The 92534-nt window shown below is 34.4% G+C and carries 74 protein-coding genes, 1 other RNA gene and 2 pseudogenes; 51 read left to right on the forward strand and 26 right to left on the reverse strand.

All coding sequences use genetic code 11. The features are described 5' to 3' along the window. A pseudogene (locus EKL97_RS11555) lies at window positions 1-207 on the forward strand (DNA/RNA non-specific endonuclease); the annotation flags it as partial. Between the two features lie 379 nt (window positions 208-586). On the opposite strand, the gene EKL97_RS15710 reads toward EKL97_RS11555, so the two are convergent. From EKL97_RS15710 to EKL97_RS11570, 3 genes are read right to left on the reverse strand one after another with little or no spacing between them, the layout of a single operon-like run. Next, a complete protein-coding gene (locus EKL97_RS15710) occupies window positions 587-763 on the reverse strand; it encodes a hypothetical protein (protein WP_197037193.1) in 177 nt (58 codons plus the stop codon). After that, window positions 750-1460: a DUF5675 family protein gene (locus tag EKL97_RS16045; protein ID WP_317125240.1), complete on the reverse strand. Its 711-nt coding sequence runs from the start codon at window positions 1458-1460 to the stop codon at window positions 750-752. Before EKL97_RS16045 ends, EKL97_RS15710 begins: the two co-directional genes overlap by 14 nt. 13 nt (window positions 1461-1473) lie before the next feature. After that, the gene (locus tag EKL97_RS11570; RefSeq protein WP_126568924.1) at window positions 1474-2229 is read right to left on the reverse strand and encodes a hypothetical protein; all 756 of its coding nucleotides are present in this window, start codon (window positions 2227-2229) and stop codon (window positions 1474-1476) included. A 1177-nt stretch (window positions 2230-3406) separates the two neighbouring features. Between EKL97_RS11570 and EKL97_RS11580 the strand changes: the two genes are divergently transcribed. The 5 genes from EKL97_RS11580 (at window position 3407) to EKL97_RS11600 (ending at window position 7788) form a co-directional block, all read left to right on the forward strand. Further along, window positions 3407-3931, forward strand: a complete 525-nt coding sequence (locus tag EKL97_RS11580) for a hypothetical protein (protein ID WP_126460088.1) — start codon at window positions 3407-3409, stop codon at window positions 3929-3931. Window positions 3932-4009: 78 nt separating this feature from the next. After that, window positions 4010-4357, forward strand: a complete 348-nt coding sequence (locus EKL97_RS11585) for a helix-turn-helix domain-containing protein (RefSeq protein ID WP_126568926.1) — start codon at window positions 4010-4012, stop codon at window positions 4355-4357. Beyond that, a complete protein-coding gene (locus tag EKL97_RS11590; RefSeq protein ID WP_126562206.1) occupies window positions 4357-5649 on the forward strand; it encodes a type II toxin-antitoxin system HipA family toxin in 1293 nt (430 codons plus the stop codon). The genes EKL97_RS11585 and EKL97_RS11590 overlap by 1 nt, the downstream gene beginning before the upstream one ends. A gap of 9 nt (window positions 5650-5658) precedes the next feature. After that, the gene (locus EKL97_RS11595) at window positions 5659-5838 is read left to right on the forward strand and encodes a hypothetical protein (RefSeq protein ID WP_126460079.1); all 180 of its coding nucleotides are present in this window, start codon (window positions 5659-5661) and stop codon (window positions 5836-5838) included. 165 nt (window positions 5839-6003) lie between these two features. Next, window positions 6004-7788 (forward strand): DUF885 domain-containing protein, encoded by a 1785-nt coding sequence (locus tag EKL97_RS11600; protein WP_126568927.1) that lies wholly within the window; start codon window positions 6004-6006, stop codon window positions 7786-7788. Window positions 7789-7898: 110 nt separating this feature from the next. On the opposite strand, the pseudogene EKL97_RS16100 reads toward EKL97_RS11600, so the two are convergent. The 5 genes and pseudogenes from EKL97_RS16100 to EKL97_RS11625 form a co-directional block, all read right to left on the reverse strand. Then, window positions 7899-8129, reverse strand: a pseudogene (locus tag EKL97_RS16100) (IS3 family transposase); the annotation flags it as partial. 94 nt (window positions 8130-8223) lie between these two features. Beyond that, entirely contained in the window at window positions 8224-9690 is a 1467-nt protein-coding gene (gene nhaC, locus EKL97_RS11610; protein ID WP_126460073.1) for a Na+/H+ antiporter NhaC, read from the reverse strand. 204 nt (window positions 9691-9894) lie between these two features. Next, on the reverse strand, window positions 9895-11508 hold the full coding sequence (locus EKL97_RS11615; RefSeq protein ID WP_126568928.1) for a glycoside hydrolase family 3 protein: 1614 nt from the start codon (window positions 11506-11508) through the stop codon (window positions 9895-9897). 167 nt (window positions 11509-11675) lie between these two features. Then, a complete protein-coding gene (locus EKL97_RS11620; RefSeq protein WP_126568929.1) occupies window positions 11676-12950 on the reverse strand; it encodes an MFS transporter in 1275 nt (424 codons plus the stop codon). A gap of 26 nt (window positions 12951-12976) precedes the next feature. Continuing rightward, window positions 12977-14506: a glycoside hydrolase family 10 protein gene (locus EKL97_RS11625; RefSeq protein WP_126568930.1), complete on the reverse strand. Its 1530-nt coding sequence runs from the start codon at window positions 14504-14506 to the stop codon at window positions 12977-12979. A gap of 236 nt (window positions 14507-14742) precedes the next feature. Between EKL97_RS11625 and EKL97_RS11630 the strand changes: the two genes are divergently transcribed. Beyond that, the gene (locus tag EKL97_RS11630) at window positions 14743-17658 is read left to right on the forward strand and encodes an FAD-binding and (Fe-S)-binding domain-containing protein (protein ID WP_126568931.1); all 2916 of its coding nucleotides are present in this window, start codon (window positions 14743-14745) and stop codon (window positions 17656-17658) included. Between the two features lie 236 nt (window positions 17659-17894). Continuing rightward, entirely contained in the window at window positions 17895-19814 is a 1920-nt protein-coding gene (locus EKL97_RS11635; RefSeq protein WP_126568932.1) for an amino acid permease, read from the forward strand. Between the two features lie 32 nt (window positions 19815-19846). Here the strand turns inward: EKL97_RS11635 and EKL97_RS11640 are convergent, their stop codons facing one another. Next, window positions 19847-20038 (reverse strand): hypothetical protein, encoded by a 192-nt coding sequence (locus EKL97_RS11640; RefSeq protein ID WP_126568933.1) that lies wholly within the window; start codon window positions 20036-20038, stop codon window positions 19847-19849. Window positions 20039-20068: 30 nt separating this feature from the next. Here EKL97_RS11640 and EKL97_RS11645 point away from each other — a divergent pair, with 30 nt between their 5' ends. After that, window positions 20069-20728 carry a M15 family metallopeptidase gene (locus EKL97_RS11645; protein ID WP_126515643.1) on the forward strand — a complete coding sequence of 220 codons (660 nt, stop codon included), beginning with the start codon at window positions 20069-20071 and terminating at the stop codon, window positions 20726-20728. 4 nt (window positions 20729-20732) lie between these two features. On the opposite strand, the gene EKL97_RS11650 is transcribed toward EKL97_RS11645, so the two are convergent. The 8 genes from EKL97_RS11650 to tsaD all read right to left on the reverse strand — a co-directional run bounded on the left by EKL97_RS11650 (window position 20733) and on the right by tsaD (window position 28760). Then, on the reverse strand, window positions 20733-21299 hold the full coding sequence (locus EKL97_RS11650; protein ID WP_126460051.1) for a hypothetical protein: 567 nt from the start codon (window positions 21297-21299) through the stop codon (window positions 20733-20735). A 2-nt stretch (window positions 21300-21301) separates the two neighbouring features. Then, window positions 21302-22483: a THUMP-like domain-containing protein gene (locus EKL97_RS11655; RefSeq protein ID WP_126568934.1), complete on the reverse strand. Its 1182-nt coding sequence runs from the start codon at window positions 22481-22483 to the stop codon at window positions 21302-21304. Between the two features lie 2 nt (window positions 22484-22485). Continuing rightward, window positions 22486-23577 carry an AI-2E family transporter gene (locus EKL97_RS11660; protein ID WP_126460045.1) on the reverse strand — a complete coding sequence of 364 codons (1092 nt, stop codon included), beginning with the start codon at window positions 23575-23577 and terminating at the stop codon, window positions 22486-22488. 75 nt (window positions 23578-23652) lie between these two features. Further along, window positions 23653-24597, reverse strand: coding sequence for a zinc metalloprotease (locus EKL97_RS11665; RefSeq protein WP_126453317.1), 945 nt, complete (start codon window positions 24595-24597; stop codon window positions 23653-23655). A 260-nt stretch (window positions 24598-24857) separates the two neighbouring features. Continuing rightward, window positions 24858-25805, reverse strand: a complete 948-nt coding sequence (locus EKL97_RS11670; protein WP_126460042.1) for a zinc metalloprotease — start codon at window positions 25803-25805, stop codon at window positions 24858-24860. Window positions 25806-26314: 509 nt separating this feature from the next. Beyond that, complete coding sequence (locus EKL97_RS11675; RefSeq protein WP_126460039.1) at window positions 26315-26953, reverse strand: DUF4159 domain-containing protein; 639 nt, start codon at window positions 26951-26953, stop codon at window positions 26315-26317. Between the two features lie 76 nt (window positions 26954-27029). After that, complete coding sequence (locus EKL97_RS11680; protein ID WP_126460036.1) at window positions 27030-27734, reverse strand: 16S rRNA (uracil(1498)-N(3))-methyltransferase; 705 nt, start codon at window positions 27732-27734, stop codon at window positions 27030-27032. A gap of 3 nt (window positions 27735-27737) precedes the next feature. After that, complete coding sequence (gene tsaD, locus EKL97_RS11685; protein ID WP_126555958.1) at window positions 27738-28760, reverse strand: tRNA (adenosine(37)-N6)-threonylcarbamoyltransferase complex transferase subunit TsaD; 1023 nt, start codon at window positions 28758-28760, stop codon at window positions 27738-27740. Window positions 28761-28926: 166 nt separating this feature from the next. Here tsaD and EKL97_RS11690 point away from each other — a divergent pair, with 166 nt between their 5' ends. The 4 genes from EKL97_RS11690 (at window position 28927) to EKL97_RS11705 (ending at window position 36839) form a co-directional block, all read left to right on the forward strand. Next, window positions 28927-33396 (forward strand): translocation/assembly module TamB domain-containing protein, encoded by a 4470-nt coding sequence (locus tag EKL97_RS11690; RefSeq protein ID WP_410503679.1) that lies wholly within the window; start codon window positions 28927-28929, stop codon window positions 33394-33396. A 384-nt stretch (window positions 33397-33780) separates the two neighbouring features. After that, complete coding sequence (gene pfkA, locus EKL97_RS11695) at window positions 33781-34767, forward strand: 6-phosphofructokinase (protein ID WP_126460027.1); 987 nt, start codon at window positions 33781-33783, stop codon at window positions 34765-34767. Between the two features lie 75 nt (window positions 34768-34842). Further along, a complete protein-coding gene (gap, locus tag EKL97_RS11700; RefSeq protein ID WP_126460023.1) occupies window positions 34843-35847 on the forward strand; it encodes a type I glyceraldehyde-3-phosphate dehydrogenase in 1005 nt (334 codons plus the stop codon). Window positions 35848-35987: 140 nt separating this feature from the next. After that, a complete protein-coding gene (locus tag EKL97_RS11705) occupies window positions 35988-36839 on the forward strand; it encodes an N-acetylglucosamine kinase (protein WP_126460020.1) in 852 nt (283 codons plus the stop codon). Between the two features lie 155 nt (window positions 36840-36994). Here EKL97_RS11705 and EKL97_RS11710 read toward each other — a convergent pair whose 3' ends face one another. Next, entirely contained in the window at window positions 36995-37375 is a 381-nt protein-coding gene (locus EKL97_RS11710) for a RidA family protein (protein WP_126460017.1), read from the reverse strand. 49 nt (window positions 37376-37424) lie between these two features. Further along, window positions 37425-40175 carry a putative LPS assembly protein LptD gene (locus EKL97_RS11715; protein WP_126555955.1) on the reverse strand — a complete coding sequence of 917 codons (2751 nt, stop codon included), beginning with the start codon at window positions 40173-40175 and terminating at the stop codon, window positions 37425-37427. Window positions 40176-40258: 83 nt separating this feature from the next. Between EKL97_RS11715 and EKL97_RS11720 the strand changes: the two genes are divergently transcribed. From EKL97_RS11720 to EKL97_RS11770, 11 genes are all read left to right on the forward strand, one after another. Continuing rightward, a complete protein-coding gene (locus tag EKL97_RS11720) occupies window positions 40259-41416 on the forward strand; it encodes an N-acetylmuramoyl-L-alanine amidase (protein ID WP_126460009.1) in 1158 nt (385 codons plus the stop codon). A 560-nt stretch (window positions 41417-41976) separates the two neighbouring features. Then, window positions 41977-42942: an MlaD family protein gene (locus EKL97_RS11725; RefSeq protein WP_126568936.1), complete on the forward strand. Its 966-nt coding sequence runs from the start codon at window positions 41977-41979 to the stop codon at window positions 42940-42942. 5 nt (window positions 42943-42947) lie between these two features. After that, window positions 42948-44279 carry a (Fe-S)-binding protein gene (locus EKL97_RS11730; RefSeq protein ID WP_126568937.1) on the forward strand — a complete coding sequence of 444 codons (1332 nt, stop codon included), beginning with the start codon at window positions 42948-42950 and terminating at the stop codon, window positions 44277-44279. Window positions 44280-44390: 111 nt separating this feature from the next. Continuing rightward, the gene (locus tag EKL97_RS11735; protein ID WP_126568938.1) at window positions 44391-45182 is read left to right on the forward strand and encodes a (Fe-S)-binding protein; all 792 of its coding nucleotides are present in this window, start codon (window positions 44391-44393) and stop codon (window positions 45180-45182) included. 90 nt (window positions 45183-45272) lie between these two features. Then, window positions 45273-45755 (forward strand): ABC transporter ATPase, encoded by a 483-nt coding sequence (locus EKL97_RS11740; RefSeq protein ID WP_126459999.1) that lies wholly within the window; start codon window positions 45273-45275, stop codon window positions 45753-45755. A 13-nt stretch (window positions 45756-45768) separates the two neighbouring features. Then, entirely contained in the window at window positions 45769-48765 is a 2997-nt protein-coding gene (locus EKL97_RS11745; RefSeq protein ID WP_126568939.1) for a glycoside hydrolase family 3 N-terminal domain-containing protein, read from the forward strand. 144 nt (window positions 48766-48909) lie between these two features. Further along, window positions 48910-49530, forward strand: coding sequence for a phosphatase PAP2 family protein (locus tag EKL97_RS11750; RefSeq protein WP_126459993.1), 621 nt, complete (start codon window positions 48910-48912; stop codon window positions 49528-49530). Between the two features lie 46 nt (window positions 49531-49576). Beyond that, entirely contained in the window at window positions 49577-50758 is a 1182-nt protein-coding gene (locus tag EKL97_RS11755; protein WP_126568940.1) for an MFS transporter, read from the forward strand. Window position 50759: 1 nt separating this feature from the next. After that, window positions 50760-52772 (forward strand): heavy metal translocating P-type ATPase, encoded by a 2013-nt coding sequence (locus tag EKL97_RS11760; RefSeq protein ID WP_126562193.1) that lies wholly within the window; start codon window positions 50760-50762, stop codon window positions 52770-52772. A 77-nt stretch (window positions 52773-52849) separates the two neighbouring features. After that, window positions 52850-53983 (forward strand): N-acetyl-alpha-D-glucosaminyl L-malate synthase BshA, encoded by a 1134-nt coding sequence (bshA, locus tag EKL97_RS11765; RefSeq protein ID WP_126459984.1) that lies wholly within the window; start codon window positions 52850-52852, stop codon window positions 53981-53983. Between the two features lie 46 nt (window positions 53984-54029). Beyond that, entirely contained in the window at window positions 54030-54461 is a 432-nt protein-coding gene (locus tag EKL97_RS11770; RefSeq protein WP_126515630.1) for a protease complex subunit PrcB family protein, read from the forward strand. Between the two features lie 47 nt (window positions 54462-54508). On the opposite strand, the gene EKL97_RS11775 is transcribed toward EKL97_RS11770, so the two are convergent. Together EKL97_RS11775 and EKL97_RS11780 are read right to left on the reverse strand one after the other, a co-directional pair. Then, a complete protein-coding gene (locus EKL97_RS11775; RefSeq protein WP_126568941.1) occupies window positions 54509-55015 on the reverse strand; it encodes a hypothetical protein in 507 nt (168 codons plus the stop codon). A gap of 103 nt (window positions 55016-55118) precedes the next feature. Next, entirely contained in the window at window positions 55119-55958 is an 840-nt protein-coding gene (locus EKL97_RS11780) for a UDP-2,3-diacylglucosamine diphosphatase (RefSeq protein ID WP_126568942.1), read from the reverse strand. A gap of 183 nt (window positions 55959-56141) precedes the next feature. Here EKL97_RS11780 and aroC point away from each other — a divergent pair, with 183 nt between their 5' ends. The 3 genes from aroC to EKL97_RS11795 all read left to right on the forward strand — a co-directional run bounded on the left by aroC (window position 56142) and on the right by EKL97_RS11795 (window position 59956). Further along, window positions 56142-57203 (forward strand): chorismate synthase, encoded by a 1062-nt coding sequence (gene aroC, locus EKL97_RS11785; protein WP_126453382.1) that lies wholly within the window; start codon window positions 56142-56144, stop codon window positions 57201-57203. A gap of 106 nt (window positions 57204-57309) precedes the next feature. Next, entirely contained in the window at window positions 57310-58590 is a 1281-nt protein-coding gene (locus EKL97_RS11790; protein WP_197037191.1) for a dicarboxylate/amino acid:cation symporter, read from the forward strand. Window positions 58591-58669: 79 nt separating this feature from the next. After that, on the forward strand, window positions 58670-59956 hold the full coding sequence (locus EKL97_RS11795; RefSeq protein WP_126459974.1) for a dicarboxylate/amino acid:cation symporter: 1287 nt from the start codon (window positions 58670-58672) through the stop codon (window positions 59954-59956). A 538-nt stretch (window positions 59957-60494) separates the two neighbouring features. Here the strand turns inward: EKL97_RS11795 and EKL97_RS11800 are convergent. Together EKL97_RS11800 and EKL97_RS11805 are read right to left on the reverse strand one after the other, a co-directional pair. After that, window positions 60495-61748 (reverse strand): DEAD/DEAH box helicase, encoded by a 1254-nt coding sequence (locus EKL97_RS11800; protein ID WP_126453388.1) that lies wholly within the window; start codon window positions 61746-61748, stop codon window positions 60495-60497. A 111-nt stretch (window positions 61749-61859) separates the two neighbouring features. After that, window positions 61860-62897, reverse strand: coding sequence for a formimidoylglutamase (locus EKL97_RS11805; protein WP_126568943.1), 1038 nt, complete (start codon window positions 62895-62897; stop codon window positions 61860-61862). Window positions 62898-62997: 100 nt separating this feature from the next. On the opposite strand from EKL97_RS11805, the gene EKL97_RS11810 reads away from it, so the two are divergent. Beyond that, window positions 62998-63882: a hypothetical protein gene (locus tag EKL97_RS11810; RefSeq protein ID WP_126453393.1), complete on the forward strand. Its 885-nt coding sequence runs from the start codon at window positions 62998-63000 to the stop codon at window positions 63880-63882. Between the two features lie 48 nt (window positions 63883-63930). Here the strand turns inward: EKL97_RS11810 and hutI are convergent, their stop codons facing one another. Beyond that, window positions 63931-65169 (reverse strand): imidazolonepropionase, encoded by a 1239-nt coding sequence (gene hutI, locus EKL97_RS11815; RefSeq protein ID WP_126568944.1) that lies wholly within the window; start codon window positions 65167-65169, stop codon window positions 63931-63933. 11 nt (window positions 65170-65180) lie between these two features. Further along, window positions 65181-66257, reverse strand: coding sequence for a glutaminyl-peptide cyclotransferase (locus EKL97_RS11820; protein ID WP_126459962.1), 1077 nt, complete (start codon window positions 66255-66257; stop codon window positions 65181-65183). 86 nt (window positions 66258-66343) lie between these two features. Between EKL97_RS11820 and ffs the strand changes: the two genes are divergently transcribed. The 3 genes from ffs (at window position 66344) to fsa (ending at window position 68151) form a co-directional block, all read left to right on the forward strand. Then, window positions 66344-66441: signal recognition particle sRNA small type (gene ffs, locus EKL97_RS11825), an RNA gene on the forward strand. Window positions 66442-66552: 111 nt separating this feature from the next. After that, window positions 66553-67356, forward strand: coding sequence for an SDR family oxidoreductase (locus EKL97_RS11830; RefSeq protein WP_126568945.1), 804 nt, complete (start codon window positions 66553-66555; stop codon window positions 67354-67356). Window positions 67357-67494: 138 nt separating this feature from the next. Continuing rightward, window positions 67495-68151 (forward strand): fructose-6-phosphate aldolase, encoded by a 657-nt coding sequence (fsa, locus tag EKL97_RS11835; protein ID WP_126568946.1) that lies wholly within the window; start codon window positions 67495-67497, stop codon window positions 68149-68151. A gap of 120 nt (window positions 68152-68271) precedes the next feature. Here fsa and EKL97_RS11840 read toward each other — a convergent pair whose 3' ends face one another. Beyond that, window positions 68272-69933: an MFS transporter gene (locus EKL97_RS11840; RefSeq protein ID WP_126562186.1), complete on the reverse strand. Its 1662-nt coding sequence runs from the start codon at window positions 69931-69933 to the stop codon at window positions 68272-68274. Between the two features lie 346 nt (window positions 69934-70279). Between EKL97_RS11840 and nagB the strand changes: the two genes are divergently transcribed. The 20 genes from nagB to EKL97_RS11935 all read left to right on the forward strand — a co-directional run bounded on the left by nagB (window position 70280) and on the right by EKL97_RS11935 (window position 92068). Continuing rightward, complete coding sequence (nagB, locus tag EKL97_RS11845; RefSeq protein WP_126568947.1) at window positions 70280-72217, forward strand: glucosamine-6-phosphate deaminase; 1938 nt, start codon at window positions 70280-70282, stop codon at window positions 72215-72217. A 24-nt stretch (window positions 72218-72241) separates the two neighbouring features. Continuing rightward, window positions 72242-74269, forward strand: coding sequence for a beta-N-acetylhexosaminidase (locus tag EKL97_RS11850; protein WP_126568948.1), 2028 nt, complete (start codon window positions 72242-72244; stop codon window positions 74267-74269). 186 nt (window positions 74270-74455) lie between these two features. Beyond that, entirely contained in the window at window positions 74456-76075 is a 1620-nt protein-coding gene (locus tag EKL97_RS11855) for an ABC-F family ATP-binding cassette domain-containing protein (RefSeq protein ID WP_126568949.1), read from the forward strand. A 128-nt stretch (window positions 76076-76203) separates the two neighbouring features. After that, complete coding sequence (locus EKL97_RS15595; RefSeq protein WP_158614930.1) at window positions 76204-76404, forward strand: hypothetical protein; 201 nt, start codon at window positions 76204-76206, stop codon at window positions 76402-76404. Between the two features lie 493 nt (window positions 76405-76897). After that, a complete protein-coding gene (locus EKL97_RS11860; RefSeq protein WP_158614931.1) occupies window positions 76898-77656 on the forward strand; it encodes a DUF4382 domain-containing protein in 759 nt (252 codons plus the stop codon). Window positions 77657-77702: 46 nt separating this feature from the next. Beyond that, a complete protein-coding gene (locus EKL97_RS11865) occupies window positions 77703-77999 on the forward strand; it encodes a DUF418 domain-containing protein (RefSeq protein ID WP_126555707.1) in 297 nt (98 codons plus the stop codon). Window positions 78000-78080: 81 nt separating this feature from the next. Next, on the forward strand, window positions 78081-78620 hold the full coding sequence (gene pyrR / locus EKL97_RS11870) for a bifunctional pyr operon transcriptional regulator/uracil phosphoribosyltransferase PyrR (RefSeq protein ID WP_126555710.1): 540 nt from the start codon (window positions 78081-78083) through the stop codon (window positions 78618-78620). Window positions 78621-78666: 46 nt separating this feature from the next. Then, window positions 78667-79593: an aspartate carbamoyltransferase catalytic subunit gene (locus tag EKL97_RS11875; RefSeq protein WP_126555712.1), complete on the forward strand. Its 927-nt coding sequence runs from the start codon at window positions 78667-78669 to the stop codon at window positions 79591-79593. Window positions 79594-79670: 77 nt separating this feature from the next. Further along, on the forward strand, window positions 79671-80003 hold the full coding sequence (locus EKL97_RS11880; protein WP_126453424.1) for a ribonuclease Z: 333 nt from the start codon (window positions 79671-79673) through the stop codon (window positions 80001-80003). Window positions 80004-80098: 95 nt separating this feature from the next. Next, entirely contained in the window at window positions 80099-81004 is a 906-nt protein-coding gene (locus tag EKL97_RS11885; protein WP_126459916.1) for a ribonuclease Z, read from the forward strand. A gap of 96 nt (window positions 81005-81100) precedes the next feature. Further along, a complete protein-coding gene (gene pdxH, locus EKL97_RS11890; RefSeq protein WP_126562184.1) occupies window positions 81101-81745 on the forward strand; it encodes a pyridoxamine 5'-phosphate oxidase in 645 nt (214 codons plus the stop codon). A gap of 165 nt (window positions 81746-81910) precedes the next feature. Then, window positions 81911-82414: a CAP domain-containing protein gene (locus EKL97_RS11895; RefSeq protein ID WP_126562183.1), complete on the forward strand. Its 504-nt coding sequence runs from the start codon at window positions 81911-81913 to the stop codon at window positions 82412-82414. Window positions 82415-82936: 522 nt separating this feature from the next. Then, on the forward strand, window positions 82937-83791 hold the full coding sequence (locus tag EKL97_RS11900; protein WP_126454843.1) for a S1 RNA-binding domain-containing protein: 855 nt from the start codon (window positions 82937-82939) through the stop codon (window positions 83789-83791). An 876-nt stretch (window positions 83792-84667) separates the two neighbouring features. Then, window positions 84668-85498, forward strand: a complete 831-nt coding sequence (locus tag EKL97_RS11905; RefSeq protein WP_126459908.1) for a 1,4-dihydroxy-2-naphthoyl-CoA synthase — start codon at window positions 84668-84670, stop codon at window positions 85496-85498. Window positions 85499-85672: 174 nt separating this feature from the next. Beyond that, window positions 85673-86194, forward strand: a complete 522-nt coding sequence (locus EKL97_RS11910) for a PH domain-containing protein (RefSeq protein WP_126555721.1) — start codon at window positions 85673-85675, stop codon at window positions 86192-86194. Beyond that, on the forward strand, window positions 86194-87708 hold the full coding sequence (locus tag EKL97_RS11915) for a PH domain-containing protein (protein ID WP_126555724.1): 1515 nt from the start codon (window positions 86194-86196) through the stop codon (window positions 87706-87708). Before EKL97_RS11910 ends, EKL97_RS11915 begins: the two co-directional genes overlap by 1 nt. 88 nt (window positions 87709-87796) lie before the next feature. Next, on the forward strand, window positions 87797-88759 hold the full coding sequence (gene menA, locus EKL97_RS11920) for a 1,4-dihydroxy-2-naphthoate octaprenyltransferase (protein ID WP_126564426.1): 963 nt from the start codon (window positions 87797-87799) through the stop codon (window positions 88757-88759). A 53-nt stretch (window positions 88760-88812) separates the two neighbouring features. Further along, window positions 88813-89490, forward strand: a complete 678-nt coding sequence (locus tag EKL97_RS11925; RefSeq protein ID WP_126454851.1) for a metal-dependent hydrolase — start codon at window positions 88813-88815, stop codon at window positions 89488-89490. 185 nt (window positions 89491-89675) lie between these two features. Further along, on the forward strand, window positions 89676-90884 hold the full coding sequence (locus EKL97_RS11930; protein ID WP_126568951.1) for a tetratricopeptide repeat protein: 1209 nt from the start codon (window positions 89676-89678) through the stop codon (window positions 90882-90884). A 137-nt stretch (window positions 90885-91021) separates the two neighbouring features. Further along, window positions 91022-92068 carry an o-succinylbenzoate synthase gene (locus tag EKL97_RS11935; RefSeq protein ID WP_126459894.1) on the forward strand — a complete coding sequence of 349 codons (1047 nt, stop codon included), beginning with the start codon at window positions 91022-91024 and terminating at the stop codon, window positions 92066-92068. Window positions 92069-92534: the final 466 nt, after the last annotated feature.

Here is a 92534-nt window from a genome sequence, read left to right on the forward strand (position 1 = left end):
GGTACCAATGATGTTGGCAGAGTAACTACAAGCACTCGTGTAATTGCAGTTAATACTCCTAATATAAACACTACAGGTGCATGGGGAACCTACCGTACAAGTGTAGATGCAATTGAAGCCGCAACAGGATATGATTTATTGAGTAATTTGTCTACTTCAATTCAGTCAACTATTGAAGCAACGGTTGATAACGGACCAACAAAATAATTTTTATTGAAATCAGGGTATTAAAAATCCTCGTAAGTTTTTAAGGCTTCTGAAAAACATACCTTATTACAATAAAGAGTTGCTTTTAGAAAAAACGCTTGTTACGGATCTTTAAGATACTATTACAAGCGTTTTTCTTTTTGTAGCTGTTTTTATTGTAAAATTTATTTCGCAACATTTCTTCAAGTGGCTAATTCTCGTTGCTATTTTTTTTAAAAATTGCTTGTCTCTTTTAATTAACATCTTCTGTAACAATTAAAAATAATCTTTTTATTTTTCGCCACGATAATTAACTGCAAAAAATAAACTAAAAAAAAGCCTGATCTCACGACCAGACTTTCAAATAAATTCTAGAAAAGGTTACCAAGCCAAACTCCAATTATTTTTTTTTAATTTTTGTCAATCCTTTTAAAAGGAGCGAAATTAGGAAACTAATAATAGCTCCAATTACCGCTAAGATAATCGTTTTTAGAATATCTTCAGAAACAATATTTGGCATCACACTCAATAAAGTTCCGGACGCGGTTCCAATTGATAAAGTGTTATTTGATTCCATCTCGCGGTAAATATTGATTGTCTTTTTTCAACCGATTGGTGATGGCCTGCTCTCGGTTGGCCTCATCGTCTACCGTAATTTGACTGATTACCGAAATGACACCTCCCGCAAGGGCTGCATATCCGGCAATACTGACAAAAACTACTGGTAATGTTACCGGAGCTGCAATGATACTGCCACTGATGGTCAATAAAGCCAATCCAATACTTCTCAAAACCCGGAAGAACTTCGGGGTAGGTGCTTTTGCACGTTCAACTATATTCATAATTTCTTTACTTGTTTTAAGCCTTATCATCCTGAGCGGAGTCGAAGGATTAGATTGGATTAATATTTTCGCTTCTTCATTATTGGCCAAAGCTGTATTAACTATAGCTTTCAGCTTTTCTAACGCTTTTCGGGAAGAACTTCCTCTTCCTATTCCAGTGTGCAGTGTTACAGTTGCGATACAGCCCAATAACTCTTTCTTGGCGTCATTGGCGGGATGGATTAAGATCAAATCTCTTCCCGGAACATTTTTCAAATGCAAGTGCCATTGGAACTTGGGGCTAAATCGTTTCTGCAAAACATATTCTCCTTCGGGAATACAAGAAATACGCTTTTGGTTTCGCAACCAGGGCAATTCGATGGTATAACAAACTAAGGTGCCGTTCCATTCTAAAGCCCCTTGCGTTCCCTCAGGGAAATACGTCCTATTCAACACTAAAACCATCTTACAGACCGCTCACTTGAACCAAAGCCAATGGATTGAAAGAGCCATTTTTCAACGGATACATTCTACCATTTACCTCTTGAAAGAATTCAAGGCCTAAAGCCAAAAACAATGGTTTTGTGCTGCCCGGAGTAACCGGATTGACATGATTGATAGCAACAGTTTGATTCGAATCCCAAGGTAGAATATCCGTTTCCGAAGTAGCAACGACAAAGGTTTCTGCTTCAAAATCAATTTCCGCACCTGCTGATATGATTTTGAAATGAGTAGTTCCACTTGCAGCCGCAATCATGTTCGCAGGTACAAACGGCAATAAATCAACCATAATATCACCCGTAGCACGGTCAATCGTCCCCACAAAAGGAGCAAATAAAGCAGTGCCCAGCTTTCCTCTAATGTTGAATTCGAAACCGGCAAGTAATTCTGCCTCACCATCAATAACATTTCGCAATCCACGCTCACTTACCATATCCGCTTGGATCACTTTAATCATGGATTGAGTCAATCGGCTCACCATTCTGCTGTCAGCAGAATTGATAAGTAACGTTCGTAATGCCGTTCTCAAAGTTTTCCCTGCCTTTCCAGCTCTTCCAAATTCGGAGCCATTTTCACGCGTTCTCTGGAACGCAGGATCGCTCGCAATTCTGCTCGCATCGATTCCCCCTTTTTCTCTGGCCAAATGGCCGTCTTTGGTTTTGTAAAAAGTAATATCACCAATAGTACCTTTCAATTTAATAATACCCTTCTGTCTTGCCATAATTTCTAAAATTTAGATTAAATTTTTACTTAAAACTCGTCAATCATCATCCTGTTGCAACATTTTTCGATTGATTATGAAACAAATTTTAGCCAATTAAACCAAATAAAAAAGACACCACAGTTCCATGTGTCACTTTCCGACACAAATGGCACATATCGACATAAATAACCATTTACGCCCATCATAAATGGAAACAAATCGCCGCTTCTGAACCAAAGCTTTTATTTATTATTTTTATTGAGTGCCAGAACTTGAGTCATAGAGGTTTCTAGTTAGGCAACGCCCAATCAAAGCCATAGATAGAGTATGAGAACCGAAAATAAGAGATTGTGTATCTATCCAAAGGATATACAACGCATAACCGGAAAGAGTTATCGTCAAAGTATTAGACTACTACAAAAAATAAGAAAAGAGCTCAATAAGCTCCAGAATGAGTTCGTGTCAATCGAGGAATTTTGCCAATACACGAGCCTAAAAATTGAACAGGTTGAACCTTTGATAATTGGATAGAAATTGTGTTTTAGGCAACTAAATTTTAAACTTTACTAGTTCAAAAAATACTACCTAACCTGTTCAAAATATTATAATTAATCACTAATTCAAGCAAAAAAAATCCTATATTTGAGTAATTGAAATTTAGAACAATTTGCTAACATATTGAGAGGTGTCAGTTGAGGTGTCACTTAAAATAAAAGCTTTCCGAAGCCTTATTTTACGGGACTTTATAAAAACAAACAAATCCCTCTTTCTCCGCCAGTAGAAAAACAAATGGTATCAAAACCCCGTAAATCTTATGATTTACGGGGTTTTTGCTTTTACGTATTATTCAAATTATTCATCTAATCTCATTCTTAACGAGACAAAATCGAGACCCTACAATAATTCAAAAATCAGGGTCTCGCTAAATCAACTTGAAAATTTCAAACAACCTGTTCAATGGCTAGTTTATCACTAGTCCACTATTTAAACATCTTGTTTGATATCCTTTAGAAATCTAAATTGAATACTAATTAAAAGGCTACCGCAATGAAAACAAAAGTATCTATTCTCTTTTACGCAAAGAGAGCCAAAGCTAGTGTAAACGGTCTAGTACCTATCTACACTCGAATTACTGTAAATGGCTAAAGAATTGAATTGAGTAGAAACAGATAAATGGTCCACGGAAGCTGGCAAAATGAAAGGCACTTCTAATATTGTACCATATAAAGGTACTCCTCCAGTTGCAAGACCTATTGTAGTATATGGTGAATCCGAAGAAGTACTTATTCCTAAAATAGAAAGCATAATCGAGCACTACAAAATTTTTGATCTAAAAAACACCTGTATTTTAGAAAGAGATTATAACTTAAGGAATCTGTTATCTCGAAAAAATATAAAGGTAGAATCGGATTTCATTCTGAGTTTGAAAGGGTTGAAAAAAGAATGTGTGATTTGGTCAACATATATTCCTTTAGAATTTGAAAAAGAAGCATTTGAATTTGCATACACTATTATTACGAGGACATCAGGGGTGCTAATCATTGTAATTACTGAACAAGAGGTATGTAAAAAAGTTTTAGGCCTTTTAAATCAAGAAAGAATCATTTTCTGGGATAAAAATTCGGAAGACAAATTTAAATCCTTTTGTGAAGAATATGTACCGATGGAAATTTTAGATGAAGATGAAGACCAAAACATTCTTAATGAAATAGTCTTTTAAAGTTATTTATTGAGTTTTTCGTTAAAATTAGCTATATTTGTATGACACATCAGTCATTAAATCATAAATAACTACTTTATGAATGATACATCATACATAAACTGGATAGCAATGAGCGATAACGCTTTAGCACAAACCATCGGTGCTTTTGTTAAACACCATCGCTTATCGCAGAACAAAACGCAGGAAGAGGTTGCCAGAGCCGCAAATATAAGCCGTTCTACACTCAGCTTACTAGAAAAAGGGGGAACAATAACAGTCCCAACCTTGCTACAAGTATTAAGAGTATTAGACCTTCTCTATATTATGGAGGTTTTCAAGATACAAGAACAAATAAGTCCTATAGAGTTAGCTAAACTAGATCAGCAAAAAAGACAACGAGCGAGAAACAGTGACAATGATTCTAATAAAAAATCAGATTGGTAATGATAACAACGGCATTTGTTAAAATATGGAATGAAACGGTGGGAGCTGTTGCTTGGAATACAGAAACGGGAGTAGCTAGTTTTGAATATGAGGCAAAATTCTTGGCGAAAAACTGGGATTTAGCCCCATTAAAAATGCCTGCCAATAATGCTCGTGGACGTATTTTTACTTTCACAGAATTAAAAGAAATTAAAACATTTAAAGGACTTCCTGGATTGCTGGCAGATGTATTGCCAGATGATTATGGAAACCAATTAATTAACAGTTGGCTGGCCCAAAATGGTCGACCGGAAAACAGTATGAACCCTGTTGAAATGCTTTGCTTTATAGGAACCCGTGGTATGGGTGCGCTTGAATTTGAACCTTCCCAATTTAATGTCAATAAAAGAGCTTTTGATATAGAAGTGGATAGCTTGGTAGCCATCTCTCAAAAAATGCTGTACAAAAGAGAAGGTTTTACAGCCAATCTAAACCAAAACGAGCAAGAAGCCATGATGAACATCCTTAAAATTGGAACCTCAGCTGGTGGTGCTCGTCCAAAAGCCATTATTGCCTATAACGAAAAAACAGGACAGGTAAAATCCGGACAAACAAATGCCCCAAAAGGATTTGAACATTGGTTAATCAAACTTGATACGGTAAGCGATGTGCAGTTTGGTGCAAGTACTGGCTATGGTAGAATTGAAATGGCTTATTATCTGATGGCAAGAGCAGCCGGAATTGAAATGATGGAATGCCGTTTATACGAAGAAAATGGTAGAGCGCATTTCATGACGAAACGTTTTGATAGAGAAAATGGCGATCAAAAACACCACATACAAACGTTATGCGCAATGCAACACTATGACTTTAACCAAATAACGAGTTTTAGTTACGAACAGTTGTTTCAAACCATGCGTTTATTAAAACTACCGTATCCACAAGCGGAACAGTTATACAGAAGGATGGTGTTTAATGTAATAGCACGCAATTGTGATGACCATACAAAAAACTTTGCATTTCGACTAAAGAAAGAGGGTGATTGGGAACTTTCTCCTGCTTATGATATTTGTTTTGCCTATCGCCCTGATAGTGATTGGGTAAGTCAGCATAACTTAAGTATTAATGGAAAGAGAACCTATATTACCAGAGAAGATTTACTGACAGTAGCAAAATCAATGAATATAAAAAAGGCGAATACTATCATCCAGCAAATTGATCAGGCTGTGAAAAGATGGTACGAATTCGCTGAAGCCGCAAATGTGGAGAATAAAATGAAAGAGAGTATTGCTAGATCACATCTAATTTTATAAGTAAAAAACATGTTTGCAGACAAAGTAATACAAACACTTACAGAATGTGATAAAAATATACTCTTCTATTTTGATGCAGATGGATCAAAAAAAGAAGAATTAACCGCTATTGAAGAAGCCGGTATAAAAGTAATAGAAGTAAATCAAAACTATTTTGAGTTAAAGTACAAACTGGAAATGGTATTGTAAATAATAGCGCTTTGAGGACAAACTAAATAATTGCAATAGTTAAAAAAATAAAACATAAATTAGCATATTAAAAAAAAAATTAACATAAATACCCTAATAACAGCCATTTAATCGAAAGACTAATCAAGCGTGTAGTATTAAATCATTTTCTAAATAATCCTTAATATGAATAAATTAAAATCTCTTCTTAGAAAAACAGCAGTCCTGCTTTTTGTTTTCACCGGCACAATTGTAATGGCACAAAAAAACTCAAGCAATGCTAAATTCGGCAAATTTCTAGATAATTATTACGAAGAAGGCTTGCTATTAAACCCATTGACAGCTACACAAAGAGGCGACAACAGGTACAACGATTTATTTCCGAACGATATCGCTGAACCCTACCTAAAAAAACAACACGACTTTACCATCGTGTATCAAAAACAGTTAGCATCGTTTGATAGAAACAAGCTGAATTCTTTTGATAAAATTTCTTTCGACATCGTAAGTCTCCAAATAAAGCAAGCCCTGGAAAGAGAAACATTCCATCTTGAATACATTCCCTTTAGCCAGTTTAGGGGCTATCCCAGTTCATTACCTTCTCTTGGTTCAGGAAAAAGTTCTCAACCATTTAAAACAGCGAAAGATTATGAAAACTGGCTCAAACGAATTGATGGTTTTACGATATGGGCCGATACTGCGATAGCTAATTTTAACAAAGGCGTTGCAATGAAAATGGTACTTCCCAAAGCCTTGGTGATTAAAATGATTCCGCAGCTGGAAGCTCAAATTGCGCCAGATACACTCAAAAATATCTTTTATGAACCCGTTCGGAATATGCCAAGCTCCTTTTCTGCAAAAGAAAAGAAAGCGATACGATTGGCCTATCAAAAGGCAATCAACACTAAAATAATCCCTACTTACCGAAAACTGGCCGATTATTTAAAAAATGTTTATTTGCCAAAATCCAGAACCACATCGGGCTACAATGATTTGCCCAATGGAAAAGCAATGTATGAATATTTTGTTGGAGTAAACACCACTACCAATCAAACACCGGATGAAATTTACCAAACGGGACTTCGAGAGGTGGAACAGATTACTAAAGAGATCGATGACCTCAAGATAAAAATTGGCTTTCAGGGAGACCGAACTGCATTTTTCAATCATGCCCTGACTGATCCCTCCTTTTTTCCTTTCACCACTGACGAAGAAATATTGGAAAGTTACAGAGCCATCCTGCCCATCATAGAGCCGAAGCTGAAAAAATTATTCAATATTGTTCCCAAAACAGCCTTCGAGGTGAAGGCAATTGAAAAATTTAAAGCGGCGACGTCGGCAGCCAATTATGAAAGAGGCACAACGGACGGTAGCAGACCCGGTTATTTTAATGTTCCAATCGTTGACGCTACTAAATTCAATAAGTTGGGGATGGACAATCTTTTTATACATGAAGCAATTCCGGGGCACCATTTTCAATTGTCCTTACAGCAAGAGAATCAATCCATGCCTAAAATCAGAAAATTTGCTGGCTATTCCGTTTTTTCTGAAGGCTGGGCTTTGTATGCCGAATCATTGGGTGATGAACTAGGATTGTACACCGATCCTTATCAAAAATTGGCTGCCTACAAATCAGAATTATTTAGAGCGATACGATTGGTGACAGACGTTGGATTGCATACCGGAATAATGACAAGAGAAGAGTCAATCCAATACATGATGGAAAAAGGGGGAAGAGAGCAGCAAGCTTCTGTTTCAGAAACAGAAAGATATATGGCAATGCCAGGACAGGCGCTTTCCTATAAAACAGGGGAATTGAAAATTTCGGAATTGAAAGCCAAATACATCAAAAGCTTAGGCAGCAAGTTTGAAATCAAAAAGTTTCACGATGCCATTTTGCAGGTTGGTTCCGTACCTTTAAATGTGTTTGAAACTTATATGGATAATTGGGCTTCTGAACAAAGTAACTAAGGAGAATATAAGTATTAATTGGGAAACAATAGTTTTTTTTAAACCTAACGAAGTTATTAAGTTGTCTTGTCCTGAATAACCGATACAGATTATTAGATAAAAATATTTAATTAAACACTTGCAAAAACGTTTTTGTAAGTGTTTTTTGTTTTATATGTCCTCATTTTAATTTGATTTTGTAAATGCATTTTGTTTGGAGTCAGCATGAAATTAGAATAATGAGGTCTTAATTCATTGTATATGCTGATTGATTCTTTTACAATTTGCTTCATAACTTTTAAATCTAGATTGTATTTGTCAATCATAAATTCCTGCTTTAATATTCCAGTTATTCTTTCAGCTACAGCATTTTCTTATTTATTTCTAAATCTAGAATTAGGTTTTGATGTTTTCTAAATCGATGATGAGAATTAGTGGTTACATGATAACTTTTATTTAGATAGATGTATTGTTCGCATCACTTTGTAATTGTCTTATTTTTATGTTGAAAGCAGCAAATAATAAAGTCATAAAAGGGCTTAAAAGATTAAAAAAGGCAAAAGGAAGATAGTCTAATGTTGGCACACCTAATGTTCCTGATTGGTACGCTCCGCAGGTATTCCAAGGAATTAATACCGAGGTTACAGTCCCGGCGTCTTCTAATGTTCTACTTAAGTTTTCAGGGGCTAAACCTTTATTTTTATAGGCTTTCGCAAACATTTTACCCGGAACTACAATGGCTAAATATTGATCCGAAGCTGTAATGTTTAATGCCAAACAGCTCCCTACGGTAGACGCAAATAAACCAAAAGTGGTGTGTGCTAATTTTAAGAGGGCTTTACTAATTGTTGCCAATGCGCCAATTGCATCCATAATGCCACCAAAAACCATTGCGCAAAGAATCAACCATATAGTTCCCAGCATTTTTTGCATTCCTCCAGAAGTAAATAAATCCGCAAGGGTTTCATTTGTAGTAGGAATGCTTACTTTAGTTGTTATGGCATCCATTATTCCTCTGTAACCGGATTGTAAAGTCATGTTGTTGACACCAGAAATTTGATTGATGATGTGAGGTTGAAATAGAATTGCAAATACAGCAGCCAGAAGAGTTCCTGCTAAAAGAGCAATTAGCGGTTCTGTTTTTTTTATGATTAATCCAATAACAACAGCGGGAACTATAAATAACCATCCCGAAACAGTAAAAGAACTTTCAATATCATTCAGCAGTGTTTTTATATCCACATCTCCTTTAATATCCACTGTCAAACCCAGAATAATAAACAAAATTAGAGTAATAATATACGTAGGAATTGTTGTTATCATCATATATCTGATGTGCGTAAACAAATCGGTTCCGGCCATAGCAGGGGCGAGGTTTGTTGTGTCTGACATGGGCGATAATTTGTCTCCGAAATAGGCTCCGGAAATAACGGCCCCTGCAACCATTCCTAAATCAAAACCCAATGCGCCACCAACACCAATTAATGCTATACCTACCGTAGCACTGGTGGTCCAGGAGCTTCCGGTAGCAATAGAAATTATAGAACAAATTAGCAATGTAGCAGGCAAAAATACCGTTGGACTCAAAATTTGTAACCCATAATAAATCATCGAAGGAATAATGCCACTTACCAACCAAGTTCCCGCTAATGCTCCAACCATAAGTAAGATCAGGATAGCGCCTACGGTTGATTTGATGTTCTCGGCCACTTCATCAATCATTTTTTGATAGGTAACCTTATTAAAAAAACCTATAATTGCTGCAACAGCTCCACCCAGCAGGAGTACAAATTGATTGCTTCCGCTCAAAGCATCATCACCGTAAACGAATACATTAAAACCTAGCAGCATGATGAGCGCTAGAACAGGAATCAACGCTTGTCCTATTGATAATTCTTTGTTTTTGTTGATTTTTATATCCATTCTATAGTGTTTGGATGTGCAATATAGATAAAAAAAAGCCTTATATCCTAAAGTGGCTGCTCTATCAGTTTTGGTTTTTTGTAGATTTTATTAGTAGAACTTTCAAATTAAATCATTCGGGATTTAAAATATTTCGGAATTTATTTTTTGGTTATTTTTCACAATCCGTAGTCCTTTTTAGAGAAAATCAAATATTTTATGAGTCTATTCAATAGTTGATATTTGCACCGGTAGAGCTCCTTTACACTCCATGTTTTCCAGTAATTGGTGTGCTGCTGTTTCTTGAAATTCCGAAAAATCCTGATACACTTGAACGATTCCTGCAGTAGCACTTAAGTTAGGAATTATCTGTAATGCGTACGGGTTTCCAAAGACATATAAAAAACACTTTTTTGAAATAAATAATTTTTCTAAATACTGCAATACAAAATCCTCTATATCAAAATTATTCATTGGTTTGGCTTTTGGAACAAACAAAGCAATAAGGATAGTATCAAAATCAAGTAGCAGTTCATCTAATTCATTCAGGGCTATGGTATCTCCTCTTTCATAGCAAAATTCAGGACAAGGCAATGCGGCCGATAAATTTTTAAAAAAAGAATTTTCAGTGTTTTTATACAGACTTATTTTGGCTAGATTCGCTCTGTTTTTTGCATCAAAAAGTGTAACGGTATTGCGGGTGTCTTTTATTTTAGTAATGCAATTTTGAGCAATTTTTGAGTTTAATTCAGAAGTGGTTTTAAAATCAAAAGCATTCCGGGAAAGATGCGGTAATTTAGAAGTTCCGTCTATAATACCTGCTTTTTGTTTGCATTTCCACAACCGGTTAAAGCTAGCTTCAATCCGTTCCGGAGTTGCGTTTTTTAGGATTTCCTGTATTCCTTCGGGTACGTTTTCGGCAAAGCACAAAATATCATTACCAGCATTAAAAGCTTCCCATTCCAGTTGCCCTTTTTGATCGTATAATTTAGAAACGCTGTGCATATTCAAAGCATCCGAAATCACTAAACCATCATAGCCCAATTGCTTGCGCAAAAGGGTTTCAATCACGGATTTTGACAGCGTTGCCGAAGTGTTTTTTCCTTCGTTCAAAGCAGGAACTGCCAAATGGCCAATCATAATCGAATCGACTTTGTTCTCAATTCCTTTTATAAACGGAACCAGTTCATTGGCTACTAATTCTTCGAGAGTTTCTTTTAAAATAGGTAATCCCAAATGCGAATCAACATTAGTATTTCCGTGTCCGGGAAAATGTTTGAGACAGCCTAAAACACCAGTATCATTAAGTCCTCTGAGATATTCCAGCGCAAAATTAGTTACTTTTTTTTTGTCTTGACCAAAAGAACGGTAGCCAATTACAGGATTATTCGGATTGTTATTGATATCCGCCAATGGCGATAAATTATAATGAATCCCAACTGATTTTAAGTCTAAACCTATTTGTTTGCCCACTTCATAAACCAGATTTTTTTTATTGTCAGGCAAAGCGCCAAGGGTAATCGCATACGGATATTGTGGTGTTTTTTCTACGCGCATAGCCAATCCCCATTCGGCATCAATACTCATTAATAACGGAGTCGTAGCACAATTTTGATATCTGATTATGAGTTCTTTTAAACGCTGAAAACTACCATCATTCAGGACTACTTTTTTTGTAGTTTCATAATTGGTTGCTGCACTGGCACGGCTGTGAAAAAAAGTCAATCCACCTATATTGTGCTCTTTTATTAATCGTTCGGTAGCCTGAATGTTTTCCTCAGTATCATTGATGAAAACGGCTGGAAAAAAAAATTGTCCTATTTTTTGTTCTATTGTCATTATAAAATGAATATGATGTTAATTTTAAACAAATAAGTCACGTAAGTCAAATTACACAGAATAAATAATTATTTAAAAGGGTTGTGAAAAAACAGTTATTTTTAAGAGAGTCTTACTTTCTTAAATAAACTTATATGACTTATATGTTTAAAAAAAAGCTAGTTTGTTTATTCTTGTTCTGTTTTCTTACCGAAATCGGCAGGAAAAATCAAAAAGCGGGATAAAATTAATCCAGGGATGGTTGCCAAAAACACCCAAATAAAGAAATTTCCATAGCCCAAATAGTCTTGAATAAATCCGCTCAACATTCCCGGAAGCATCATTCCTAACGCCATAAATCCGGTTGCAATAGAGTAGTGAGAGGTTTTTGATTCGCCATCAGCCACATAAATCAAGTACATCATGAAAGCCGCAAAACCAAAACCATAACCAAATTGTTCCGCAATCACCGTCGCATAAATATAGAAAACGGAACCGGGATGAAAATGGGATAATAGTATGAATCCTATTATAGGTAAGTGCATGGCTAAAATCATGGGTAACATCCATTTTCCTAATCCATCTCTGGAAATGGCAATACCGCCTAAGATGCCGCCCAAAGTAAGCGAAATCACGCCAAAAGTCCCATAGATAACGCCAACATCCTGTGTGGTTAAGCCCATGCCTCCTGCAGTTATAGGATCTATTAAAAAAGGAGTTAACATTTTTAATAACTGAGATTCTCCTAATCTGAATAATAAAATGAAAGCCAAAACTAAACCAATTTGTTTCTTTTGAAAAAAAGTAGCAAAAACAACTCCGAAGCTTTTATTTGGGACTGATTCCGTTTTTGCCTCTGCAATTTTTGTTTCAATTTTTGGAGTCGAAAAATAATTGTAAATGGTAATTACCGTCATAATTAATCCTACAATTACCATGGTGTAGGACCATGCTTTTTGTTTGTCTCCATATTCCTGTTCCAGATAACCAGCAATAACTACAATTAATCCGTTTCCGGTAAGCATAGAAAGTCTGTAAAATGTACTCCGGATTCCAAGGAAAAAGGATTGTTGGTCTTTCTCTAAAGCCAACATGTAAAAGCCATCACTGGCCACATCATTAGAGGCTGATGCAAATGCCGCCATCCAAAAAACAGCTAGACTTAGCATGAAAAAATTATTCATAGGAATGGTCAAGCCCACAATCAAAAATGCAACTGCAATCAGTAATTGCATGCTCAAAAACCATTTTCTTTTAGTCGAATAGAGGTCAATAAAAGGGCTCCACAGCGGTTTGATTACCCATGGTAAATATAGTAAACTGGTATATATACCAATATCCTCATTGTTGATTCCTAGGTTTTTATACATTATTACCGAAACCGAAATAATAATAGCATACGGCAAGCCTGAAGCAAAGTTTAAAACGGGAATCCAATACCAGGGTCTATTGTCTGTTTTCATTTAAGGCAAATTATATTCAATTAAAATTATAGTGTAAAATTGACAAAAGCAGCTTCACTTTCATTGCCATAAAAATCGATGAATGTAATGGCGCAGGAATTATTTTTATCTAATTTATAAGTAGGAATTACTATTTCAACTGGGTTTTTCTCATTGAAAGCAATTTTGTTGATGATTTGGCTCGGATCATTCACATCAATTTGTGTTTCAGATGTAGATCCATAAACCATCACATAACGCACTTGACTATTTTCAGGATAAGGAACATAAAAACTAGAAGAAATCGAATTTTTAACCAGTGAGTTTGCCCTTGGAACAGCGATTACTTTTTTGACAAAATTTGGAACAACGTGAGGAAGTGCAGGATATTTGTATTGGTTGTTTTCCAGTAATCGAGTCACACTTTGATTTTTGTTTAAAAATGATTTGGCACTAAAAAAAGCATTACCCTGAATATTTTTATATGATCTGGTAATGTCTATTTGGTTGGGGATTTCGTATGGATTATTCCATCTTTTGTCAGAGTCGGTATTGATTTTGTATGATCCGTTACCAATATAGATTGCCGTATTTGTTGAATTTTCAGACCACCAACGCAACAATTTCGAATAGGAAGCTTTAGGGTGATCCATACTCCAGTATAGCTGCGGAACAAGGTAATCAATCCACTTGTTTTCCATCCACGCTAACGGATCAGCAAATAAATCATCGTAATTAGTTTGCCCAGATTCCGTTTCGGAACCTCTTGGATCTACTGATTTATTTCTCCAGACACCAAATGGGCTGATGCCAAATTGCACCCACGGTTTGATTTTTTTGATCGATATTGAAACACTTTTTACAAAATCATTCACATTTTTACGTCTCCAATCCGCTAAACCCAATCCATCTCCATATTTTTTGAAAGAATCAGTGTCGTCAAATAATTCGCCTTTTATTTTATACGGATAAAAATAATCATCAAAATGAATGGCATCAATGTCATAATTTGTAACGACTTCTTCCACGACAGCTGTCAAATGATTTTGAACTTCAGGCAAAGCAGGATTGTAATAGTATTTACCACCATATTTTATCATCCATTCGGGATATTTAAAAAAATCGTGTTGAGGACTTAAAAGTGCAGTATTGTAATCCATTGTGGCTCGGTATGGATTCATCCAAGCATGAAATTCAAAACCTCTGGCATGCGTTTCAGCAATCATCCACGCTAAGGTGTCAAAATAAGGTTTTGGTGCCTGTCCTTCTTTACCGGTCAAAAATCGGGACCAAGGTGCTAATTGGGTTGGATAAAAAGCATCACCAACACTTCGAATCTGAACAATGACTGCATTATAATTTAATTTTTTATAAGCCTCTAAAATCTCAATATAATCTGCTTTTTGTTTGGCAACATTATCAGTACTCATTTTAGGCCAGTCAATATTCACCACTGTAGCAATCCAAACGGCTCTAAATTCATTTTTGGGATTTGTAGCGGATGTTTGTGCGTTACCAATCGAAAAAGATAGTAAAAAGAATAAAATAAGCAAAAGAGTGTGCTTGCGATTTTTCATTAGAGTATTGTTTATAAAGTATTCAAAAATAGTTTTTTTAGTGAAATTTACCCGATAAAATGGGTTTAAAATTCGACTTTTTTTATCAGCGCAATTTCTTTGCCGTTTTTTCAAAATAACATTAAAGAATACTTTACCTTAAATAATAAAAGGATTTGAATATTTCTTATTAGTTTTTAAAGTATACACCACTATATATTTATATTTGTGAAAATAACAGCAATTCACTCCACAATATGTCAATTACGCCTCCGTTACAAGAACTATCTCAATCATTAGAAGGCATTCTTTTATATGATGACCTTCATAAAACATTGTATGCCACTGACGCTTCGGCTTACAGGATCCTGCCGCTTGCTGTAGCGATTCCAAAATCAGAGGAAGATATTGTAAAAATTATTCGCTTTGCAGCAAAAAATAAAATTTCAATTACGCCTAGAACTGCCGGAACATCATTGGCAGGTCAAACTGTAGGTAGTGGAATAATCGTGGATGTTTCGAAACATTTTACAAAGATTGTTGCTTTTGATTCTATTAAAAAAACCGTTACCGTACAACCAGGAGTAATTCGGGATGAACTGAATTTATATTTAAAACCGCACGAATTGTTTTTTGGCCCCAATACTTCGACTTCCAATCGTTGTATGATAGGCGGAATGGTAGGCAATAATTCATCTGGAACTACATCAATTCGGTACGGAGTTACCCGAGATAAAATTGTGGAAATTAAAGCAGTTTTGAGTGATGGAAGTTCGGCAGTATTTAAAGAAATGACTTCTGCTGAATTCATTGAAAAAACAAAAGGGAACACGCTTGAAAGTTCTATTTACAAGACTATTTATGAGGAACTTTCGAACACAGAAAACCAAAAAGAGATTACAAAAGAATTTCCGAAACCTGAAATTCACAGAAGAAACACCGGATATGCAGTTGATTTAGTATTGAAATCGGAACTTTTTGGAGGAACCGAAAGCACTATAAATCTAGGAAAACTCCTTTGTGGAAGCGAAGGAACTTTAGCATTTACCACTGAAATTACGCTGAAAGTAGATCCGCTACCGCCAACAAATAATGTGATGATAGTGGCCCATTTTCATACCATTCAGGAAAGTTTAGAAGCTGTGGTTACCGCAATGAAACACCATTTGTACACTTGTGAAATGATGGATGACACCATATTAGATTGTACCAAAACCAACCGGGAACAGGCTAAAAATAGATTTTTCATTCAAGGAGAACCAAAAGCGGTTATCATGCTTGAAGTAGCCTCGTATCACAGTATGGAAGATGCTGAATTACAGGCCAATGCTTTGATTTCCGATTTAGAACGAAATAATTTTGGGTATGCTTTGCCAAAAATTTACGGAGCAGATATTGATAAAGTAAATGAGCTGAGAAAAGCAGGTCTTGGACTTTTAGGCAGTATTGTTGGCGACAATAAAGCGGCAGATTCTATTGAAGATACCGCTGTTGAATTGAGTGATTTGCCTAATTATATTGCTGAATTCTCCGCAATGATGGAGCGTCATGGTCAAAGTGCTATTTATTATGCGCATGCCGGTGCAGGAGAATTGCATTTGCGTCCGGTTTTGAATTTGAAAACAAAAGAAGGGATACACCAATTTAGAAACATCGCAACCGAAGTGGCTGTTTTAGTCAAAAAATATAGAGGTTCCTTGAGCGGGGAACATGGGGATGGTATTGTTCGTGGAGAGTTTTTACCTTTTATGATTGGAGAACAGAATTATGAATTATTGAAAAGAATCAAACATGCTTTTGACCCCAACACCATTTTGAATGTGGGAAAAATTGTAAACGCTTTCAAAATGGATGAAAATCTTCGGATGGAAGCGGGGAGAGTAGAACCGGAAATACAAACTATTCAGGATTTCTCTGATAGTATGGGGATTTTGCGTGCTGCGGAAAAATGTAATGGTTCTGGTGATTGCAGAAAATTACCTTCGGCTGGAGGAACCTTGTGTCCTAGCTATCGCGCCACGCGGAATGAAAAAGATACGACGCGAGCCAGAGCCAATGCGCTGCGGGAATATTTGACGCATTCAGAAAAAGACAATAAGTTCGATCATGAAGAATTGTATAAGGTATTTGAGTTGTGTGTGAGCTGCAAGGCTTGTGCCAGTGAATGTCCCAGTAATGTGGATGTGGCAGCAATGAAATCAGAGTTTCTGTACCACTATCAAAAAGCGAATGGATTTTCATGGCGCAATAAAGTATTTGCTTTTAATGCGAAATTGAATGGACTGGGGAGTATCACTCCAAAGTTTACGAATTTCATGCTGAACTTGCCTTTGGTAAAAAAAACGATGGGAATTGCCTCAAAAAGAGAAGTACCGCCTCTGGCTCAGCAAACCTTTAGAAAATGGTATGAGAAAAATTGGAATCAAGCACCAAGTGATTCTTTTGTAAACGGAAAAGTATGTTTGTTTTGTGATGAATTTACTAATTTTTATGATGTTTCAGTAGGCATTGATGCGTACGAGTTATTGACAGCATTAGGATATGAAGTAATTATGGTGGATCATGAGGAAAGCGGAAGGGCTTTTATCTCTAAAGGTTTTCTGGAAGAAGCCAAAGCAATCGCAAACATAAACGTAGCTGTTTTTTCGGATTATGTTACTACTGATTTTCCGTTGATAGGAATAGAACCTTCAGCGATATTGACCTTTAGAGATGAATACATTCGATTGGCTGACGATAAGGAAGGTGCTGAAAAATTAGCACAACATGTATTTACGATTGAAGAGTTTTTTAAAAATGAGATTACAAAAGGCAAAATTAATCCCGATCAATTTTCTGATGTTGCAAAAACAATAAAAATTCACGGACATTGTCACCAGAAGTCATTGAGTACTATGGAAGCAACTTTTGTAATGTTGAATGTCCCTAAAAATAGTTCAGTTACGATTTATAATTCGGGATGTTGTGGTATGGCTGGCTCTTTTGGTTATGAAAAAGAACATTATGAAATCAGCATGCAAATGGGAGAAGACACCTTGTTCCCAAAAATAAGAGCTACTGATGCAACAGTGGCTATCGCAGCAGCAGGAACTAGTTGCCGCCATCAGATTTTTGATGGTACCAGTAGAAAAGCCTTGCATCCGGTCACGATTCTAAAAAGCTGGTTGAAATAATAATTGCAGCTGTTTTTTAAAATTATTTTTTAATTAGATGAATAGCAAAATTTGACTTATTTACTATAAAAAAAAATTGATTTAACTTTTATAAAAAATAAATAAAAAAATAGTTAGAGAAACTCCATTAATTAAAATTGTTTTATACTTTTGAATTTTGAAGATAATTTGAACTATTTTCATAATTATAGCATACAATTTACAGTTTATTAATTTTTAATGATAAAGTTTAGTTTATGGCATCTTCAAGTTTATTTAGAAAAAAAACAGTACAAGATATTTTAAAACAGGTTGAAAAAAGAGATGCCGATGGCCATAATGCATTAGGAAAACATTTAACGGCGCGTGATTTAACAGCTTTTGGTATCGCCGCAATTGTAGGAGCCGGAATTTTCAGTACGATTGGTAAAGCTAGTTCTGATGGAGGGCCTGCAGTTATCTTTTTGTTCTTGTTTACTGCTATAGCCTGTAGTTTTGCTGCTTTTGCGTATGCTGAATTTGCATCGATGGTTCCCGTTTCCGGAAGTGCTTATACGTATTCGTATGTGGCTTTTGGAGAAATAATAGCCTGGATTATTGGTTGGGCGCTGATAATGGAATATTCTGTGGGGAATATAACGGTCGCCATATCGTGGAGTGACTATTTTACGGGTTTACTTGAAAGTGGCGGGCTTCACTTACCACAATGGGTTCAAATGGATTTTTTGTCCGCTTCCAGAGGTTTTGACGATGCCATTGCGCTAATGCAAGGTGGCAAAGAATTTGCAAACTTAAGTCCTGCTTTACAGGATGCTTATACAGCCTGGACGACTTCGCCGGTTATTGGATCGTTTCATTTTGTGGCAGATCTTCCTGCACTACTGATTATTGTTTTGATTACGGCATTGATTTACCGCGGAATGAAAGAATCTCGAAATGCGAGTAATATCATGGTGGTTGTCAAATTATGTATTGTTCTTTTAGTCATAGCGGTTGGTGTTTTCTATGTGGATACTGCAAATTGGGATCCTTTTGCACCTAATGGTGTTACAGGAGTTTTAAAAGGAGTTTCAGCAGTGTTTTTTGCTTACATTGGGTTTGATGCCATCTCGACAACGGCTGAGGAATGCAAAGATCCACAACGTGATTTGCCTAAAGGAATGATGTGGGCCATAATAATATGTACCGTTTTATATATTGCCATTGCTCTGGTACTTACCGGAATGGTGCGTTATGACCAGTTGAATGTAGGTGATCCCTTGGCTTTTGTATTTGAAAAATTAGACCTAAAATGGATGTCCGGAATCATTGCCGTCAGTGCGGTTGTGGCTATGGCAAGTGTTTTATTGGTTTTTCAAATGGGACAACCGCGTATCTGGATGAGTATGAGTCGTGATGGTTTGTTGCCAAAACGTTTCTCAAAAGTACATCCAAAATACAAAACACCATCGTATGCGACAATTGTTACCGGGTTTGTAGTAGCAGTTCCCGCTTTATTTTTGAATTTAACATTGGTTACGGATTTGTGCAGTATTGGAACGTTATTCGCTTTTGTATTGGTTTGTGCCGGAGTTTTAGTGTTACAAAACAGAACCGATATACCTCGCGGAAAATTTAAAACTCCTTATGTAAATTCAAAATTCATATTGCCAGTTTTGATTATTATGGGATTGGTGTTTGCTTTTGGTTACAATAAAAAAGGAACAATGGATTTTATTACCAATGAAACTCAAATCAACAGTTCATCCGCTATCATCACCTCGTTAAACAAAGAAGAAACCCAAAAAGTATACAATTATTTAGTCACTATTGATGCTAAAAACAGCACTGATGAAACGCCGGATTTAGAGCATTTATTACGCCAATATCAACAAGATGATGCAAAATATGCTGCTGTTATAGCGGGTTTGCCAATTGCTGATGCAGTGAAATATGAAAGCGGTTTTAGTTTATTTAAACACAAAATTCCAATGTGGATTTTCTTGATTGTTTTAGCTGGATTATCCGTTTGGTCTTTTAAATCAAATTTATCTTTGATACCGCTATTGGGATTGATTTGTTGTTTGTACATGATGGCTGAATTGAGTGTTTGGAACTGGATTTATTTTGGAATATGGCTTTTGATTGGATTGGTTATTTATTTTGGCTTTAGCCGAAAAAACAGCAAATTAAATTAAGAACACGAAAAAAATCTAAAACAGTCAGGGTCTTACGATGCATTTAGATCAATATTAGGAAAAACAAATAAGTCCTCTAAAAGCAATTTAGAGGACTTATTTGTTTTAGCGGATATCTTATAGATCTTCTTAATATAAAGCAATTGAAGGAAATCCAATTGCTTTTTCAAAAATGAAACGACTACTGAACGGATTAATTCATAGGTAATAATTGATACCGTCATTTTTTACTTATTTTTATAAAAAATAAACACATGATTTTTATAGTCAAACCACTTCTATTCGTTAGTTTTCTTTTTTGTATTGTTAGTTGTCAATCCCAAAATTTGATTTCTAAAACGGATGAAAAAAAGAATTCAATTAGCAATGATACGCTATTTGTAAATTTGAAAGAATACAGTCAAGATTTTCTGTATGATATGAAATACGCCACAACAGACAATTTCCTGAACGCAAAAGTATATGATTGCGCAGAATGTTTTTTGCGGTTAAAAACCATTCGTGCACTTGTTGAAGCCAATGAGAAGTTTATGGAAAAGGGCTATAAGATTAAAATTTTTGATTGCTATCGCCCTTTAGATATTCAGAAAAAAATGTGGGAAATTGTACCTAATCCTAAGTACGTGGCTAATCCTTCGAAGGGATCAATTCATAATAGAGGGGGAGCTGTAGACCTTACTTTAGTGAACAGCAGTGGAAAAGAATTAGATATGGGTACTGGTTTTGATTTTTTTGGAGTCGAAGCGAGTCATGATTATCCTACTGTTTCGCACACAGTAAAGGCAAATAGAAACCTGCTGAAAACAACAATGATTAGTAGTGGTTTTAATTCATTTGATTCGGAATGGTGGCATTATAATGTAAAATCAGGGTTGAATGACACTATTTCTAATACTAAATGGGAATGTAAATAAACTATTATTCGATACACTTTATCGTATTTATAAAGTAGGTTTCCGGATAGTAAATTTCGTTGTTTAATTCCGATTTAAATTCCTTTTTTATAATAAAATCCTCTGTATCAGTTAAATATTTGATGCGCATCATAGAAACTGGAGAACTTTTTAATTCTTCAAAACTATCCTTCATAAACATAAATGCTGCAGAATTGATCCGGTTATCGTATCCATTGTCATCACGAATCAAAGTGCCACAATCTTCTTGATCAGTGTGTATCAACGTAATTATTTTTCCGTTGTTGAGTTGTAAAAACAATTTTGAATTTTTATCAAAACAATTCGCTTTTATAAATCCCTTGCTTTTTTGGATAAATTGTATGTTTAAGGTTGGTAATCCATCCGTTAAAGCCAGTGAATAGAAAATATAGCTGGAGTTTCCGGCAAATTTTTTTTCACTAATCATATATTCTTTAGTTGATTTATAGGTTCCTATTGAATCAGTAACGTTTTCACTGTAATCACATGGTTTTTGTGCAAAAAGACTCAAACTGAAGAAAAAGAAAGTTAATGTAATTATGAATTTCATTTTTATGATATTTTGGTGCAAATTAAAACTATTTTATGGTTATTTTCATCAGTTGTAAAAAAACTATATATATTTCCTCCGTCTTTTATTTTCCATTTTTTCCGAATACTTTCTACACTGTCCGGAAAATTCCGAGTTGTGATATTGGCTTTACTGTTTTCTAAAAAAAATTTCATCGCTGTTTTGTTATAGGAAAATGTATTTTGAATTTCAAAAACACGACCCGGAAAGGGAATTAAGTCCATGGAAGTGTATAAGTGGGAATGCTTGTGTAGTTTATTGACTTTGTAAAAGGATCCCACTTCATCAAATCCACCTGATTTCATAATAGCACTATTGGGTTCGTATAAATAGGTTTGAGGTAAGCTGAAATTTGAAAAACTAGCAACTTCATTCCAAATAAAATCAAAAGTTTCATTTTTATCCTTGAGGATATTGACAGTTTTAATGCGTATTGGTCCGGAATAAGCTGCATGAAGTTCCCATAACAATTCCTTAACTTCGTTCTCAACGGCTATAATATGAATTTGTTTCACGTGTTGTAATTCCGTTAGTCCGGCAGTAATATCAAGAATAGGAGCCGTTTTTATGAGAATAGCATTTGTATTTTTAAAATAAAGAGTTAGATTTTTAGGAACATTTGGCAAACAATCTTTAAGCATGAATACCTTTCCTTTGGTATCATTTCTTCTGGAAGGATCAATATAAATCCAGTCCCAGTTTGTTTTTAAAGCGGTTAAGGTTGCCAGACTATCTCCGGTATAACAAGTAATATTAGGAACACGTAATTGCTCAAAATTGTGTTTTACAAGTTGAGATAAATCGGGATTAATTTCGCAATGAACCACTTCTTTTATTTTTTGTGCAAAATAAAAATCATCCACACCAAAACCTCCAGTCAAATCGATTAAGTGATCACCAGTAACAATAGAAGCTTTATAAGAAGCTGTTTTTTCAGAAGACGTTTGTTCTACTGAAAGTTTGCTTGGATAAATGATGTTTTGGGACAAGAACCAATGTGGCAATTTATCTTTTGCTTTTGTCTTAGCGTCTATTTGGTTCAAAATGGTGATCCAATCCACATTGGGAAAGGGATTTTTTTGTAATGCTAATGTTGCTACGTGTGTACCAATGTTAGCATTGATAAATACTTGTACTTCAGTATTTAAAATCATTAAATCCAAAATTAAAGGTCTTTAGTTAATGATTGAATGATCTTATTTTCCGGAAAAAATTCTTTCCCTATCACCTTAATTATTGTATACAATGGAACGGCTACAATCATTCCCAATATTCCAAAAAGAAAACCGGCAATTAAGATAACCAGAAATATTTCTAAGGGATGTGAACTGACACTTTTTGAAAAGATAATAGGTTGGGATAAATTGTTATCAATAATCTGAACGATCCAAAAACCAATAAGAACGTAAATTGTCGTAGGTAAAATATCGGATTGGAAGTCACCACCTAAATTGCTGATCATAGTCAAAATTGCGGCTAACACCGATGCAATTAATGGACCTATGTAGGGGATAATATTCAATACAGCACATAAAAAAGCAATAACAATTGCATCGGGAATACCAAAAATGACTAAGACTATGAAGTATAAAAGAAACACAATAAATAATTGAAGCAATAATCCAATAAAATAACGCGATAGTAAATGGTTGATCTTTTCCAGTGAATTTAAAATTTGAAATTCGTGACTATTGGGAATTAATTTTTTTACTCCTAAAAGAAACATTAATCGGTCTTTTAAAAAGAAAAAAGTAATAAACAGTACCGAAGCCAGTCCCACAACAAAACTACTGATTGTTCCCAAAATAGCATTTAGAAAATTTGGAATGATATTAAAATTTATTTTAGAGGAAATGTTGGCTTCCTTAAGTATTTGTGAGGAATCAATTTGATGACTTTCCAAAAACACACTGATCTGATTGGCTAACTCAATTATATTTTTTTCAATTTCTGCTGTGTTGAGCAGTGATAAATTTTGTCCTTGGGATAAAATCAAAGGAATAAACATCATTATGAAACCAAATATAATCAGTATAAAAATAAACAAAGTGGTAATAGTAGCAAAGAGATGATTAAATTTTAATCTCCGTTTAAAAAAATCTAAAATAGGATTTCCAATCATTGTGAATATAAAGGATACTACAAGATAAATTATCACCGATTGAATTTGGTAGAAAAAGAACAGCACTAAAGCACCTAGCACTAAGGTAAGTAGCGCACGGATAATGCCGCTAGAAATGGTTTTTGACGTAATCATATCTTTATATTAAGGGCTAAAGATAAAAAAAACTCGCTAACAAGTAGCGAGTTTTAAATTCTAAAAAACTAAAAATTATATTCCGAAACTCGCTCTTGCTCCACCAGAAACAAAAATTGCATCCATTCTTGATTTTTGGCCGTTAGAGAACATGTACATACCTCTATCATCTGTATAATCCATGTAATTCATAGTCATTTCTACAGGAGTACCAGAGCATGTACTGTAATGAGGGTAGGTAGGAACACCATAATTAGCAGTATTGTGCGTAGGCGTGTCAGAAACTAAATCGCTTCCACAAGTAGCATCACCCCAAATGTGACGTAAATTCATCCAGTGTCCTACTTCGTGAGTTGCTGTTCTTCCTAGATTAAATGGCGCTGTTACTGTCCCGGTAGTACCGAATGCATTGTTATCCATTACTACTCCATCGGTAGACGATGCACCTCCAGGAAATTGTGCGTAGCCTAGAATACCGCCACCAAGATTACAAGACCACATGTTTAATACAGTTGTTGGTGTAGTTGGAACGATTCCATTTGTTGATTTTTTCATAGAATCATCTGTAGACCAAGATGTTATAGTAGTAGATCTTCTCTTTACACTTTGTAAGACGAATGTAATTCCAACATTTGCTTTTACTCCTGAAAATGCTGCGGGAACTGAATTATAATCAGAATTTGCAGCATTAAAATCTTTATTCAATACGTCAATTTGGGATTGGATTTGTGCCAGCGAAATATTTTCAGCTGTAGTTCTGTATAAAACGTTTACGACCACTGGGATTTCTACTTTACCGTTAACTAAGCGACCAGATAACATTGCTTTGTCGGTAAAAGCTTCAATTTTATTCATTCGCAAAACTAATGACGGATCAGCTTTCATTTGGGCAGCTAACACCTCTTGAGATGCGCAACCACGTTTTGTAACTGCATCAGCTGATGGAGTAATTTCTGTTGTGTCATTTTGACAAGAAAAAAGCATTAATAATGCTACAGCAGATAAAAGAATTTTTTTCATAATGAATTTGTTATAAATTAATAGATTTGGTTTATTATATCACAATTTTATCACAATTTTTATTTAAAAAAAAATTTTATGATTACTTATTTATTAAATAATTTAAATCTTGCTTTTTGGATAAGAACAGTAAAGACTATTTAAATAAAATTTATGCTGTTAATAGGTTACTTATCGTAATGAAGAAATATAAACACGTAATGCTTATAAATAAAATAGGCGACTTTTTAGGTCGCTTATTTTATAAATTTATTTAGGAATTATACTCCAAAACCTGCTCTTGCTCCGCCTGCAACAAAAATTGCAGCCATTCTTGATTTTTGGCCATTAGAGAACATATACATACCCCTATCATCTGTGTAATCCATGTAATTCATAGTCATTTCTACAGGAGTTCCAGAGCATGTGCTGTAATGAGGATAAGCAGGAACGCCATAATTAGCAGTATTGTGTGTAGGTGTGTCAGAAACTAAATCACTTCCACAAGTTGCATCACCCCAGATATGACGTAAATTCATCCAGTGTCCTACTTCGTGAGTTGCTGTTCTTCCTAAGTTATAAGGATAAGCCCCTGATCCAGATAATCCAAAATATTTTGAATCAACTACAACACCATCAGTAGCCGTTGATCCGCCAGGAAATTGCGCATAACCTAAGATACCGCCACCAATAGTACAAGCCCATATATTAAGTGATGTTGTTGGTGAAGTAGGGTCTAAACCGCCTTGTTTTGTTTTTTTCATAGCATCTCTTGTGCCCCATGAAGTTTTAGTAGTAGATTTTCTATTTATTGTTTCTAAAACGAAAGTAATACCAACATTTGCTGCAACTCCAGAGAATAAAGCGGGAGTACTGCTGAAATCTGAATTAGTAGCATTAAAATCTTCGTTTAATACATCTATTTGAGATTGAATTTGAGCATCAGTTATGTTTTCTGCCGCAGTTCTGTATAAAACGTTTACAACTACAGGAATTTCTACTTTACCGTTAACTAATCGACCGGCTAACATTGCTTTTTCAGTAAATGCTTCAATTTTATTCATTCTCAAGGCTAATGATGGATCAGCTTTCATTTGTGCAGCAAGAACTTCTTGAGTGGCACAACCGCGTTGAGATACAGCGCTTGCTTCCGAAGTTGTTTCTGCTGTATCATTTTGACAAGAGAAAAGCATTAAAAGAGCAGCAACGGGTAAAAAAAAATTTTTCATAATCGAGTTTGTTATAAATTAATAGATTTGGTTAATGATTTAACAATTTTATAACAATTATTTCATGAAAAAAAATAAATATCTATTTTTTCATGAAATAAATATCAATTATGACTTTTTAGTAGCCTCTTTCTGCTGTCGTGTTCTTGATTTACCTCTGGTCTTAATAAAATATATTTAGGGAGATTGTAATTAATATTATTCTTATTAAATGATTCTTTAATGCTAATTTTACCTCTGAAAAAAGAAAGTAATGGTGGATTTTTCAAACTATTTATTTTCACAATTAATACTAATCTGTATTTTTTATTTGATTGTTAGCGATGGCATCTTTCAAAGAAGGATATTAAGAATTATAGCGCTACAGAACTCGAAAGTTAAAAAGTCATAAAGTCAAAAAAAATGTAAAAATAGTATCTTAAAATCGATTTGTTACTTCTTGTTGTCTAATTGTAAAACACGACATTATACGATGATTGTTACTCAAAATAAATTATTGGTAAGCAGTGTTAATTATTAAAAATATAATTGATAATATTTGCCCCCATTTTTAATGCTTTTTCTCGAATCGCTGCTGGATCATTATTGACTTCTGGATCTTCCCATCCATCTCCTAAATCGCATTCATAGGTATAAAGCAGTATTAATTTATTTTTTATAAAAAGTCCAAAAGCTTGGGGTCGTTTACCGTCATGTTCGTGTATTTTGGGTAATCCGTTTGGGAACGAGAATGGTTTTTGAAAAATGGCATGACTCGCTGGAATTTCCACTAGACTATTATTTGGAAATATTTTTTTGATTTCTTTTCGGATGTATTGGTCCATTCCATAATTATCATCAATATGAAGAAATCCTCCAGCCAGCAAATAATTTTTAAGGTTGTTGCTATCAGCAGCACTAAAAACTACATTTCCATGGCCGGTCATATGCACATAAGGGTATGAAAATAAATCAGGACTAGCAGGCTCAACCGTGGCTGGCTTTGTTTTTATTTGGGTATTTATAGTTGCATTGCAGTATTTTATCAAATTGGGTAATGATGTTGGGTTTGCATACCAATCGCCACCACCACTGTATTTTAACAATGCAATTTCCTGCGAAAATGAAACGACCGAAAATAATAAGAGTAAATAAAATATTTTTTTCATAGCCAATTTCTATTATTTGCACCCATTTTGTGCATTGTTTTTTTTGATTGTTCAGCAATCCAAACACGTTTTATTATTATTCATTGACAAAGTGTATGCTGTGACAAGCCACTATTGCTGCCGTTTCTGTTCGTAGCCTTGTATTTCCTAATGAAACCGGAATGTACTTGTTGTCAATTGCCAATGCAATTTCTTTTTCTGAAAAATCACCTTCAGGGCCTATTAGTAGGGTCACATTTTCATTTGGTTTCAAAACGGATTTCAATGATTTTTTATCCGTTTCCTCACAATGGGCAATTAATTTAAGGCCTTCATAGTTGTGTTTTAAAAAATCTTTCATCAATATGGCCTGATTTAATTTCGGCAGGTATAATTCGTTAGATTGCTTCATGGCAGCTAATAAAATTTTATCAAATCGTTCATTATTGATAACTTTTCGCTCTGAGTGATCACAAATAATAGGTGTGATTTCGTGAATGCCTATTTCGGTTGCTTTTTCCAAAAACCATTCGTAACGGTCATTCATTTTAGTTGGCGCTACAGCCAGATGTATGTGAAATTTTGCAACTGGGGCTTTTTCGAACGAAAGGATTTTAACGGTGCATTTACTGTCGGATGCCAGTGTTATTTCTGTTTTAAATAAGTAGCCTGAGCCATTGGTTACAAATAATATATCGGTATCTTTCTTGCGTAATACTTTGATAATGTGTTTGCTTTCTTCTTTATCAAAAGAAAAAATTGTCGTGGATTCTGTAATAGTAGGGTTAAAGAATAATTGCATAATTTATAATTGTATTCTTGCTTTAGAAACAACAGATGAAGTTTCAAATGTTTGGGTTAAAAATTTTTGATATCCTACAATTCCTATCATTGCAGCATTATCAGTAGTGTATTCAAATTTAGGAATAAAGGTTTTCCAACCATATATGTTTTCTGTTTCCTTTAATGTATTTCGGATTCCGGAATTAGCAGAAACGCCTCCGCCGATGGCTATTTGTTTGATCCCGGTTTCTTTTACGGCTAATTTTAATTTGTCCATTAAAATTTCAATAATAGTATGTTGGATTGATGCGCAAATATCATTTAGATTCTCAGCAACAAAGTTTGGATTTTCTAATTTTTTCTTTTGAATAAAATATAAAATAGCAGTTTTCAAACCGGAGAAGCTAAAATTTAATCCTGGAACTTTAGGTTTTGTAAACACAAATGCTTTTGGGTTTCCTAATTGCGCATATTTATCAATTAAGGGGCCACCAGGGTAGGGAAGTCCTAAAATTTTAGCGCTTTTGTCAAAAGCTTCTCCAACTGCGTCATCAGTGGTTTGACCAATTACGGTCATGTCAAAAAAATGATCTACTTTGATGATTTGTGTATGTCCACCGCTTATAGTTAAGGCCAAGAACGGGAAAGTGGGTTTTTCATAGCCCTCTTCCTCTATATAATGTGCCAGGACATGAGCTTGCATGTGATTTACAGCAATCAAAGGAATTTGTAAGGCCAGGGCAAGTGATTTTGCAAACGAACTCCCTACCAGTAGCGAACCCATGAGTCCCGGACCTTGTGTAAATGCAATTGCAGATAACTGTTCTTTTTGTATATTTGCCTTTCGAAGCGCCGCATCGACTACCGGAACTATGTTTTGTTGGTGTGCACGTGAGGCGAGCTCAGGAACTACGCCACCATATTGATTATGAATTAGCTGATTTGCAACAACATTTGACAATACTTTATCGTTGTGTAAAATGGCCGCTGCAGTATCATCACAAGAACTTTCAATGGCAAGAATAAAAACCTCGGGATTTTGCATAAAAAGGCATAAATTTGGAGTTACATTTGATGATTAGTTTACAAAAAATAACAATTTTGTAAAGGCCAAAATTAAAGAATTTTTATTTAAGGCACAGGAGTTTCCAGAGGTAAAATGAAATTTTAGAAAATTTAAATATATAGTAGGTATCAAAAAAATAAAAAAAATAGTATTTCGGTCTCTACTTGGACTAATCCTACTTTTACTTGTACTTGGTATTGCTCTTACCCTACCATTTGTTCAAACTAAAATAGCACAGTATTTCACCCGAAGTCTCAATAAAGACTTTGGAACTAATATTGCTATTGACGGAGTTGTTATATCTGTTTTTGGAGGTGTAAAATTCAAAAAAGTATTGATTCTGGATCACCACAAAGACACTTTAATTTATTCAGATAGAATTGCAACGACTATTTTAGAAGGTAAAAAATTGCTGGACGGTGATCTGATTTTTGGTGATTTGCGGTTGAGTGGTTTAGTATTTAATTTAAAAACGTACAAAAATGAAAAAGAGTCTAATCTCGATAAATTTATAGCCGCTTTTGAAACCGGAAGACCATCAACAAAAAAGTTTCTGCTCACCGTAAAGGAATTAAAAATTTACGATAGTCATTTTATTTTGACAGATCTAAATCGTGAAATTCCAAAAGACTTGGATTTTACTAAACTGAATGCTTCCGTAACGAATTTTAAAATTTACGGTCAGGATGTAACGACTATGATTGATAAAATGTCATTTTTAGATTTTCGGGGTTTGTATGTTAAAAATTTAAACTCAAAATTCAGTTATTCCAGAAAAAACTTAAAACTAGAAAATCTGAATTTGTTGACCAAAGAATCCACCTTAAAAGGGACTGTATTGTTAAATTATAAAATTGAATATTTTTCTAATTTTACCGATAAAGTACTCTTTGATATTAAACTGGATGCTGCCTCAATTGCTTCAAATGATATTCGTTACTTTTATAAAGAAATAGGGAAAAATCAACATTTTTATATCAAAGCATCTATTAAAGGAACGCTTAATGATTTGAAATTCAAAAATTTAAAATTAGTTGATGATCGGAAAACACAGATCAACGGTGCTATTAATTTTAAAAACTTGTTTGCTAAAAAAGGGCAGAAATTTTCGATGTATGCCAGATTTGACAAATTAACCTCTAGCTATGATAATTTGATAGTTATATTACCTAATATTCTTGGAAATAAATTACCCAGTTCTCTAAAAAAATTAGGACGATTTTCAGCTTCCGGAGTTTCAAATGTTTCTACAACTGTTGTCAAAGCTGATTTTTCTATGATAACGGAGTTAGGTAAAGTAATCTCTAATTTAGAAATAAAAAATATAAATGTTATTGATAAGGCTTCTTATATTGGGAACGTTATTTTAGAAAATTTTGATATTGGAACTTTATTGGATCAAAAAGAACTAGGAAAGGTAAGTTTGAATATGGATATCGATGGTAAAGGATTCAAAGAAAAATACCTGGACACAGCTATCAAAGGGAGCATTAGCCAAATAGAGTATAAAAAATACAATTACACGAATATTGATGTCAATGGAGTTCTTAAAAATCCGAATTACAGAGGACAAATTGCCATAAAAGATCCTAATTTAAGTATGAATTTTGAAGGTTTATTGGATTTAAGCAAAAAAGACAATAGATACGATTTTCACATTAATGTTGAAAACGCAGATTTGAATAAATTAAAGTTAATTAAGGATTCTATTGCTGTATTTAGAGGCGATGTGTTAGTTCAGGCATCAGGAAATACTGTAGAAAATTTTCAAGGAAATGTGTATATCAACGAAACCTCCTATCAAAATGCAAAAGACACGTATAATTTTGATGATTTTACCATAAATTCAACTTTTGATGAAAATAGAGTAAGAACCATGACTGTAAATTCACCAGATATTGTTCAGGGTGAAATTGTGGGTAAATATGAATTTAACCAATTGGAAAACCTGGTAAAGAATTCTTTGGGAAGCCTGTACACGAATTTTAAACCCAACAAGGTAAAGAAAGGACAGTTTCTTAAGTTTAATTTCTCTATATATAATAAAATAATTGAAATATTTTACCCTGATATTTCTATTGCACCCAATACCATTATTAAAGGAAATATAAACTCCGATAATCAGGAATTTAAACTCAATTTTAATTCGCCTCAAATTATAGCTTCAAACAATATACTTGATAATATAAGAGTTTCGGTAGACAATAAAAATCCGCTTTATAATGCCTACATAGAACTGGACAGTATAAAAACAAAATACTATAAAATACGTGATTTTAGTCTGATAAATGTCACAATGAAAGACACACTGTATTTTCGTTCGGAGTTTAAAGGGGGACCAAAAGCAGAAGATTATTTTAATCTGAATTTATACCATACTATTAATCAGGATAACAATAATGTAGTTGGAATTAGTAAATCAGAGGTGAAATTCAAAGATTATTTGTGGTTTTTGAACGAAAAAGAAGCAACTGATAATAAAGTTGTTTTTGATAAATCATTTCAAAATTTCAATATTGATAACATTGTGTTGTCACATGAAGAACAGGAAATTTCTTTAGTGGGCCTTTTTAAAGATACTACAATTAAGGATTTACAACTGAGTTTTAAAGATGTGGATCTAAACAAAATCACGCCTGCTAATGATAAATTTATTGCACATGGAAATATAAATGGAAAAGTAAATTTCAAGCAAAATAAAGATGTTTTTCAGCCTACATCTTCTATAGTTATTGATAATTTGAATTTAAATAAAATAGATTTAGGAACTTTAAATTTTGAAATTGAAGGTGATGAAAATCTTAGCAAGTTTACCATAAATTCTAATTTAGAGAACAAAAATTTTGAATCATTTAATGCGGATGGTAGTTTTGAAATTGTCAATAAAGAAACCATTCTTGATTTGAGGCTAAAATTTGATAAATTTAATATCGCAACCTTGAACTCTTTGGGTGGTGAAGTATTGTCTAATATACGAGGTTCAATAGCCGGTAATGCTACCATAGAAGGAAATCTTAAGAAACCTAGTATAAATGGCAGGCTGTACCTTGACCAAGCAGGAATAACCATACCCTACCTGAATGTGGATTACGGTTTAAGTGATAACACAATTATAGACCTGACCGATGACCGATTCTTGTTTAGAAACAATACCTTGACAGACACAAAATTTGGCACTGTAGGGAAGTTAAACGGAAGTATTGGGCATACTAATTTTTCGGATTGGAAATTAGATTTAACCGTTAATTCAAAAAGGCTTCTAGCATTAGATACTAAGGATACTGAAGATTCAGCTTATTATGGTACTGCATTTATAGATGGAGTTGCCACTATAAAAGGACCAACTAATTCATTGTTTATAAAAGTAGCTGCAAAATCAGAGAAAGGAACAGCCATAAAAATTCCTATTAATAATGCCGAAAGTGTAAGTGATAATATTTTTCTTCATTTCCTGACTGCAAAAGAAAAATACAATGTAAGGAACGGTATTGTAGAAAATACCCGGAATTATAATGGCCTTGAATTGGAGTTTGATTTTGATATTACACCGGATGCCGAAGTAGAGGTAATTCTAGACCGAAACACAGGTCACGGAATGAAGGGGAAAGGTTTTGGCTCTTTGTTGTTTAAAATAAACACGACGGGGAAATTCAATATGTGGGGTGATTTTCAAGCGTATGAAGGGACTTATAATTTTAAATATGGAGGACTGATAGACAAGAAGTTTGAGGTCAAAAAAGGAGGGTCAATTTCCTGGGAAGGGAATCCGATGCGCGCACAGTTAAATCTTGAAGCAGTATACAAAACTACTGCAAATCCTGCAATTTTGTTAGAAAATGCTTCTTTTAATACGAAAGTCCCCGTGGAAGTAGTTATAGGAATTAGAGGCGATTTGACTAGTCCGGAACCCGATTTTAATATTGAATTTCCAACAGTCAGCACGGTGTTAAAATCAGAAATCCAATATAAGTTAAATGATAAGGACGTGAGACAAACTCAAGCATTGTATTTATTATCTTCCGGTGGATTTTTAAGTCCGGAAGGAGTAAGTCAATCTGATTTTTCAGGAAGTTTGTTTGAGACCGCCTCTAGTCTTTTAGGAGGAATAATACAATCTGACGATGAAAAATTCAAAGTGGGTCTGAATTTCATTGGAGCCGACAGAAGAATAGGAAGAGAAACAGATGGACGGTTTGTTGCAACAATTTCATCCAAAATAAACGAAAGAATAACGATCAATGGAAAACTAGGAGTTCCTTTTGGTGGGATTAATGAATCCGCTATCGTAGGAGATGTTGAAGTGCTATATAGGGTTAATGAAGATGGAACACTTAATTTACGATTGTTTAATAAAGAAAATGATATCAATTATATTGGGCAAGGGATTGGTTATACCCAAGGTTTAGGAGTTTCTTACGAAGTAGATTTTGATACTTTCAAGGAGTTAGTCAATAAAATTTTTACGAATCTAAAAATAGACAGAGTGACAGTGCCCGCCGCTGAAGATCAAGATTCTGACTTATCTCCGGATTATATTAATTTTATGAAATCTAAAAAACCCAAAACAGAAAAAACCAAAAATAATCAAGAAGGTTTAGTCCCGGAGGAAAACTAATTTTTTTGTAAACAGGAGGAATCAGAACCAAGAATTCATACAAATGAGAATGAGAATCAGGATCAGGATAGGAGATTAACAATATCTGCTTCAGTACCAATTAAAAGAATTTCAGACTTACCACAAGGACGTTTTTTTTTAATTCCTCATTTGTAAATACGTAATGGATCATTGTCATAAAACAATCATAAAAACGCTTAAATTGTTAATTATCAAATAAAAATTCATTATTTTTTTATTTTGTTAAATAAAATTCGTTTTATTTTGATTTTTTGAAAACTTATTAACGAAAACGTTTGAATTTTGGTTGCTTAACTAATTTATAAAAAACACGGCTCTGTAAGTGCTGAATGTTTGCTAGTTTTACACTTTAATACTTAAATAATGCCAAAAACAATAAAAAAAGTTGGTGTTCTTACTTCGGGAGGAGACTCACCAGGTATGAATGCAGCAATTAGATCCGTTGTTCGGACATGTGCGTATCATGCTATTGAATGTATAGGAATATACAGAGGATATCAGGGAATGATTGAAGGCGACTTCAAAGAAATGGGACCTCGTAGCGTAAACAACATTGTTAATAAAGGAGGGACAATTTTGAAGTCAGCACGTTCTTTAGAATTTAAAACTCCAGAAGGAAGAAAAAAAGCACACGATAACCTGATTAAAGCAGGAATAGATGCTCTAGTAGTAATAGGGGGCGACGGTACTTTTACCGGTGGTTTGTTGTTCAATAATGAATTTGATTTTCCAGTAATGGGAATTCCGGGAACTATTGATAACGATATTTTTGGGACCACCCATACTTTAGGATATGATACCGCTTTGAATACCGTTGTGGATGTCATTGATAAAATTAGAGATACCGCAAGTTCACACAATCGTTTATTCTTTGTAGAAGTGATGGGTAGAGATGCCGGTCACATCGCTTTGAATGCCGGTATTGGTGCCGGTGCCGAAGAAATTCTGATTCCCGAAGAAGATTTAGGATTAGAGCGATTATTAGAATCCCTGCAAAAAAGCAAGGCTTCTGGTAAATCATCCAGCATTGTTGTAATAGCAGAAGGAGATAAAATAGGCAAAAACGTATTTGAATTAAAAGATTACGTAGAAGCTAATTTGCCGGAATATGATGTTAGAGTTTCTGTTCTGGGCCACATGCAACGTGGCGGTTCCCCTTCTTGTTTTGATCGGGTTCTTGCCAGTAGATTGGGCGTAAAAGCAGTTGAATCTTTGCTGGAAGGCAAGTCAAAGTTCATGGTAGGGTTAAAGAACGATACAGTTTCATTGACACCTTTGGAACAAGCCATTAAAGGCAAAACAGAAATTGATAGAGAATTATTAAGAGTTTCAGACATAATGTCTACATAAAGGGATTAAAGTTTATAGTGAGGAAATTAGACTTTAGAGCAAGTTAATATTTAAATAAACAAAAATTAAAGTAAAATGTCAAAAGTTAAATTAGGAATAAACGGTTTTGGAAGAATAGGGAGAATAGTTTTTAGAGAATCGTACAACAGAGATAATGTAGAAGTAGTTGCAATTAACGATTTATTAGATGTAGATCATTTAGCTTACTTATTAAAATACGATTCAGTTCACGGACGTTTCGCCGGAAAAGTAGAAGTGAAAGACGGAAAACTTTTTGTAAACGATAAACACATCAGAATTACTGCAGAAAGAGATCCTGCAAATCTAAAATGGAATGAAGTAGATGTAGATGTTGTAGCGGAATGTACTGGTTTTTTCACTACTATTGAAACGGCAAAAGCACACATCACCGGTGGTGCTAAAAAAGTAATTATTTCTGCACCTTCTGCTGATGCGCCAATGTTTGTAATGGGTGTAAATCATGACAAAGCGTTAGCTTCAGATACAGTGGTTTCTAATGCTTCTTGTACTACAAATTGTTTGGCTCCTTTGGCCAAAGTAATCAATGATAATTTTGGAATTGTTGAAGGTTTGATGACTACTATTCATGCAACAACTTCAACTCAAATGACAAATGACGGACCATCAAGAAAAGATTTCCGTGGCGGTAGATCAGCATTAGTCAACATGATTCCATCTAGTACAGGTGCTGCAAAAGCAGTAGGAAAAGTGATTCCGGAATTGAACGGAAAACTAACAGGGATGTCTATGCGTGTTCCTACTGTAGATGTTTCAGTAGTAGATTTGACCGTTAAATTAGCAAAAGAAACAACCTATGAAGAAATCATGGCTGTTCTAAAAACAGCTTCTGAAACCACTATGAAAGGTGTTTTAGGATATACCGAAGATGCTGTAGTATCACAAGATTTCGTTTCGGATCCCCGTACTTCAATTGTGGATGCTAATGCAGGAATTGGTTTGAATTCTACTTTTTTCAAAATTGTATCTTGGTATGATAATGAATATGGTTATTCAAGCAAATTGATCGATTTATCAGTACATATTGCAGGTTTAAAATAATTAATTATATTTACAAAGTCCCGTTATCTTTATAGTAACGGGACTTTATTTTTTATTCCCTTTTTCATTTATATTTTGTTAATACCTTCCTTTATGAAAGTATTAGGAAATATAACAACAAAACCAAAAACCAGAAAAAAATGAGATTAATAGTTGATAGTGGTTCTACCAAAGCCGATTGGATTGCAATAGATACAAATGGTAAAATATTGTTTACAACTCAAACCTTAGGATTGAATCCTGAAGTACTTGAAGAAGATGAAATTATTGAACGCTTAAATGATCGTTTTGATATTTTGCAAAACAAGAAAAATGCAACCCATTTGTTTTTTTATGGAGCAGGTTGTGGTACTGAAAGAATGAAAATTGCACTGTCTCAGGTTTTTCAAAAGTATTTTCCTAATGCTATTATAGATGTCAAAGAAGATACCTATGCAGCCGTTTATGCAACGACTCCAAAGGGAGAAAAAGCAATTGTTTCTATACTGGGGACCGGATCAAACTGCAGTTATTTTGATGGCAAAGAACTCCATCAAAAAGTACAGTCATTGGGATATATCGCCATGGATGATTGCAGCGGAAATGTTTTTGGAAAAGAATTAATCAGAAAGTACTATTTTAATAAAATGCCAAAAGAACTGGCCGTTGAATTCGAGAAAGAATACAACCTTGATCCAGATGCTATAAAAAGCAAATTGTACAAAGAACCCAATCCAAATGCGTATTTAGCGACTTTTGCGAAGTTCCTGATTCAGCACAAAGAAACGGAGTTCTGCAGAAAAATTATTTTCAAAGGAATGAAATCTTTTGTGAAAAATTACATAAAACAATACGATAACTGCAAAGAAATTCCAGTTCATTTTGTGGGGTCCATAGCCTTTTATCTCAAAGAAGAGCTGCAAGAAATATTTGATAAATATGAGTTGCAATTAGGCAATGTATTGCGACGACCTATTGATGGTTTAATTGCATATCATATTGCAAATAAATAGTTTTTCAGAGTTTATTTTTATCAAAAACCACTGTTAATTTACTTTAGAGCAAGTAAATCAACAGTGGTTTTTAATTTATAACTAATTGATAACGGACATTCTGAAATCGTTTCAACCGTTTTTCTTGTTTTAATAATGAAAGCGGAAAAAAAGCACTAAAGAATAGCGATCATTGAGATTTCAATATTCACATTTTTTGGCAAACAGGCCACTTGAACTGTTTCCCGTGCCGGAGCAGTTTTCTCGTTAAAATAGGAACCATAAACCGTATTTATTTTCCCGAAATCGGTCATATCCATAATAAATATTGTGGTTTTTACTATGTTTTCAAATGTCATTCCGGCGGCTTCCAGAACTGCTTTCATATTTTGCATGACTTGTTCTGTTTCGGCTTCGATTGAATCAAGAACTAACGTTCCAGTTGCCGGATTTATTGCAATTTGACCTGATGCATACAGTGTGTTTCCTTTTAGGACTGCTTGGTTGTACGGGCCAATTGGTGCAGGAGCATTTTCTGTGAAAATTATCTTTTTCATACGTTCTATTTTATGTAATTCAATTTAGTTTAAAAGTCTCCTGGTCTAATTACCGATTTATAGTACTTCGTTTGTCCCATTTGATGTCGCTGAGCACGCCTGATTTTATTCCAATGAAGAATCCCCAGTTTGCATTATCACCAAATGGTGACCAGTTAAAATCCATTCTCCAACTTAATAAATCCCTTTCAAAACGAAGCTGAGTAAAGGTAACTCCTTTTTGAACAAAATCGTACCCGGTTGATATTCCTGCTTTCCATTTTGGAGTGATATCAGCATTAGCTGAAATCATTATCGAGTTACCAATGATTTGATTCTCTCTATTATTGTTTCCATAGGTCAAAGAATAGGCAAAGGTCATATCCCATGGTAATTTTGAATTAAAAAACTCAGAAATTTTATCTTCTCCATCATCTTCCTCTTCTTCGTCAAACTGACTTTTCCTGTTGTCTCCTAAGTCCGTATTGGTACCGAACAGATCATCTCCACGGCCCCCATTTCTTCGACTTTGTTCATTTGTGTCTTTTTCTTTTTTATCATTTCCTTTACTGGAAATAGAGTAATTTAAAGTCATATTAGAACTTGTCATTCTAAAAAGGCTGCCGCCGTTGTTAATATTAAAGACATTAATTCGGTTTCCGGAGTTATCAATCGCATAGGGATCTAACGTTGCGCCAAAATTGACATTCATTTTATTTTGAAAAAGTTGGGTACCACCACTAACTCGTATCGGCGCAAAAGCTAATGAATTGACACCATCTGCATCTAAATTATAGCTGGTAGATAGGTTTAAGTTATTCAGCAGCATTATTTTTTTAGGTTCAACCTTGGTACTATCGCTATCAGTAACTTTTGCTTCAAAAGTGTTGCTCAAATCAAATCCTAACGAATTCGAATTATTCAATCCTGGGGCTCCAAAAATCCCGCTTTCAAATCTGGAATATTGTTTTGTCATTGTCCCGGTTGCATCGGATGCGTAGGTGTCATAATATTTTTCGAAACTTGGGGTATACCCATACGAAACAGATGGTCTCATGACGTGCCGAATTGATTTTATCTTTTTGTTTTCACCAAAGTTAAAAGTTCCATAAATAGTGGTTCCCAGACTTGAGGAGAAGGAATAGGTTCTAAAGGCATCAAAGCCATTAACCGTTTTATCGACTACGGTGCTTTGGTTTTGATCAAAACTTCTTTCAATTGTTTTGGTATACCAAATTTCTTCATAATTTACGGATGTAGACGCACTGAAATATTTAAATAATTTAAAATTGGTGCTTAACGGAATACTGTGTTGGAAACCAATTTTTGCATCCCGGAACATTTGTGGCTTGAAGAATAAAGAATCGGTAGTAACAATGCTGTTTCGGCCATTCAGATTATATTGTAAATTGATGTTCTTGAAAAATCCTTTTTTTACGCCGTCTTTCCCCACAAAAGGATAAATCCGATCCACACTCAGTTGTAGTGTAGGTAGTGTCATATTGATTTCTGCGGTTTGTGTATTTTGCGAGTGAGTTGCAGTCAATGACATTCTAACTTGTGGAATTGAAGTGAATGTTTTTGAATACGACACAGAAGAACTTAAGGTATTATTTAGATTTGAACCAATATTTATCTGATTGATAGATTGTCGAAAATATTTACTACTTCCAAGATTCACAGAGGCCGAAAAACTAGAATTAGGATTCGATTTAGAGTCTTTGGAATGGGACCATTGTATGTTATAAATATTTTGTTTTAAGTAATCAGGGTAGCCTCTTTCGCTGGTAATTAAGTTTTCAAATCGAATGTTTAAGTTTCCTCTATAATTGTATCTTTTGGCATAACTGGATTCAAAACGCAACCCGTAACTGCCATTAGTATAATAATCGCCTAATACGGTTAAATCATAATTATCACTCAAGGCAAAATAATACCCTAAATTTTGCAACGAAAACCCTCGGTTGTTGGAGTCGTTATAGCTTGGTAAAATTAATCCTGAAATGCTGGTTTCTTGGCTCATTGGAAAAAAAGCAAAAGGCAATGCAATTGGAGTAGGAACATTTGCAATAACCATATTAGTCAATCCCGTAACTACTTTTTTACCTGGGATGAATTTTACTTTGCTGGTTTGAAAATAATATTCTGGATTGTCTACATCTTTTGAAGTAGTAAAACGGGCTCCTTTTAGAAAATAAACAGAATCATTTTCTTTTTTGGTCTGCGTTGCTTTTATTTTAAATTCGCCTTGATCTGATCGTGAGTTCCAAATTAAAGCTTTTTTTGTTTTAAAATTAAATCGGATAGAATCAGGTTCAATAACATTAGTGCCCTGTTTGAAATTTGGAAACTGTGTATAAGCTCCTGTAGAATCTTTGATGCGACCGGCATATACCTCATTTTTTTCATAATTCATTACAATTATACCAGACTTCAATTCAATGTCTTGATAATACAATTCTGCGTTATTATACAAAGTAATGAGCTTTTTCTTTTGATCAATTTTAGCATATTGATCGGCTTTGTATTTTACCTTTCCGTCAAGGAATGCTTTGGTAGGCTTTATACTGTCTTTTTGTATTGAATCCTTCTCTTTTGTAGTAGTTGCAACAGTAGGAACCTTTTTGATAGTTCCTAAAGTAGTACTATCTATTTGTTTACTAACGGAAATCGCCGTCTTTTTTTTTGATATATCTTGAGAATATAATTTTCCAGACCCTAAGGATAGGAAGATTGATAATAAAACGATATTAAATAAGTTTGTATGCAAAGGTTTAAATGCTATTTTTGTAAAATTATGGCCTGTTTTTTGAGATGTCAAACTTACATATAAATTTTTGTCAAAAATAGTCAAATAAATAAATTTATACCCTTAGTCTTCTAATTAAATTAACTTATAGCTTTATGCACAACACCTATAAAATTAAAATTACAATAACTTTTTTGATGACGATAATATCGCTATCAGCCTTTTGTCAATCTAATGTTTTTAAGGTAACACTTGATGCGGGGCATGGCGATCATGATTTTGGTGCTGTATATGAAGGACGAATAGAAAAAAACATAGCTTTGGCTGTCGTTCTAAAAGTTGGTAAGTTATTAGAAGCTACTCCACAAATTGATGTGAATTTTACACGAAAAACAGATGTTTTTATTGACTTAATTGAAAGAGCCAATATTGCTAACAGATTTAATGCTAATATTTTTGTGTCAATTCATTGTAATGCCAACAGAAATACCGCTGCCGATGGCACAGAAACCTACGTGATGGGTTTAAGTAAGATAGCCTCTAACCTAGAAGCGGCTAAAAAAGAGAATTCTGTAATCACTCTTGAAAAAGATTACAAACAAAAATATGAAGGATTTGATCCAAACTCTCCGGAAACTATGATTGGGATGACCTTGATGCAGGAAGAATATTTAGACAACAGTATTTCACTGGCCAGTAAGGTAGAAGATGCTTTTGCAGATTTAGGAAAAAAAATACGTGGAGGAGGAGTTAAACAAGCGCCATTTATGGTGCTTCATAAAGCCTACATGCCACGAGTATTGATAGAAATGGGGTTTATTTCTAATCCGACTGAAGGAAATAGATTAAATTCAGAAGAAGGCCAGAACGAAATTGCCAAAGCCATTGCAGGAGCTATAATCGATTATAAAAAAGAATATTTTGGAAGTGGAGAATCGGAAGCATTTGAAGTAAAGCCTTCGCAAAAAATTATTGAAAAACAAGTTAAGGATACTGCAACGCCTTTAAAATCAAAAACAAACCTTCAAGTTATTGAAACTAAAAAAGCAATCGATAATACTAAAACCTCATTCAAAGTGCAACTTTTGGCTAGTATCAAAAAAGTAGCGCTCCTGCCTAGAAATTTTAAAGGATTAAAAAACATCTCTGTTGCCTATGAAAATAGAGTCTACAAATATATGTATGGAGAAACAACGGATTACGATGAAGCAAGAAAGCAATTAACAGAGGCAAAAGAGAAAGGATATGATACTGCTTTTTTGATCGCTTTTAAAAATGGAGAAAAAATAAGCATTCAAGAAGCGATTAAATAACAAGTGCTACAGTAATTGATTAAAAAAATAAGTTTTATTTCGAAAATAATACGAGCGAATTCGCAATTCTAAAAGTATTTTTATTGGTCTTGTTGAACTTTTTTTCTCAGACCGATTTATTTTATTTTAATGCGGTCACGGCGGTAAAAACCCAGTAAATTTGCACAATAGTTTTGTTGAAAAGCAAATGCGCTTACGACAATATTAAAGTTAAAAAAACAGATCTAAAGATGCGTACGATGTTCAAGTAGTCTATCCCAAAACAACATATTTGTTAAACTATAACTGGTTTTATTAAATAAAAAGTTAAATGTATCTAATTTCAAAGTGTCTGAAGAGCTTCTACTGATAGCGGATGACAGGATCATTAGTATTAGTTATAAATCTAAATATCAGATTATTATTTAGCAAAAAAAAATCGATATGGTTAAACCTAAAAAGATACGTCCGGACACTTAATTGCATTTAATGTTGGAGAAAAAATAAGTGTAGAATAAGCTCTTAAATAATAACAACAACTTAAAATATTTTACATTAAATTTGTAAAAAATACTTGAATTTTGAAAATAACACGAGAAATTAAAACTGCTATCTTAGTAATTGCTTCTATTTTATTATTTATTTGGGGCTATAGTTTTTTGAAAGGAAGAGATCTTTTCACAAATTATAAAACATTTTATGTAGAATATAAAAGTGTTGAAGGTCTAGCCACATCCTCACCTGTTACCCTGAACGGTTTGGTGGTTGGTAAAGTAAATAGTATTACCATAAATGAAAACACAGGACTATTATTAGTTGAATTGCAATTGAAAACTGATTTTCCTATTTCTAAATCCAGTAGGGCTTCTATTTATGAGCCAGGATTTATTGGAGGAAAACAAATTGCAATTATCCCTAATTTTAAAGATAAAAGCTTGGCACTTGATGGTCAGAAATTGCAAGGCGGAGTGAAATTAGGACTTACTGATAAAGTAGGGGATCAATTAGCACCTCTTCAGGAAAAACTAGAAAAACTATTGTTAAGCACGGATAAATTAATTTCCGGTTTTAATAACGTTCTGGATCAAAAAGGGCAGCAGGATTTAAAACTCACTCTAGCTGAATTGAGCAAAACCATTGAACAATTTCATAAAGTGTCCTTAAATGTCAATACTTTATTAGAAACGAATAAAGCACAAATCAACGGAGTCGTTAGCAATTTTTCTAAAATATCGGGTAATTTTTCTAAAATATCAGATTCCTTGAATAAAGCCGATCTTGGAAAAACGGTAAAAAATCTCAATGCAACTCTAGGAAGAGTTGATGGTATTATGAGTGGTTTAGAATCTGGGAAAGGTTCTATGGGTAAATTGCTAAACGACGAGGCTTTCTACCAAAACATAAAAAACGCAACAAAAGAATTAGAATTATTATTGCAAGATATTAGACTTTATCCCACTCGATATGTCAATATTTCTTTATTTGGAAAGAAAAATAAACCGTATGTAGGTCCTGTAAAGGATTCTATATCTAATGAAATAAAATAGCAATTATGAGCTACTTAGACAACATTTTATTTGCCGTTATATTGGTAATTGGTTTTGGTTATTTTTTCAACAGTGTTAAAAAAATCAGACGAAATATCAATCTTGGAACGGATGTAAATCGCTTTGATAATCCTAAAGCGCGCTGGATTAATATGGCCATGATAGCTCTTGGTCAATCAAAAATGGTCAAAAAACCTATCGCTGGAGCATTGCATATTATTGTCTATGTGGGTTTTATAATTATAAATATTGAATTGTTAGAAATTATTATCGACGGACTTTTTGGGACACATCGTGTTTTTGCTTTTTTAGGAACTACGTATGATGTGCTGATTGCTTCTTTCGAAATTTTAGCTTTTTTAGTTTTAGTAGCAGTTTTTGCTTTTTGGAGCAGAAGAAATGCCATCAAATTGAAAAGATTTGTAAGCTCTGATTTAAAAGGCTGGCCAAAAAATGATGCAAACTATATCTTGTATTTTGAGGTGGTTCTTATGACATTATTTTTATTGATGAACGCTTCTGATTTGCATTTACAAAATGTCCCCGGAGGTTTTTCTCATTTTATAAAAGCCGGTTGGTTTCCGATCAGTCAATTTATTGAACCTATCTTTAACGGAATGTCAAATGAATTGGTAATGTTGCTTTCAGAGATATTCTGGTGGTTGCATATTGTGGGTATTTTAATTTTTATGAATTACTTGTATTTTTCAAAACATTTACATATTCTGTTAGCATTCCCAAATACGTATTTTGCAAATCTAAATCCGCAAGGACAATTTGATAATTTAGAATCCGTTACTAAAGAAGTGAAGTTAATGATGGATCCTAATGCTGATCCTTTTGCGGCAGCACCAGTGGATGAGAATGCGGTTCCAAGTAAATTTGGTGCCAGTGATATTCAGGACTTAAACTGGGTTCAATTATTGAATGCGTATACCTGTACAGAATGTGGTCGTTGTACGTCAGCTTGTCCAGCCAATATTACAGGAAAAAAATTGTCTCCACGTAAAATTATGATGGATACCAGAGATCGAATGGAAGAAGTAGGAAGAAATATTGATGCCAATAAAGGTGTTTTTATTCCGGACAACAAAACATTATTAAACGATTACATCACACCAGAAGAGCTTTGGGCATGCACTTCTTGTAATGCGTGCGTGGAAGAATGTCCTGTAAACATTAGCCCGCTTTCAATTATTATGGATATGCGTCGCTATTTAGTAATGGAACAAAGTGCGGCCCCACTGCCAATAAACGCCATGATGACTAATATAGAGAATAACGGTGCGCCATGGCAATACAATCAGCAAGACCGATTGAATTGGAAAAACGAATAGGCGTTAAATCGCGTCACTGTTTAATAGGCTATTTGTATTACGAATAACCGATTTACAAATGAAGATTTTGTCATTAACCAAATAAGCAAATAACCGAATCAACAAGATAGTATGTCAGAGAATTTAATAGTGCCTACCATGGCCGAAATGTTAGCTCAAGGGAAACAACCAGAAGTTTTATTTTGGGTGGGTTGTGCAGGAAGTTTTGACGATAGAGCGAAGAAAATAACGAAGGCTTTTGTTCGGATTTTAAATCGGGCTAATGTTCCTTTTGCCGTTTTAGGTACTGAAGAAAGCTGTACAGGTGACCCTGCCAAAAGAGCTGGTAATGAGTTTTTGTTTCAAATGCAGGCCATGATGAATATTGAGGTTTTGAATGCATACGAAGCAAAAAAAATTGTTACCGCTTGTCCACATTGTTTCAATACACTAAAAAATGAATATCCGGAATTAGGCGGAAAATATGAAGTGGTTCACCACACGGAGTTTTTGAAATCCTTGTTAGATGACGGAAGGCTGACCATTGAAGGTGGACAATTCAAGGGTAAACGAATTACTTTTCACGATCCTTGTTATTTAGGAAGAGCTAATAATGTGTATGAAGCACCAAGAGAATTGATTCTTAAATTGGATGCTGAATTAGTTGAAATGAAGCGTTCTAAAGCTAACGGTTTATGTTGCGGTGCAGGTGGAGCCCAAATGTTTAAAGATGCTGAACCTGGAAAGAAGGAAGTCAATATAGAAAGAACCGAGGAGGCATTAGAAACAAAACCAGAAATTATTGCCGCAGGCTGTCCTTTTTGTAATACCATGATGACGGACGGTATTAAAAATAAAGAAAAAGAAGGCGAAGTAAAAGTGATGGATATTGCGGAACTAATTGCTAATGCGCAGGATCTTTAGTGTACAGTGTCTAAGTAATCAGCAATGCTCTATAATTTATTACACCTAACTTCATAAATCTACAATCTAAAATCACAAATCTAAAATCGTATGTACGTTCCATTTGAAAATTTACCCGAAGAATCTAAAATCTGGATTTATCAATCAAACAGAAAATTTTCGGATGCCGAATTTTCTGAAATAGAAAGCGCCTTGCAATCTTTTCTGGAAGGTTGGGCTGCGCATGGTACTAGTCTAGAATCCTCGTACCAATTAAAATACAACCGGTTTATCATTATTGCCGTAAATCAGGATGTACAAGCTGCAACAGGATGCTCTATAGATTCCTCTGTAGAATTTATTCAAAATTTAGAACAAAAATATACCGTAGATTTATTGGATAAAATGAACGTTACCTTCAAACTTGGAGAACATATAGCACACAAGCCGTTGATTGATTTCAAGAAAATGGTAAAAGATAAAGCGGTTACTGAAAATACCATCGTTTTCAATAATTTAGTTAATAATATAGAAGAATACAATGAATCCTGGGAAGTTCCTGCCATTGATAGCTGGCACAGTCGTTTTTTTTAAACAAAATAGTCAGATGAAAAAGATAAGCATCAGAAATAGTTTTTTTTATGTCTTATTTCTTTTTATTGCTGTTGGTTGTGTTGGTACAAAAACAAATAAGAATAAAGTAATTGTAACCAACATTCCGTCCAAAATTGAAAATTTAGACAGTATTGCTTTAAGTAATATGCCCACACTTTTTGAGTTGTCTCCTCAAGGCAACAAATGGGTTGATAGTGTTTACAGTGCAATGACTTTAGAGGAAAAATTTGGACAATTGTTTATGGTTGCCGCTTATTCCAATAAAGATTCGACGCATATTAAAGCTATTGATACACTCATAACAGATCATAAAATTGGAGGATTAATTTTCTTTCAAGGTGGACCTGTTCGTCAGGCAAAATTAACCAACCGTTTTCAATCCAAGTCAAAAACTCCATTGTTTATTGGTAGTGATGCGGAATGGGGTTTGGGCATGCGATTGGACTCTACCTACAGTTATCCCTGGAATATGACTCTTGGAGCCATCCAAGACATGAAATTATTGGAGAAAGTAGGTGTTCAAATAGGACAACAAAGCAAGCGATTGGGATTGCAATTTAACTTTGCTCCAATTCTTGACATCAACTCCAATCCTAAAAATCCTATCATAGGTTTTCGTTCTTTTGGTGAAGATAAATTCAAGGTTACAGCACATGCTATTGCTTTGATGAAAGGGGTGCAAAGTCAAGGCATATTTTCAACAGGAAAGCATTTTCCGGGACATGGCGATACGGATACGGATTCTCATAAAAAATTACCGACCATAAATTCCTCAAAAGAACAATTACAAAACCTAGCGTTTTATCCTTACAAAAAAATGTTTCATGAAGGACTTTCGTCCGTTATGGTAGCCCATTTAAACGTTCCCAGCATAGAACCAAGACCTAATTTTCCTTCCTCAATTTCCTATAATGTGGTTACTGATATTCTTCAGAAAGAATTGGGTTTCAAAGGACTTATTTTTACAGATGCTTTGAATATGAAAAGTGTAAGCGAATTTAAATTACCCAGTGAAATCAATTTTGAAGCTTTTATAGCCGGTAATGACGTGCTGCTGTTTCCTGAAAATGTTCCTGCTGCTATTGAGAAATTTAAATTTGCGTATTCTATAAATTTATTTACGGAGGAACGATTGGCTTTTTCCGTAAAAAAAATTCTGAAATTCAAGTACAAAGCGAATTTGAATAATTTTAAACCAATTGCCACTGAAAATTTATACACCGATTTGAATTCAGTTGAAAATGAAGCTTTACACTATGAGTTGTATGAAAATGCAATTACCGTTCTAAAAAACACGGCTGCTGTTTTGCCGATTAAAAATTTGGACAAACAAAAAATCGCTTATGTAAAAATGGGAGATGACAACAATGATGTTTTTGTTTCAACTTTAAAAAAATACACTGAAGTAACTGTGATTTCAGATGTGAATTTGGATAGTCTTCAAGTGAAATTACACCCTTTTACAACCGTAATCATTGGTTATCACAAATCAGATGTTGCTTTTAGTAATCATGATCTAAGATTGGATGAGTTGGCAAAAATTAAATTTCTAGCCCAAAATAATACTGTAATTCTGGATGTTTTTGCAAAACCATACGCTTTATTACCAATTATAAATTTTGAAGATATTGAAGGTTTAGTTGTTTCTTATCAAAATAGTGCAGTTGCACAGGTCGTTTCGGCAGAACTAATTTTTGGGGCTATTGAAGCCAAAGGGAAACTACCGGTTTCTATTAATACTAGTTTTAATGTAAATGATGGTTTGCCAACAGAAAAATTGAATCGGCTGGGATTCACAACTCCAGAAAATGTTGGGATGAATTCAACGATTTTATCAAAAATTGACAGTATTGCTACTAAAGCAATTGACGCTAAAATGACTCCTGGAATTCAGGTATTGGTAGCCAGAAAAGGAAAAGTTATTTATCAAAAATCATTCGGTCATCATACGTATGATAGAACGATTAAAGTGCAAGACTCCGATATTTATGATGTTGCCTCATTAACGAAAATTATAGCTACATTGCCTAATGTGATGCAGCAATACGATCAGCAAAAAATAAATTTGGAAACAACATTAGGATCAATGTCTCCTATTTTTAAAGATTCCAATAAGGCAAATATTAATTTCAAGGATTTATTGTCGCATTATGCAGGTTTAGCAGCAGGAATACCATTTTACAAGGCTACAATGAATAAATCGCAATCTCCTTCTGATGTTTATTTTAGAAAAATTGCTGAAGAGCAGTTTTCGAAAAAACTAGGAGACAGTCTTTTTATACGAAATGATTTTAGTGACACAATTATGAAAATGATTGTTGAGAGTAAACTGTCATTAAAAAAAGAATACAAATACAGTGATCTTACTTTTATGATTCTGAAGGATTATTTAGAAAAGACAACGGGTAAACCATTAGATGTTTTAATTCAAGAAAATTTCTATCGTTCACTCGGGATGAACAATTCAAGTTTCAATCCATTGACTAAATTTGATAAAAACAGAATTCCGCCAACGGAAACAGATACCTATTTCCGTCGTCAACTTTTACAAGGATATGTCAATGATTTGTCCGCTGCTTTAGAAGGTGGGGTTTCAGGTCACGCAGGTGTTTTTTCGAATGCTATGGATGTGGCAAAAATAATGGAACTTTATTTACAAAAAGGAAATTATGGAAACCGGCAATATTTTTCTGAAAAAACATTTGATGATTTCAATACGTGCTATTTTTGTGCCGCCGGAAATAGGAGAGGAGTGGGCTTTGATAAACCACAATTAGGTGCTGTAGGACCTACGTGCGGTTGTGCTTCAATGACGAGTTTTGGTCACACTGGTTATACAGGTACAATGGCTTGGGCTGATCCTGAAACGCAAATTGTTTATGTGTTTTTATCTAATAGAACTTTCCCAATTGCAAGTGAAAATAGATTATCGAAAGAAAATATTCGGGAAGATATCCAAAGGGTAATTTATGAAGCGATTATAAACTAAGCAAACGTTAACGTAATAATAAAATAGTTCAAATGAAATTATAGTCAATTTCATTTGAACTATTTTTTTTAAAATGATTTTGTTAGAAGTGTTTCGTTACAAAGTTCACCTGTATTATAGTATATTTGAGATAAAAACAATAGGATGAAAAATAAGAATACTGTAATTGCAAAAATCAATTTAATTGTATGGCTTTTTTGCATGACTTTTGTAAATGCTCAAAATAATGATATAAATATTCTACGAGATATCAATGTTGATCGAAATAAGAATTTAGATCCTACTTTTAAATTAATAACGAATAGTGCGGTTCCCATCGGTCTTGTTACTCCTATTATTATATATTCGGTTGGTTTATTAAAGAAAGATAATGCCGCCAAGAAACAGGCAATTTTTGTTGGAGAAGCATTCTTAGTAAATGCATTTATTACTACCGCTTTGAAACATACTATAAAAAGACAGCGACCATTTAAAACCTATCCTGATATTGATCAAGCAGCGTCGACCGTGGGTTATTCATTTCCTTCGGGACATACTTCGTCAGCTTTCGCAACGGCAACGTCACTTAGTTTAGCGTATCATAAATGGTATGTTATTGCACCGTCTTTTGTATGGGCAAGTGCCGTGGGATATTCTCGAATGCACTTAGGCGTTCATTATCCAAGCGATGTAGTGGCAGGAGCCGTTTTAGGAAGTGGGTCGGCCTACCTAACCTATAAGGCTAATAAATGGCTTAACAAGAAAAGATCAAGAATGGAAAAATAACGGTTTATACTGTTTACTGTTCTATGAAAACGTAAAATAATTCAAAATGAAAAGATTAAATTATATTTCAAAAACAGTCTGGATAGTATCACTGGTTAGTCTATTTACGGATACAGCGAGCGAAATGCTTTACCCAATAATGCCTATATACCTTAAATCGATTGGGTTCTCGATTGTATTAATTGGTGTTTTAGAAGGCTTTGCCGAGGCTTTAGCTGGATTAAGTAAAGGATATTTTGGTAAGTTATCTGATAGTTCAGGTAAACGTGTTCCATTTGTGCGTCTGGGCTACGGTTTAAGTGCTATTTCAAAACCCATGATGGCGGTATTCGTCTTCCCTCTTTGGATATTTTTTGCCAGAGCAATTGATCGTTTCGGAAAAGGAATTCGTACTGGTGCAAGAGATGCGATTTTATCTGATGAAGCAACTGCTGAAACGAAAGGAAAGATATTTGGATTTCATAGATCAATGGATACGTTTGGTGCCGTTCTAGGACCTGTTATGGCTTTGATTTATCTGCATTTTTATCCACAACAGTATAAAATGCTTTTTTATGTTGCTTTTATTCCAGGTTTACTAGCGGTACTTGCTTCTTTTTTGCTTAACGATAAACTTAAGGTACAGGCAAAGGAGGTAAAACAGATTTCGTTTTTCTCGTTTCTTAGCTATTGGAAAACAAGTCCTGCACAATATCGAAGAGTAGTAACAGGACTATTAGCTTTTGCCTTATTCAATAGTTCCGATGTTTTTTTACTTTTAAAAGCGAAGCAAGCAGGTTTAAATGATACTGTGGTAATAGAGATTTATATTTTTTACAATTTGGTTTATGCTCTTTGTGCATTTCCATTAGGAATTTTTGCTGATAAAATTGGATTGAAGAAAATGTTTACTTTTGGACTTTTTCTATTTGCAATTGTCTATTTTGGAATGGCATTTACTAAAAACAGTTATATTATTGGTGGATTATTTTTAATTTACGGTGTGTATGCTGCTGCAACCGAAGGGATTTCGAAAGCATGGATCAGTAATATTTCTGATAAAAAAGATACTGCGACTGCTATTGGAACTTATTCTGGATTTCAAAGTATTTGCGCCTTATTGGCCAGTTCTTTTGCCGGGGTCCTTTGGTATCAATTTGGTGCGAATACTACATTTTTTATTACTGGGATAACCACATTACTTATTATTATTTATTTTTCGTTTTTCATTAAATATAAAACAATTTAAAATGGCATCCCAACATAAAACTTTACCTGACAACAAATGTTGCGCAGTAGAAGAAAAAAAAGTAAATAAAGCAGAGCAAGATGCAGGATGTTGTTCCTCTCACAGTGAGTCAGAAAATCACGATGAGGAAGATCACGATCATTCTAACGGAAATGAAAGCACCCTCAGAATGTTTTTACCATCTATAATTAGTTTTATAGGATTGCTGATTGCTTTATTGTTTGATAATTACTTTCCTCAATCTTGGTTTAATGGTTGGTTTCGAATCGTTTGGTATGTTGCAGCTTACATTCCGGTAGGGCTTCCAGTTTTGAAAGAAGCTTACGATAGCATTGGTAAAGGAGCTATTTTTTCTGAATTTTTTCTAATGGGAATAGCTACATTAGGTGCGTTTGGAATTGGTCAATATGCCGAAGGAGTGGCTGTCATGTTATTTTACTCCATTGGTGAATTATTCCAAATGCTCGCCGTTAAAAGAGCAAAATTAAATATAAAATTATTACTGGATCAAAGACCTGATGTTGCAAACGTTGTAATGGGACAAAATGTGATTGCAATTAAAGCTTCGGAAGTGGCTATTGGAGCTGTCATAGAATTAAAACCCGGAGAAAAATTAGCATTAGATGGAATGTTGCTTTCGGATTATGCCACTTTCAATACTGCTGCATTAACAGGCGAAAGCAAACCGGATTCTAAGTCAAAAGGAGATACAATTCTTGCCGGAATGATCAATGGCACTTCTATTGCTCAAGTAGAAGTGACTACTGCATTTACAGACAGCAAATTATCTAAAATCCTCCAGATGGTGCAGGATGCCACTGCTAAAAAAGCACCAACAGAATTATTTATTAGGAAGTTTGCTAAAATATACACGCCAATAATAGTGTATCTCGCTATTGCTATATGTGTAGTGCCAATCTTATTTGCAGAAACGTATATATTTAAGGAATGGCTGTACAGAGCCTTACTGTTCTTGGTGGTTTCCTGTCCGTGTGCCTTGGTGATTTCCATTCCGTTAGGGTATTTTGGCGGAATTGGCGCCGCAAGTAAAAACGGAATATTGTTTAAAGGATCTACATTTCTGGATACTATGGCAGCTATTCAGGTAGTGGTGATGGATAAAACAGGGACTTTAACCAAAGGCGTTTTTAAAGTTCAGAAAGTAGTGTCGATAGGAATTCTGGAGTCTGATTTAGTTAACTATACTGCAGTAATTGAAGCTAAATCGACGCATCCGGTTGGTTCCGCAATAGTAGAATTTGCCAAAAATCCTAAAAATGAAATTGTTGTTTCTAATTTCACTGAGATTCCAGGCCTTGGCTTGCAAGGTGTTGTAGATGGAAATGAAATCTTGGTGGGAAGTCCTAAACTGATGAAAAAATTCCATATTGATTATGACACGGATCTTGATGCTATTCCGTACACTATTGTTGTAGTTGCCATCAATCAAAAATATACAGGTTATTTTCTTGTTGCCGATGAAATAAAAGAAGATGCAAAAGTGGCTATTGAAAGTTTACATAAAATAAATATCAAAACAATATTACTTTCTGGGGACAATCAAGCGGTAGTTTTGGCTGTAGCCAAAGAATTAAATATTGATGAAGCTTACGGAAATTTGTTGCCAGAAGATAAAGTCAATAAAGTAACCGCACTTTTAAACCAAAAATTAAAAGTTGCATTTGTTGGAGACGGAGTAAATGATGCTCCAGTCATTGCTCTGGCAGATGCGGGAATTGCTATGGGTGGTTTAGGAAGCGATGCTACTATTGAAACGGCTGATATTGTCATTCAAAATGACCAGCCCACTAAGATTTTTACCGCTATCACCATTGGAAAAAAAACAAAACAAATCGTTTGGCAAAATATTGGATTGGCTTTTTTCGTAAAACTAATAGTTCTCATTCTGGGAGCTGCTGGACTTGCCTCTATGTGGGAGGCGGTTTTTGCAGATGTGGGGGTGGCCTTATTGGCGATTTTAAATGCCGTTCGAATTCAGCGAATGAAATTTTAAATTTGTATTGCATTTAACTTAAAATTCCATAAAACACATTCCTATTTTTCTTAATTTCGTTTCATTAAATTAAATACATGAAAATTGCAATAGTTTGTTATCCTACCTTTGGAGGTAGTGGTGTTGTCGCTACAGAATTAGGACTGGAATTGGCTCGTCGTGGGCATGAAATACATTTCATAACTTACAGTCAGCCCGTACGTTTGGCACTTTTAAGTCCAAATGTGCATTACCACGAAGTAAATGTGCCTGAATATCCATTGTTTCATTACCAACCGTATGAATTGGCCTTATCGAGCAAATTAGTCGATATGGTAAAATTATATAAAATAGAATTGCTTCATGTACATTATGCTATTCCTCATGCCTATGCGGGCTATATGGCAAAACAAATGCTGAAAGACGAAGGCATTGATATTCCAATGGTGACAACATTACACGGAACAGACATCACCTTGGTAGGGAATCACCCGTTTTATAAGCCAGCAGTCACTTTTAGTATCAATAAATCAGATTTTGTTACCTCAGTATCCCAAAGTTTAAAAGACGATACGCTTAAATTATTCAATATAAAAAATGAAATTGAGGTTATTCCTAATTTTATTGAATTGAATAAAAACACAAATAACCTGAACATTCCTTGTCAACGTTCAGTCATGGCCAAGGAAAATGAACGAATTATAACGCACATCAGTAATTTTAGAAAAGTAAAACGAATTCCGGATGTCATTAAAATTTTCTATAATATTCAAAAAGAGATTCCGGCTAAATTGATGATGGTTGGTGATGGCCCTGAAAAAGAAAAAGCAGAATATTTATGTCAGGAATTGGGTATACTAGACAAGGTAATCTTTTTTGGTAACAGCAACGAAATTGATAAGATTTTGTGCTTAACTGACTTGTTTTTACTCCCATCTGAAACAGAAAGTTTTGGTTTGGCAGCCCTTGAAGCTATGGCGTGTAAAGTTCCTGTTATCTCTAGTAATTCAGGCGGTTTACCCGAAGTTAATTTTGAAGGCATTTCCGGCTATTTAAGTGATGTAGGAAATACAGAGGAAATGGCTCAAAACGCATTGAAAATTCTAAAAGATGATTTGACGCTTGCTAAATTTAAAGAAAACGCATTAGCTGTTGCCAAACAATTTGACATAAAAAATATTTTGCCCCTTTACGAAGAGTTATATCAAAAAGCCATTAATAAATACTTATAGACACACAGGAATTATTTTTGAAATTATTAAATGTAAAAACATAAAAATGAAAAAAGTAATGCTGTCGTTCCTTGCTATAACTGTCGTTTCCTGCGGTAGCGTTTCTTTAAAAAGTACAGATGCCACTACAGCGCTATATGAAGTTTTGACTCAGCAAACTAATGGTGGAGCTAGTATCCGTTTTTTTGAGATTCTTTCTGAACCAAGCGAAATTAAAATGCTGCAGAATGATGAAAACTTAAAAAATAAGATTAATGCTAATGATATTCTGAATGCTAATTTTGTTGTTTTGAATATGGGAGAGAAAACCACTGGCGGATATGCCATAGGAATTGATAAGGTAATTGAAACGGATAAAAATATAATTATAACAGTTCAAGAAACAAATCCTGAGCCGGGTAGTATGGTGACACAAGCTTTTACGACTCCTTTTTGTGTTGTGAAAATAAATTCCAAGAAAGAGATTCTTATAAAATAAAAAATGCCACTATTTCTAGTGGCATTTTTTTTATTCTTTTTGAAATATTAGAATTGGTATTTAAGAGCTAAAGCTACATCAGAACCGTAATTATCATTATAATATCCATTTCCACCAAACTCAGGTCTAAAATCAATAGAAATCAACAATGGAATATCAAAATTATATTCTAAACCAATATTTCCTGCTGCAAAAGCAAAAATACCATCGTCATCATAACTTCTGTTGTCTACGTATTTTCTATCGTAGGTTCCCAATCCACCACCAATACCTGCATACCAGTTGAATCCACCTTCAATGTTCCATACCCATTGGTACAAACCTGTTAATTTGACTGAATCATCATTATAGCCTTTGTAGTCATTTCTGTTTCTGAAACCTAAGTCTAATTCTAAACGATTGTTATCGCCTAAACCTCTTTGATAGGTGATCTCAGTACCAAAACCACTACTGTTACCAAAACGAAGGCCTAGTGCATTTTTTGAAATCTCTTGTGCTTGTGAGGTGAATGCTAATCCAATTAGCATTATAACCGATAAAATAATTTTTTTCATAAGTAAATTTTTATAAATACAAAGATATTACTAACTTTGAGATTAAATTTACAAAATTAATTGTAAATGTTTCATAATTCACACTTTTGATATAAAACCACCATTAATCTAAAATAGTTTTTTTAAAGAAAATAGCAGGTGTAACATACTGAGTACTGATAAAATCCTCCATCTCAAAAAGATTTTCATCTTCAGCATAATTAGTTTCTGAGTAGTGAAATAATTTCCAACGTTTTTTATTGTATTCCAATGCGGTTAAATTCTCCACCCAATCCCCGGAATTCAAATACAAAGTAGCCCCGTTTTTATTCTCTTTTTTGATTATTTTTGGCTCGTGAATATGACCGCAAATTACATAATCGTAGTTGTTTTCGATGGCGAGTTCCGTGGCTGTTTTTTCAAAATCCGAAATGTGCTTTACTGCCTTTTTTACACCAGCCTTTATTTGTTTAGAAAAAGAGTAGGGCTCTTTCCCTATTTTTGATAAGCACCAATTTACAAATCGATTCAAAAGTATCAGATAATCATATCCTAAACCGCCTAATTTTGCAATCCATTTTGAGTGTTGTACGGAAGCATCAAAGACATCACCGTGAAATATCCAGGCTTTTTTGTCATCAAGATCCAAGACTAACTTGTCCACCAATGCAAAATTACCCATACTCATATCGCTAAACTTTCGGAGCATTTCATCATGATTTCCAGTAATATAATAGACTTTTGTTCCCTTTGAAGCAAAACTGATGATTTTTTGGATAACCTTTAAATGCGCTTTGGGAAAATAGGATTTTCTAAATTGCCATACATCAATAATATCTCCATTTAAGACTAAAATTTTAGGTTTAATTGCAGATAAATAATTATAAAGTTCTTTAGCATGACTTCCATAAGTCCCCAGATGTACATCAGAAATCACCACTAACTCGACTTTTCTTTTTTTCAAGGTGTTTGAATTTGAATTTTATCAAATTAATGGAATTCTACTGAATTGAAATGCGATTAAAGGTTAATAAATAGTTTTCAATATTAATTTAAAGTCAATAAATAGATATTGCTATTCAAAAGTTTAGTGGTTAAAATTTTGAACTTTAAACTAAAATACTACTTTTGTTCAAAACTAATCAGTATGGCAGGAAATAGCTACGGAACACTATTTAGAATAACAACTTTTGGAGAATCTCACGGTGACGCTTTAGGAGGGATAATAGACGGTTGTCCTCCCGGAATAACAATAGATTTAGAAGCAATTCAATTTGAAATGTCCCGCAGAAAGCCAGGCCAATCAGCAATAGTTACTCAACGCAAAGAACCGGATGACGTTCAATTTCTTTCCGGAATCTTTGAAGGTAAAACCACCGGTACACCCATAGGTTTTATTATTCCTAATACCAATCAAAAATCAGATGATTATTCTCATATAAAAGACAATTACAGACCCAGTCATGCGGATTATGTGTATGAAAAAAAATATGGGGTTAGGGATTATCGTGGCGGTGGACGCAGTTCTGCGCGGGAAACTGCCAGTAGAGTTGTGGCGGGAGCTGTAGCAAAACAAATGTTGCCAGACATAAAAATTAATGCATACGTTTCTTCTGTAGGACCTATTTTTTTAGACAAACCCTACCAAGATTTAGATTTTTCGAAAACCGAAAATAATCCGGTTCGTTGCCCAGATGAACAGGCAGCGGTAATCATGGAAGAATATATTCGTGATATCCGAAAACAAGGGGATACTGTGGGCGGAACCGTAACCTGTGTGATTCAAAATGTACCTATTGGTTTAGGAGAGCCCGTTTTTGATAAGCTTCACGCAGAACTTGGCAAAGCAATGCTTTCTATTAATGCCGTAAAAGGATTTGAATTTGGAAGTGGTTTTGAAGGCGCTAAGATGAAAGGAAGTGCGCATAATGATTTATACAATGCTGACGGAACGACAAAAACCAATCTTTCAGGTGGAATTCAAGGAGGAATCAGTAACGGAATGGATATTTATTTTCGCGTGGCTTTCAAACCTGTGGCCACCATTATGCAAAAACAAGAATCACTGGACAATAAAGGCAATATTACAGAAATGACTGGAAAAGGGCGTCATGATCCTTGTGTAGTACCGCGTGCTGTGCCTATTGTTGAGGCAATGGCAGCCATTGTATTAGCTGATTTTTATTTGATAAATAAAACATATCAGTAGTAATTGTTGATACTTTTTATGTTTTTTACAATACCATTTTTTACCTGACTGCGAGTAAAATTTTTTTTATAATCAAGGTTGATCCTACAATCTTATAACCAATTTAATGAATATGAATACAACTAAAAAGCCGTCCTTTTTTTCAGGATTAACAGGGCAAATATTAATAGCTATGGTTTTGGGTGCTATTTTAGGCATTATCATTCATAATTCTATTTCACCGGAAGCAGCTCAAAATTTTAGTAACAAAATCAAAATTCTGGCTACTATTTTTATTCGACTGGTTCAAATGATTATTTCGCCATTGGTATTTACGACGTTGGTGGTAGGAATTGCGAAACTTGGGGATATCAAAGCGGTGGGGAGAATTGGAGGAAAAGCGATGGGATGGTTTTTTACAGCTTCATTTATCTCTTTGTTATTGGGGATGTTTTTTGTAAACATACTAGAACCGGGAGTTGGCCTTAATTTATCAAATGTTGATATGGGATCAGTTTCAGAAGTCACAGCGAAAACACAAAACATATCTTTTGAAAACTTTATTGAGCATATAGTACCTAAAAGTATTTTTGAAGCAATGGCTACTAATGAAATTTTACAAATTGTAATATTTTCGATTTTCTTTGGTCTGGCAGCGGCTGCATTAGGTGATTATGTGAAGCCAGTGACAAATGCTTTGGATAAAATATCTCATATTGTTCTGAAAATGGTAAACTACGTTATGAAGTTTGCCCCAATAGGAGTATTTGGTGCTATAGCAGGAGTATTTGCGGTTAGAGATTTTCAGGAATTGGCAATTACCTATTTCAAGTTCTTTGGTTCTTTCTTAATTGGAATTTCCTCACTTTGGGTCGTGTTGATTGTTGTGGGGTATGTATTTCTAAAAAGCAGAATGACCGTTTTGCTAAAAAGAATTGTAAGTCCATTGATTATTGCTTTTGGAACAACCAGCAGTGAAGCTGTTTTTCCAAAATTGACCGAAGAATTAGAACGTTTTGGAGTCAAGGACAGAATTGTTTCTTTCATGTTGCCGCTCGGGTATTCTTTTAACTTGGATGGAAGTATGATGTACATGACTTTTGCCAGTATTTTTATTGCGCAAGCCTACGGAATTGATTTGGATTTGGGTACGCAAATGACCATGCTTTTAGTTTTGATGCTTACCAGTAAAGGAATTGCAGGAGTACCAAGAGCGAGTTTAGTGGTTGTTGCTGCAACTTGTGGTATGTTTGACATTCCAATCGAAGGAATTGCTTTAATTTTACCTATTGACCATTTTTGTGATATGTTTCGTAGCGCAACCAATGTGTTAGGAAATGCTTTAGCAACATCGGTAGTTGGAAGCTGGGAAAAAGACGAGGATTCCGAACCGGTTTCATTAGACTAAATAATAAAAAACTCCTCAAATAATGAGGAGTTTTTTTTTGTAAAATATCAGTTTGTCTGATTCAAATGAATTTAAAATTATGAAAAAACTTGCTTTACATTGGAAAATTCTTTTAGGAATGATTCTAGGACTCCTTTTTGGATTAGTAATGAAAAACTTAGAACAAAAAGGAATCGTAATTGACTGGATAAAACCTTTTGGAACTATTTTTATAAACTTACTCAAAATGATTGCTGTTCCCTTAATTGTGGTTTCATTGATTGTTGGATTAGCAGATTTAAAAGATATTTCTAAACTTTCTAAATTAGGGGGAAGGACAGTCTTTTTTTACTTATGTTCCACAGTAATAGCAGTCATTATTGGTTTGTTGTTAGCCAATTTAATTAAGCCCGGAACTTACATTAACGAAGAATCCAGAATAAGCTTACTTGAAAATTTTTCGGTTGATGCTTCTCAAAAAATTGAATTGGCGGTAAAAGCTAAAAATAGTGGGCCACTGCAACCTTTGATAGATATTGTACCAGATAATTTTTTTAAAGCTTTAAGTGATAATGGAAGTATGTTGCAAGTCATTTTTTTTGTTATTTTAATTGGGATCGGTCTCATTTTAATTGAAGAAAAAAAATCAAAACCTGTCGTTGATTTCTTTAAGGGATTGAATGATGTAATTCTGAAAATTATTGACATTATCATGCTTTTTTCACCAGTTGGTGTTTTCGCACTGATGGCCGCACTGATGGTCGAAATTCCAGATTTTTCAACATTAGGAGCGCTGGGAATCTATGGATTAACGGTTTTGCTTGGCTTGTTCTTGATGATGTTTGTATTTTATCCAAGCTTATTAATGATTTTTGCAAAAGTAAATCCAATACAGTTTTTTAACGCCATTGCGCCTGCCCAATTATTGGCTTTTTCAACAAGTTCAAGTGCAGCTGCACTGCCCGTTACCATGGAATGTGTTACCGAGCGTTTAGGAGTTGATGAAGAGGTTTCCAGTTTTGTTTTGCCTCTGGGAGCAACAGTAAACATGGATGGAACTAGCTTGTATCAAGCAGTAGCTGCGATATTTATAGCTCAAGCAATGCTTCCGGAAGCTTTAGACCTCAGTACACAATTGATGATAGTTGTGACAGCAACACTAGCTTCTATAGGATCAGCAGCGGTTCCTAGTGCCGGAATGGTGATGCTTGTTATTGTTCTTGGTCAAGCTGGGATTCCAGAAGCTGGGCTTGCACTTATTTTTGCTATTGACAGACCTTTGGATATGTGCAGAACGGTAGTCAATGTAACAAGTGATGCAACTATTGCAACTATTGTCGCCAAATCTGTAGGGAAATTAAATAAACCAAAAGAAATTAATTTTTAACTAATAGTTCTTTGTACACCATGAAGTGGATTTAATATATTTGAAATTCATGAGACTTCAAAATAGTTCACTTTTGACACTTAATTGATTAAAATAAATTATTATTTATTGGCGCATAAATTTATATTTGATTAAATTTAATCACTTATGAATCAGGTGTATATTGTGTTATTAATAGTATTTATATTTAACTTTTTCAGTGATGACGTACTTGCACAAACGTAAACGGCATCAAACAATGAGATCGTAAAATTAACGGATCATGCGTCACAATACCTGAAGAATGCTGATTTCAAAAAATCCTTTAAAATTTCGAAAATTGCCTTGTACAAAGCCATTACTCAAAAGGATAAATTTTCTATAGTAATTTCTTTAGTACATGACAAAAATAGATAGTATTGAAATTCAAGAAGATTAAGGTCATTTAATTCAAATAATATTTTCATTAAAACGCTTAAAAATAACACGTTAACGATAAATCACTTTTTAACGACAGTTAAAAAGTGATTTATTACAGATGTTAGTCAGTATAACGAATTTAATACCAGCGTTTTTTATTTTGTTTGGAAACCTCTGATTTTCTTGATTTATGAGCTCCACCACTGCGGTTTGAGTTCTTTTGAGTTCCCGCGGGAGCGGTTTCAGGACTTCCTGAATGCCAACCGTATGGGTGATCACTTACGGTTTTTACATCTACTTTTATTAATTTCTGAATGTCTTTCCAATATTGGTGCTCATCTTTGCTACAAAAAGAAATTGCAACACCTTCATTTCCGGCACGACCGGTTCTGCCAATTCGGTGTACATACGTTTCGGGAATATTGGGTAAATCAAAATTAATGACAAATGGTAATTGATCAATATCAATTCCTCTGGCTGCAATATCAGTAGCCACTAAAACATTCACTTCTTTATTCTTGAATCCTTCTAAAACGCGTTGTCTGGCATTTTGAGACTTGTCACCATGAATCGCTTCGGCAGCAATATCGTGTTTGCGCAATGCTTTTACAACGTTGTCAGCTCCGTGTTTTGTTCTTGAAAAAACCAAAACATTAGACAGTTTTTCGTTTTTAATTAAATGATACAGCAAATTTCTTTTTTCTGCTTTTTCAACAAAATATACGCGTTGTTCTACGTTTTCAGCTGTAGAAGAAACAGGAGATACGGTAACTGTTGCAGGATCTTTCAGAAACATTTCGGCTAATTCTCTTATGGCCATTGGCATTGTAGCCGAGAAAAATAAGGTTTGTCTGTTATTAGGGGTCAGTTTTACAATTTTTTTGACATCATTTACAAATCCCATATCCAGCATCTGGTCCGCTTCGTCAAGGACTAAAGTATGCAAATGGTCTAAATCGATGAAACCTTGTTTGACTAAGTCTAGCAAACGTCCTGGAGTAGCAATCAGGATATCAATTCCTTTTTTCAGCATTTCTACCTGTGGCACTTGAGAAACGCCACCAAAAATAGTAAGTTGCACTAAGTTTGTATATTTTCCATATTGGTCAAAATTTTGTCCAATTTGAACGGCCAATTCTCGGGTTGGGGTGATGACTAAAGCACGGATTGGACTTGCTTTTTTAGAGGACCCTACTATTCTATGCAATTGATGAATAATAGGAATGGCAAATGCGGCCGTTTTTCCGGTACCGGTTTGGGCACAACCAATCATATCTCTACCTGATAATACGATTGGAATGGCTTGTTCTTGTATTGGAGTTGCTTCTAAATAGCCTTGTTCAAATACGGCTTTTTGTATACTTTTTGAAAGTGATAAATCTTCGAATAACATATTTTAAATATTAAATATCATGTATTAAGTACATAGATAGTGCTGCAAAGGTAGTGTTATTTATCGATTAGGTTAATAGGTATTTGTTTAAGCAATTTATCATTTAACCAGTTAGACAATCTGCTGGTTCGATTTAATAAAATCAGTCACCAGATAGCCTATCAGTTTACCTATTAAATGATTGTTTTTTTCTTCGCCTAAATCCGGTGCGCCTTCACAAATGTGTAAATAGGCAGCATTTTTATTTTTGGCAAAATAGTATATAAATTGCCTAAGTTGCTCCACAGAGTATCCACTCATAGTCATGGCACTGCAGGCAATATTAGGAATAGCATCCAAGTCGATCTCTATTCCAAAAAAATCATCATTTATAAATTCCGAAGCGATCGCCATTTCCTGATCAAAGTTTTTTTCTCTTCTAATACTTACACTATCATAGGTGTTAAAACGAACTCGATCCTCTATTTTCTTAATGATATCCAACACACTTTTTGAAGTGTAGTTTTCATGTAGTCCAAAAATAAAATATTTTTTCAAAAAACCTTCTTCATAAGCATACGAAAAACCATTGCCACTGTGACGTCCTTCTATAATCCTAAAATCAGAATGCGCATCAAAATTGATTGCATTAATAGGTTTGCCTTTGGCGAGTGCAGTTCCTTTTATATTTCCGTATGAATTATTGTGTCCGCCACCAATGATTATTGGAGTTTTACCTGATTTTATAATGTTAAAAATGATATGAGAGACATCTTTGTCTATTTTTTCAACTAATTGGCTTAACTTAAAACGATCATCAATATCATTAAAATCAAGGTGTTCTACTTCCTGCATTTTCTCACTTACGTCTAATTGCCCTAAAACAATTAACTGACTTCCTTTACAAAAACGATTGTGCTGAATATTAGCGATACTTTTTATGGCACTGTCCCAAGCTGAAGCCGCCCCGGGTCGGCCAAAATTAGCTCTTATTCCAATGTCTTCGGGAATACCAAATAATACATATTTAGCCTCACAGGTTGTTAGAAAATCAATTGAATCAACATCTTTTGGGATGGTTATCATTTTTTCTCCAAACTTTATCTCGCCACTTCTGTGGTTCGTAATTTTTGCAAGATCATGAATTGTAAAGCGTATAATTTTTTCCATTAAAAAAAATATTTTTTCCCAAAAATAATATAAATGTATCAACTTGCGTTATTCATTAGTTATATATTGTTAAATTTGTAGAAATTAAATTAATTAAAAGATGGAAAATCAAAAAAGCAGTTCAAGTCTTAAGGCGGTTATAGCAGTGTTGGCTATTTTATTAGTGGGGAGTTTGGTTTACATTTTTAAAATGACTTCCGACGCAGATACCGTTAAAACAGAATTGAAAACTACATTGACCGAAAAAGAATCGGTTATGAAAGATTTGCAGGAATTAAAATCAACGTATGATGCCGCAATTGCTGAAAACACATCCATGTCTGATGAGTTAATTCAAGAAAGAGATAAAGTAGTAAACTTGATGAATGATTTGAGTAAGTCCAAAGGGGATGTAGCTTCATTATCTAAATACAGAACTCAATTCAATGCCTTGCAGGGAAATATGAAAGTTTTAATGGCTGAAAATGAAGGGTTGAAAAAAGAAAACACAACCTTAACTACACAACGAGACAGTACTGTAGTGGTCTTGGGAGAATCTAAAAAATACAACGAAGTATTAGTTGGACAAAACGAAGAATTATCTAAAGCGGTTGAAAAAGGATCTAAATTAACGGTTTTAAATACTAGAGGAACAGCTTTTAAATTAAGAAGTTCTGGAAAACAAATTGAAACAGACAAAGCAAGTAGAGCCGATGTTTTAAGAGTTAATTTTACGATTGCTGAAAATCAAATTGCTATGTCCGGTGACAAAATGTATTACGTACAAGTAATTGACAGCAAAAACAATGTTTTAGGAGACAAGAAAACGGAAAATTTTGGTGAGAATACGTTAACATACAGTTTTGCAACTAATGTGAAATATGAAAACAAAACAATTCTAGTTTCTGAGGATTTAAAAGGGAAAGATTTTGCTAAAGGAACGTATTTTATCAATATTTTTAATAAAGATGTTTTAGTTTCAAAAACAAGTTTTGTGTTGAGATAATCAAAAATTGAAATAATTAGGAAAGAGGAACGTGCTGTTCCTCTTTTTTTATGAAATAATTTCACCTTCAATCAGTACCGTTTCAATTAGAGTACTGCCAAAAGCGTATGGAAGCTGGTAATAGGATGTAATGGGTTTTGTAATAATTAGATTTGCTTTTTTGCCAATAGTAATGCTTCCATGAGTTTCAGAAATTCCCATGGCGTAAGCTCCATTTATTGTGGCAGCATTGATGGCTTCTTCGGGAGTCATTTTCATTTTGATGCATGCCGTTGCTACAACAAAATTCATATTTCCTGAAGGAGTAGAGCCCGGATTGTAATCCGTTGCAAGGGCAATAGGAAGTCCTGCCGCTATCATTGCTCGTGCGGGAGTGTAGGGAATGCTTAAAAAATATGAGCAAGAAGGCAATGCAACAGGCATTGTGTCGGTATTTTTCAACGCTTTGATATCTTCCGGTTTCATAACCTCTAAATGATCTACTGATAACGCGTTGTATTCAATTCCTGCTTGAATTCCGCCAATTGAGTTGAACTGATTGACGTGAATTTTTGGCTTTAAGCCAAATTTAATTCCGGCTTCCATAATTTTTCGGGTTTCTTCAACAGTAAAATAACCCGCTTCACAAAACACATCGATGAAATCTGCCAGTTTGTTTTTGGCAATTTCAGGAAGCATATCGTTGATAATTAAATCGATATAACCTTGATGGTTTGTTGCATATTTTAATGGAAAAGCGTGAGCACCCAGAAAAGTTGCTTTTATAGTAATGGGATAATTTTTTGATAGCCGCTGAACCACTCGAAGCATTTTCAATTCTCCATCCAGCGTCAAGCCATATCCTGATTTGATTTCTACAGCTCCGGTTCCCAGTTGCATGACTTCCTCCAGACGCACCTTGGATTGGTTATAAATTTCATCTTCGGGAGTTTCGTTGAGTTTTGTAGCTGAATTTAAAATTCCACCACCACAATTGGCGATTTCTTCATACGTCAAGCCATTAATCCGATCTACAAATTCCTGTTCTCTATTTCCCGCATACACAATGTGCGTGTGACTGTCACACCATGAAGGTAAAACTATTTTGCCAGTGGCATCAATTATTTTGTCAGCATGTAATTCCGGCAAATTATCCATTGATCCAAAATCAGCAATCAGGTTGTCACTAATGACCAAAAAGGCATTTTTGATGGTGGGAAGAATTGCCATTTCAGCACCGGAAACTTTAGCAATAGCAGTTTCCCTAATCTGGAGTAATTCTTTGATATTGATAAGTAGCGTTGTCATTTTATATAAAATTATTCAGAAACTTTGATTTCAAACATTTTATCCCAGTTTTTTCCGGTCACAAAAATGGTTTTGGTTTTTGGGTTGTAGGCAATTCCGTTTAGGACATCTGTATCAGGTAATTGGGTAATTTTTTTCTTCAAATCAGCAAGATTGATAATTGCTTCAACGGCTCCATTTTTAGGATTGATGACTGCAATGGCATCTTTCTGGTACACATTTCCATAAATTTTACCATCAATCCATTCGAGTTCATTGATTGCTTTTATTTTTGTTTCAAAGGAATATACGTTCAAGTAATCTACTTCTTTGAATGTGATTGGATCAATGATCCAAATTTTTTCGGTTCCGTCTGATTGGTATAAATAAGTTCCGTCATTTGTCAATCCCCAACCTTCAATTGATTTGAAATAGGGGAACGTTTTTTCTTTTTTGAAAGTATCAGCATTATACACATATCCTTCATTGTTTTGCCAAGTCAGTTGGTATACTTTGTTGTTGAGAATCGTAATTCCTTCCCCAAAATAATTGTCAGCCAGTTCTACTTTTTTATATACTTCTCCAGTTTTATAGTTTGTTTTTCTTAAACTCGAAATCCCTTTTATTCCAGAACTGTTTCCAGAACCGTTTCCAGTTCCTTCATACAGCGTGTCACGGTAAAACTCTAATCCTTGCGTGTAGGCTTGAATGTCGTGCGGATAGGTATTTACAATGGTATATTTTAATAGTTTTGGTTGAATGCCGGAAACTAATTCTACTCTTCCAGTAGCCTCAGCGGTTTGTCCTTCATAATAAACAAGGGCTTTCAGGTCTTGGTTTCCTAATTTTTGATCTTTTAATTCCAATGATAGTTTATCAAGACCTTTCTTAGAAGCAATTTTTTTATCATTGACGTAGTAAATAATGCTATCTACTTTTTTTGAATTGGGATTCAAAACCGCTAAAGAAAGGACTTCTTGTGGGGTATATAATGCTGAAAATTTAGAATTATCAAAGGTAAATAAAGTGTTTTCGCCTTTTTTTTCCTCGTTGCAACTTGCTAAAGTGATTGCTAATAAAATGATAGATAGGAAGTTATAATTTTTCATTGTTTGAATTTTTGATACCCCAATATAACGTTATTTTTTAATGATTAAAGCTCTTGTAAAAATATAAAAAGATTGTATCTTTGCACCGGCAAGTCCTACACGACCAGCTCCTGCAGACTCCCCCAGGATGGGAACATAGCAAGGGTACGTGGTTGAGCGGTGCGATGTAGGTCGCTTGCCATTTTTTTAATCTGAATTTATTTCAGATTCTTTTCTAAATTCACACAAATAAGTAGTCTTCCTTCGGGAGGATTTTTTTATTTTTGGACCTTTCGTACAATAAACATCAATAATCATGAATAAAGTAGTTTTAATAACAGGCGGTTCTTCAGGAATAGGGAAATCTATTGGCGAATTTTTACACCATAAAGGTTTTGTTGTGTACGGAACTAGCAGAAATCCGGAACGAATTTTAAATTCGGTTTTTCCTCTAATTGCTTTAGATGTTCGGGATTCGGATTCGATTCATGCAGCTGTAGCCAAAGTGATTGCGACCTCCGGAAGGCTTGATGTTGTCATTAACAACGCTGGTGTTGGGATTACGGGACCATTGGAAGAAATTCCGATGCATGAAATTAAGAATAATTTTGAGACTAATCTTTTTGGCCCAATTGAAGTAATGAAAGCAGTGTTACCACAAATGCGTACACAACAATCAGGATTAATCATCAACGTGACTTCTATTGCGGGATATATGGGTTTGCCGTATCGAAGTGTTTATTCTGCTTCAAAGGGTGCCCTTGAACTCATTACTGAAGCGTTGCGAATGGAAGTGAAATCCTTTGGTATTCATATTACGAATGTGGCACCGGGAGATTTTGCGACAAATATTGCTTCGGGACGTTTTCATGCTCCGGTGCTAAAGGGTTCCGCTTACGAAACTCCGTACGGAAACACCTTGAAAACGATGGATGAACATGTAGACAGCGGCAGTAATCCAAATGAAATGGCCGAAGCGGTCTATCAGATTATCCAAACTCCAGAACCTAAAATTCATTATAAAGTGGGCGTTTTTATGCAAAAAATTTCAATTGTTTTGAAAAGAATTTTACCAGATAAAGTATATGAAAAAATGCTGATGAGCCATTATAAGTTGTAATTTTGCACCGAATTTATTAGCGTGAGGGCTTTCCGCTTCAATCTTTTATTTTTTCTTTAAAAATAAAAGATTGAAGCGGAAAGCCCGACCCTTGGGTCACGCCCAAAGAATTAGAAACACACAATTAAATTAGATAATATGAAATTTTTTATTGACACGGCTAATTTAGCTCAGATTGAGGAAGCACAGGCGTTGGGCGTTTTGGATGGTGTTACAACTAATCCAACATTAATGGCAAAAGAAGGAATCACAGGAAAAAACAACATTTTGAAACATTATGTTGACATTTGTAATCTTGTTGATGGTGATGTTAGTGCCGAAGTAAATGCTTTGGATTACGACGGAATGGTAAAAGAAGGTGAAGAGTTGGCGGATTTACACGAGCAAATCGTGGTGAAAGTTCCTATGACTAAAGAAGGGGTTATGGCTGCTAAATACTTTTCGGATAAAGGTATAAAAACAAATGTAACTTTAGTATTCTCGGCTGGTCAGGCTTTATTGGCTGCTAAAGCGGGAGCTACTTATGTTTCTCCGTTTATTGGTCGTTTAGATGATATTTCTACAGACGGTTTGGCTTTGATCGAAGAAATAAGATTAATTTATGATAACTACGGTTACGAAACTCAAATTCTGGCTGCTTCAGTGCGTCACACGATGCACATTGTAAACTGTGCGAAAATTGGTGCTGATGTGATCACCGGACCACTTTCTGCCATTTACGGCTTATTAAAACACCCATTGACTGATATCGGATTGGCGCAATTTGTGGCTGATTTTGAGAAAGGAAATAAATAAAAAATGCTCGGTGAGCCATTTTGAGTCTCAGCGAATTGAATAAAAAAATCCCATTTCAAATTTGAAATGGGATTTTTTTTATTGGTTTGGTTTCAATATGGTTTGGTATTATATTTTTGATTAGTGTCCGCCACCAACTTCTACTTCTTTTCCGATTCCTTGTTTTTCCAAAATTCCAATTACTTTCCATCCGTAGAATGCGATGAATGCGAAACATAAAACAGGAATGAAGTAAGAAGCATGAATTCCTATAATATCTGCTAGTTTTCCTTGTAATGGCGGGATAATACCACCACCCAAAATCATCATCACCAAGAAGGCTGAACCTTGGGAGGTATATTTTCCTAAACCTGCAATTGCTAATGAGAAAATAGAAGGCCACATGATACTTAAGAATAATCCACCGCTCATGAAAGCAAAAATAGCGATTGTACCCGTAGTGAATAAACCAATAAGCATGGCTGTCATTCCCATTAAACCAAAAATCATTAAGGTTCTAGACGGTTGATCTTTTCCTAAAAAGAAACCAGCGATTTGGAACAAAATTACAAATGCATAAGCATATAAAGGTGTTACATCTTGTCCGGAAATAGCGTTAGCGGCTAATACGACTCCAAAAGCTATGTAAGGAACTACGATAAGTAAAATTTTCTTTAGTTGAGATGACGGGTTGAAAACTGTAATGGCTCCTGCCCAACGCCCAATCATTAAGCTTCCCCAATACATAGACATATAGGGCGCTAAAGCAGGTCCAGCTATTGAACCAAAATCAGCAGTCACCAATAATTCACCAAGGTTACTTCCTATAGTTACTTCGACACCTACGTAAGCGAAAAGGGCTAACATTCCCAAAACTAATTGTGGGTATTTCATGGCTCCCCATCCTTCAGGATTTTTTTGAGCCGTTGTATTGGCGAAAAATAATCCAATAACAACTACCAAAAGTGTAGAAACCGTTAAGGCTAATCCTAAGTAATCTTTTTCTTTGTTCTCGATAAAACGAGTAATAAATTCAGCATCTTCATAACGAGAAAAGATATAGGCAAAAATAGCAACCAAAATTACAGTGATCGCAATTAGCGTTTTCATTGCTTTATTCGCCGTTTCAAAAGTAGAATCACTTTTTCCGGCCGGTAACTTTTTAGAAAAATGGAATAAGGCTGCTGCCAATAAAAAGAGTGCACCAACAAATACATAAAGGATTCTCATAGAATCTAATGAATCTGGTTTTTGAGCAAATTCTTCGATATTAACTCCTGCAATAACACCAAACAAGGCGATAGAAACCACTATCGGTCCTATTGTGGTGCCCAATGAGTTGATTCCACCAGCAAGATTTAGTCTGCTTGATGCTGAATGTGGTTCGCCCAGTGAAGCAGCAAACGGCTGTGCCGATGTTTGTTGCAGTGAGAAACCAAGAGCTACAATGAATAATGCACCAAGAATAAACAAATAACTTCCTTGTGTTACCGCTAAAATCATAAGCAGAGCACCAAACGTACTTATCAATAATCCGTAAATAATTCCTTTTTTGAATCCCCAACCGTTTAAAATATCTTTTTTGGCGATACTGCTAAAAATAAAAAGCAATAAAGCTCCGATATAATAAGCCCCATAAAAAGCAAAATCGATAAGTTGACTTTGAAATTGGTCTAAGCCAAATTTAGCTTTGCAAAATGGAATAAAAATTCCGTTTGATGCTCCAATAAAACCCCAAAAGAAAAATACGGTTATGAGTGTGTAAAGCGCGGAATTGTTAGACTTTGTTTGTTCTGAATTCATAAGTATACATTGGTTAATGATTAAAACTAAATACTTTTATAGCTGTAAGACCGTAAATATATTTGTTAAGTAAATTAAAAAAAAATAATTTAGACTAAATATTGTTATAATTATTGAATCACCACGTTTTATTAAAAAATGATGCTTTTTTTTTAACCTTTTTGCTAATTCTAAAACGACGGTAACTTTGAAATTGGGATTAAATGTACTTTATCTATAGAAATAGTTTAAGATTTTCATAATCTCCATTTTTTTGGATACTCGAAGCAATCTGATTTATGGTATTTTTTATTTTCCTTACTCTTTTAAAAAAACTATCTTTATAATTCAGTATGAAAAACACGATATGAAAAGTGATTTAAGAAGAAAAAAAGATATCAGTTATAAAAGTGCCGGTAAATTCGAAGAAACTAGATTTGAAAAAATTCATAATGAAATTTTCAAAAACTCAACAGAAGCCTCTGTAATTGTAGCGCAGGAAATTGCTGAATTGATTAAATCAAAAGAAAAGCAAAATAAATCTTGTGTTCTTGGTTTGGCTACTGGCTCTTCACCTATTAAAGTGTATGAAGAACTAGTTAGAATGTATAGAGAAGAAGGACTTAGTTTTAGCAATGTAGTCACTTTTAATCTGGATGAATATTATCCGATGACTAAAGAGAACAATCAGAGCTATCATTATTTTATGCATCAGCATCTTTTTAATCATATTGATATTAAGCCTGAAAACATACATATCCCAGATGGAACGATAGCTATTGAAGAACTGAATCAATACTGTATTGATTATGAAATGAATATTAAAAATGCTGGCGGACTTGATTTTCAATTATTAGGAATTGGTCGTACGGGTCACGTTGGGTTCAATGAACCAGGATCCCATATCAACTCGGGCACTCGCATAATTACTTTGGATCACATTACAAGAGTCGATGCCTCATCTGATTTTAATGGGATTGACAATGTTCCTAAAAGAGCAATTACCATGGGAGTTTCTACGATTCTCAGATCTAAAAGAATTGTATTAATGGCCTGGGGCCAAAACAAAGCAGATATAATAAAAAGAACAATTCAAGGCGATATTAGCTCTGAAGTTCCTGCGACATTTTTGCAAAATCATGCTAATGCTACGTTCGTTTTAGATCAATTGGCAGCTTCAGAATTAACCCGTTTCAAAACACCGTGGTTAGTGGGCGAATGTATTTGGACTCAAGAGTTAAAAAGCAAAGCAATTGTTTGGCTGTGTCAAAGTACCAATCAATCTATTTTGAAATTGACCGACAGAGATTACAATAATAATGGAATGTCTGATCTTTTAGCATTAGAAGGTTCAGCTTACGACTTGAATATAAACATGTTCAATGTGTTGCAGCACACCATAACCGGATGGCCAGGAGGTAAACCTAATACTGATGATTCCCATAGACCGGAAAGGGCTAATCCTGATAAGAAAAGAGTGATTCTTTTTAGTCCGCATCCAGATGATGACGTGATTTCCATGGGAGGAACTTTTTCTAAATTAATAAAACAAGGACATGATGTTCATGTAGTGTATCAAACTTCAGGAAACATCGCTGTTACAGATGACGAAGCCTTAAAATTTGCTGAGGTTTGTACTGATTTCATTGGAGATGCTAAAACTAAAATTGATTTTCAATCCGTTATTGATTTCCTGAGGAACAAGTCAGAAAATCAAATAGATTCTCTTGAAGTTCGGAAACTTAAAGCACTTATCAGACGCAGAGAATCGTATGCAGCCGTTCGGTACATTGGGTTAAATGAATCGAATATCCATTTTCTGGATATGCCTTTTTATGAGACGGGACTAATAAAGAAAAACCCAATCCACGCGGATGACATTGCTATTGTAAAAGCGATTATCGAAAAAATAAAACCGCATCAGGTTTTTGCCGCTGGTGATCTTGCGGATCCGCACGGAACGCATGAAGTTTGTCTTAATGCTATTTTTACTGCTATGGCAGCGTTGAAACCACAATCGTTTATGAATGATTGCTGGCTGTGGTTATATCGTGGTGCTTGGCATGAATGGGAAATTCATGAAATAGACATGGCAGTACCATTAAGTCCAGAAGAAGTAATGCTAAAAAGACACGCAATTTTATACCATCAATCGCAAAAAGACCGCGTGATGTTTCAAGGTAATGATTCCAGAGAATTTTGGGTGCGTGCCGAAGACCGCAATAAACATACAGCAAAATTATATGATGATTTAGGACTGGCAGAATATGAAGCCATCGAAGCTTTTAAACGTTTTGACTATTAAAAACATATTGAATACCTATAAACTATGAAATACTTTTTGATCCTATTATTAGTAAGTTTTGTTTCGAATGCACAAATTACCACCGAGCAATTAAACCTAATGCCTTGGCCACAAAATATAAAGTTGACCGCTGGCACTTTTGCTTTAAGCAAAAATTTTAAAGTGAATATTACCGGGAATCCTAATCCTAGAATTTTTATAGGCGCAACCAATTTCCTGCGACGATTAGATGGCAGAACGGGATTGTTTCTCGAACAAAGTTTTTTGACAGAAGTCAACGAAAGTCCGGAAGCAGAATTGCAGATAAATTGTGTTCGCAACGGAAAAATAGAAATTAATGAGGACGAAAGTTACGAATTGGAAATTGCTTCTAATCAAATAACCATTAATGCCACAAGTGATTTAGGGGCTTTGCATGGTTTGGAGACGTTATTACAATTGCTTCAGAATAATAGTACGTCATATTACTTTCCGGTTGTTGAAATCTCGGATTCGCCACGTTTTACCTGGAGAGGCTTGATGATTGATGCGGCCCGACACTTCCAACCGGTAGATGTTATCAAAAGAAATCTGGACGCTATGGCTTCGATGAAAATGAATGTTTTCCATTGGCATTTAGCCGATGATCAAGGTTGGAGAATTGAATTAAAAAATCATCCAAAATTGACAGAATTAGCCTCAGATGGAAATTTTTATACTCAGGAAGAAATTAAAAATATTGTAAAATATGCTGATGAAAGAGGGATTCTGGTTATTCCTGAAATAGATGTTCCTGGACATGCATCGGCATTGCTGACTGCCTATCCTGAAATAGGAAGTAAAGTAGGTGAGGGGGAAATCACGTATGAAGTACAAAGAAATTCAGGGATTTTCAATGCGACTTTAGACCCTATAAATCCAAAAACCTACGAAGTTTTAAGTTCGATTTTTGATGAAGTGTGCCCGTTATTTCCAAGTAGTTATTTTCATATTGGAGGTGACGAAAACAATGGGAAGGAGTGGAATGCAAATCCTGCTATTCAGCAATTTAAAAAGGATAATAATCTGGCCAGTAATCATGATTTGCAAACTTATTTTAATATGAAGTTGATTCCAATCTTGAAAAAATACAACAAAAAATTAATGGGTTGGGAAGAAATAATGACTGAAAACATGTCTAAAGACGCCATAATTCATGCTTGGCGAGGAACTAACGAAGGGCAAGAAGCCGGTGGAGCATTGATCAAAGCTGCAAAAAGCGGTTACAATACAGTGTTGTCAAATGGATATTATATTGATTTGATGCTTGGTATTGAAAGTCATTATTTGAATGATCCCATACCCAAAAAGATAATTCTTAGTCCAGAGGAAAAAGCAAGGGTTTTAGGAGGAGAAGCAGCGATGTGGAGTGAACTCTTAACGCCATTAAATATAGATTCCAGAATTTGGCCACGAACCGCTGCGATAGCCGAGCGATTATGGTCTGATGAATCTGTTACCGATATGAACAGCTTACGCAAAAGGTTGAAAACAATTTCTTTTCGATTAGAAGAACTCGGAATTACTCACATTAGAAACAAAGAAGTGATTTTAAGAAACATCAGCAACAATCAAGATACGCGTGCATTGAATGATTTTTCAAACCTTTGTGAACCACTGAAAAATTACAAACGTAATGGTGGCGGAAAGAAATACCGCATGCATTCTCCGTTGACCTTATTTGCGGATGCTTGTAATGCGGATGCTTCGGAAGCACTAGATTTTAATGTTGCAGTCAATACATATTTAGCAAATAAAAGCAAGGAGAATAAAGGGATAGTGACTGACTTTTTTAAGAAGTGGATCGTCCTAAATTCCGATTTAATTGCTTTAAGTGCCAATGCGCCGCTGGTGCAACCTCTTTTGCCCTTGTCTAAAAGTTTGAGTGATGTATCCCAGCAGCTATTGCTTTTAATAGATAAAAAACAAAAAGTAAGTCAAACTGTATTGGAAGATTTATTAGAGAAATGCAATACCAGAAGTCCCGCCGATGTAGAATTAGCAGTTTACGGCAGTTTAAAAAAATTGTTGTAAACAAGAAAAGTAACATTGGCTTTATGAAGTAAGAATTTTGAAATCCTGATAATTTGTGTCAGGATTTTTTTCTGTTAATTGTTGTTCTAATCCGTAAATTAAAACCGTTAAAAATGGATTTTTTTGGAATTCAGTAAATCGTTATTTTTTTCGTATTTTTGCAAAAATTTTATAAAATAAATATTCATGTTAACAGTAAATAATTTATCAGTTCAGTTTGGCAAACGAATTTTGTTTGACGAAGTAAATACTATCTTCACTCACGGTAATATCTACGGAGTTATCGGAGCCAATGGCGCTGGAAAATCTACTTTTCTTAAAATAATCGCCGGGGAAATGGACCCAACTTCGGGACATATTCATTTGGAACCAGGAAAACGTATGTCGGTTTTAAACCAAAACCACAATATGTTTGACGAAAGCACCGTATTGGAGACCGTTATGATGGGGAATAAAACCTTGTATGCGATCAAAAAAGAAATGGATGCTTTATATTTAGATTACAATGATTCAAATGCGGACAGGATAGGCGAGTTACAAGTGCAATTTGAAGAGATGAACGGTTGGAATGCTGATTCCGACGCGGCATCGATGTTATCAAATCTAGGCATTACAGAGGAACATCATTATACTTTAATGGGAGATCTTGAGGGAAAAATTAAAGTTCGTGTCCTTTTGGCACAAGCGCTTTTTGGAAATCCGGATTTACTTATTATGGATGAGCCTACCAATGATCTGGATTTTGAAACCATTGCCTGGTTAGAGAATTTCTTGGCCAATTATGAAAATACCGTAATTGTAGTTTCTCACGACAGACACTTTTTGGATTCCGTTTGTACACATATTTCGGATATAGATTTCAGTAAAATAAATCATTATTCCGGAAACTATACATTCTGGTATGAATCAAGTCAATTAGCAGCAAAACAACGCGCGCAACAAAACAAAAAAGCAGAAGAAAAGAAACAGGAATTAGAAGAATTTATTCGTCGTTTTAGTGCGAATGTAGCCAAATCAAAACAAGCTACTTCTCGTAAAAAAATGATTAGCAAGCTGAATATTTCCGAAATAAAACCATCAAGTCGTCGTTATCCGGCAATTATTTTTGACCAAGAGCGTGAGGCAGGAGATCAAATTTTGAATGTGCAAAATTTAAGCGCTTCTGTTGATGGAGATATTTTATTTAAAGGCGTAGATTTGAATATGGCCAAAGGCGATAAAATCGTTCTTTTCTCCAAAGATTCACGTGCCACTACCGCTTTCTACGAAATTCTAAATGGAAATCAAAAAGCGGATTCCGGAACTTATGATTGGGGAGTTACAACAAACCAAGCGTATTTACCAGGAGATAATCATTCGTTTTTCGAAAACGATTATTCTCTTGTAGATTGGTTGCGTCAATGGGTAAAAACTGAAGAGGAGCGTGATGAAGTAAATATTCGTAGTTTTCTTGGAAAAATGATTTTTTCAGGAGAAGAAGCCTTAAAAACCTGCAGAGTATTATCCGGAGGAGAAAAAGTGCGTTGCATGTTGTCTCGAATGATGATGGAACGAGCGAATGTTTTAATGCTGGATGAACCTACCAATCACTTGGATTTAGAGTCCATTACAGCTTTTAATAATTCATTAAAAAACTACAAAGGTTCTGTGATTTTCACCACTCATGATCATGAATTCTCGCAAACGGTTGCTAATAGAGTAATTGAATTAACGCCTAATGGAGCGATTGACCGTTACATGACTTTTGATGATTACCTAGATGATGAAAAAGTTCAGGAATTGAGAGCTAAAATGTATATTGTATAAAAAGTAATTTATATTTAAGATTAAAAATATCCCGCAATTGCGGGATATTTTTATTAAAAGAAGTTTTTAATTGTCAATCTTAATTAAACGATCATTATTTCTTACCGAAAATCTTATTAATGATAAAAATGATAATAACGATAACGGCAACAACTATAAATATACCAACACCTACTCCAGCTTTGAATATTCCTCCTATTATTGAACAACTTGAAAATGAAATTAGTACCAATGAAAGCATTAATAGTCTGGTTAATTTTTTTAGCATGATTTCTATCTTTAATTTGAAATATAAAATTACAGGTTTCAAGTATAGCGTTGTTACATAATTATTTAAGTTTATTGTAAAATTTAGAGGATAAAATCAAAAAATAGTGGTTAACTACCATAATTAAACATAAAAGTAATATAATAAAACCAAAGATGATATTATATTAGAAGATGAATTTAAAGAATTATTAGGTCATAATTTCATTAATATTCTATCAAAAGAAAAACGTGTTGTAGATGAATATGGTCAAATCTTTGAAAATTTGATTAAAATCAACCAAAAAGTAACTGATGAATTATTTTACCTCTGTAGACCTCCGCCTATGATGGAAGCAATAGAAAAGCAATTAACAGTTTTACATGTCAAAAAAGACCGCATTGTAAAGGAAAAAATTTGATGCATAATAAAGTCTTATAGTACTGCTGTTTTAATGTGTGAATCCTATAACTTAATACTAAAGTTATGTAACAAATTTTTTTCACGTTGCTTTTAAATTTACTAAATATTTTAAAGTATTTTATAACTATAAAAAACAATTGAAAATGAAAAAAATGAAAATTATTCTATCTTTCTTCGTATTAGGAATTATTATGACTTCATGTAATAACAACGAAGAAATAGCTTCAAGTTATCCTTATCAAGTAAAAATGACTGACGCTCCGGGGCCATATCAAAAAGTAAATATTGATTTACTAGGTGTAGAAGTAACTGGCGATGCTGGAGAAACGGTAACGTTGAATGTTAAGAAAGGAATTTATAACCTACTTGATTTTTCTAACGGCGAAAGTACTCTTATTGCTACTGACACCTTACAAATTTCTAAAGTTGCTCAAATTAGACTTATACTTGGAACAAACAATACGGTAGTTGTTGATAATGTAACCTATCCTTTGAATACTCCAAGTGCTGAACAATCAGGACTGAAATTACAAGTACACCAAACACTTGAACAAGGAATTTTGTATAGTGTTTTACTTGATTTTGATGCGAATAAATCAATTGTGAATACAGGAAATGGTGCTTATAAATTGAAACCTGTTGTTAGAACAATTGAAGCGGCTATAAGTGGTAACATTAAAGGTAAAATTACTCCGGTAGGCAGTTTAGCTGTAGTCACTGCTGTTGATGTTCTTACGAGTTTATCTTATTCAACAAACGCAAATGCAAGCGGTGAATTTTTAGTTATGGGTCTTCCTTCAGGGACTTACAACGTAACTATGACTCCTGTTTTACCTTTATTGCCTGTAACAAAAAGTACTATCGTAGTGACCATTGGTAATACAACTGATATAGGAACAACTGCATTTTAAAAAGTATAAATAAATTTGTTACGTTAAACACTTAATTTTTTATTAATTGAGTATTTTTTTTATCATAAAGAATGCTGTTAATAACGTATTTTCTAAGTTTATTCCGTTTGGAAAAATGAGCCTTACAAATTATATATTTCAGTCAGCAATTGGCGTATTTATTTATTACCGATATGGGTTGGGACTTTTTAAATATACTGGCGCTATCTTTTGCTTATTGATAGGATTTGCATTGTTTTTTATCCAATTATATTTTTGTAAATGGTGGCTTGAAACCCACAAGCAAGGACTTTTAGAAATGATTTGGCATAAAGCCACATGGATTTCATGGGGCAAATCCTAAATGCTGCTATTTTCTCCCTTTTTAATTATAATATCATAAATTGGAATTTGTATATTTGCCAAACCAAACTACACAATTACTATGAGTCAAAAAGTATTACTTACTGCAAAAGAAGTTACTATCATATTACATCGTTTGGCTTGTCAATTAATAGAAAAACATTTAGATTTTTCAGATACAATATTAGTTGGAATCCAACCAAGAGGTGTTTTTTTGGCGGAGCGATTGAAACAAATTCTGGAAAAAGAATATCAAACTCCTGAAATTCAATTAGGTTATCTGGACATTACCTTTTTCAGAGATGATTTTAGAAGAACAGATAAGCCATTAGAAGCCAATAAAACCAAGATTAATTTTATTGTTGAAAATAAAAAAGTCATTTTCATAGATGATGTCCTGTTCACCGGACGAAGCATACGCTCAGCTTTGACTGCTATACAATCTTTTGGGCGACCTTCGGAAATTGAACTGCTGGTTTTGATAGACAGACGTTTCAGTCGCAATTTACCCATTCAACCGGATTATAGAGGCAGACAGGTAGACGCAATAAATGATGAAAAAGTAAAAGTGAGCTGGAAAGAAAATGACGGAGAAGATGGTGTGTATTTAATTACAAGTTAGATTTAAAACAAAAGCCACCTATTAAAAACTATAATCGTAAATAAAAATGAAAGAATTAAGCGTAAATCATTTATTAGGGATAAAATACATCAACAAGAATGATATTGACCTGATTTTTGAAACTGCCGATCATTTTAAAGAAGTCATTAATCGACCAATTAAGAAAGTGCCTTCGTTACGAGATATTACCATTGCCAATATTTTCTTCGAAAACAGTACCAGAACAAAACTTTCTTTTGAATTAGCACAAAAACGGTTGTCTGCAGATGTTATTAGCTTTTCGGCAGCACAATCTTCTGTCAAAAAGGGAGAAACATTAATAGATACCGTAAACAATATCCTTTCGATGAAAGTAGATATGGTGGTGATGCGGCACGCGAATCCAGGCGCTGCTTATTTCTTGTCCAAAAACGTAAAAGCCAGCATCGTCAACGCAGGAGATGGTGCACACGAACATCCTACACAAGCGTTGTTAGACAGCTATTCCATTCGAGAAAAACTAGGTGAAGTAGCCGGAAAGAAAGTGGTCATTGTAGGTGATGTTTTGCATTCCAGAGTCGCTTTGTCCAACATCTATGCGTTGCAAATGCAAGGCGCTGAGGTCAAAGTTTGCGGGCCTAAAACACTTATTCCAAGACATATTGAATCGCTTGGCGTTACTGTGGAACCTAATTTAAGAAAAGCATTAGAATGGTGTGATGTTGCCAATATGTTACGTGTACAAAATGAACGTATGGATGTCAATTATTTCCCATCCACAAGGGAATATGCACAACTATATGGAGTTGATAAACCACTTTTGGATTCTCTTAATAAAGAAATTATAATTATGCATCCCGGACCTATTAATCGCGGTGTAGAGATTACAAGTGAAGTGGCTGATTCCCATCAATCCGTGATTTTGAACCAAGTAGAAAATGGTGTAGCAATTAGAATGGCGGTTATTTATCTTTTGGCTTCAAAAATTCAATAAACTAATTTAAAACTTTGTAAATTAGCTACTTATAAACCATACTGCTATTAAAGATGCAGTCTCTGAAATTTAATACAATGAAAGTAGATCAAAAAGGACATACGATAACGATTAGGGATACTCAGGGTGATTTTACTTCTTTTTTGATGAAGGTTACCCACCAATATAAAACATTCGAAAAATACAACATAATAATTGATCTTTTGTTGCATAACGATTTGTCAACAAATGATGTTAAATTATTTATGCCATTGTCAAAACAACATAAAAAAGCTAAAAAATCTTTTGTAATTGTCACTTCTGATTTTGATTACAATGCCATTCCTGAGAAATTAACAGTGGTGCCCTCACTATTAGAGTCCCATGATATTATTGAAATGGAGGAGATTGAAAGAGATTTAGGTTTTTAAGTTAGAACACTCGGTTACTTTTTAACCGCCAAATTTATTTAAACAAATATGAAATAACGATTAAACAGTTAACCAAATAACCGAATAAATTAAACTTGAAACTAACAATCCTCGGTTGCTATGCAGCCACTCCACGAACCTTTACAAATCCTACTTCCCAGATTTTAGACATAAAAAACAGACTTTTTTTGATTGATTGCGGAGAAGGAACCCAAGTGCAATTGCGGAAGAATAAAATACGATTTTCTAAAATAAACCATGTTTTTATTTCCCATTTGCACGGAGACCACTTCTTTGGATTAGTGGGTTTAGTATCCACATTTACTTTGCTCAACAGAACTACGGATTTGCATATTTATGGTCCAAAGGGCATCAAAGAAATTATCAAGTTGCAATTGCGATTGTCTAATTCTTGGACCAATTACGGTTTGTTCTTTCATGAATTGGAATCGCTGGAAAGCGAAATTATTTTTGAAGACGACAAGGTTTTGGTAAAAACCATTCCATTAAAACACCGCGTGTATACAAATGGTTTTTTGTTCCAAGAAAAATTAGGAGACCGAAAACTGAATTTGGATGCCGTTCAAAATTATGAAATAGAGAGCTGCTATTACCAAAAAATAAAAAATGGGAAAGACATCGCGTTGGAAGACGGAAGAATCATAGCAAACGACAAATTGACATTTGATCCTATTCCGGCAAAGAATTATGCATTTTGCTCAGATACTGCTTACAATGAGGAGATACTTCCTATAATTGAAAATATAGATGTGTTGTACCATGAATCTACTTTCCTTCAATCGGAGGAAAATCTGGCAAAAAAAACATTACATTCTACAGCTAAAGAAGCTGCAACCATAGCTTTGAAAGCAAATGCTAAACAATTAGTTTTAGGACATTATTCCACCCGATATGAAAATATCGGATTGTTTAAAGAAGAAGCCGAAACTATTTTCCCCTCAGTACTCTTAGCAGATGATGGAAAAAGCTTTGAGTTTTAAATACAGAAATCAATTTAGAGTATAAAATAGTATTTGGATTTTTTGATAATTTTTATCAAATCATTCAACAATCAAACATTTTTAAAACAATGAAATATGAACGACTTAAGTAATTACAGAAAATCATACGAAAAGAGTGAATTATTAGAATCGAATATTCCGGAAGACCCAATAAATTTGTTTAATCGCTGGTTTCATGAAGTAGAAGATTATGGTGGCGAAAGCGAAGTAAATGCTATGACGGTTGCTACAATAGGTTTAGATGGTTTTCCCAAGTCTAGAGTTGTTTTATTGAAAAAATTTACTGAAGAAGGTTTTATTTTTTATACCAATTACAATTCAGAAAAAGGTAAGGCTATTGCTGAAAATCCTAATGTGTGCCTGTCTTTTTTTTGGCATACTATGGAGCGTCAGGTAATCATTAAAGGAATTGCAAAAAAAACATCGGAAATGACTTCTGATAGTTATTTTGAATCCAGACCTGATGGCAGTAAATTAGGCGCAATAGTTTCTAACCAAAGTGAAGTGATTCCTTCCAGAGGCTATTTAGAGGAAAACCTGAAGCAGTTAGAAAAAGATTTTGAGAGTGTTGTAATTCCGAGACCCAAACACTGGGGCGGATTTTTAGTAACTCCTTTAGAAGTAGAGTTTTGGCAAGGAAGGCCCAATCGATTACATGATAGAATTCGTTATACAAGTCAACACGATTATTCTTGGAAAATGGACAGGCTCTCTCCTTAAAGTAGGAAATATACATATATAAATATCTTTATAATGTAGTTAGTCGATTATTTTTGGTAGTTTAACGATAAAAGATGTAATTTTAATTAATAATAAAAAGCATCTATTAATTATTCTTAAAGTTTTTTGCCCCACAATTTACTTTACACTTAAACTACTACTCTTATGAAGCTAAAATTACTTCGTGCGTTATTGCTCGTGACTGTAATATGCACTATGAATTCCTGTTCTTCAGACTCTTCTGATACTCAAACAGCTGATGCCGTAGCAAAGAAAGTAACTGTTTATTCATACAATTCGATCGAAATAGAAACGATGAATTTGATTAATGCTCACAGAGTTCGCAAGGGTTTAACACCTTTAGAAAAAATTAATCACATGTCTTACAAATCAGAAGAACATGATCATTATATGATTGCAAATAATGTAGTGAATCATAATGATTTTGTGGCTCGTTCCGAAAATATAATGAAAACATTAGGAGCCACATCCGTGAGCGAAAATATTGCTTATAATTACAATACACCACAAGCGGCTTTAAATGCTTGGTTAGCCAGTCCTAGTCATAAAGAAAATATAGAGGGTAATTTTACCCATTTTGGAATTGCAATAAAAGAGGATCCTGCAACGGGTAAAAAATATTACACAAATATCTTCGCAAAAATTTAAGTTGAGTATTTTTTTATAATTAAAAGGCTGTCTTCCCCCAAAAGACGGCCTTTTATTTTTTATGAATAGCCAATTATTTTTAAAAAGGTTTAGTGCTATTTTTTTATTTACAAAAAGTCCAATGAATCTACTTTCATTGGACTTTTTGTATTTGTGTAATCTTACGGAATTTTTATTCGTTTATAAAAAAAACAACTAATTTTATTCTAAAGTAGCTCTTTCATTTTTGGTTTACGTCCTCTTTATTTTTCGATTTTACTTCGGCAACCATTTTTTTATTTCGGGATCATCGACTGTAGTTTGTGCGTAATTGGTATGAGAAATGATTAGTAGTAGGAACAGTATCGAACTGATGAGTAAAAGATACTAAATAGTCGGCAGTACAACTCATAATGAAACAACGGAAAGTGATGCTTCTGGAAAACTAAAAAACCTCGGATTCGGGCTTTATTTTTTTGTGGACGGTTTCTTAATTTACTATTTTCAAACTTCGTACCTTTGCACTTTAGAAATTGAAAGAAAATGATTGAAATAGGAAAATACAATACGCTTACCATATTACGCGATACCAAAGTGGGTTTGTTTCTAGGTAATCCAGAAAAAGATCCCGAAGGAATTCACGACATTCTGTTGCCTAACAAATATGTACCAAACGAATTTGAAATAGGCGAGGAGTTGATTGTTTTTGTGTATTTAGACCACGAAGAAAGACCCGTTGCCACCACATTAGAACCGTATATATTATTGAATGAATTTGCGCTTTTGCGTGTGAATTATACCAATCAGATTGGTGCTTTTATGGATTGGGGAATGGAAAAAGATATTTTGGTTCCGTTCAAAGAGCAGGCGCGTCCTATGGAAAAAGGCAAACGCTACTTGGTTTATCTTTATATGGACGAAAAAACTAATCGTTTGGTGGCTTCCAGTAAAACCAACCAATTTCTAAAAAATGAGGAGCTAACGGTTGAAAAAGGAGAAGAAGTGGATTTGATTGTTTCGCACATTACTGAAATAGGAATTAACGTAATTATCAACGAGAAACATAAAGGTTTGTTGTACAAAGATGAAGTGTATGATGATGCAATTCGGACAGGAGACCGCATGCGCGGCTACATTAAGACGATTCGCCCTGATAATAAAATTGATGTGGCATTGCAGGTTCAGGGGTACCAAAGTATCGAGCCCAATGCAGATAAAATTCTAGATGAGTTAAGAGCCAGCAGAGGTTTTTTGCGTTTGACGGACAATTCACACCCGGAAGACATTAAAACAGTTTTAAAAATGAGCAAGAAAACCTTCAAGAAAGCCATTGGTGCTTTATACCGAGAGAAATTAATCGAAATCAAGGAAGACGGAATTTACTTAATTAAGGAGTAAAATAATACCAACACTATTTTTATGTTTTATCGTTTTCAACCATTAAAAAATTTAGGAAGTTTAGTCAAGGAGCATATTCTTACTGTAGATTAATTTCTAAATGATTTAGAAAAAATATAAAATGTTTGAACAATGTTCAATGTAAATTAAAAAAAGAAAGACTAATCGGTATGATTAGTCTTTCTCTTTTTAATATTGTTTTAGAATAATAAATTCTGACAACATTAAAATAAATTGGATGTTCAAAGTAACTTTATCCACCTCTAACACTATAGTATTCAGGATACTATTTTTAAAACAATAACGTAAGCATAAAGTACTTTAAAGAATAGTTTGTCTTTAAATGTCCAGTCAGTTGCGTAGCATTTTTGAAAATAATTTCACAATAAAGCCACTGGTTTTATATATATTGGAAGATAATTTTCTAAACAATTGTTTATTAATGTCTCACTTATGCAAGAACAAGAAAAATAGCTCTTTAGTTAACCGTGGGTGTTACTTTTATTTTTACTGCTGAAGCAAATGATTTTCTCATAAACTCGTTAATCAGGGCTTTTGAAATAGTGTTATAAGTTATTACCGTAGAAAAACGAGTGACAACATTTTTAATGATATTCAATACATTCTTTTTTTAGGTTAATAAATCAGTGAAAAATCAATAATTAAATGAGATAAATAATTCGTATTTATCTGATTAGCTGATTATAAAGTTAGAAATAATTTGGATTCCCAACTGTTAAAACGCTATTTTTTGGTCGTTTTTTAACATTACAAAGCCTTTAATGAGAGAAATATTACCATAAGCTTGTCTAAATAGAATAGATAAAATGTAAAAAATGATTTATTTTTACACTATAATAATTAAAATCAATTGTAATGGATTGGATTACTGCTAAAGAATACGAAGATATCACTTATAAGAAATGCAATGGCGTTGCCAGAATTGCTTTTAACAGGCCGGATGTGCGCAATGCATTTCGTCCAAAAACGACAGCTGAATTGTATAATGCCTTTTATGATGCGCAGGAAGATACTTCAATTGGAGTAGTTTTACTTTCTGCCGAAGGACCTTCTTCTAAGGATGGCGTATATTCTTTTTGTAGCGGAGGCGATCAAAACGCACGTGGTCATCAAGGATATGTAGGCGATGACGGACAGCATCGTTTGAACATCTTAGAAGTACAACGCTTAATCCGATTCATGCCAAAAGTAGTTATCGCCGTAGTTCCTGGATGGGCTGTAGGCGGCGGACATAGTTTGCATGTGGTCTGCGATTTGACTTTGGCAAGTAAAGAACACGCTATTTTCAAACAAACTGATGCCGATGTAACCAGTTTTGATGGTGGATATGGTTCAGCTTATTTGGCTAAAATGGTGGGACAGAAAAAAGCACGTGAAATTTTCTTTTTGGGACGTAATTATTCTGCTCAGGATGCTATGGATATGGGAATGGTGAACGCTGTGATTCCTCACGCTGAATTAGAAAATACGGCTTACGAATGGGCGCAGGAAATCTTGCAAAAATCTCCAATGGCTATTAAAATGCTAAAATTTGCGATGAATCTTACGGATGATGGAATGGTGGGACAACAGGTTTTTGCCGGTGAGGCCACTAGACTTGCCTATATGACCGAAGAAGCTAAAGAAGGCAGGAATGCTTTTCTTGAGAAAAGAAAACCGAATTTTGAGAAAAAATGGTTGCCGTAATTGAGTATTCAGTTATTAGTGTTCAGTAGTCGGTCGCCATCAAGAACGCAGTCGTAATTTGTCATTTCGACGAAGAAGAAATCTCATTAACAGTTTCAGTAATCAGACTCAAAAGACTCAAATAAAAACGTCGCGCCTTAGTGGTCTTTGTGGCAAAAAAACTAAAATTTACAAATGGAAAATTTCACAAACGAAACAATTGATACGGGCCAACTTCCAAAATTTGAGAAAGTCACTTTTATGAATTTACATCCTAAATATATTAGGGTAGTATTGATTAATTTGGCGTTATTTATTGGCATACTTATTCTTGTTCCAATATTAATTTCAACATTTAAACCGGAACTGTTTTCAGGAAGAGTCTGGTTGATTATAGGAGCTGTTATTCCCGTATTCTCAGCTTTGTTGGTAGTGTTTTCTATTATTGGATTCCATAAAAAAGGATTTGCATTCAGGGAACACGATGTGCTTTTCAGACACGGAATAATTGCTACAAATACGATTGTAATTCCTTATAACAGAGTGCAACATGTGGCATTGCATGAAGGACTGATTTCACGTTATTTTGGTTTGGCCAAAATTGAAATTTTTACTGCTGGCGGAAATTCCAGTGATATTGAAATTCCCGGAATTGAAAAAGAACAAGCCGAAAATATCAAACAGTTGTTGATGGGTAAAATACAAAAGCAATTGTAATGGGAGCCGATTTTAGTCAGCCACAGAGGCAATCTTCAATAGGGATTTTAGTGATGTTTTTTTACACGCTTCAGTATTACGCCAGAGCGTTGTGGCCTATGATTGTGATTTGGATTTTCAAGTTTGATGAGGTTAATAAATTGTATTTTTTCTTTGGGATGCTTGCCCTCTTTGTGAGTGTTGGAGTTGTTTCTTATTTGAAATACCTGAATTTCACTTTCTTTTTGGATGCCGAAAATCAGGAATTTATCATTACCGACGGCGTTTTCAATAAAACCAAAACCGCGATTCAGCTGCGTAAAATCCAACAGGTAAATATCAATCAGTCTTTTATTCAAAAATTAATTGGTGTTTATGAATTGGATGTAGACACAGCCGGAAGCAATAAAAAAGAAGGTGCTATTCAAGCGATTTCGCAAGAACTGGCTTTGGAATTGAAATTTCGTTTGTTAGAAAATGAAGATATAAAGAATGAAATTGGCGCTGAAGAAACTGTATTGGAGGAAACCGAGCAAAAACTATTTGAAGCTGCGCATCCTTTTATTAAAATCAGTTTTTTGAGTTTGCTGAAAGTTGGAATTACATCTAATTATGGCAGAAGTATCGCTCTATTGGTAATTTTTTTTAGTACTATATATGAGAATTTTCAAAATTTTGGAGAAGAAAGCAATGCTTATAAGGAGAAAGTAGGATTATACATTGATAAAAATGTAGTGTTGCAAACTATTTTAATATCAATACTGTTGTTGTTTGTTGTGGTTCTGGTTGTAAATGTGATCCGTACGGTTTTTAAATATTATGATTATAGAATAGCGAGACAAAAAGGATCTTTGTTGTTGTCTTTTGGCTTGTTGAATACGAAAAGCACTATCATCAAACCTGAAAAAGTTCAGATCACGTCCGTTACCAGAAATTATTTCCAAAAAAAAATGGGAATTTTAGAACTACAAATCAAACAAGCTACCGGGGGTGAAAAGGAAGAACGGAAATCAATAATAGAAATTCCGGGATGCAGTGAAGCCGAAAGAGATTCCATATTGACGTTATTATTTCATCAAATTCCTGAAAAGGGAGTAATGCTTCAGCCTAATTTTCGTAAACTTGTTTTTTCTGTTATTCTTTCAATAGGATTACCTTTGTTTGGTTTTATGGCAGTTGGTCATTGGATTGAACCTATAATTTTTGAATATAATTATGTGATGCCAATTTATGTGATTTTTATTGGAGCAATCCAGTATTTTAAATTCAAAAATGACCGATTGTTTATCCATGAGAATTTTATAATAAAGCAAAGTGGCGCTTGGGATGTGAGCAATGATATTATTGAACCCAGTAAAATACAAGCGATTACAACGTCGCAGCTTTTTTGGCATAAAAAGTTGGATATTGGTTCCATAACATTGCATACCGCAGGAGGTAATATCGCTTTTCAATTAGGGAATTATTCAGTATTACAACAACAGGTTAATTTTTGGTTGTACGAAATAGAAACTTCCGATAGCAATTGGATGTAGTTTAAATAGTTTATTTGGTTAATTGTTTATTTGGTTAACCGAGTAAACAATTAACCAAATAAGCAATTACACTTTTAAATAAAAAAATATGAAACATTGGATTGAAGCCGCACGTTTACGAACCTTACCCTTATCGGTTTCTGGAATAATAGTTGGAAGCATGTACGCTTTGGCACACCCGACAGATAACATATTAACGCCTACGGAAGTTTTTAACTGGCGATTGTTTGGTTTTGCAATATTGACAACATTAGGATTGCAAATACTGTCCAATTTTGCCAATGATTACGGTGACGGCATGAAAGGAACGGATAATGAAGATCGGGTAGGACCAAAACGAGCCATACAAAGCGGTGTGATTACTCCGCAAGCCATGAAACGCGCCATGATCATAACATCAGCTTTGACGTTGCTTTCAGCGATGCTATTGATTTATTATGCGTTTAGAGATACAAATTTATGGTTTTCCTTGTTTTATTTGGTTTTGGGAATTTTGGCAATTGTATCAGCCATTCGATATACAGTTGGAAATACGGCGTACGGATACCGTGGATTTGGCGATGTGTTTGTCTTTGTATTTTTTGGGTTGGTGAGTACTTTAGGAGTGAATTTTTTATATTCTAAACAATTGGATGCGTTGTTGGTTTTACCTGCAATAGCCATTGGATTATTGAGTGTAGGTGTTTTAAATCTGAATAATATGCGAGACGAAGCATCAGATAAAAAATCAAATAAAAACACGATTGTCGTAAAAATTGGCGGTGCCAAAGCTAAAATATACCATTATATTCTGATTGTAACCGCGATGGTTTTAGTATTGATTTTTGCAATTACAGATGATTTTCACTTTGATCAATACTTGTTTTTATTGTCGTATATCCCTTTGACTAAACATTTAATTACCGTCTATAAAAACCAAAATCCTAAGGAATTAGATCCTGAATTAAAAAAACTGGCATTGAGTACTTTTGCACTTTCAATTTTATTGTCATTAGGTATGATTTATTTCTTTTCGGATATAATTGTAAACACTTTTTTAGGAGGAAGATAAAATAATAATCAAATACGGAATCTTTTAACCATTCTATTTTTAAATTAAAAAAGATGAAAATAACATTTTACGGTCACGGGGCATTAGGTATAGAAGTTGGCGGCAAACACATTATTGTAGATCCGTACATTTCGGCAAATCCTAATGCAGCTCACATTGACATTGATACGTTAAAAGCCGATTATATTTTAGTGACACATGCTCACGGAGACCATATTCTGGATGTCGATGCGATAGCTAAAAGAACGAATGCGGTAATTGTTTCTAACGCTGAAATTGCCGGTTATTATGGTGCAAAAGGCTTTCAATCGCATCCTATGAATCACGGTGGAAGCTGGAATTTCGATTTTGGAAAACTGAAATATGTAAATGCCATTCATTCCAGTTCGTTTCCTGATGGCAGTTATGGAGGAAATCCTGGCGGTTTTGTCATTGAAGGGGAACATAAAAACATCTATATTGCTGGTGATACAGCGCTTACTATGGATATGAAACTCATTCCTATGCGGACCAAACTCGATTTAGCCATTCTGCCCATAGGTGATAATTTTACCATGGATGTTGAAGATGCTATTGTCGCTTCTGATTTCTTGGATTGCGATAAAATTCTGGGGTATCATTACGACACTTTCGGTTATATCGAAATTGATCATGAAGATGCTATTCGTAAATTTTTCAATAAAGGAAAAGATCTCATGTTGTTAGAGATAGGAAGTTCCATAGAGTTGTAATTTTTTTATTTGAAGCTAATCCAGCTATCCGTTGCAATCTTTTATCACCCTGTCAGGGTTTGAAACCCTGACAGGGTGATAAAAGGATTTTTACTTCTATCTGGGCTAGGGTTTGCCGGTACCAAACTTCGTAGTTAATTTTACTAAAACGTTGTTCACTCTGGTGTTTAAATTTTATATCAATCATGCAAAAAAAGAATTTCATTTTTTTATTTCTGTTTCTAATTTCAACAAATACTATTTTTTCTCAGAAAGATGGCTATTGGGATAAAACCCGTGCTACAACCGAAGAAATTACAGTTTCCGCCAGAGATAGAATCGTTATAAAAACTCAAGATTTCCCTGAAGGAACTACCGAGGTCGTATACAGAATAACGCTTTTGGATAAAAATCAGCAAATGGTGGGCAGTTTAGTTTCGGTTTTAAAAGCTATTCCAGACCCAACAGGAATCAGTCAAGGTTCAGCAGGAGCAGTTTTTATCTTGTCGAAAATATCAGGTGATGATAAATGCAAGTATGCTGTTTTCTCTAGCGATGAATTAGCCATGCAATATAAAGAAAGTGGCAAAACGGATGATGCTTGTTTGGTTCAAGACACGCCGGTGAGTAAAGATGCCAAACGACTTTCTACTGAGAAATCTACTTGTATGCGATCGAATTCGGGAAATTTATGGTTTGGTTTCGAAAGTAAAAACTGGATCATGAACCAAAAAATCATTCTCGAAGTCGTGCCGTGGGTCGATAATAAACTCAGTCGCGGATGGACTTTAGCAAACAGAAAAGCAATCATCGATCAATGCAAAACATCTAATTTGGCTCAAAAAATGACCAATTCAGATGATTTTTGTGTTTGTATTCTCGATAAAATCCAAACCAAGTACAAGTTTAAGGAATTCCAGAAATTATTAGCTGTAGAGCGCACTAAGGCGTTCAGGGATTTTGGTAATAGTTGTTTTGGTGAAAGTAGTCTTTCAAAAAGTGTGTATGACGATTTGCGTAAGCAAGCCTCCATGTTGGCAAAACAAGGAATGCAAGGTGAGGCAATCACGAAATTGACAACGATTATCAATGACGGAAAAGCAACTGCTTTGGATTACAATGCGATAGGTAGCAGTTATGTTTTGACGAAGCAATACGGCAAAGCAATTAAATTCCTGAAAGAAGGTGAGAAAATAGACGATACAGAGTTATTGATAAAGCTGAATTTAGCACACGCGTATTTATTGAATGATAATTTTTCGTCTGCAAAAGCCATTTATAAAGAGTATCAGTCTCAAAACGTTACGGATAGTTTGAGTTGGACTCAAAAAGTAAAACAAGATTTCGCAGCTTTTAAGAAAGTTGGGATTAAAAATGATGATTTTGAAAGAGTTTTGAAGTTAATGGATAAATAAATCGAACTTTAAAGCTTATATGCCTTATATGTTTTAAAGAAGCAACAATTCTTTTTACCATGTTAGGCATCTAAATTTTAATAAAATAATTCAGATATAAGTTTACTAGATTGAAATAACTCATAATTCATAATTTCTTGAAAGCAACCTACCACAAATATATTCTTAATTTCAAACGTCCATCTGGAACTTCTCGTGGCGTTATGACCGAAAAAGAAACTTGGTTTATTGTTTTGGAACAAGACGGTAAAAAGGGAATAGGAGAGTGCGGAATCCTTCGCGGATTGAGTATTGATGACCGACCGGATTATGAAGAAAAATTGCAGTGGACTTGCGATAATATTCACTTAGGAAAAGATCAGCTTTGGGAAGCGTTATTAGAGTTTCCTTCGATACAATTTGGAGTGGAAATGGCGTTCCGATCTTTGGAGAGTGAAAACCCTTTTTTCCTCTTTCCATCTGAATTCACAAACGGTACAAAATCCATCCTGATAAACGGTTTAGTTTGGATGGGTGAAGAGGCGTTTATGAAGCAGCAAATCGAGGAAAAATTAGCGCAGGGTTTTAGATGCATCAAACTCAAAATTGGAGCAATAGATTTTGATAAAGAACTACAGTTATTACGGTTTATTCGGGAACATTTTACTCCGGAACAAGTCGAAATTCGGGTGGATGCGAACGGTGCTTTTGATGTAACTTTAGCTTTAAATAAATTAATTCAACTATCTGAATTTAAATTACATAGTATAGAGCAACCGATACAAAAAAACCATACTGACAGGATGGCAGATCTGTGTAAAAAAGCTCCTTTTCCTATTGCTTTGGATGAAGAGCTGATCGGTGTGTTTACTTTGGCAGATAAAAAGCAATTACTTACGAAAATCAAGCCGCAATACATCATTTTGAAGCCTAGTTTTGTAGGTGGTTTTCGAGGCACGCAAGAATGGATTTCATTGGCTGAAAAGCATAAAATCGGGTGGTGGATTACCTCTGCTTTGGAGAGTAATATTGGACTAAATGCGATTGCGCAATGGACTTTTTTGCAACACACTGCAATGCCTCAGGGATTAGGAACCGGATCGCTTTATACGAATAATTTTGACTGTCCGCTGGAAGTTTCACAAGGGCAATTGTGGTATAAAAAGGAGTTGGACTGGGCGTTTGATTTTGCTCTTTTGAAATAGATTATCTCGTCTTTTTTTGTTCGCCCTCTCCTAACAAAACGGATAATGTCTTCTAACTAGGAGTGCGGTCCGCTATCAATTTTATAATAAATAAATAACGGGACCTGCCAAAAGTGAGGTTCTAAAATACAAATAAAGATAGCTAATCCTTTTTGTATTCCTTTTTTTCAATCCACTTACAAACAGGATATAGAATAAAACTAATGAGTAAAGCAAAACATAACGGAATAAATAGTGTTTTTCTAAAATAGAATATTAATGCGGACAACGTTAAGTAAGTCGAAAGTTTAAAAGTCGTAAAGTCAAAAGAATTAACTTTAAGTAAAATATCTTTAAATCAGATTGTTACATAATTTTATCCTGATTTTAAAATACGACATTATACCATGTGGATATGCAAATAAAAACTGCACATTAAGTTAAGCTACATTTTTGTAATTAATTTGATTGTTAAATTCTTCAATAG

It is taken from the genome of Flavobacterium sp. LS1P28 (genome assembly GCF_003970335.1).
Taxonomy (GTDB): domain Bacteria; phylum Bacteroidota; class Bacteroidia; order Flavobacteriales; family Flavobacteriaceae; genus Flavobacterium.

Excerpts from the sequence above, each read along its gene's own strand:
- EKL97_RS11580 (WP_126460088.1), top strand. The coding sequence starts at position 3,407 with ATGAAAGGCACTTCTAATATTGTACCATATAAAGGTACTCCTCCAGTT.
- EKL97_RS11735 (WP_126568938.1), top strand. The coding sequence starts at position 44,391 with ATGTCAGAGAATTTAATAGTGCCTACCATGGCCGAAATGTTAGCTCAA.
- bshA (WP_126459984.1), top strand. The coding sequence starts at position 52,850 with ATGAAAATTGCAATAGTTTGTTATCCTACCTTTGGAGGTAGTGGTGTT.
- EKL97_RS11810 (WP_126453393.1), top strand. The coding sequence starts at position 62,998 with ATGGAAAATCAAAAAAGCAGTTCAAGTCTTAAGGCGGTTATAGCAGTG.
- EKL97_RS11585 (WP_126568926.1), top strand. The coding sequence starts at position 4,010 with ATGAATGATACATCATACATAAACTGGATAGCAATGAGCGATAACGCT.
- EKL97_RS11770 (WP_126515630.1), top strand. The coding sequence starts at position 54,030 with ATGAAAAAAGTAATGCTGTCGTTCCTTGCTATAACTGTCGTTTCCTGC.
- EKL97_RS11840 (WP_126562186.1), bottom strand. The coding sequence starts at position 69,933 with ATGAATTCAGAACAAACAAAGTCTAACAATTCCGCGCTTTACACACTC.
- EKL97_RS11910 (WP_126555721.1), top strand. The coding sequence starts at position 85,673 with ATGGAAAATTTCACAAACGAAACAATTGATACGGGCCAACTTCCAAAA.
- EKL97_RS15595 (WP_158614930.1), top strand. The coding sequence starts at position 76,204 with ATGATAATAACGATAACGGCAACAACTATAAATATACCAACACCTACT.
- EKL97_RS11615 (WP_126568928.1), bottom strand. The coding sequence starts at position 11,508 with ATGACAATAGAACAAAAAATAGGACAATTTTTTTTTCCAGCCGTTTTC.
- EKL97_RS11650 (WP_126460051.1), bottom strand. The coding sequence starts at position 21,299 with ATGAAATTCATAATTACATTAACTTTCTTTTTCTTCAGTTTGAGTCTT.
- fsa (WP_126568946.1), top strand. The coding sequence starts at position 67,495 with ATGAAATTTTTTATTGACACGGCTAATTTAGCTCAGATTGAGGAAGCA.
- pfkA (WP_126460027.1), top strand. The coding sequence starts at position 33,781 with ATGCCAAAAACAATAAAAAAAGTTGGTGTTCTTACTTCGGGAGGAGAC.
- EKL97_RS11855 (WP_126568949.1), top strand. The coding sequence starts at position 74,456 with ATGTTAACAGTAAATAATTTATCAGTTCAGTTTGGCAAACGAATTTTG.
- EKL97_RS11720 (WP_126460009.1), top strand. The coding sequence starts at position 40,259 with ATGCACAACACCTATAAAATTAAAATTACAATAACTTTTTTGATGACG.
- EKL97_RS11710 (WP_126460017.1), bottom strand. The coding sequence starts at position 37,375 with ATGAAAAAGATAATTTTCACAGAAAATGCTCCTGCACCAATTGGCCCG.
- EKL97_RS11925 (WP_126454851.1), top strand. The coding sequence starts at position 88,813 with ATGAAAATAACATTTTACGGTCACGGGGCATTAGGTATAGAAGTTGGC.
- EKL97_RS11750 (WP_126459993.1), top strand. The coding sequence starts at position 48,910 with ATGAAAAATAAGAATACTGTAATTGCAAAAATCAATTTAATTGTATGG.
- EKL97_RS11930 (WP_126568951.1), top strand. The coding sequence starts at position 89,676 with ATGCAAAAAAAGAATTTCATTTTTTTATTTCTGTTTCTAATTTCAACA.
- EKL97_RS11705 (WP_126460020.1), top strand. The coding sequence starts at position 35,988 with ATGAGATTAATAGTTGATAGTGGTTCTACCAAAGCCGATTGGATTGCA.
- EKL97_RS11625 (WP_126568930.1), bottom strand. The coding sequence starts at position 14,506 with ATGAAAAATCGCAAGCACACTCTTTTGCTTATTTTATTCTTTTTACTA.
- EKL97_RS11670 (WP_126460042.1), bottom strand. The coding sequence starts at position 25,805 with ATGAAAAATTTTTTTTTACCCGTTGCTGCTCTTTTAATGCTTTTCTCT.
- menA (WP_126564426.1), top strand. The coding sequence starts at position 87,797 with ATGAAACATTGGATTGAAGCCGCACGTTTACGAACCTTACCCTTATCG.
- nagB (WP_126568947.1), top strand. The coding sequence starts at position 70,280 with ATGAAAAGTGATTTAAGAAGAAAAAAAGATATCAGTTATAAAAGTGCC.
- EKL97_RS11820 (WP_126459962.1), bottom strand. The coding sequence starts at position 66,257 with ATGAAAAATTATAACTTCCTATCTATCATTTTATTAGCAATCACTTTA.
- EKL97_RS11640 (WP_126568933.1), bottom strand. The coding sequence starts at position 20,038 with ATGACGGTATCAATTATTACCTATGAATTAATCCGTTCAGTAGTCGTT.
- EKL97_RS11895 (WP_126562183.1), top strand. The coding sequence starts at position 81,911 with ATGAAGCTAAAATTACTTCGTGCGTTATTGCTCGTGACTGTAATATGC.
- EKL97_RS11660 (WP_126460045.1), bottom strand. The coding sequence starts at position 23,577 with ATGATTACGTCAAAAACCATTTCTAGCGGCATTATCCGTGCGCTACTT.
- EKL97_RS11600 (WP_126568927.1), top strand. The coding sequence starts at position 6,004 with ATGAATAAATTAAAATCTCTTCTTAGAAAAACAGCAGTCCTGCTTTTT.
- EKL97_RS11880 (WP_126453424.1), top strand. The coding sequence starts at position 79,671 with ATGAAAGTAGATCAAAAAGGACATACGATAACGATTAGGGATACTCAG.
- hutI (WP_126568944.1), bottom strand. The coding sequence starts at position 65,169 with ATGACAACGCTACTTATCAATATCAAAGAATTACTCCAGATTAGGGAA.
- EKL97_RS11595 (WP_126460079.1), top strand. The coding sequence starts at position 5,659 with ATGTTTGCAGACAAAGTAATACAAACACTTACAGAATGTGATAAAAAT.
- EKL97_RS11775 (WP_126568941.1), bottom strand. The coding sequence starts at position 55,015 with ATGAAAAAAATTATTTTATCGGTTATAATGCTAATTGGATTAGCATTC.
- EKL97_RS11900 (WP_126454843.1), top strand. The coding sequence starts at position 82,937 with ATGATTGAAATAGGAAAATACAATACGCTTACCATATTACGCGATACC.
- EKL97_RS11620 (WP_126568929.1), bottom strand. The coding sequence starts at position 12,950 with ATGAAAACAGACAATAGACCCTGGTATTGGATTCCCGTTTTAAACTTT.
- EKL97_RS11795 (WP_126459974.1), top strand. The coding sequence starts at position 58,670 with ATGAAAAAACTTGCTTTACATTGGAAAATTCTTTTAGGAATGATTCTA.
- EKL97_RS15710 (WP_197037193.1), bottom strand. The coding sequence starts at position 763 with ATGGAATCAAATAACACTTTATCAATTGGAACCGCGTCCGGAACTTTA.
- EKL97_RS11665 (WP_126453317.1), bottom strand. The coding sequence starts at position 24,597 with ATGAAAAAAATTCTTTTATCTGCTGTAGCATTATTAATGCTTTTTTCT.
- EKL97_RS11570 (WP_126568924.1), bottom strand. The coding sequence starts at position 2,229 with ATGGCAAGACAGAAGGGTATTATTAAATTGAAAGGTACTATTGGTGAT.
- EKL97_RS11730 (WP_126568937.1), top strand. The coding sequence starts at position 42,948 with ATGAGCTACTTAGACAACATTTTATTTGCCGTTATATTGGTAATTGGT.
- tsaD (WP_126555958.1), bottom strand. The coding sequence starts at position 28,760 with ATGCAAAATCCCGAGGTTTTTATTCTTGCCATTGAAAGTTCTTGTGAT.
- gap (WP_126460023.1), top strand. The coding sequence starts at position 34,843 with ATGTCAAAAGTTAAATTAGGAATAAACGGTTTTGGAAGAATAGGGAGA.
- EKL97_RS11830 (WP_126568945.1), top strand. The coding sequence starts at position 66,553 with ATGAATAAAGTAGTTTTAATAACAGGCGGTTCTTCAGGAATAGGGAAA.
- EKL97_RS11635 (WP_126568932.1), top strand. The coding sequence starts at position 17,895 with ATGGCATCTTCAAGTTTATTTAGAAAAAAAACAGTACAAGATATTTTA.
- pyrR (WP_126555710.1), top strand. The coding sequence starts at position 78,081 with ATGAGTCAAAAAGTATTACTTACTGCAAAAGAAGTTACTATCATATTA.
- pdxH (WP_126562184.1), top strand. The coding sequence starts at position 81,101 with ATGAACGACTTAAGTAATTACAGAAAATCATACGAAAAGAGTGAATTA.
- EKL97_RS11680 (WP_126460036.1), bottom strand. The coding sequence starts at position 27,734 with ATGCAATTATTCTTTAACCCTACTATTACAGAATCCACGACAATTTTT.
- EKL97_RS11790 (WP_197037191.1), top strand. The coding sequence starts at position 57,310 with ATGAATATGAATACAACTAAAAAGCCGTCCTTTTTTTCAGGATTAACA.
- EKL97_RS11915 (WP_126555724.1), top strand. The coding sequence starts at position 86,194 with ATGGGAGCCGATTTTAGTCAGCCACAGAGGCAATCTTCAATAGGGATT.
- EKL97_RS11740 (WP_126459999.1), top strand. The coding sequence starts at position 45,273 with ATGTACGTTCCATTTGAAAATTTACCCGAAGAATCTAAAATCTGGATT.
- EKL97_RS11760 (WP_126562193.1), top strand. The coding sequence starts at position 50,760 with ATGGCATCCCAACATAAAACTTTACCTGACAACAAATGTTGCGCAGTA.
- nhaC (WP_126460073.1), bottom strand. The coding sequence starts at position 9,690 with ATGGATATAAAAATCAACAAAAACAAAGAATTATCAATAGGACAAGCG.
- EKL97_RS11800 (WP_126453388.1), bottom strand. The coding sequence starts at position 61,748 with ATGTTATTCGAAGATTTATCACTTTCAAAAAGTATACAAAAAGCCGTA.
- aroC (WP_126453382.1), top strand. The coding sequence starts at position 56,142 with ATGGCAGGAAATAGCTACGGAACACTATTTAGAATAACAACTTTTGGA.
- EKL97_RS11850 (WP_126568948.1), top strand. The coding sequence starts at position 72,242 with ATGAAATACTTTTTGATCCTATTATTAGTAAGTTTTGTTTCGAATGCA.
- EKL97_RS11590 (WP_126562206.1), top strand. The coding sequence starts at position 4,357 with ATGATAACAACGGCATTTGTTAAAATATGGAATGAAACGGTGGGAGCT.
- EKL97_RS11675 (WP_126460039.1), bottom strand. The coding sequence starts at position 26,953 with ATGAAAAAAATATTTTATTTACTCTTATTATTTTCGGTCGTTTCATTT.
- EKL97_RS11630 (WP_126568931.1), top strand. The coding sequence starts at position 14,743 with ATGTCAATTACGCCTCCGTTACAAGAACTATCTCAATCATTAGAAGGC.
- EKL97_RS11805 (WP_126568943.1), bottom strand. The coding sequence starts at position 62,897 with ATGGAAAAAATTATACGCTTTACAATTCATGATCTTGCAAAAATTACG.
- EKL97_RS11860 (WP_158614931.1), top strand. The coding sequence starts at position 76,898 with ATGAAAATTATTCTATCTTTCTTCGTATTAGGAATTATTATGACTTCA.
- EKL97_RS11905 (WP_126459908.1), top strand. The coding sequence starts at position 84,668 with ATGGATTGGATTACTGCTAAAGAATACGAAGATATCACTTATAAGAAA.
- EKL97_RS11755 (WP_126568940.1), top strand. The coding sequence starts at position 49,577 with ATGAAAAGATTAAATTATATTTCAAAAACAGTCTGGATAGTATCACTG.
- EKL97_RS11645 (WP_126515643.1), top strand. The coding sequence starts at position 20,069 with ATGATTTTTATAGTCAAACCACTTCTATTCGTTAGTTTTCTTTTTTGT.
- EKL97_RS11745 (WP_126568939.1), top strand. The coding sequence starts at position 45,769 with ATGAAAAAGATAAGCATCAGAAATAGTTTTTTTTATGTCTTATTTCTT.
- EKL97_RS11875 (WP_126555712.1), top strand. The coding sequence starts at position 78,667 with ATGAAAGAATTAAGCGTAAATCATTTATTAGGGATAAAATACATCAAC.